Below are 111,475 nucleotides of genomic sequence, written 5' to 3' on the forward strand. Positions count from 1 at the left end.
CCGTTCTCCAACCTGCTGATCGAGCTGCTCAAGGGCACCGCGCTGGTGTCCGTGATGGGCATGGGCGATCTGGCGTTCAGCGGCAACCTGGTGCGGCTCGCGCTCCAGGAGAGTGCCGGCATCTACACGTATCTGCTGCTCATCTACTTCGTGATCGCCTTCCTGCTCACCCGGTTGATGCGCGGCCTCGAGAAGAAGCTCAAGGCGGGGGTCGGCAAGGAGCCCACGCGTGAGGTCCAGGTGCCCGAGCCCGTCGGAGGTGGTGTCGGATGACGTGGGACTGGAGTGCCGTAAGCGACTTCATGCCGCAGTTCTGGGACGGGCTGCTGGTCACCCTGCAGGCCCTCGCGCTCGGCTCGCTGATCTCCTTCGCGCTCGGCCTGGTGTGGGCGCTGCTGATGCGCGCGCCCTCGCGGTTCGTGCGCTGGCCGGTCGGGGTGGTCACGGAGTTCGTGCGCAACACCCCGCTGCTGGTCCAGCTGTTCTTCCTCTTCTATGTGCTGCCCGAGTGGGGCGTGACCCTCTCGGCGCTGGCCACCGGTGTCATCGGGATCGGGCTGCACTACTCGACGTACACCATGCAGGTCTACCGGGCCGGTATCGAGGCGGTGCCGACCGGTCAGTGGGAGGCGGCGACGGCGCTGAACCTGCCGCGCGTGCGGACCTGGCAGGTGGTGATCCTGCCGCAGGCGATCCGCCGGGTCGTGCCGGCTCTCGGCAACTACGTGATCTCGATGCTCAAGGACACACCGATGCTGATGGTCATCACGGTGCTGGAGATGCTCGGCGAGGCGCGGCTGTTCGCCCAGGAGCACTTCCAGTTCACCGAGCCGCTGACCGTGATCGGCGTGGCCTTCATCGTCATCTCCTATCTGGCCTCCCTTCTTCTGCGATCCCTGGAGCGACGTCTTGTCCGCTGACACTCCCCTGATGAAAGAACCCGACGCAGGCGCCAACCCGCCGGTGGACGGCAGCGAGCTGATCCGCTTCGAGAACGTGACCAAGCGCTTCGGGTCGAACACCGTCCTGGACCGGCTGAACTTCTCCGTCGACTCCGGCAAGCACGTGACGCTGATCGGCCCCTCCGGGTCCGGCAAGACCACGATCCTGCGCATGCTGATGACGCTGACCAAGCCCGACGAGGGCACGGTCACGGTCGACGGCCAGACCCTGTTCCCGGCGCCGGAGAAGCAGCTGCGTGAGGTGCGCAAGAAGATCGGGATGGTCTTCCAGCAGTTCAACCTGTTCCCGAACATGACGGTCCTGCGCAACATCACCGAGGCGCCCGTCACCGTGCTCGGCATGTCCAAGGACGAGGCGGAGGCACGCGCGCGTGAGCTGCTCGACCTGGTGGGCCTCGCCGACAAGGCCGGCGCCCGGCCGACGCAGCTCTCCGGCGGCCAGCAGCAGCGGGTGGCGATCGCGCGGGCGCTGGCCATGCGGCCGCAGGTGCTGCTGCTCGACGAGGTGACCTCGGCGCTCGACCCGGAGCTGGTCGCCGGTGTCCTCGACGTGCTGCGGGACATCGCCCGCACCACCGACATCACGATGCTCTGTGTGACCCACGAGATGAACTTCGCCCGGGACATCTCCGACCAGGTCCTGATGTTCGACTCGGGCCGGATCATCGAGTCGGGCGCACCGGAGAAGATCTTCAGCGACCCCGAGCAGGACCGCACCCGGGAATTTCTCAGCGCGGTTCTCTGACTACAAGAGGTGAACGGCGTTCAACCTTCGAGGTCCCGGACCCGGGTCATGTCTCTGGCATATGCCAGGGTGTCAGCACCCCTGCTGAGAGGCCCGACCCGGGGACGGAATCTCGTCAACAGCCGCTCACTACAAGCCTTTTGCCGGTTATCGTGGAGGGGATCGCTGTCTGGTATTACGGCCCAGTAGTAGTGCGACCGAGCGAGCGCAGGGGGAAAACCGTGGCGCTGAAGCACGAGCCGACCGCGCCGTACCACTCGGCCCAGGACGCACTGCGCGTCCTGGAGACGGTGGCACGGCACACCGCCGGAGTCACCGACGTCGAACTCGCCCGTACCACCGGCCTCGCCCCGGAGCGGCTGACCGCGCTCCTGAGGATGCTGCGCCGCGAGGGGTACGTCGAGCAGGTCGCCGACGGCGCGTATGTGACGGGAGCCGCCCTGACCAGGCTGAGCTCCGCGCACGACCGTGACGAGGCCCTGCGCGACAAGCTCCAGCACACCCTCGACGAACTGCGCGACTCGATCGGCGCGGCCGTCTACATCAGCCGGTACGTCGACGGTGAGGTCACCATCGCCCAGTACGCCGACGGTCCCGCGACCCCGGCGGTCAACGAGTGGGTGGACTTCCGTTCCTCCGCCCACGCCACCGCCCTCGGCAAGAGCCTGCTCAGCCAGCTCGACCACAACGGCCGCCGCGACCACCTCTCCCGGCACCGCATGACCCGGCTCACCTCGCGGACCATCACCAACGACAAGCTGCTGCTCTCCCGCCTGGAGGCCCAGCCGCCCACTGTCCCCCATCTCGACCTCCAGGAGTACGCGGTGGGCACGGTGTGCGCGGCGGTGCCGATCACGGCGGGGTCGTCGGTGGGATGCCTTGCGCTGTCCTTGCCGCTCGACCAGGCGCATCGCCTCCGCCAGGCGACGGACCGCCTGAACAGGGGGGCGGCGCCCGTCCTCCTGTCACTGGCGATCTAGACGCCGGGCAGGAGGTCGTCGGTTGTCCGCGGGTCCGTGGGGGCTGCTCGCGCAGTGCCCCGCGCCCCTGAGTGGGCCCGGCTCGTGGTGGTCATGAGCACCCCTGCGGACCGGGTAGTATTTTCTCGTCGCCAGCCGCCGAGAGGCGGACGGCGAGAGTCATGCGCCGCTAGCTCAGTTGGTTAGAGCAGCTGACTCTTAATCAGCGGGTCCGGGGTTCGAGTCCCTGGCGGCGCACCGGTGAAGGGCCTCTCGTGGGAGCGAGGGGCCCTTCGAGGTTTCCAGGGTGCCGCGGACGGCGGCTGGGGGTCTGGGGGTCATCCCCCAGAAGATGCAGCATCAGCGGGTCCGGGGTTCGAGTCCCTGGCGGCGCACCGATGAAGGGCCTCTCGTGGGAGCGAGGGGCCCTTCGAGGTTTTCCGCTCTTCGGTACGTCCGCGTCCCGGGCGGCCGCCACCACACCGGGTCCGCGCACCGCACGCCCTCTTTCCTGAGCCGCGCCCGGTGGATCTTGTTCGTGGCGGTGACCGGCATCCGCTCCACCACCCGCACGAACCGGGGCGCCATCTTCGTCCCGAGATCGGGCTGGGCTTCCAGGAAGTCCACGAAGGCCTCCGGATCGAAGGTCCCCGCGATGGTCGCCATCACCTGGTCCCCGGTCACCGGATCCGGCACCGCGTACACGGCGACGGCCACCGCCCCCTCGTAGCGCGCGAGGATGTTCTCGATCATCGCCGCGGCCAGGTTCTCGCTGTCGACACGCAGCCGGTCGTCGGTACGGCCCGCGAAGTAGAGATAGTCGTCGCCGTCCCGGTAGAAGAGGTCACCGGTCCAGTACCAGCCGCCCCGGCGCCGCTCGGCCTCCGCCTCGGCATTCCGCCAGTACCCCTCGAAGGGGTTCGGCGCCCGGTTCACCAGCTCACCTATCGCCTCGTCCCCGTTCAGCAGCCGCCCGGCCGTGTCGAATCGTGCGGGAGGACACTCCTGCCCCGTCTCCTGATCGAGTACGACGAGCCCGGGTCCCGCCCGCCCGACCGCACCCTCCGGCGTGCCGGGCGCCCACTGGATCGCCGCGCCGCCCTCGGAGGATCCGTACCCCTCGACCAGCCGCACCCCGAACCGCCGCTGGAAGGCCGCCGCGTCCACCGCCCCCGCCTCGGTGCCGAAACCGAGCCGCAGCGGGTTGTCCCGGTCGTCCTCGCGGGGCTCGGTGGCCAGGACGTACTGGATCGCCCGGCCGACATAGGTGAAGTACGTAGCCCCGTACGCGCGCACGTCCGCCAGGAACCCCGACGCCGAGAACCGCCGCCTCAGCGCCACCCCCGCCCCGCTCGCCAGCGCGGGCGCCCAGTCGGCGATCACCGCGTTGCCGTGGAACATCGGCATGCAGAGGTAGTGCACACCGTCGGGACCGAGCCGGAACTGGTCGGCCAGCGAGCTCCCCGCCGCGGCCAGGCGGCCCTGGGAGCAGAGCGCGGCCTTGGGCGCGCCGGTCGAGCCGGAGGTGAAGTAGAGGAGGAGCCGGTCGTCGGGGGCGGCGCGGGAGGCGTCGGGCTCGGCACCGGCGTAGGGCGCGAGCAGGGTGTCGTACTCCTCGGTGCCGGTCACCAGCAGACGGACGCCGGGGAGGTCGAGGCCCCGCAGCAACGGCAGGTGGGACGCCTCCGTGACCAGCAGGCGGCACTCGGTGTGCAGGATGTCGCGGGCCAGTTCGGGGCCCCGGCGGGTGGGGTTGATGCCGGCGACGGCGACACGCGCGAGCGCGGCGGCGCTCAGCCACAGCGGGTACTCGGGGGTGTTGTCGAGCAGCACACCGATGTGGGCCCCGGCGCCCGGCAGCAGGTCGGTGAGCAGTGCCGCCCGGGCGGCGGCGCCGGCGGCGACCTCGTGGTGGGTGAGCGCCCGCCCCTCGAACCACAGCCCGGGCCGGTGGTCACCCCACCGCCCGGCGACGAGCTCGGCGACCGTACGCCTCCTGGAGTCCATGGGGGCGTACGGTAGTTGACGGACCGTCAGATGTGGAGGGCCTAGGACACCGCGGTGACGGCGACCATGAAGACCACGCAGACCAGCACGACCACGCCGACAAGGGCGAGCACCGCGCAGGCAGCGCACCCGTGCCCGCCACGGCCGGGGCGGGCCGTCGCCACGACGTCCGGGCCGTCGGCGTAGTGGACGGTGACGATGTCGCCCTCGAGTATCGTCCCCGGACCGCCCTCCTCCTCGAAACGGACGACCCGGCCGTCACGGGTCCTGAACTCGTACACATGGCGCAGCGCGGTGCGCACCCGTGTGTCGCCGCCCCCATGGGCCATCGCGTACACCCGCAGGCACCGCCCCTCGGCGGTCAGCCCGCTCCGCCAGGCGCTGCCGGCCCGGTGCCAGCGCCGCACCACGACATACGCGGCCAATAGGACCACGGCCATGATCTGGACGGGAATGATGTAGAAGAAGGCGTCCATGGCAGATCCCCCGAGGTCAGGCACCGATCGCGTGATCGTGTGGGGAACCTACCCCGGGGGAAGCCTGGACTGTCTCAAGCGATGCTCAGAACGTGACGTCCGAGCAGGCGTAGAACGCGTTCGTCGTGTCGGCGATCGTCCACACCGCGACGATCACATGCCGTCCGCTGAGCCCGGACGGCAGGGTGCCGCTGTGGGAGAGGGTCGAGGGGGGGCGCTGGCCGTTGTAGGGGACGGTCAGGAACGGGGTGAGGTTGAGGTCGGAGCGGGCCAGGTTGTGGTTCTGGTTCCAGCCCGCCTTGGTGACGTAGTACTTGAAGTCGGTCGTCGCGTGCATGGCGGTGAACTGCCAGCGGAAGGTGTAGCTCTGGCCGCCCGTCACCTTGGTCGCCGGCCAGGCGCTGCCCGACGGGGTCTTCGGCGCGCTGAGCTGGCTGAACTGGCTCAGGCCGGCGTTGCATATCTGCCCGTCGGCAGGGCCTGAGGCCGGGAAGCCCTTCGGGCCCTCGACGCTCTGCGGCTCCCACTGGATCGAGCCGCAGTTCGCCACCGTGCCGTTCTGGCAGAGCTTCTGCCTGCTGATGGGGAGGTCGGTGTAGCCGTGGCTGTCGGCACCGCCGGAGGAGAGCACGACGGCTCCGGTGGTGGCGAGGCCCACCACGGCGGCGTACCACTTGGTCTTTTTGCGCATGCTGCCGCTCCTGGAGAACGTGGGGGAGGTTCAGTGAGCTTGCAGGTCTAGACCAAGTCTCAGATTATTACCGTGCGTTGACCATGTCCATCCCCATCACCCGCCCTGTTCTGCACGCCCCGCGCAGAACGCCACCGTCAAGTCCTTCACCAGCGCCTTGCGTTCGTAGTCGTCCAGTTCCACCAGGCCCCGCATGGTCAGCCGGGTGACGGTGTCCTCCACCGAGTCCACGACCGAGGTGAGCATCGTGGCCCGGTGCTGGGCGTCCAGCGCGGCGATCCGGCGGCGGTGCATCGCCGCGGCGACCTCGGGGGCGTACTCGACGCGCAGCGGCTGGACCGAGAAGACCTCGACGCCGACGGGCGCGGTCTCCGCGGCCACCAGCCGGGTCAGCGCCTCCCCCGCCGCGTCGACCGAGCCGCGGCCGGAGCCCGGCGCCTCCACCGGGACCCGGGCGAGCGCGGCCTCGACGCACTCGCGCAGAAACGTCTCGTGGTCGTCGACGCCCAGCGTGGCCCGCGCGGTGTCCCGCACCCGCCACACCACGAGGACGACGACCCGGAGCGCGACCCCGCTCGCGTCGGCGGCCGGCATCGGCTCGCCGCGCCAGTGCCGCAGCCGTACGTCGACCCGGCGGCGCAGCAGCAGCGGGTTGACCCACATCAGGCCGGTGCGCCGGACGGTCCCCCGGTAGCGGCCGAACAGCCCGAGCACCCAGGCACCTCCGGTACGGCCGCGGGCCAGTCCGCCGAAACCGAACAGGCCGAGAGCCCCGGCTCCGGCGTACGCCGCCCACTGCGCGGGGCCGAGGCCCGCGCCCGCGAACTCCGGGACCCTGAGAGCCTTCAGGGCGAGCGGCGGCAGCAGCCCCGCCCACCACGAGGTGACCGCGCACCCGGCCAGTCCGCAGGCGCCGGCGAGGACGCCGGCCGAGCCCGGCAGCACTCGTGCGGGGCGCTCGGTCAGCTCGGGGTCGACGTCGGGGGCGGGGCGCGGGGTGACCTGGCCGGTTCTGCGCAGGCGGGGCTGCTCCCCGGTGCCCTGCCGTCGTGCCACCACGGCGGGCCTGAGCGGGACCGACACCGGGTCCGGGTCGTCACGGAAGAGCAGATGGACGGGGATCTCGGTGGTCGCCTCGTTCTGGATGAGCCGGCCGGGCCGTGACGGTCCCTCGGATTCGGGGGTGTGTGAAGTGGTCGTGCTCATGAGTGCCTCCAGCCTCCGCGCCAGATGCGTCACAACAGGTGATGACGAGCCAGGTGATGACGAGAGGGCGCGCCGGGTGGTGGCGCGCCGGGTGACTACGAGAAGAGCCGCCGCCAGGTCTCCGGCCCCGGGTAGCCGTCCGCCGCGCCGCCCCGCCAGCCCTGGGCACGCTGGAAGGCCTCGACGCCCCGCCGGTCCGCCTCGCCCCAGCGCGGCCCCGGCTCGGTCGTGTAGTACTTGCCGAACCCTTTCTTCACCAGCTGTCCGCCGAGCTGGGTGACGTACTTGTTGGTCGCGCCGGGGCGGAACAGCGCGCGCCCCGGGTAGCCGGGGACCCCGTGGGAGGAGGGCGCGGACGGGCCCTCCTCCCCCGTCCCACCACCCGCTCCGATGTCCTTGCCACCGCCCGTCACCAGCAGCGTCCAGGTCCGCGCCCTGGGCAGCCCGTCCGCGTCCTTGCCCCGCCACCCCTGCGCCTGCTGGAACGCCTGGGTGGCCCTGCGGTCCGCGTCCGTCCAGCGGGGGCCGGGGCCGGAGGTGTAGTAGCGCCCGGCGCCGCGTGCGACGAGCATCCGGCCCAGCCGGGTGACGTACTTGTTGTTGGCCCCGGGCCCGAAGTAGGCACTCCCCGGGTAGGACGTCACGGCCGGTGAGCCCGGCTTGGCGTTGTCGGGCTCTGCGGGGTCCGGGGCGGTGCCGGTGGTGCCGCCCGCGAGGCCCTTGTACCGGTAGGCGAGGTACCGGTCCGAGTTGCTCCAGTAGGCGTACGGGGTGGCCAGCTCGCGGGCGTGCGGGCGGGTCTCCTCGTAGGCGACGTAGTAGGTGCGCGTGTAGTCCGTCCAGCCGCCGAAGATGACGACGTGGGAGCCCTGCTCGGGGTTGTCCGGGTTGTGGAAGAGCAGGATGTCGCCGGGCTGCAGGTCGTCCTTGGCGATCTTGATCCCGTACTTGCCGAGGCTGCCGGTCCACTCGTTGGCCGGCAGGTTCCAGGCCATGGACACGAAGCCCGAGCAGTCCTGCCGGTAGCCGTCGCTCCAGTACTCGGACATGCTGTACGGCACCTTCGCGGCGACCCACTGCTTGGCCCGCCTGATGATGTCGGCGCGGGTGATGGTCGGCGCCTTGGCGACCGGCGGGCTGCCGCCGGGGCCGTGCAGCGGGGCCTTGCCGCCCTGCGGGGTGTCGGGCTCGTCACCCGTGGGAACGCCGGGGATGCCGGGAACGCCGGGACGGGCGGGGGCTTGGGGGGCGGCGAAGGCCGGGGCCGCGTGGACCGCGCCGAAGGCGGTGGAGGCCGCCGCGGCGGCGGCCAGGATCACGACTCGGGTGGCCGCCGGGTGACCGCCGGTCGATCGTGGGAGAACGCGACGCCAGTGGACGCATCCGGGGCAGTCGCAGTCGCTCGCGGGATCGATTTCCTCGAATACCGGAGTCTCCATGCGACGCCCCTCACCCTCCAGGTAAATATGTCCGCAACTATGCACATTCGTCAGTTTCTCAACTGTCGCCCGCACGCGCATGCTGACGGTCCGAATGATGTACGGCAGCCCCGCGGGAGCGTTCCGGAGCACCCTCCGGCATCCGGTAGAGTCGTGCAGGTCAGCAGGCGCCGCTAGCTCAGTTGGTTAGAGCAGCTGACTCTTAATCAGCGGGTCCGGGGTTCGAGTCCCTGGCGGCGCACAGACGATTGAAGGCCTCCCGCAACAGTGGGGGGCCTTCAATGTTGCGACGAGCGACTCCGGCACACAGGGGCGACCGAGGGGTCGGCAGTGGCGGCCGGGGGTCCGGGGGTTGCCCCCGGGAAGACGCAGCATCAGCGGGTCCGGGGTTCGAGTCCCTGGCGGCGCACAGACGAATGAAGGCCCCTCGCTCAGGCGAGGGGCCTTCTTGTATGACAGGCGCCCCATTGAACGCGTATGACCGGTAAACACCGCGTTTCGCATCTTGCGATCATGATGAGCACCGTAGAACCCTGGTTTTTCAAGATGCTGCGGATACGCGGCAGTTGGGGGGCAAGGATCCGGTTGCCGGAGTTGCGGGGAAAGGGGCCCCGCTTCGGAGGACGCCGAGGGGGGCGTCTGCAACCGGAAGGTCGCTGTTACCTGTCTAATGCTATGAAGATTGTGGTGACTGCGGCCCACCACTGATACGTCTGTGAAGGTCGAGGGGGACCAGAGCAGACGTAAGGAAACGACGACACGCGGCTCGTCCGCGTGTGGGGGGATGACTCATGACGTCGACGCCGACGGGCGCCCGGCAGAACTTCGACCCGTCCGACACCACTCAGCTCAGGCTGCCTTCGCATCGGACCGGCACACTGCGCCGGATAAAGAAGACGCTTCCGAAGTACGACTACGAGCACTACAGCAGACTCGCCGGTCCCCTCACGCAGCCCGACCCGGGCCAGCCCTACAAGGTGCAGTACCGCTCGCTGATCTCGCAGGAGCCGCACCGCATCCGGGTCGCCCTGATGCTCGCCGCGGCGCCGCTGCTCTCGCTGGTCCTGCTGGCCTGGCTGCTGCAGCCCGAGCACTGGACCGAGCGGGACTACCCGGCCTTCTCCTGGCTGCCGGCCCTGGACATCGTCATGCTGGTCTCGATCGGCCTGATCGAGTTCTTCCGCTGCATGAACGTCCTGTCCAACGCACACGCCACCCTGGTCGCCCGCGACCCGATCCCGGTGGTGCCCGAGACCGGCACCAGAGTCGCCTTCCTCACCTCCTTCGTGCCCGGCAAGGAGCCGCTGGAGATGGTGACGAAGACCCTGGAAGCCGCGGTGAAGATCCGCCACCGCGGCCTCATGCATGTCTGGCTCCTGGACGAGGGCGACGACCCGGCGGTCAAGGAGGTGTGCGCCCGGCTCGGCGTGCACCACTTCTCCCGCAAGGGCGTCGAGAAGTGGAACCAGGCCAAGGGCCCGCACCGCGCCAAGACCAAGCACGGCAACTACAACGCCTGGCTGGACGCGCACGGCGACCAGTACGACTACTTCGCCTCCGTGGACACCGACCACGTGCCGCTGCCCAACTACCTGGAGCGGATGCTCGGCTACTTCCGCGACCCGGACATCGGCTTCGTGATCGGCCCGCAGGTCTACGGCAACTACGACAACTTCGTCACCAAGGCCGCCGAGTCCCAGCAGTTCCTCTTCCACGCGCTGATCCAGCGCGCCGGCAACAAGTACGGCGCCCCGATGTTCGTGGGCACCTCCAACGCCGTACGGATCAAGGCGCTGAAGCAGATCGGCGGGCTGTACGACTCGATCACCGAGGACATGGCCACCGGCTTCGAGATCCACCGCGCCAAGAACCCGGCCACCGGCAGGAAGTGGCGCTCGGTCTACACCCCGGACGTGCTCGCGGTCGGCGAGGGCCCCAGCGCCTGGACCGACTTCTTCACCCAGCAGATGCGCTGGTCGCGAGGGACGTACGAGACGATCCTCAAGCAGTACTGGAAGGGCTGGTACTCACTGCCGCCGAGCAAGCTCTTCAACTACACGATGATGATCATCTTCTACCCGATGTCCGCCCTCAACTGGATCCTCGCGGCCCTGAGCTGCGCGCTGTTCCTGGGCCTGGGCGCCTCGGGTGTGAACATCGATCCGACCGTGTGGCTGATGCTCTACGGCAACGCCTCCGCGCTCCAGATCGGCCTGTACATCTGGAACCGCCGCCACAACGTCTCCCCGCACGAGCCCGAGGGCTCCGGCGGGGTCGCGGGCATGGTGATGTCGGCGCTGTCCGCCCCGCTGTACGCGAAGGCGCTGGTCGACTCGCTGCTGCGGCGCAAGAGCAAGTTCGTGGTGACGCCCAAGGGCGACTCGGCCAGCCCCGACCGGTGGTTCGCGACCTTCCGCTACCACTGGTACTTCATCCTGATCTTCGGTGGCTCGATCGGTGCCGGTGTCGCCCTCGGGCACTCGCACCCCGCGATGATCATCTGGGCGACCTTCGCCATGCTGATCACCGCGACACCGATCTTCACCTGGCGGCACATGCTGCGGCAGGCGAAGAAGAAGCCCGCCGCGGCCGCCGAGGCGCCCCAGGGGCCGGTGATTCCGGCTCAGATTCCGGCGCAGTACCAGCCGCAGCCGCTGCCTGCCCCGCACGCTACGGCCACGCACACCCCGGCCCACAAGCCGACCTGGGCCGCCGCCTCCAACCAGGGCACTGCAGACGACGAGGGCAACGACCAGACCATGCAAATCGCCCTTGGTGGACTTGGGGGACGTAAGGAATGAACGACCGTGCAGGCCGCCGCCGCGCCCGTCGACTCGCGATCGGTACGGCGGTGGTGCTCGCGCTGGCCGGGATGAACGGCCCGTGGCTGTACCGCTTCGGGACGGAGAAATACCACCAGTACCAGATCAACAAGCCCGAGTACAAAGCCGAGAACGGCAAGTGGGAGATCCTCGACTTCCCCGAGAAGTACCGGCAGAACACCATCCACGCGGCGCTGCTGCGCACCGGGAAGGTGCTGCTGGTGGCCGGCTCGGGCAACAACCAGGACAACTTCGACGCGAAGAAGTTCGACACCCGGATCTGGGACCCGGTCAAGGGCACGATCAAGAAGGTGCCGACCCCCAGCGACCTGTTCTGCACGGGGCACACGCAGCTCGCGAACGGCAATCTGCTGATCGCCGGTGGCACCAAGCGGTACGAGAAGCTCAAGGGTGACGTCACCAAGGCCGGCGGCCTGATGATCGTCCACAACGAGAACCCGGACCAGCCGATCACCTTGCCGGCGGGCACCAAGTTCACCGGCAAGGAGAACGGCAAGACCTTCGTCTCCAAGGACCCGGTCGTCGTGGAGCGGGCCACGAAGGTCTTCGACAAGACGACCGGGAAGTTCCTGCGCAACGACCCCGGCCTCGGGCGTATCTACGTCGAGGCGCAGAAGAGCGGCGCCAAGTACGAGACGGGTACCCAGGACAACTACCGGATCCAGGGTCTGACCGGGACCGATGCCCGCAACACCTACGGCATCGCGCAGAAGCTCGCGCTCGACAAGAAGGACTTCCAGGGGATCCGGGACGCCTTCGAGTTCGATCCGATCGCGGAGAAGTACATCAAGGTCGACCCGATGAAGGAGGCCCGCTGGTATCCGACGCTCACGACGCTGAGTGACGGGAAGATCCTCAGTGTGTCCGGGCTGGACGACATCGGGCAGCTGGTGCCGGGCAAGAACGAGGTCTTCGACCCGAAGACCAAGAAGTGGACGTACCTGCCGAAGATCCGTCAGTTCCCGACGTATCCCGCGCTGTTCCTCATGCAGAACGGCAAGGTCTTCTACTCGGGGTCGAACGCGGGGTACGGCCCGGACAACGTGGGCCGGGTCCCGGGCATCTGGGACGTGGACACCAACAAGTTCACGAAGATCCCGGGGCTCAGCGACGCCAACGAGATGGAGACCTCCGGGACCGTACTGCTGCCGCCGGCGCAGGACGAGAAGTTCATGGTGATCGGGGGCGGCGGGGTCGGTGAGTCCGCGCTGTCCAGCAACCGGACGCGGATCGTGGACATGAAGGCGGACAGCCCGAAGTTCGTGGACGGGCCGACGCTGGAGAAGGGGACGCGGTATCCGCAGGCGTCGATCCTTCCCGACGACAGCGTGCTGGTGTCCGGGGGGTCGGAGGACTATCGCGGGCGCGGCGACTCCAACATCCTTCAGGCCCGGCTGTACCACCCCGACACGAACACGTTCGAGTCGGTGGCCGATCCTCTCGTGGGGCGCAACTACCACTCCGGGTCGCTGCTGTTGCCGGACGGTCGGGTGATGTTCTTCGGGTCGGACTCGCTGTACGGGGACAAGGCGAACACGAAGCCGGGTGTCTTTGAGCAGCGGATCGAGATCTATACGCCGCCCTATCTGTACCGGGACTCCCGGCCTTCGCTGTCCGGGGGGCCGCAGACGATCGCTCGGGGGGCTTCGGGGACGTTCACGTCTCCGCAGGCTTCTGTGATCAAGAAGGTGCGGTTGATCCGGCCCAGTGCGTCCACTCATGTGACCGATGTGGATCAGCGGTCCATCGAGCTGAAGTTCACGGTTTCCGGGGACAAGGTGAAGGTGACTGTGCCGGAGAACAAGAATCTGGTGCAGTCGGGGTGGTACATGCTGTTCGTCGATGACGATCAGGGGACGCCGTCCAAGGCACAGTGGGTTCGAGTGCCGTAGTACCAAAGACGCTCCCGCACCTTTCCTTTTGGGTGCGGGAGCGTTTTGGCTGGTCGCGCCCACGCGGCGGAGCCGCAAATCGATACAGCCCCGCGCCCCTACGTGTCCGAACCTCGCGCCAGTTTCAATGCATAGTCGGCCCACCACTGACCCGCCTGCGGGCCGCCCTTGCACTCGCCGTCCGACTCGCCCGGGCGCTTGACCCACAGGTAGGCGTCCACCAGTGGATCCGCTGTCTTTATCGTCGGCGTCTCCCCCAGTGCCCTGCCCGGTGGGTTGCACCAACGTTCGTTCTCGTCGCCGTCCTTGTACGGGCCGTTGCCGTTGCGGCTGGTGTCGATGACGAAGTGTTTGTTGCCGACCTTGGCTGAGAGCTGCTTGCCGTAGGTGATGGAGTCCTTGGTGGAGTAGAAGTTGGAGACGTTCACCGAGAAGCCGTCGGCCTTGGCGACGCCGGCCCACTTCAGGGGCTCGAAGATCTGGTCGGGGTGGCCCCAGCCCGCGTTGCCCGCGTCCAGGTAGACCTTCGTGTTCTTCAGGGACTTGAGCTTCTCGATGGCGCCGGTGAGCAGGTCGTAGCGCTCCTCGTGGAACTCGTCCTTGGTGCAGCCGTCGACCAGGTGCAGAACCGCGTCCGGTTCGAGGATCACCGTCGCCGAGCGGTCGCCGATGCCCGCCGCCACACCTTCGATCCAGGTCCGGTAGGCGTTGCCGTCGGCGGCGCCGCCCTGGGAGTACTGGCCGCAGTCGCGGTGCGGGATGTTGTAGAGGACCAGAAGGGCCGTACGGCCGGCCTTGTCCGCGGCCTCGGTGAAGCCGCGTGCCTCCTGCTCCGGGTTCTCCGGGCCGATCCACTCGCCGGTCGGCTGCTGGGCGATCTTGCGGATCTGTTCGGCCTCGTCGTCCTTGCCGCTCTTCACATACGAGGCGACCTGCTTGGCCGCGTTGCCGTCCGGGTTGACCCAGAACGGGTCGGCCTCCTTGGGCTGCTGGGTGATCCCGGCACCGGCCTTGTCTCCTTCGCCCTCCTCGTTCCCGTCTCCCGAGGACGAACACGCGGCGAGCAGCAGTGCCGCCCCCAGCACCGCCGCGGAAACCCGTGCGCGGGTCGCCCTTCTGGCCCCCCTGCTGACGTACATCCAATTCCCCCCTGGGTGCACCTTGGCAAGTCTCAATCGTGACACACCCGTCGCGCCGCCCACGAGGTCGCCGGAGCCTTGTCCACGAGCCGTTACAGCCCCGAAGGTCGGGGTAGGTGCGCGCCGTACGGGGGCGCTCGTCCACGAAGGGGAGTGCTCAGCGATGCGGTACGCCACCAGGGAGATCCGGCTGGCCTCGGCACTGGTGGAGGCGGCGGACACCCTCGTCGAGGGCTTCGAGGCCACCCGGTACTTACAACGGGTCTCCGACCACTGCGTGGAACTGCTCGACGCCCGGGCGGCCGGAGTGATGCTCATCGACGGGGGCCGGTCGGTGTCTCTGGCCGCCGGCAGCCGGCATGAGCAGGTGGCGCTGGACCTGCTGGAGGCGCAGCACGGCGGCGGACCCTGTCTGGACAGCTACGGCTCGGGAGAGCCCGTACCGCCGGTCTCCATACGCGTCGCCCACGCGGACGCCCGCTGGCCCGACTTCACCGAACGGGCCCTCAGGCACGACATCGTGACAACGTTCGCAGTCCCGCTGCGCCGCCGCGAGCACCTGCTGGGCGCCCTGAACGTGTTCGTGCCGACGCTGCCCGACACCACTCCGGCCGACCACGTCACCTCCGAGCTCCATGTCGCCCAGGCCCTCGCCGACGCCGCAGCCCTCGGCCTGCAGAACCGCGGCACCTACGCCCAGTACCGCGACCTGTCCGGGCAGTTGCAGGCAGCCCTCTCCAGCAGGGTCCGCATCGAGCAGGCCAAGGGGATGCTCGCCGAGCGCTGGAGTGTCCGCGCCGACCAGGCGTTCATGGCGCTGCGGCAGTACGCGCGACGGCACCGGCTGCCCCTGGACCAGGTGGCGCGCGCGGTCGTCGAGGGCGTCGAGGACGATGCCGAGCTGCGCCGGGAGAGCGGCACAAGCGCCGACGGACCTGCGTAGGACCCTGTACCACCAGGTCGTATGACGGAGAGCCACGAGCACGGGACTTGGCGTCAACCAGCCTCTAGGCCCGGGCGCTCATACGTTCTAGAGTCTCCTCATACGGACACGGCCCCAGCCCTGGCCGCAGTCAGCACCCACCGTGCCCCCCAGGCCTCCCGCGCCGTCGCCGGGTTACTCCCGCAGCCCGAGCGTGCGTGGTCGAGGACCAGCCCGGTCGGCGACTTCGGGGGGAGCAGGTCGCCGACCGGGCCAGGTGACGCCTCCCGGGTTCTACAGGCCCGTCCCCGTGAGATACGCCGAGACGATCACGTTCGCCGTGTAGCTGCGGGTCGCCCGGTCGAAGGTGCCGCCGCAGGTGATCAGGCGCAGTTCGGCGCGGCCCGACTCGCGCGGGCCGTAGGCCTGGTGGGCATCGAAGCTCTCCCGGGTGAGGAGCCGTACGTCGTCGACGGTGAACTCGGCGACCCTGCCGTCGTCGCGGATCACCCGGACCGTCTCGCCCGGCTTCAGGGAGCTGATCCTGTGGAACACCGCGGGCCGGGTCTCGGTGTCGGCGTGTCCCACCATCAGCGCGGTCCCGGCGGCCCCCGGTTTCGCGCCGGCCGCGTACCAGCCGACGATTCCGGGTTGGCCGAAGGGCGGCGGGTCGAGGGCGCCCCGCGCGTCCAGGCCGCGGGCCACCACCGGTGCCTGCACCCCGAGGTCCGGGATGTCGAGGCGCTGCGGCCGCGCTCCCTTCAAGGGCCGTGCGGCGGGCGGCAGTTCGACGACCTCGGGAGGGCGCCCGACCGCGGCCACGTCACCGGTGGTCGGCGCGGACATGGCGTGCCGTACGTCGGTCACCTCGCGGCCCCACAGCCACAGCCCGAGCAGCAGCACCGCCCAGGTCACGCCGGCCGGCAGCCGTCTGGTCCCGGAGACGTGTTCGCGGTGGGCGGGACCGCCTTCCCGGTCGGAGAAACGGTCGGACATCTCCGGTCAGCCCGTCCCGCGACTCCGGCGGCTGCGGCGCAGCACCACGGCGACCGCCGCGACCCCGGCGAGCACCAGCCCGGTCACCGCGTGCCCGGTGCCGGGGCCGGTGGGGTGGGGCTCCATGGCGGAGAGGTGGGTGGCGGTCCAGCCGCCGCCCGCGTTCACCGGGGCGGCGGGGGTCGCGGGGGCGGGGGCATGGGCGGGGACCCCCTGTGCCGTCACGACCGTGATCCGGCCCTTCACCTGGAAGTCGGCGCAGGTGATCTGCACGTCGTAGGGGCCGGGTTCGGCCGAGGAGCGGACGCGGGTCTCGCCGGTGAGGCTGCCGTCGGCCCCCGTCAGCCGGGCGTCCGCGACGAACGCGGCCGAGGCGGCGGTGGCCGTCTTCCCCGCGCAGCCGGTCACCCGCAGCGTGAGGTCGGCACCGGCGGCGGGGGACGACGGGGTCACCGAGACGCTCCCGCCGTCCGCCGCCTGCGCGGCCGGGGCGAAGGCGGCGACAGCCAGGACCGCGGTACAGAGAGTGAGGCGTACTGAACCCATCGTGAACCTCCAGATACCTGGAGGGTCTCCCGGGGAGCCCGGGCCCGCATCCCGAAGCGGTTCCGCGTTGCTCCGTTCGGGTTCGCGTCAGATCCGGTCGACGAGGTCCGCGATGGAGTCCACGACCTTCGAGGGCCGGTACGGGAAGTCCTCGACCTGTTCGGGGCGGGTCAGGCCGGTGAGCACCAGGAAGGTCTGCATGCCGGCCTCCATGCCGGCCAGCACGTCGGTGTCCATGCGGTCGCCGATCATCGCGCTGGTCTCGGAGTGCGCGCCGATGGTGTTGAGTCCGGTGCGCATCATCAGCGGGTTGGGCTTGCCCGCGAAGTAGGGCTGCTTGCCGCCGGTCGCCTTGGTGATCAGGGCGGCGACGGCGCCGGTGGCCGGCAGCGCGCCCTCGGCGGAGGGGCCGGTCTCGTCGGGGTTGGTGCAGATGAAACGGGCGCCGTCGTTGATGAGCCGGACCGCCTTGGTCATGGCCTCGAAGGAGTAGGTGCGGGTCTCCCCGAGAACGACGTAGTCGGGCTCGTGGTCGGTGAGGATGTAGCCGATGTCGTGCAGCGCGGTGGTCAGACCCGCCTCGCCGATGACGTACGCCGTGCCCTCGGGCCGCTGGTCGTCCAGGAACTGGGCGGTGGCCAGGGCGGAGGTCCAGATGTTCTCGATCGGAACGTCCAGGCCCATGCGGCGCAGGCGGGCGTGCAGGTCGCGCGGGGTGTAGATGGAGTTGTTGGTCAGCACCAGGAAGGGCTTGCCGGACTCGCGGAGCTTCTTCAGGAAGGCGTCGGCGCCGGGGATCGGCACGCCCTCGTGGATGAGCACACCGTCCATGTCGGTGAGCCACGAATCGATGGGCTTGCGGTCTGCCATGTGCGGGGTCTCCTGCCGTACGCGTGTACGCCGTGCTGCGTCGGCCCCAGCCTAGACAGTGGCCCGATCTTGGGGGAATGGCCGGTTCGGGACAGGTCTCGGAAGGTTCGGGGTCAGCGGCGGCCGCGGGCTCGCAGGATCGCGCCCACCGTGACCAGGAGGAGGGAGAGGGTCGCGAGGGCGGCGGCGGCCACGCCGGGGCCGGTGCCGGCGAGTTCCGCGACCGCCTCCGTGAAGGGAAGGCTGCTTTCCGGGGTGGCCGGGTCGGGGCGCGGGCTCGGATCGGGGCGCGCGCCCGGAGCGGTGTCGATGCCGAAGCGGTAGTCGTCGGACTGCCCCACCCAGTCGCCGTCATCACCGTGCAGCTGGACGACGGCCGCGTTGGCGGTGACCTCGTTCGGCACGGCGTCCGGGGTGAGCGCGAGCCGTACCTTCACGGTGAGGGTCTTTCCGGGGCCGACGGTGAACCCGGCTCCTCCGAAGGCCCCGACGAGTTCGTCCTGGTCGGTGCTCTCGAAGCGGACGGCGCGGGTGCGGGGGCCGTCGTAGAACTCGAGGCGGGGCTGGGAGGGCTTCAGGACGTGCCGCTCGTCGACGAGGACGACGACGGGGTGGATGGCGGCGCAGGTGTGCCGGGTCGTGTTGGTGAGGTCCAGGTACCAGGTGCGGTAGTCGCCACCGGCCTCATAGACGGCGGGACCGCCGTGGATACGGGTGGTGAGGGGGAAGGTGTGGCCGGTGGGGGCGCACGAATCACCGACGGGGGCCGTGGGGGTGGTGGCGGCGGGGTTGGCGGGGGCTCGAAAGGCCGCCGCCGGGGTGGCGGGGGCTGGGAGGGCCGCCGCCGGGGTGGCGGGGAACAGAGCGGCCGCGGGCGCGGGCGCGGCTGCCGCCGTCAGCGGCGTAGGGAACAGGGCGGCCGCCGCCGGGGGTGCGGAAAACAGGGCGGCTGCCGCCGCGAGGCCGAGGAGGGCGGGCGTAGGGGCGTGTACATACCGTCGCATAAACACATGACCCTGGCGGGTTCGGGCGGCCGGCCGGGGGTGCCGCTCCGTGCAGCCCGGGAAGTCCCCTCGATCAGCGGACGTCAGGCGTCGGCTCGTCCGAACAGCGGGCCCAGCACGAGCTGTGCCGCCCCGTCGGCGACCTCGCCGGGCGCGGCTCGTACGGGAACCGGCTCCTCGCCCGCGCGCCGGGCGCGTTCGTCGAGGACGGCTGCGACCCCTCGTAGGAACGCGTCCCGGGCGGTGGCGATGGTACGGCCGCCCAGCAGGACCAGGTCGATGTCGAGCAGGGCGATGAGGTTGCCGGCCGCGATGCCGAGGACCCGTGCCGCCTCGGCGAGGTCGCCGCGGGCCACCGCCGCCAGGCACAGCGCCTCGACGCAGCCCCTGTCACCGCATCCGCAGGGCGGCCCGTCGAGCTGGACGACCTGGTGTCCGAACTCCCCGGCCCCGGTCCGCGCACCCCGGTGCACCGCTCCGTCGATGACGAGCCCGGCGCCGAGGCCCGTACCGAGGTGCAGATACGCGAACGACCCGCGCTCCCCCGCGACCGCGAGCCCCAGCGCGGCCGCGTTGGTGTCCTTGTCGACCACCACGGGCACCCCGAGCCGCCGCCCGAGCGCGTCCCGCAGCGGAAAGCCGTCCCACTCGGGGAAGCCGGTGACGCGGTGCAGTACACCCCGGATGTGGTCGAGGGGACCGGGGAGGGCGAGGCCGACACCGAGGAGGGCGGGGAGGGATTCTGCAGCGACTGTGTCCGCACCGGCCGCCCCCGTCCGGCCTTCTCCCCGCACCCCCTTCGCCAGCGCCTCCACCTCCCCCGCGACCATGCCCACCACCGCCTCCGCCCCCGCGCCCAGGTCCAGCGCGGCGCACCGCTCGGCCACCACCGTCCCCGCCAGGTCCACCAGCACGGTCCGCAGCGCATCGCGGTCCAGGTGGACGCCCACCGCGTGGCCCGCCCCCGGCACCAGTCGCAGTACGGTCCGCCGCTTGCCACCCGTCGAGGCGAGGTGCCCCGCCTCCACCGCGAGGCCCTCCTCCCGGAGCCGGGCGGTGATCTTGCTGACGGCCTGGGGGGTGAGGCCCGTGCGTTCGGCCAGTTCCAGTCGGCTGATGCCCACCGCGCCGGCGCCCCGCAGCAGGTCGAGCACGAGCGCGGTGTTGTGGCTGCGCAGGGCCAGGAGGTTGGCGCCGCCGTTCGTCCTGTTCACGTCTGCCATTCTCCGCCCCGCTTGCACTTTGGCAACAGCGTTGCGAAAGTGGGGGGCATGACTGCTGCTGACCTCCGTGTGGGCCTCGTCGGCTACGGCCTCGCGGGCTCCGTCTTCCACGCCCCGCTGATCGCCGCCACCGAGGGCCTCACCCTCGACACGGTGGTCACCTCGAACCCCGAGCGGCAGGAACAGGCCCGCGCCGAGTTCCCGGACGTGCGTACCGTCGCGAGCGCCGACGAACTGTTCGCCCGCGCCGCCGATCTGGACCTGATCGTCATCGCGTCCCCGAACAAGACCCACGTCCAGCTCGCCACCACCGCCCTGGAGGCGGGCCTGCCGGTCGTGGTCGACAAGCCGATCGCGGGGACCGCGGCCGAGGCGCGCGGGCTGGCGGCGCTGGCCGAGGAGCGCGGCCTGCTCCTCTCCGTCTTCCAGAACCGGCGTTGGGACAACGACTTCCTGACGCTCCGCAAGCTCCTCGACGAGGGCGAACTGGGCGACGTATGGCGCTTCGAGTCCCGTTTCGAGCGGTGGCGGCCGCAGCCCAAGGGCGGCTGGCGCGAGTCCGGCGATCCCGCAGAGGTCGGAGGTCTGCTCTACGACCTCGGCAGCCACGTCGTCGACCAGGCCCTGACCCTCTTCGGGCCCGCCGCCTCCGTGTACGCCGAGGCGGACGTCCGCCGCCCGGGCGCCGAGATCGACGACGACACGTTCATCGCGATCACCCACACGAGCGGCGTCCGCTCCCACCTCTATGTCTCCGCCACCACCGCCCAACTCGGCCCCCGTTTCCGGGTGCTGGGCTCCAAGGCGGGCTATGTGAAGTACGGCCTCGACCCGCAGGAGGCGGCGCTGCGCGAGGGCGAGCGCCCCGGCACGGCGGCCGGCTGGGGCCGGGAGCCGGAGTCGCTGTGGGGCCGGCTCGGCTCGGGCGAGTCCCCCGTGACGGGCGGCGGCAGCCCCGTCCCCACCCTTTCCGGCGACTACCCCGCTTACTATGCGGCCGTGGCCAGGGCCCTTTCCGGCGGCGGCACCAACCCGGTGACCGCACTGGAGGCGGCCGCCGCCCTCGACGTACTGGAGGCGGCGCGCCGTTCGGCCCACGACGGAGTGGCGGTGGAGCTGTGACGCACAACACCGAGCTGACCCCGAAGTTCCATCCGGAACTGACCCCGCCGCTGGAGGAGCTGGAGGCGCAGGAACGCCGCCTGGTCTTCCGGCAGTTCACATACGAGGACGCGTGGGCGCTGGGCTCCCTGCTGGTCGAGCTGGCCCGGGAGCGGCAGGCGCCGGTGGCCATCGACATCCGCCGTGGCGGCCAGCAGCTCTTCCACGCCGCCCTGCCGGGCTCCACCCCGGACAACGACGCCTGGATCGACCGCAAGCGCCGGGTCGTGGAGCGCTACGGCTCCGCCTCCTACCTGGTCGGTGCCCGCTTCCGCGCCAAGGGCAGCACCTTCGAGGAGTCCTCGCGCCTGGACCCGGACGAGTACGCGGCCCACGGCGGCTCCTTCCCCATCACGGTGGAGGGCGTGGGCGTAGTCGGCACGGTGACGGTCTCGGGCCTGCCCCAGCTCCAGGACCACCGTTTCGTGGTCGAGGCGCTGGAGGAGTTCCTGAGCAAGGACCGTTAGTCCGGGACAGGAATTATCGCCGGGGCCTGGCACGTTGGCACCTGCCATGAAGGAGACCATCGGAAAGTACGGCATCTGGAACGGCGGCGGCCTGCGTTCGGAGGACCCGTCCCAGCGGGGCGAACGCGCCGAGGCCGCCGCCGAGTTGGCGGAACTCGGGTTCGGCGCGATCTGGCTGGGCGGCAGCAGTTCGGCCGCCAACGCCGCCCCGCTGCTCGAGGCGACCTCCCGGATCGCCGTCGGCACCAGCATCCAGAGCATCTGGGACCACGAACCCGAAGCCGCCGCCGCGAGCTTCACCGACCTGAACGCCGCCCACCCCGGCCGCTTCGTCCTGGGCCTGGGCGTCAGCCACGCCAAGCTCGCCGACCAGTACCGCCGCCCGTACTCGGCTCTGGTGGCCTACCTCGATGCCCTGGACAAGGCGGGAGTCCCTGCCGAGGGCCGTGTGCTGGCCGCGCTGGGCCCCAAGACCATCGAGCTGGCCCGGGACCGCTCGGCAGGCTCGATCCCGTATCTGATCACCGCGGACCAGACGGCACGCTCCCGAGAGCTCCTGGGCGAGGCGCCCCTGTTGGCCCCGGAACTGAAGGTCGTCCTCGAATCCGACCCCACCAAGGCCCGGAGCGTGGCCCGCGGCTACCTCGCCATCTACCTGGGCCTGCCCAACTACACCAACAACTTCCTCCGCAACGGCTTCACGGAGGACGACCTGAAGGACGGCGGCAGCGACCGCCTGGTCGACGCGGTCTACGCCTGGGGTACGGACGAGCAGATCCGCGCCCGCATCGACGAGTTCATCGAGGCGGGCGCGGACCACGTGGCCCTGCAGATTGTGGACGGAGGTCCGCGCTACGACCTCCCGAGGGAGGCCTGGCGCAGGCTGGCGTCGCTGCTGGGGTGAACTGCCCTATGCGTCCTTGAACTCCTGGCGCTGACGCCCGAGCCCCGAGATCTCCAGCTCCACCACATCCCCGGACCGGAGATAGGGCTTGGGCTCGGGCTCCCCCATCGCGACCCCGGCCGGCGTACCGGTGTTGATGACGTCTCCGGGGTACAGGGTCATGAACTGGCTGACGTACCGCACCACTTCACCGACGGGGAAGATCTGCTCGGCGGTCGTGCCGTTCTGCTTCTGCTCTCCGTTGACCCACAGCTTCAGGGACAGACTCTGCGGATCGGGAACCTCGTCCGCGGTCACCAGCCAGGGCCCCAGGGGATTGAACGTCTCGCAGTTCTTCCCCTTGTCCCACGTCCCCCCGCGCTCGATCTGGAACTCCCGCTCGGACACGTCGTGCGCCACCGCGTACCCGGCGACATGCGCGAGCGCCTCCTCCACGGACTCCAGATAGCGGGCCGTACGCCCGATGACGACCGCCAGCTCGACCTCCCAGTCGGTCTTCACCGACCGCCGGGGCACCAGTACCGTGTCGTAGGGGCCGACCACGGTGTCCGCGGCCTTGAAGAAGATCACCGGCTCGGCGGGCGGCTCGGCCCCCGTCTCGCGCGCGTGGTCGTGGTAGTTGAGCCCGATGCAGACGATCTTCCCGATCCGGGCGATCGGCGGTCCGACGCGGAGCCCCGTGGCGTCCAGCGCCGGCAGTTCCCCGGCCTCCGCGGCCGCGCGGACCCGGCCGAGTGCCGCGTCGTCGGCGAGCAGCGTCCCGTCGATGTCGTCCACGACACCGGACAGGTCCCGCAGGACCCCGTCGGCATCGAGCAGCGCGGGCGTCTCCGTTCCCGCCGTACCGACTCGCAGCAGCTTCATGATCACTATCTCCCTCGATTGCGGGGCGCCCGCCGACGGGTGCAGCCATCGGATGACTGGTCGATCCTCCAAGCTGAGTGTCCCGTCCGCAATACCCGGTTCACGGACTGGACCGGTCAGCGGTAGAGGGCTGCCCTCTCGACCGCGGCCCACGTCGAACTGGTCACCACGTACAGCGCGGCCGCCAGGGGCACCACCGCCACGGTGAAGAGGGTGAAGAAGGACATGAACGGCATGACCTTGCTCATCGCGCCCGCCCCGGGCACCGGCTGCCCGTCCGTCACCGGCATGACCGGGTTCGCGGCCATCATCCGCTTCGTGCGGCGGTAGTTGAAGGTCGCCACCACGATCACGAACGCGAACAGGCATACGTACACGAGCCCCGCTCCCTGGAACATCCCGCCGTCCCCGAGCGCATCGGCCCAGCGGCCGCCGAGCGGCGCGGCGAACAGCTCGTGGCCGAGCAGTTCGTTCGCCTTCCCGCCGATCGTCGTGTTGGAGAAGAGGTGGTAGAGCAGGAAGAACGCCGGCATCTGGAACATCACGGGCAGGCAGCCGGTCAGCGGTGAGACCTTCTCCTCGGCGTGCAGTTCCAGCATCGCCTTCTGGAGCTTGTCGGGGCTGCCCTTGTGCTCCTTGCGCAGCTCGGCGATCTTCGGCTGGAGCCTGGTGCGGGCCTTCTGACCGCGGGCGGCGGCGCGGGACAGGGGGTGCACGAGCAGTCGTACGAAAGCGGTGAACAGGACGATCGCGGCGGCGGCCGCGGTGGCGCCGAACAGGGGGTGGAGCAGGTCGGCGAGATGCTGGACCAGATCAGCGAAGACGGACATGGGTGAGCCCTCCGGGGGTCTCGTCGTGCCGGGAGTGGTGCGAGGCGGCATGACGACCCGCGCGGGGTGTCCTTGCAGGAGTGAGTCCCTACGCGACGGTCGCCGGGAGGGCGTGTCCGGGCGCTCGGGGGCGGGGGCGGCCCTTGGCGTCGGGGTCGCGTTGCGGGAGGAAGGCCGTGCGGCGGGCGCGGTCGCGGATGGCCGTACGGACCCGGGTGGGCGGTACGGCGGGCGCGCAGCGCGAGGCGATCAGCGAGCAGGCGGCGAAGGCGGAGCCGGCCGCGGCGGTCGCGGCGAGCGCGACGGCGGCGGAGAGGCTGCCGGTGTCGAGCAGGACGACGTCGAGGAGGAGGAGCAGGAGCACGGCGGCGGGACGCATGCTCGTCCAGCTGCGGATCACGGCACTCCCCCTCTCCCTGTTGGCGGTCCTCCCCCGGTTATACCTGATCCACCACGATCGGCTGCAAGAGCCTCTTCGGCTTGAGCAGGGCCCGGCTGACCGGATCCGCCGGGTGGGGATCGAGTCCGGGACCCGGCAGCATCAGCACCTCCTCGAGCGGTACGACCCTCGCGCAGGCGGGGCATTCGCCGTAGGAGCCGATCTCGGTGCCGCACTCGGTGTGCTGAAAGGTGCGCAGCACGGTCTTGCCGTAGTGCTCGCGGCCCCAGCGGCCGAGGGCGCGCAGGGCGGGCCACAGGGCGATGGCGCGGTCGGTGACGACGTACTCGTCGCGCGGCGGGGACTCCTGGTACCGGCGCTTCTCGAGGATCCCCTCCTCGGTGAGCATCTGGAGGCGGGCGGCGAGGACCGCGCGCGGGATGCCGAGGTGGGCGAGGAAGTCGTTGTAGCGCCGGACGCCGTAGAGGGCGTCGCGGACCACGAGCAGGGTCCAGCGTTCGCCGACGATCTCCAGCGCGCTGGCGATCGAGCATTCCTGTGTCGCGTAGTCCTTACCCAGTGCCATGGCGCCACTGTAACCATTTTCCGCCGGTAAGTTCAATGACCGAACCCACTCTGCTACGGTTCTCGGCATGACAAGGTTCAGTGAACGAACTCTCGTGGAGGCGAAGGTGTCGGCCGCCCCGGCACCAGCCTCCCCGCGCCCTTCCGCGACCCTGGCCCTGACCAGCGCCGCCACCGCCGTGGCCCTGATGACGTACACCGCGCCGATGGTCACGCTCCCCGATGTCGCCGCCGACCTGCACACCCCGCTGTCCGCCCAGGCCTGGCTCCTGAACGGCACCCCGCTCGGCCTCGCAGCCCTCCTCCTGGTCGCCGGCAGCCTCGCCGACGACTACGGTCGCCGCCGGATCTTCGTCGCGGGCACCCTGGCGCTGGGCCTCACCACGGCCCTCGGCGCGCTGACCTCGTCCACCTGGCTGTTCACGCTGGCCCGGATCGCCCAGGGCGCGGCCAGCGCGGCACTCCTCGCGAGCAGCCTGGGCCTGATCGTCCACGCGTTCCCTTCACCGAGGGGGCGCCTGCACGCGACCGGGGTGTGGGGCGCGTTCGTGAGCGGCGGCATCGCGGTCGGCCCTCTGCTGAGCGGCGCGCTGCCGAGCTGGCGGGTGTCCTACGGCGTTCTCGGCGCCGCGGCCGTGCTCGTGGCCGCCCTGTCCGCACGGCTCCTGACGGAGTCCCGGGCCCCGCGCGGCGGCCGCCCCGACCTCGCCGGAGCCGTGACCTTCGGGCTCGCCCTGGTCGCCCTGGTGGCAGCGCTGACCCTGGGCCGGGACGGCTGGCTGCGGGCACCGGTCGAGCTGTTGCTGCTGGCGTCCATGGTCCTGCTGGCCGTGTTCGTAGTGGTGGAGCGGCGCTCCCGGACCCCCATGATCGACCTGGGTCTGCTGCGCCACCGCCGTTTCCTCGCGTCCTCCTCCAGCGGCCTGTTCACCGGTCTCGCGGTGATCGGCCTGTTCAGCTTCCTGCCGGCCCTCCTCCAGCAGACGGTCGGCCTGTCCGCGATGGACACCGCCTGGCTCTTCCTCCTCTGGTCCGGCCTGTCCTTCGCGGTGGCCCTCCAGGCCCGGCGCCTCGCGGGCCGGGTGCCGCCGCGATGGCAGCTCGCGATCGGCTTCCTGCTGCACGCGGCGGGCGTCCTGACCATGCTGGGCTCGCTGGACGCCGGTTCCTGGGTACGGCTGCTCCCCGGCCTCGTCGTGGCCGGCATCGGCAGCGGCCTGCTGAACGCGGCACTCCCGCTGCTCGCGGTGGAATCCGTCCCGGCCGCGCGGGCGGCGATGGGATCGGGCGCCCAGCAGACCTTCCGCTACATCGGCTCGTGCGCCGGAGTCGCCCTGACGATCGCGATCGCCACCTCCTCCGGCGACGGCCTCGCCCACGGCGCGGACATCGCCATGCTGGTCTCGGCGGTGCTGGCGCTGGTGGCGGCGGCGAGCGTGGTGGCGCTGCGGGAGCAGTGAGCCCTCTCAACGCGGCCGCATCGACACCAGCTTGCCCCACACCACCAGCCGGTACCGGGACGTGTACTCCGGGGTGCACGTGGTGAGGGTGAGGTAGTAACCGGGCGTGGTGTAGCCGTAGGTGGGGTGGACCGTCGAGCGCGGGATGGGGCGGATCACTCCCGAGTCGCGGGCCGAGGTCTGGCGGATGGTCCTGTCCACGGCGTACGTGTAGACCGCGCTCCGCGTCTCCACCCGGACGGTGTCCCCGGGCTCGAGGCGGTTGATGTACCGGAAGGGCTCACCGTGGGTGTTGCGGTGCCCGGCGACCGCGAAGTTCCCGGCCCGGCCCGGCTGTCCGGTGCCGGGGTAGTGGCCGACGTACCCCTTGTTGAGCACGCTCCGCTTGCCGACGCCCTCGGCGACGGGGACGCGGAGGTGGAGACGGGGGACGGTGAGGATGGCGTACGCCTGGGACCGCCCCGGCGTCAGGGCGGCGGGGTCCTGGGCGGCGGCGCGGAGATCCCGCTCGGCGCGCGAGCTCGGGGACGCCGTAGAAGCCGTAGAAGAGGACGCGGACGGGGACCCGGAGCCGGCGGCCGTACCGGAATCGGCTCCCCCACCTCGCCCCCACTCCCGCTCCAGCGCCTCGACCCCCTGCTGAGCACCCTCCTTGGCCTCCCGGTTGGTCCACCACAGCTGGTGCACGACGAGCAGCAGCAGGACCACGCCCACGCTGACCAGGAGTTCGCCGCCGGTCCACACCGCGCGGCGGCGACGCTCGCGCCGGCGCCGGGCTCCGTGGTGCATGACGCGCTGCCGCATACCTCACGCCTCCTCGGACGGGGCCGCCCGCACGATAAGGGCCGGGCCTTCAACTCACCAGTGCCGAACGCCCCGTAGAGCCGGCTGACTGGTCGGCGTGTCCGGCATACCGAACTTCCTCCACAGGTTTTAGGAAGGGCTGTCAGAACTATCGACAACCCCATTGGCCACACCCGATGCTTCGTCGTGGCATGAACGGGGCAGGCCACGACGCGGGTCAGAAGGCCGCGTCGATCCATCGGAGTTCGGAGTAGCAATGATCCGACGCAGAACGCTGCTGACAGCCGCAGGAGGCACCCTCCTCGGCAGCGCGCTGGCCACCGGTACCGCCCGTGCGGACGCAACGATCGCGGTCAGCCCGGGGACGTCGTACGGCACCTGGGAGGGCTGGGGCACCTCTCTGGCCTGGTGGGCCAACGTGTTCGGCGCCCGGGACGACTTCGCCGACATCTTCTTCACCACCAAGTCGACGTCCTACAACGGCACCACGCTCCCCGGCCTCGGCCTCAACATCGCCCGCTACAACCTGGGCGCCTCCAGCTGGAACTCCGTGGGCGGCACGTCGATGACCGCCTCGCCGAACATCCCCGCCTTCAAGCAGATCGAGGGCTTCTGGCAGGACTGGAACAACGAGGACCCGACGTCTTCGGCATGGGACTGGACGGCGGACGCGAACCAGCGGGCGATGCTGGTGAAGGCGACGGCGCGGGGTGCGACTTCGGAGCTCTTCGCGAACTCCCCGATGTGGTGGATGTGCCTGAACCACAACCCCTCCGGCGCCTCCGACGGCGGCAACAACCTCCAGTCCTGGAACTACCGCCAGCACGCCTCCCACCTGGCGGCCACGGCGCTGTACGCCAAGAACAACTGGGGCGTGAACTTCTCGACGGTCGACGCCTTCAACGAGCCCTCCTCGTCCTGGTGGACGGCGACCGGCACGCAGGAGGGCTGTCACATCGACGCGACGGTCCAGTCGGCCGTACTGCCGTACCTGCGCAGCGAGTTGAACAACCGCGGCCTGACCGGCGTGAAGATCTCGGCCTCCGACGAGACGAGCTACGACCTCGCCCGCACCACCTGGAACTCCTTCAGCTCGACGACGAAGGGGTACGTCAACCAGGTCAACGTGCACGGCTACCAGGGCTCGAACGGCCGCAGGGACCTCCTGTACACGGACGTCGTGACCACGGCCGGCAAGAAACTGTGGAACTCCGAGACCGGCGACAGCGACGGCACCGGCTACACCATGGCCTTCAACCTCCTCTACGACTTCCGCTGGCTGCACCCCACGGCCTGGGTCTACTGGCAGGTCATGGACCCGTCGACGGGCTGGGCGATGATCGCGTACGACCAGAGCACCCTCCAGCCGACCGCGGTCCAGACGAAGTACTACGTCATGGCCCAGTTCGCCCGGCACATCCGCCCCGGGATGAAGATCATCGACACGGGCGTGAGCAACGCGGTCGCGGCCTACGACTCCTCGGCCAAGCGCCTGGTCATCGTGGCCCTGAACACCTCCACGTCGGCCCAGACCCTGACCTTCGACCTGTCCCGCTTCACGACGGTCACGGGCGGCTCGGGCGGCCTGGTCCCGCGCTGGAACACGGTGACGACGGGCGGCGACAAGTACGTGTCGTACTCCAACACCTTCCTGAGCGGAAAGTCGGTGGCCGTATCCTTCGCGGCCAAGGCCGTGCAGACGCTGCAGATCGACGGCGTGACGATCTGAGGACGCGGGTGCGGGCCGGACCCGGGGCTCTTCTGCCGTTAACCGGGCCCTGGCCTGCACCTCCCTCTTCTTTGCCACTGATCGGCAGTACGGTGTCACCCATGCGCCCCGACACGCCTGCCGAGAACGTCGACCACAACGCCGAAGCGGCGCGCCTGGAGCGGACCGCCGACCGGTACCCCGAGGACGCCGAAGCCCTGCTCCTGCAGGCCGCGGCCCATCTGGAACTGGCCGGCGACCGCCCCGCCGCGTCCTCCCTCTACGACCGGTTGCTGTCCTCGTCCCAGGTCTTGGAGAACCCCCATCTGGTACGAGCCCTCAAGGCCGCGAACCTCTGGGAGTACGGCCATGAGGCCGAGGCCCGCGCGATCATCGAGGGCGTCCGCGTGGCGGCCCCCCGGGACCCGGCCCCCTGGGTGATCGTCGCGGAGGCCCTGGAGTCCCACGACGAGCTGGAGCAGGCGCAGGAGACATTCACGGAGGGGGCCCGCGTGCTCCTGACGGACGTGGCGGAGCCGCCGTACTCCACGCACCCTTTGCTGTTCGGCCGCCACCGCGTCCGCCGCATGCTGGGCCTGGCACACGACGACTGGGACGTCCTGGCGGACACCCTCCACACCTCCCCGGTCTCCCTGGACGAGCTGCACGACCCGAAGCGCGTCTGGTCGCTCGGCTCGGAGAACCCGGCGGAGCTGGAGGCGGAGATCTCCCGCCTGCGCGCGGAACTCGGCACGTTCAGGGAGGCCCTGTCCCGCCCGTTCCCGGTGGCGGTCCTGCACTGGCCCACCTCCGAGCTCACGGAGCTGGTGGACGCCTACCCTTCCCTCTCCGCGGAGTACCCCTCCCACGAGGAGCACCTGGCGACGATAGAGGCCTCCCTGCGCGAACTGTCCGCCTCCGGCACGGCGAACCTCGGCATCGTGACGGGAACGGTCCCGTCGTACGAGGCCTTCGCGGCATCGGAGCTCATGTCCCCGGCGGAGGCTGCACTGCTCCCCCAGTACGCCACAACACTGGCGGCTCGAGGCCGCGCGGTGGAGTGGCCGCCGCAGCGGGGGACGGCGTGCTGGTGCGGGTCGGGGCGGGTTTATGGGGAGTGCCACGGGGCGGGCGGATGACCGCCATGGCGAACACCCCATCGAGCTCCTTCTTATGCCGAACCCACGAAGTCATCGTCACGGCAAGTTCAGATAACTAGTCGAGGTCTCACTTGCTTCCCATAGATGTCACTGCGGCGCATAATATCGCCCTTGATGAAGCTGTACGCCGCGACGCCGAGCTCATGATCGTCCGCGATCACTTGTTGCAGCTCGATCCAGATGGCCAAAGGTTTGCCGCCGTACTGCGGAACACCATCGATCAGCTTCTCAACGGCGAAGCAACCGGCCGCTATGACTGGAACACGCTCTTCAAGACAGAGAAGACCCATGCGGGAACCCTAGTGGAGATCAATCTCCAGAGGGAGTTCACCTTCGAGGACGGGGACGCCACAGACTACCGGATCGCCGGTATCGAAGTGGACTGCAAATACTCACAACGGTTTGGCACGTGGATGATCCCGCCCGAGGCTCTAGGCCACCTCTGCCTGCTCGTGTGGGCTGATGATCGCTTGAGTCAATGGAGTGCCGGCCTGATGCGCATAAAGCGTGAATGGCTCAACGGCGGGACCAATAGAGACATGAAGTTCACGGTTAAAGCCATACACCGTGACAAGATTTTCTGGCTATGGAAAGACGTAGAACTCCCAGAAAATGTCTTGCTCCACCTCGATGAGGAGACACGGGCCCGCATCCTGATACCAGGTAAGAATAAGGGGCAGGCCCGCGTCCGCCAGCTGTTCCGCTTCGTACATGGCAAACGAATCGGCCGCGGCGTCGTGCGTACTGCTGCCCAGCAACTTGACTACATGGCTCGTGTACGCGAGGGGGACAAGGGGCGGGCGCGTCCAGCTCTGCGCCCAGAGGGAATCATCATCCTCGGCGACTACCACTCCCACCAGGCCGTGGCCCGAGCCCTTGGCGGCCCGGTGCCAGGCGAAGGGGAGTTCGTAGCCCATCGAGTAGCACGTGCTCAGCCTGAGCACCACGATCGTCCCCACGCCTTTATCGACGGGGACTACTGGGTCATCGCCAGGCCTGGCGAAGACGCGGATCCGGCACCCCGGCTCCCGGAGGCCCAGGAGAGCCGGGGCCGGACGGCCAGCACCTGAGCGATCGGCTCCGCGCAGGGCAAAACACTGCGCCAGGAAGCCGCAGCTCCCTCAGGAGATAGCACCTATTCGGTGGCGGCTCCGCCCTTAACGCAGGATCATCAGACTCGTACCGTCATTAGCAGAAGAGGAGTTGGGCAGTGACCGGCCCGGAGAACGAATACCCGTTGATCAGGCAGTACCGGGACTGGATTCAGAGCGGTCCATCCGAGGACAGCCCAGACCGGCGGCAGTTCTTCACACACGGGACTGTCGTACTCGATACCAATGTGCTGCTCAGCCTCTACGAGTACACACCTGCCGCCCGCACTCAGGTCCTGGAAGCCCTCCAAAGCGTGCAACAGCGGCTATGGCTCCCACATCAGGTTGGGCTTGAGTTCGTCCAAAATCGCCATCGCATCATCATAGGTAGAAAGAAAGCCCTGGAAACCGCGTCCAAAAATCTCCAAAACAAGATCGGAGAGGCGCGCGCAGCTATTTTGGATGCACGAAAGCTTGTCCAGGATTTACTTATCAAGTATGCGCAGGACACCGCAGCTAAAGAGGCTCTTGAATCTGAGATATCAGATCAGGCTGTCAGGGTACTACTCGGCGACTGGACCAAGGCACTCGGCGATCACATCCAGCGCCTCAAAGAGTATGATCTCGCCATTTCGTCAGTCGAAAGGGGCGACCCTGTACTATCTCAAGTAGCCGAGCTATTCGGCGATAAGATCGCAGAGCCTCCAGACCAGGCCGAAATCCGACGGCGTGTGGATGAAGCAGCGACATACAGATTCCCTAACCAAATCCCGCCTGGATTTGCAGATGCAGGAAAAGGTACACCCCTGTCGTCATCCGGGGACTTCCTGCTATGGGAGGAGACGATCGAGCACATGGCAGCATCAACAGAGCGCTCGCAGCTGCTGTTCGTCTCCAATGACACGAAGGACGACTGGTACCAGCCAGCGGGTAACGGACGAAGCTCGCGTCCCTGGCCTTCCCTGGCAAGCGAGTTGAGGGCGCGCACTGGCGCTGAGCTGCGGATCGAGACACCAGGCGAGTTCTATCGCGGCGTGAATCGCTTCCTGGACGCGGAGATCGCCGAAGAGACCTACGCCGAGATCGATCGCGCGGCTGAGAATCTCATCGAGGTCGTGATCACGGAGCAGGAGGCCGTCCACGCTCAGCCACGACCGGACCTCATTGCAGCTGCATTCGAAGCAGCTGGGCTAGAGGAGTCCTTGCTGGACAGCATCGGCGACGCCTCTTCCCGACTGCTGTTCACTTGGTGGCTAATCGGTGTCACGGCACAGCTTGAGCGGCGTCGGCGCTTCGACGACGAGCCGGACGTGTCTCTCCTGCCGGCGACTCGTTCGGAAACACAGCCAGACCCCGGATGGCTGCCCGGCCGTCGGCTCCATCTAGGCGAATGGCCCTACCGAATTTCGTCATGGATCGCGCCATGGTTCATCAAGGCCGTGAACTGCACATCTCGCCATGACAGGCAGATTATGCAGCAACTCGCCGCCCGGCAGCTGGACGTTGAGCGGACAGAATAGAGGCAAGACAGAGGAATACATACCCTCATCAGAAGGATGAAGCTATCCCATGGCCAATCAGCAGTCTCCACAGGACCAGTGGCAGCAGCTTAAGCCGGATGCTGAACACGCCCTGAGTAATCTCCTCTCGGAGATCTCATCCCATAGCGACCCTCAGTCGCTGTTCGAGGCATACACGTACGCCAAGGACATCACCGCCCGCGCTACACAGGCCCGCATGTTGATGCATCTGCCACCTGAGAATCCCCAGTTCAGGTCGCTACACTCGAAGATCGAGCACCAAATGCGCTCCCGCTACAAAGAGACAGTCCCTGAGCGACTCCTAAGCGCCCCCTACGGCGGCAAGACTCACGAGCGCCTCTTCTCTCTGCTTCACGAGAGCCTGTCCCGGCCGGTACCAGCAGCGATGCTACGTATCGTGACCGGCGACGACGTACACACCGAGCGAAGGACACGGGAGCTACGTGAGCTCGGATTCGATGTCGACTGGTACGAAGTGGAAGGAATCAACGTCTATGAACTCCGGTCACTCGACCTGGATTTCGACATGATTCCGGCCATAGTGCGAAATAAAGTGCGGCAGACAAAGTCACTCAGCAACGACGAGAAGCTACGCGTGCTCAAGAATTCAGGCATTTCTGAGGATGGATAGCAGAAGCGGCTGGGAGCCGCCCGAAGGGTCTTGGGCTTCGTCGGCTGCCCGGCGCCGGAACATGCAGGCCATCCGGAACCGGGACACAAAGCCGGAGCTACTGGTGCGGCGACTTCTGCACGCGCAGGGACTGCGATACCGGGTAGCAGCCAAGCCGCTGCCTGGGCTTCGCCGGACGGCAGACCTCGTCTTCCGTCCGGCGAAGCTGGCCGTTTTCATTGACGGCTGCTACTGGCACGGCTGCCCAGAACACTACGTCCCGCCCAAGACCAACCCTGGCTACTGGTCCGACAAGGTCACACGGAACGTGAACCGCGACCGGGACACCGATGAGCGTCTCCGTGAAGCCGGGTGGACCGTGCTTCGGTTCTGGGAGCATGAGTCACCCGACGACTGCGTTCTCAAGATCGCCGCTACGGTCAGCCGCCTCCGTGACGACCCCCGCTGAGAGATCAGCCATGCTGAACAGCTCTCCGCTGTCACGCTCGCTGCTCTCAGCGCGCTTCTGCCGCACCAGGGCCTTCACTCCAGACTCCCGTGCCGCCTCAAGTGCCTTCCTGATTTGTTCCCCTACAGCTTGCGCGACTGGCGGCGGGAACGCATTCCCCACCTGGCGGTATGCAGCGGTCTTCCTGCCAGTGAACTTCCAGCTTTCAGGGAAACCCTGGATGATCGCTGCTTGGGTCACCGTGAGTTTAGGACCCGCTTTAGCGAAGAGATCACGCTCTTTGCTCTGCAAGCGCTCCATGTCCTCCGGCTCATTCGCGACGCCGAGTCCACACACCCCCAACTGACCCCACGCCTTCTTCGCGCGGGTCGGACCGAGGTCTGCACCCCCATGCTTTTTAGAGCCTCCGACGAGCGTGGGGGCAACGCCTTTCGATGCCTTACCGAGCCACGTATTGAACGCGTCATCAGCCCGCGGATCATCAGCTTCCTTGAAGCGATCACGCATGGTGTCCTCCAAGGCTTCCCCCACTGTCACAAGAGGAAGTGGCTCCGGCTTCCCCTTGGAGAAGAACGGAACAAAATCCTTCTTCAGCGCTACCAGGATGGCGCGTGGGCGGAGTTGCGGGACTCCGTAGTCCTTGGCCTCCAGGACATCCCAATAGCACTTCTCGTAGCCCATGGCCTCAAGCTCGCCCAAAATCCAGTTGCGGTACTCCCGGAACTTCACCTCCGGTTCCAGCAGACCGCGAACGTTCTCGATCATCACGGCCTTGGGCTCCAGCTCGTCGACGAGCTCGAGCATCGTTGGAAAGAGGTCCCGCTCGTCGTCCCGTCCCAACTGCTTCCCGGCGACGGAGAACGGCGGGCACGGGACACCGCCGGCCAGCAGATCCAGATCTCCTGGATCTAGCCCCAGCCTCTCCCTCAGCTCCGACGGCACGAGCTTCGTGAGATCAGCCGAGATGACCTCACAGCCCTCCCACTCCGCGTTGTCCTGCACGTTCTTCTCAAGCGTGGCAACCGCATTCCGGTCGATCTCAATCAGAGCGAGATGCTTGAACAGTGCATTATGCAGGCCCAACGCCTGCCCACCCGCCCCAGCGCAGATCTCAACCGAGGTGTACTTCCTCTCGGTGTTGGTCATGCACCCTCCTTCCAGATTTGCCCGACTGGCACCGATTGCCACCAGCCATCACAGAGGGTGACAGACCCCACTGACAATGCGATCGCCTCCAAGTGTGCGTCAAACATCAATGCGCTCCCCGACCGACCCACACGCAACGGCGAACACTCATACGATATGGCCCATGCCGACGAGCCCTGCATGGACCCGTGACGAGTTGCTGCTGGCCTGCGCACTCGTCGTCGAGAACGACTGGAAGAGCCTCAACCATGGAGATCCACGCATAACGGATCTGTCCAACCTTCTCCGCTCCCTGCCCATCCACCCGGGTGCGGCGCAAGCCAACCCCAAGTTCAGGTCTGTCGGCAGCGTTCGCTTCAAATCCTCGAATCTTGCGACAATCCATAGCAAGTACACCGGCATCCGCACAAAAGGGGGCCACCTGGACCAGGAGACAGTAACTGCATTCAGAGACCGCCCCACAGAGATGCTTGAGGCTGCCGCAGCGCTGCGCGAAGGGATCAGGAGCGGGGAGCTGGGCAAGCTGCCCGAAGATCCCGACGAAGTCGACGACCAGGGGAACTCCGCCATCGAAGGCCGACTCCTCGCCCGCCGGGCTCTGCATCGTGAGCGCGACCGCAGCCTCCGAAACCTCAAGATCGCGCAGGCCGAGAAGCGCGGTCAGCCTCTGCAATGTGAAGTCTGCACCTTTGACTTCGGTCGCTTCTACGGTTCCCTCGGCAAGGGCTACATCGAGGTTCACCATCTACTGCCCCTCCACATATCTGGGCCCCGCGAGACCAAGTTGAACGACCTGGCGTTCCTCTGTGCCAACTGCCACCGGATGTGCCACAAGAGCCGCTCCGGAGAATCCTGGCGCACACCTGCCGCTCTGCGGGCCGAGATGGCACAGCCCGCGTGGACCACTTGAGGGGACACTGGCCTCGCCTGGGAAATCACGCGGCAGCGTCCACTTCAGCCTCATAGTGCCGCTGCGCACGGTCAAGGACCTCGTCGGGATCGCAGCCCTGCGCCACCAGCCAATGAAGCAGATCTCCGATCAGCTTGGTCGCCGCTTCCCCTTGCGCCTGCGAACAGCTGAGCGGCGGAACGGCCGCCTCTCCAGCCAGCTCCCGGTACTCGCCGAGGACCCTATCGGCCCGCTGAATGCTGGCGCACGCACTGTCCTCCGTGAGCTGCAGCTCACACCAAACCGTCTTTCCAGACGCTGTCACAGCGGTGCCCCAGTCACGCGCCATCTCGACCAGCAGATGGAGACCTCGGCCACACTCTGACGTACACCCCGCCCCAGTTGGGGATGGCACCTTGTAGCTCGTGTCGTGGATCTCCACACGGACGCCGATGGTGAACAGCTCAAGGACAAGGGTCGCGGCGCTTCCCGCACCAACGTGCTTGAAGACGTTCGTCGCGAGTTCGGTCACAACGAGCTCGGCCTCATCAGCGAGGCCAGACAGGCCCCATGACCGCAGCGCCGCCCTCACGTTCCGCCGCAGGCCGCCGAGAACCTCAGGGGACGCCCTGAACGGAAGCACGTATCGGTGCGGATTCTGATTGGTGTCACGACTGGTCATGTCGCTGCTCCCTCACTTGCCACTTCAGTGCTGCGCCTGCCGTATCCGTACGACTGCACTGCGTAGCGCTTCGATGCGAGTATGGCAGCGAGAAGTCCCACCATGTAACTTCTCACTGGAATCGATCGAGTGAATCTGGTAGTGCGTCAACTCACGCGCGATCTAGCCTCATTGGGACCTCTGGACAACGCTCCGGAGCGGCTGGAAGGGAATCCGCATGTCAGCGAGGGCCACAACCCGCAGACGCCACCTCGGTGCGACGATGCGCAAGCTACGTGCCCGCAAGGGGATGACCTTGGAGGAAGCCGGTCAGCTCGTCGGAGTGTCCAAGGCCACGGTCAGTCGGTACGAGACAACCGAAGGGCCCGTCAAGTGGCTTGTCATTGACGCTCTTTGTCGTGTGTACGGAGCAAGTGATGCCGAGCGCAAGGCCGTTGTTGCCCTGGCCAAAGACGCGAAGCAGCAGGGCTGGTGGAGCTCCTTGGCCGACCACATCCCCGAAACTATGAACCTGATGCTCACACTCGAAGACGAGGCTGTGCGGGAGGACCACTTCTCCTGCGTCTACGTTCCAGGGCTGCTCCAGACCCGGAACTACACCACTGCGCTCCAACAAGCCAACGAGATGCGCCGCTTGCCCGAGGAAGTTGAACGCCTCGTGGACATCCGCATGCGACGCCAGGAGATCCTCAGCCGCCCCAAGGCCCCGCATCTCTGGGCCATCCTTGATGAGTCCGTCATCCGCCGTGTGATGGGCTCCCCTGAGATCATGCGCGAACAACTCAGTCATCTGCTCGCCGCCAGTGAGTCGGGGAACATCACGCTTCAGGTCCTGCCCTTCTCTCGAGGCGCGCACTGCGCAGCCCTCGGCAGCTTCGTCATCCTTGGCGGCGCCGAACCCTCACTGGACGTGGTGTACGTAGACCTTCACGTCGGCTCCGTCTTCATGGAGAAGGAGGCGGAACTCGATCGCTACCGGCTTGCGTTCGAATACCTGCGCGCCCAAGCGTTGGACATCGAGGCGTCACGGAAGCTGATCAGCCATGCCAAGGAGGACATGAAGGATGCCGAGACCAAACCCTGAGGTTCCTGCCCTCGTCTGGTTCAAGTCGTCGTACAGCGGCGGCAATGAGACTGAGTGCGTGGAGGCGGCTTTCATCGCCAACAGCACGGTCATACGCGATAGCAAGCAACCGCACGGGCGCCGACTCCGAGTGCATTCCATAGCCTGGACCGGCTTTGTCGATGCCCTGCGGAGCAGGCAGCTCAGCTGATCTGCCAGCGAAAGTGCCCTGCCGCAACCAGAGTTGCGGCAGGGCAGCTGGCTTCGGTCAGCTACCGTTCCAAGAAGTTGTCCAGCTGGACAGTGATCCGAGACGGCACGCGCTCAAGTAGGAAGTCATCGACGAAGACGACCTCCTCCACGTCCCATCCCTGCTGAGCAATCTCATCGCCGACCTTGGTGATCCGCTCGCTTTCCAGGTCTTTGCCCACCATCTCGAAGGGGCTCTTGACCGCGACCACGACCGTTTCATCGAAGATCACAACGGGGTGGCTGTCCAGCTCCACCACAGGCCCGGCACCCGCAGTATCAGCAGCCCAGTTCTCCAACAGGGTAAGCGCGTTCTTGCGGTCTACGTCCAGCTTCCTGCCTTGCATGATCCCCAGCAAGTCGGCTGCCAGCCGCCAGTCGAGGAGCGGGTGGTAGGCCATGTTCGTGTAGTCGCGCAGACACTCGTAGCAGGAGCCCCGGCACTCAAGCCCATGCCTGCCCTCTCGGAACTTCGCCAGCATGCTGTCTGTTGCTCTCATCAGCCGGTTGAAGACGACCGGCTCCGCCAGGTGCGTGCAGTAGCCGGCCCCATTGTCGAGGGTGTCGGAGAGGAAGGCGAAAACCCTAGCGCCAACGTCCTTGGTCACCGCGCCATGAATACCAGCAGCGATCTCGGATGGCTGGATGTCGAGCAGCGCCCCCGCAGACTTCCGCAGCAACGCAGCCAGGGAGTACCAGGCTGCCTTACGACCCGTACGGTCGTCCGGGAAGCCGTTGACATGGGGTACGGGCGATAGATCAAGCCTGTATCCATGTTCATGGAAGACGGGTACACGCGGGCCAAAGAGAAAGAGGTCGGTCCGCTGGGTGGCTCCGAGGGCCACGCTCACCGCCTGATCCTCGTGCACCTTGATCAGCGAGGACCGCCCAATCGCGCCGAGTTCAGCGTATGCCCCAGACCAGAGGTTAGAGCTCTGGACGGGAGCGAACCTGAAGAGGTTGCCTCCGTTGTCATTCACCGCATATTTACGCCCTTTGCCGGCGTGTACTGCAATGTCTTCGGGACCGACGTTACGCTCACGCGCTTCGGTATCCAGGTTCGTCCCCGTCCTGGGCGCGAGCGACCGGGCCTGCCAGGAGAAGTTCCCGTCGAAGTCCCGTTTGAAGGGCTCTTTCGGGGGCGCGAAGAATCCTTCAGGCTCCCGGAGTTCAATGTGGGTGTACATGCCGTCAGCTGAGGTGCAGGCAGGACAAGTCAGCGGCTCATCGTTCTCTGTCGGCGCTATCGGTGTGACGTTCTCCTCAACATGGGAGCACGCCCGACAGATTCCGATGTTTCTCGATGGACCCAACGGATCGCGGTCAGCCTGCACATTGGCCCCCGAAGGTCGGTAGTTCGCGACGCCGACGGACGTATAGACCGCCCCGTCCTTCACTGTCTCCGCACCCGGTGCGAACTGCGATACCGCAATGGGCAGGCCGCGGTCGACCACGCCAGTCGGCGGCCAAGGGTAGGCCCCGTTGGGCTTGCGCGTGAAGAGGTACCGGACGCTCGTGGGGAAGCCGAACATAGGCAGCAACCCCTCTTCCGCCAGGCGCTGGCTTAGATCCCCATGGCCATGCCCGGAGCGCGCGATCTCTCCGACTTCTCTGACAAGGCTGCCCTGAACCCAACGGATCGCGTTTCGAGCCTGTTCCGGCTCCTGCGTATGGGCCGCGAGTGCGTTCGCGATTCGAGCAATGTCCTGGTGATGTCCGTCGATCCAGTTGCTGATGGAGATGTGCACACGCTCCCAGTCTGCAACGGTTCCGTACTGCCCATGCACATTGCGCGTCGGATCCAAGTTCTCCCCGTCAGCTGAGGAACCGCCGACCTCCGCGAAAGCTCGGCGAAGGACCTCAGCGGCGAGAACGCGCTGGAAGATGTCGCGCATATCCGTCGAGAGGTATGGCTCGGGTGTCTCGTCGTTGGTGATCCGCTCCGGTGCCTGGAAGTAGTGCTCGTCGTGACTGCGGCCACGGCAAACAGTCAGCGCCAGCGCCACCGGAGCGGTGCGGCGTCCGGCACGCCCCACGCGCTGCTGGTAGTTGAACCGAGTAGGCGGCATGTTGGCCATCAGTACGACAGCCAATGAGCCAATGTCTACCCCGGCCTCCATGGTCGTCGTCACCGAAAGGACATCAACGCTGTCAGGCCCCTTGATCTCCGTACCCTCAAGGAAGATGTCCTGGAAGCGGGCCTGCCTTGACTGAGCGTCGAGACGGTCCGTCTGACCGGTCAGCTCCGCACAGTTGAGACGAAATCTGCCCTCTCCCTCAGCCGCCTGCCAGGCGTAATAGTCATCGCCGGCCTTAGTCACAGGCTCCGGCTCGACTGGAAGAGAACGCCCGCACTTGGGTTTGGTACAGACACCAGCTCCCCGGTGCAGATGCTTACGTTTACACTTCCCGCATACCCACATGTGATCGCCAGCGGGCCGGATACTGACCTTCTCCGGGTTGATAACGTATTCAACGACAGCATCACCCCAGGCCCGTTCAACTCGACTGCGCACATCCTCCGGGTCCTGGCCAGTTTCTGTGGCCACCGCTTCCCAAAAGATCCGCAGCGGAGCCGGCACTTCAGTCTGCCCGTCACGCAGTTCGCGAAATCGGCGAAGGTGGCCCAGCACGCGCAGACTAGATCGCACAAGCGCCGTGACTGAAGAGGGATCTTCATCGAGGGGAGACGTATCCGACGCAAGGCTCAGCCAGCCGAGCCCCAGGGACTCAAAGTCCCTTCCAGCACTCCCGAAGAGGCCACTCAACATCTCACTCCGGAGAGACTCCTGGATACTCTTTAGAAGCTTGTCCTGGCGCTCCTCCAGCCCGAATCGGGGCTCGACCTGCTTTCTGCTCCAGTCATAAAGGGACGACCAGGCGAGGTCAAGTGAGCCCGGCTGCCACTCCACCCGCTCCAGGCTCTCCTTGGGGCCACCGGGGTTCACGCCGAGAGCAAGGAGGTCCGCCTCCATCGCGACAGAGTGAGCCATGAGGCTCGGGAACTTACCGAGATGAGCGAGAAGCTCCGCCTCACGGGCCGGGTCCGGTACTCCATCGATCGGGTCTGCACTCCAGATCTTCCTGAGGGCATCCACAGCTTCCTTGTCTCGCCATTGCATCCGGGTGAGCGCTTCCGCAGCAAGCTCTGTATCAACCTGCCCTTCTCGCTTGAAGTACCTGCGCACAAGCTCCGCATCGGCGACGGGATCTCCCTGCCTCCCCACCTTCTCGGCAAGCAACAGCCTCAGGAGGTCCTGATAGTGGCGTAGACCCAAGCCGGCTGCGATCTTGGCAGCATCCTGGCGACTGTCAGAGAAGACAACCGCCTTCTTCTGTTCCAGAGCCGATAGCACGCTGGTCGTAAGAACCTGATTGACTTTCTCGAATCCCGTCCGCATGGACCTCACGGGCGTCCTCATCCGACGCCGATCGGCCAGGCTCAGCACTCCAGACTTGATTCTCGGAATCTCCCAGTTGTCACCGCAGGCAGGGCACTGGGTCGGAGAAGCCGGAAGCTCCTCCAGTCTGAGCTTCTGCTTTCCCTGCCTTGATTGAGGAATCCTCGTATGGAATGACCACCCCGTTGCTTCATTATGTTCGCGCGTGTTGGCCAGATGTCCTGTTCGCGGGCTGAGTTTGCTGCGCTTAAATTTGAATTCTGCGCTCCGGACTCCTCCCTCTGTCGACCTTTTCCATGAAAATTCAGGCTCATCAATGACGGGTTCCCGCGTACGCGGCCAGTAGACGACATAATTCGCCGCGCTCGCGCCCAGTGATACACCTTCGGCCTGCGCTTCAAGATCCGGCAGATCATGCAAGAGGTCTGCATCAAAACTCTTTGCGGTGATCGCTTTTGCTGGTGCGTAGCCACCGAGCATCACGTCGCCACAGTTCTGGCAGTAGAGGAGCTCAAGGACGCGAGATGCACAGCTGCTGCACCGGGAGGTCGGGCGCGCAAACAGCTTACCCACCGTGCGGTCGTCGTCATCAGTGCGCTCCACACCGGAACAATTCGGATCTGAGCACGCCCAGATCCCGGGAATGTTTCGGAAGAAAAGGTGTCCGCGAAGCTTGGGAAGCTGACCCGTCAGCGTTTCGTCTGCGGTCCTGAGGGCAGTGAGGAGACCACGGAATGCCTGCATCCTCAATTTTTCATCTGCGCGCGGGAAAAGGAGCCCGGCAGCCTCCTCATCCAGTCGCGCGACAAGGTTCCCGCCATCATAAAGCGCCTTTACGAGGGCACGGTGCGCTCCCGTTTCTTGCAACACCTGCGCAGACTCCACTTTGGAGGGGGACTCCGTAATCCCGCTCAGCCTTTCCGTATGCTCTGAGATATCGGAGGTCTCCGCCATGGGGAGATCAAGCTCTCCGCCCAGCACCTCAAAGCGATGCTCCGGAATCCCGAAGAACTCCTCCAGGAATTCACGATCGCGCTGTGCATCGAGGGAAGCCGACGCTGCGAGAACTCTGAACTGATCCGGGCGCTGATCGAGCTCCAGTCGGCTGCGCAGATTCCGCAATAGGTAGGCAACCTCAGTACCCGCGGTGCCGCGATACGTGTGCAGCTCGTCAATGATCAAAGTGAATCTAGCTGTGGGGTCGTCCTTCAGCCACTGCCGCGTCTGTTCGAAGATCGTGTCCTCTTCGGGCCGCTGGAGCATGATATTAAGCATCGAGTAATTGGTGATCAAGATGTCTGGCGGGGAATCAATCATGTCCCATCGAGACCGCATCTCGGCACCGTCGACACGCGGCACAAAATACTGCTCGTCACCATCACCGGCGATCTCCCTGGCACGAGCAGATCGCTTTTCGGTCGCCTGCAGCAGAGTTCGAAGCTTCCCTACCGCCTTTTTATTACTCGGATCTCCCGTGACGGGGGTAGCTCCCGTGTACCGGCCGAAATAGAAGCGGTGTCCGTTTCGGTACTTATCAGCCCATCGTCTCGCCGCATCACTGTCAAGGGCCTTGCGTAGCCGCATCATCTGGTCATCAACCAAGGCGTTCATTGGGTAGAGGACAAGGGTGCGTACCGCCGCCTTGTGCCCGGTTTCACCACGCCGCTGTGGTACGTAGACACCCCCGTGCCCGGACCACCATTTCCCCGGATTTGCCGGAGTTCCGCTCATCCATGCTTCAGACTCCCGCACCAGCTCGGCTAGAACAGGCGCCATGAAGGATTCTGTCTTGCCCGATCCGGTACCGGCGGTGATCACGACGTCTTTGCCGCGCCGAATCGCCGCGACCAGGGACTGGTGTTGATGAGAGTGCATCTTCTCGATGCCTTCCATCAGCCCCGCACTGATCAGTTCGGCAAGCTCCTGGGGTGCGTCCGCCTCCGCCACCGACGCCGCGATAGTCATACCACTGGACTTGTACTGCGGGCGGATCTCGATCAGCGGCCGACGCCAGGCGCCTCTATCCACATCAAGGAGTTTACGGCGCTCTTCCATAAGCTTCCGGTTCGCTAGCCCAAAGGGAGTGTCATAGTAACGAAACAGTGCTTCACGCAGCCGCTCAAACGACCCATTGATATCAAGGGAATTTTCATCTCCGGACATCTGTACTGCCTTCCTCAGTCGTTCCTGTCACCGAGCTCTTGCTTGAGTGACATCGCAATGCGCTCAGCGACAGCTCGTGGAACATTGCTATAAGTGATCGTCCTGTATTTTTGCCCAAATTCAGGAGGCAGAGCTGTACACATGACAGCAATGCGCCGCTGGAGATCCGGTAAAGGTTTTCCCCAGTCGACGATGAGTCGGCCGAAGCGCTCCCGCCCCCGACCTTCCTCCGAAAACCAGCGAAGATTCCTTCGGGGTTCAACCCCAAGCCGGTCCAACTCTAGATAGATTCCGCGTTCCTGGGATACAGAATGCCAGAAGCCTTCCCGGAAAATCTGGCACACCAGACGGTGGTCGGCACGCCGGAATCGGTATAGCCCGTCATTTTCCCAGCGTCTGACTGGGACAAATGCCGGCTGGGACAAGCTCCCTTCGTACATTTCCACTTGAGTGCCAGAAGCTGGAGCCGCCGCTAGCGGACCAAGCACGAGCGGGGGAAGCCAAGCAGTAGCTTGGATGGCGAAACAGTCGCAGTGTTCAACTCCGAGCCCTGCTGCGGCTTCAGGAAGCGCAGCGGACTCGTCGTATTGCACCAGCCACGTATCGGGCACCGGAATGTCGGTCTCAGGCAGTTTGCTAGGCACTCTGATGACCATGATGTCTTCCAACTCCGCCTGCACTACGCGCTCTTCAAACCGGGTCGTGCGACTGCCAACAAGGGCCGCGAGACCGTCAGCAGACGGAAGCCTAGTAAGCACGCCCGGAGCCACGCTCCAGCGGCCTGAACGCCAGTCGACGTCGAGATGTCCCAGCGACTGGCAGTCCCTGATCCATCGGCCCGCCGCGCCAGGTGAAATGGGAAGATTCTCGCTACGGGCTAGCCAGGTAGCGCCGCGTTTCAAGTCCGCGGTGTGCCCCGAGCCTAGCTCGCTTGCCCAGCGCAACAGCAGTCCGCCAACATCGGTCTTGGTACTAGTCACTTCAGCACCTCCCTTGCTGCAGTGACATATGTGGCCCACAAGGGTCCGCTTCCAGCCGAGGCTGCGGAGAGTACAGTCTCCGCCCACTCTGTATCGTCGGCCGTCGGAGTCGGATCCGATTTCTGTTCACCGTTCGCCAAGCTCTTCACCGTCGTCCGCTGCCGCGACCGCTGGATCGCCCAGACATAGCCCTCAGGGATAGTCACCTCTGCGTAGTATCCATGCGCATGGCCAGGAAGGAATTCGCTTATCCACTCTGGGATATCGGGCAGATCCAGCGAGAGAAGCTCCCCGTGCCCCCCAATGAGCACGAGCTCCTTCACACTTCGTGGGACCAACAGGGTCCTCGGCAGCGTCAGCTTCTCGGGCGCTTCCGCGCCCCGGATCGCTGACACCTCGGGGTCCAGCGGCTTAGCCTCGCTTTCGGCCGACGCATCACAGCGATGTCCGATACTTCCGGTACTGGGAGCCTGTTTTTCCCACAGCGCCGATGAAACGGTAAAAGTTGATTTTCCCTGGTCTGGCGTGCTGATTTGGTAGGTCCCGTCGGCAAAAGGCATTAGCCTTGCCGGGAAGGGTCTGAGCGTCTCCTGCAGCGGGAAGCCGTGAGAATCGCTCTGACCATTGCTACTCAGCGTGACCCTCAACACTGTCTCGTCCCTGGACACATCACGCGGAAGCAGCCAGTCCGGGACACCGCGCTGGAGGTAATGGTGAGGGCCGAGATCTCTGCCGATACCGAGACCGCCGATGAACCGGATGCCGCGACGGGTCGAGGGAACGAAATGTGCAGCGTGTGAACCACCCCCTTTGAGCAGAGCCGCCGGGGTGACTTCGATCTTCAAATCGACGTTCTTAATAATCGTCCAGCCCGCGACAGGCCCATTGCGTTCGACGATCCTGGCATTATCGGCAATCTCGTCAAGCACAGAGCGCACTTCAGCGATTTCACTGTTCTGTACAAGGAGGATGTGTGGTTCGCCGGGAATGAAAGTACCAACGCTGACAAAGTCACCGCTATATTCGTCTTCGGTGAAGAAGACAAGCGGCTGGGGCAACCACTCTAGATAGAGATCGTTTCCCTCAAGGATCAATCCGTGTCGCAACTGGTCTGCCGTGACATCAAGTTCCTCCAAGCCTCGGTAGAGTCCCCCGTAGGGATCGGCGAGTCTGTAGTCAACACTCGCCGCTTCATAGCGGACCGTCGTCGAGGCCGAGGCACCCTGTGCGGCTTCGGCGGCCCATCGCAGTTGTCGTGCTCGCCCGGACAGCACGAGACGCAAGGCGGACGCCCGCCGCGCACGCGGACCATCCTCGTACAGCGTGCCGTCCCAATGCTCGACCAGACGTTCCAACAGTTTGCCCAGGACTGCACGCTTGTCGGTAGCCTCGGCACCAGAGTCGGCCGCGCGTAACACGCTAAGCAGTGGGCGGGACAGGCCATGCGGATTTCTTGAGGTCCACAGCCGCAGGAGCCGGATGATTTCTTGACCCGGATACTCCTCAGGGCTCCCGGGCCTGACCCCCATAGCTGCGAAGAAGGTGGTGAGAATACGTCGATCCTGCTCCCTCAGAAGAGCCTGGGACATCGGGTAGCCGATGCGCGTCAGATGACTGTCGCCGGAGATCGTGCTGTAGCCCCTTTCGCCGCCTTGCGCCTCAAGCCAGGTATCCAACTCTCCCCACATGTCAGCCACAGATTTGAAGTGGGCGCGCAATATCCCCTGTTTGTAGTCACCGACACCAAACACATCTGCTAGTCGCTTGTAGTAATTGGAGGACGAAATATCGCTATCCGACGCCATCTTGGAAGCAGCCAGCACACTTGCTGCGAGTAGGGGCAGGCTAGGGGGAGCGTCTTCCCGGCACCCGTAGACCCATTGGCGACATCGCCACTCAAGGCGGGCAAAAACTTCACCAGGTCGACCCCAGTACAGTTCGTCGCTCACCGCGTTCGCCAGCCCCACCACCAGGCCGTTGCGACGCATCAGCGAACTCTCCGTCCGCTCGTCCACGTAGAAGACCGCCGCATGGCCGGCCATCCGCGAGCTAAAGAACTCTCGCTCTAGGACGCTCTGCCACTGGTCGTACGCCGACTGCCGCGACCCGCCAGACACGCCGACTCCCCTCACTGGCACTGCCCCCACGCAAAGGGACGACTTCCCTCAGCTTTGGCGGAACCGTCTCTGGCCCTGCCAAGCCTGCACGCAGGCGCATATGCACATCATCGGCGATCGCTGCTGCACGTGTGAGTGAAAATCGCCATTTTCTCCGCAGTCAGGGCCACTCACCCCATGAACGTACGTTGCGGAGGCGCCAGGAGGGCGGCTACCAGGGACGTACGCCGCCCGCAGTCTGAACACATGGACCAGCTTCCCGTCTGAAGCACGTCGTATCCCTTCCAGCGCGGCCGATCGACTTCGAACCAACCTGATCACCTGTTGGCAACACCCGTCATCCCTGCAAGAGTTACCCCCCACCGGTGAGTCTCAGGGGGCGCGGAGCGGCAGTGCAGGGGTGGAGACAGGGCTGGTTGTTTCTGTGTGCCGTGGGGCTCGGGTTCCTCGCGCTCAGCTTTCCCCGTAGGCACGACGACATCGTGGACGCGACCCAGTTCAGCATCGCCTTCTTCGCGACGCTGCTGACCGGTGAGGCGGTCATCTTCGCGCTGACCTTCTCCGCGGCGAGTTCCTGGCCGTCGTTGCGAGCGATCGACGGGCACATCGCCTTCCGGGAGTGGGTGCTCATCGGGTGGTTCGCGGCGTTGTTCACCGGCTGCGGGCTGCTCGGCGACAGCGCCGTCAGTGCCACCTACGGCGCGCTGCTGTTCCTGCTGGCGAACATCTTCGGGGTCTTCTCCTTCGTACGGCTCTTCGGCCTGGCCAGCATCGGGGGCCGCAACCAGCTGCTCCGCCGCACCCTTGCCGAAGCGCTCACCGCCCAGACGGTCGGGGCCGGTCGGGGTCCCCTCTCCTACGGCCTCGAGCACGACCCCATCGTCAACTCCTACCTGGGCACGGTCAGCCAGGCGACGACCGGCAACGATCCCACCGCCATCCGGCATCTCGTCGACCAGCTGGTGGGGGCGGAAGTGCCGCCCGAGGCCATCGACAACACCATCATCGTTCATCTCGACGTCCTGCACCGCCTCGTGCGCGCCACCCTGGCCGGCGGCGTCGATCCGATCCAGGTCGTCTCCTGTGCCCACGCACTGATCGACTCGGTGATCGGCCACTGCCGACGTCTGTCCGACCCCGCTCCACCACTGGGCGCCCTCAGCCGATACCTGGCGTGGCTCGCCAACACCGCCCTGCTGATGTCGGTACGCGGAGTCGCCTCCAGCCGGGCCGCCCGTGAACTCGCCGCCCTGACGACCGACGCCCGCCTGAAGATCCTGCGCTGTGTCGACCCCGACCCCAAGTCCGCAGCCAATCAGGACGAACTCGGCTCCATTCTCACCGGCCCGCTCCAAGTGCTGCTGTGGACCGGCGACTTCACCGAGTTCCACGGCGCCCATCAGGCCAGCGCGCTGTACGGGACGTACGAGATCCTCACCGGTACCAAGTTCATGGGGAACTACTGGGACGGGGCCTCCATCCTCACCCAGCTGCGCCAGTCCCTGTACGGCGGTGAGGGGCGCGTCTCCACGCCGGAAGCCGATGCCGCCCGACGCGCCTTCGGCTCCGTGGAGGCGTACGACCACTTCTGGGCGCTGGTCTCCGTGACCGCGCTCGCCACCCTGCGCGATGCCCGGCTGCCTCATCCGCCCGAACTGGTACGCCCCGAGTTCACGCCCAACCACCAGCTGCTGGGCGCCTATCTGCGTACCTTCGCCACCCACCGTTACTTCACCTCGGCGACCCAGGCTCGTGAGGCCCTTCTCAGCCTCGTCTGCCGTGCCGACCCTCCCGGTTCGGCAGCCGCTGAGATACGTCACTCCCGAGGCGGCCGCACCTATCGGCTGCCCGTCCCGCTGATCGAGCCCCAGCAACGGCCGGCCGCGATGGTCCTCGCCATTGCCTGTCGTCTGGCCCCGCTCACCCCGGACGAGAGCGACGCCGAGCTCCGGGACCTCCTCGCCCTACTCCCTCCTCCTGCCCTGCAGGCAACCGCGCGCCTCGCCGCCCGTGTCCTGCCCGGGGCGGCCGAAGAGAGCGACCCCGTCGAAGCCGTCGTCACCGGCCTGGCCGTCCTCCAACTGGTCGGCGCCCACACCCGGGAGGGAACGTGACCGACCCCGTCATAGACATGGCCGCCTGGCACGAACGCCTCGCCGAGCTGGCGGCGCCGGACGTGACCGCCGCCGTGGTCGTGCAGTGCGACCAGGTCTGGCTCCAGCCCGAGTTCACGGCCTTCCGTAATGAGGTCGAACAGGCCCTCATGACCACTCAGCTCCGCCGCGGAGACCGTCTCTCCATCACCCGCGTCATCCTGCACAACCTTCCCCTCACCCCCGACTCCGGCTCCCGGCCGCCCGCCGTCGACAGGTCCTTCGCCGAGTGGCACGATCGCCTGTCTTCCACCAGGGTTCTGCTCTGCCCGACCGGCTCCTCCGCCGCACCCCGCATCCACCGGCTCATACTCCGCGGCGACCAGTCCGGCGCCGACATCCCGGATATGGTCGAACTGTTGAAAAATGGGGACTGGACCGATCCGCACAAGGCCGAACAGGCACTGCGGACCGTCGCCACCGCCGGGGCCACTACGCCCCTCACCGGCTACGACATGGATTTCGACGGCCCCTTCGGCGACGCTGATCCCTCCATCTACATGTAGATGCGCCTGCTGCATGTAAGTGCACGACTGCATGTAAATGCACCCGCAACCGGCTCGACCGACCTTTGGAGACAAGGTGCCCTACGCTCCCGAGACCCCTCAGGACCACGACTTCCTCACCCAGGCCATCGAACTGTCCCGCCACGCCCTTGAGGACGAGGGCAAGACCCCCTTCGGCGCGATCGTCGTCATCGACGGCGACGTCGTGGCCACGGGTACCAGTTCGGTTGTCGAGCTCCGCGATCCCACGGCACATGCCGAGGTCATGGCTCTGCGTGCCGCCGGTACGAAGCTCGGGCACCATCTGATGGAAGACGCCGTGATGTACTCGAGCAGCGAGCCGTGCCCGATGTGCCTGACCGCCTGCTACTGGGCGCGCATCCCTCGTCTCGTGTATGCCGCCACCAGTCACGACGTCGCTGTCAACGGCTTCGAGGATCTCCAGTTCTACCGCGAACTCGCCCTCCCCAACGCCGAACGGTCCCTCCTGACGGAGACCTCCGCGGGCGGTGAGGCCCGGGCGATCGCGGCCTCGGCTCTTGCCGGCTGGGCCGACAAACTTCCCTTCCCCGTTGAGCCGAAGCTCTGAGGCCCACATCGCAGTAGGCATGGGCCGACTTCACTCCTCGTAAGGCGAAGCGGTGTCATCGTGGCGTGATGACCGGGCCGATCACCCGACCAGGAGAGCATCGCGTGACCACCGTCAACGGCATCGACCCCCGCGCCACACAGCACTGCGAGACATCAACCCTCGGCGTACTCCTCCGTCACCAAGGACTCGATCTCTCCGAACCCATGCTCTTCGGCCTGGGGCGCGGGCTCTCCTTCGTCTACTGGGACAGCAAGAGCATGGGGTTCCCCTTTCTCGGTGGGCGGGTCAAGCCGTTCGAGCTCACCAGGAATCTGGCCGAGACGCTCGGGCTGGATCTCGTGGTGCAGGAGACCGCCTCGCCCCGGAAGGGCTGGGCGAACGTCGTGGAGGTCATTGAGGGCGGCCGGCCCGTGGGGCTGCAGCTCGACAGTTACCACCTGGACTACTTCGGGTCGAAGGTGCACTTCGGTGGTCATGTCGTCGCCATGTACGGCTACGACGACCAGGTCGCCTACCTCGTGGACACCGAGCAGCAGGGCGGAGCGGTGTGCACGAGTCTCGGCGGGCTTGCTCAGGCTCGGGCCGCGCGGGGGCCCATGACCGCCAGGCACCGGTCCTTCACTCTCACCGCTCCCCAGGACCTGCCCGCTGCTCGCGAGAGGATCGTTCCCGCCATCACCGCCTGCGCGGACGCCTTTCTCAACCCGCCCATCGCCAACCTGGGTCACCGTGGCATCGAGAAGAGCGGCAAGCTGGTGCGCACCTGGCTGCGGCGGACCGACGATCCGCGGCGGGACCTGCCGCAGGCCGCCCTTCTGATGGAGAAGGGCGGTACCGGGGGCGCCCTGTTCCGCAATCTCTATCGGGACTTCCTCGCCGAGTGCCTCCAAGTGCTGGAGCCCAGTCCTCAGTTGCGCACCGGCCACCGGCTGTACACCGAGGCCGCCGCCCTGTGGACGGAGGTCGCCGCGCTGATCGCCCGAGCCGGGGAGGCGGGCGATGAGCCGTTCCTCGTACGGGCGGGCACCACCCTCCACGAACTGTCACGCATCGAACGCGAGGCCATGGAGGCGCTGAGCCGTCTGGAGTCGCAACTACCCAGCGCTAAAGCGCCGGGCTTGCACAACGGGCGTCACTGGTGGTGATGCTGCGTTTGCGCGCAGTCCCGCCCCGAGGTGTCCGGGGCGGGGCAAGGGCCGTCGACTGGGTCCCTCGTCGCCACAATCCCTGCGCGAGCAGCATCCCGACGAATACAGCGCGTTGCTCCGAGAGTTGTCCGAGCAGCAGCCAGCCTGAGGGCCGGGGCCGGTCTCGGCACACATCCCGTCGCTACGTGAGCTCCTCGGCGGTGTAGTAGCCGTCCCTGACCAGTACTTCGTAGTTGGTCTTGTCGATGCTCTGCGGCTGGAGCAGGTAGGCGGGCACGTCCTTGACGCCGTCGTTGTAGCTGAACCGGTCGTTGATCCGCGTCGCCCGGCCTCTGAGGATGTCGTCGACCATCCACGCGGCGGCGCCGGCGAGGACGCGGACGTCCTTGTAGACGGTCTGCGACTGCCGGCCCGCGATGATCGACTTCACCGAGGGCAGCTCGGCGTCCTGGCCGGTGACGATCGGGAGGGGCTTGCCGGCGGAGCCGTAGCCCTGCGCCTCCAGCGCGGACAGGACACCCCGGGAGATGCCGTCGTATGGCGACAGGACCGCGTCGAGCGTCCTGCCGACGTACCACCGGGTGAGCAGGCCGCTCATGCGCTTCTGCGCGGTGGGTCCGTCCCAGCGCGGGGTGGTGAGCTGGCCCAGCCCGGTCTGACGGGACGGGACGACCAACTGCTTGCTGTCCAGGAACGGTTGCAGGAGCGCCATGGAGCCCTTGAAGAAGTACTTGGTGTTGTTGTCGTCGGGGGAACCGGCGAAGAGCTCGATGTTGAACGGGCCCTTGCCCTTCTCCAGGCCGAGCTTCTCGATGATGTAGTTGGCTTCTATCCGGCCGACCATCTCGTTGTCGAAGGAGACGTAGTAGTCGACGTTCCCGGTGCCGAGGATGAGCCGGTCGTAGGAGATCACCGGGATGCGCGCGTCGGAGGCCCGCTGAAGCACGCCGTTCAGCGACTTGGCGTCGATGGCCGCGATGATCAGCGCGTCGACGCCCTGCTCGATCAGGGTCCCGATCTGTGACAGCTGGGCTTTCGGGTCGTCGTTGCCGTAGACCAGCTTGGTCTTGTACCCCCGTTTCTTCAGACCCCCGACGACGCTCTTGCCGTCGGCGAGCCAGCGCTCGGAGGACTGGGTGGGCATGGCGATGCCGACGGTACCGCCCTCGGAGCGGCTCTGGGAGCTGCCCTCGCTCTCCTTGCCGCAGGCGGACACGGTAAGGGCGAGGGAGGCGGTTCCGGCGAGGGCGGCGAGGGCGGCTCTTCGGTTGAGCATCGTGAATGGGTCCTTGTTCTTCTCGTCGTTGACACGATGACGGCGCATCAGACGTGCAGGCACCCGGACGGGTGCCGTGCGGGTGGAGCGGGTGGATACCCGAATGCCCTGGACGGGCCGAACGTCAGGGGGTCGGCGGTCCCTGCCGTACAGGCCTGCTCCCGCTGTTCCGGGCGTGCACAGGGGAACCGCCTTCAGATGTCCGAAATTTCGTCAACGCGTTCTATATGCCGGCGCGACGGTAAAGGCGGGTGAGGGAGAAGTCAACGGTGTGAACAGGATCAGTTACAGAGAGCGTGCGCGGGACGTCAACGCCGGACCGGGCGTAGCGATGAAGGCCGGCCGCAAACGACTAGAAGGACTGCCCCGCCCACCTGCGCACGCCGACGGGAGTCCCGGCCCTGGCCGGGACTGGTGCCCGGGAACTCGGCCTCGGAGTCCTAGCCAGGACTCCGTCAGGTCTGTGGTGCTGTGGGGGCAGGTTGGGAGTGTGGACGCACATGAATGGGGAGGTGGCGGAGGAGGTCGGGCTGCGGGTGGTGCCGGGGGCCAAGGTGTGGGAGTCCGAGACCCATGACAAGGGGTTCCGGCTGCACTGGTGGACCGCGGAGGCCGAGGCGGGGGACGTGGTCATGGACCCCGGCGAGGTGAGTGCCGTGCGCTGGGTCACAGCAGCAGAGTTCGCCGGGCTGCATCCTGTCTTCGAGGAGGACCTGGCCTTCTTCGACCGCGTACTGGCGCAGCTCTGAGCGGTCGGACACCGGCCGCGGGGATACTGCCTCTCAAGCACCGACCCTGGAAGGCGACGGCATCATGCTCATCCTCTTTGGCACCAAGGGCTACCTGTACCAGCTCGCGATACTCACCCTGGTGTGCGGGCGCTGCGGGAACCCGGCCGCGCACACCCTGCGCAAGCGCGTCACGAAGTTCACGCTGTTCTTCGTGCCGCTGTTCCCGATCTCCACGAAGTACGCGACGCAGTGCACGTTCTGCGGTGCGGAGAGCAAGGTGAGCGCGGAGGAGGCGGAGCAGCTGCAGACGCAGGCCGCCGCCGGTGGCGGGCACGGGGGTCAGGTGCAGGGCGGACAGGCCCCGCAGCAGCCGTACCACCAGTAAGGGCTCAGGTGAGCTTGCGGGCCACCCCGCCGTAGAAGCCGATCTCCCGCGAGCGGGGCGGCGGGGGTGTGTCCGGGCGCCAGAACGGGACCTGGGCCACGCCCGGGTCGATCAGCTCGAAGCCGTCGAAGAAGCGCTCGATCTCGGTACGGGTGCGGAGGTTCATGGAGGCCGTCGCCTTGCTGTAGACGGCCGCCGCCCCGCTGCGGTCGGCGAAGTCTCCCGTGGCGTGGGAGAGGATCAGGTGGCTGCCGGGGGCGAGGGCGTCGCGGAGGGTGGCGATGATCTCCTCGGGCTTGTCCGCGTCCGTGAGGAAGTGGAGTACGGCGACCAGGAGCAGGGCCACCGGCTCGTCGAAGTCGATGACGGCGTGTACGTCGGGGTCGTCCAGGATCGCCCGCGGGTCGCGCAGGTCGGCCAGGACGATGCCGGTCGTGCCGGCCGCGCTGAGCAGGGCGCCGGCGTGGGTGTGCACGATCGGGTCGTTGTCGACGTAGGCGACGCGGATGTCCGGTGCCACCTCCAGGGCCGTCTCGTGGACGTTCGGTGAGGTGGGCAGGCCGGTGCCGATGTCCAGGAACTGGCGGACGCCGGTGCCGACGACGTGGCGGATGGCGCGGCGCAGGAAGGCCCGGTTGGCCCGTACGCCGATCCGTGCCTCCGGGGCGGCGGCGATGAGCTGTTCGCCGGCCTGGCGGTCCACGTCGTAGTTGTCCTTGCCGCCCAGCAGGTAGTCGTAGATCCGTGCGGGGTGCGGCTTGGTGGTGTCGATCTCCTCGGCACGGAAGCCGTTCTCTCTCACGGGGGCTCCTCTCGGGCGGCGGCGGGCGCCTGACCGCGTCAGTTATGCGTACGTTGGTGCAACTCCCTTGTCGGGGGCGGAAGTTCCGGGGGCGGGCTCGGGGCCGCAGCCGTCGCCGGGGGCGGGTGGCTCCGGGGTCTCTGGTGCGGGCGGCTCCGACGGATCTGATGGTTCCGGCGACTCCGGTGCCGTCGGCGGTTCCGAGTACGTCGGGGGCTCCGGTGTCTCGCCAACAGGGTCGGGGTCAGTGGGAGTCGGGGTACCCGGCTCCGGTACAGGGGTCTCCTCCCCGGGTGTGCCGGGCTTCGGCTGCTCGGGGTCGGGCTGCTGTTCCTTCGGCGGCGCGGGCTGCACAGGGCTGGGGCCCGCGTCCGGCACCTCCGGCGCGGGCTCTTCCGGCGCCCCGGGGTCGCCCTTGCCACCCCCGCCGTCCGCAACCAGCTGAATGCCCCCGACATCCTCGGTTACGACCGCCCCCTCTCCCCGACTCCGAGCCCGATCCCGCTCAACCTGCCGGGCGGCACCCCCCGGCGTCTCCCCCGCCGCCCCCGCGGACGGCCCCGTCACCGGCGCCTGTGCCACCGGCCCCTGCGCCACCGGCACCTTTCCCGGCGAAGTCACCGTCGCGGGCGACTCGTTCACCCCGAGGGCCAGCACGACGGCGATGGCCGCGGCGGCCGCCGTACCGGAGGCGAGGGCCGCCTTGGTCTTCGGGCCCGCCGCACGGGCCGTACGAAGAAGACCCTGACCGGTCACCGAGGCCGTCCCCGCGGACCCGGCCGTGAGCGACGCCAGGAACTTCCCCGTGCCGCCGCCGCCCACCACGAAGACCAGCAGCGCGGGGCCCACGAGCGCGGGCAGGCGGTTGTTGGCGCGGATCAGGACGGCGAGGCGGCCCCGGCACCCGTCGCAGGCGTCGACGTGGGCGAGGAGGCGCTCGGACTGGCGCGGGGTCGCGTTGCCGCGGACGTAGGCCGGCATACGGACCCAGTGGACCTCGCAGGCGGGATCGTCGGGGGCCTCGGTCTGTGAGCGCAGGAATGCCTGGCGCATGCCCTCGCGGGCGCGGTGCAGCAGTACGGCCGTGGCGCCCTGTTTGGCGCCGATCTGCCGGCCGACCGTCTCCAGGGGCTGGCCCTCGGCGTCGGCGAGCCACAGGGCCTGCGCCCAGCGTTCGGGGAGTTCACCGAGGACGCGCACCAACAGGTCGGTGGAGGAGACCTGTTCGGCCGGGTCGTCCACATGCCTGGCGGACGCCTGTTCGGGGATCTGCGGGTCCCGCGGGGTCTCGTGGGTGGCGCTCGCGACGGAGGACGCGAGGTGCCGGACGGTCGTCATGAGGTACGCCGGGACGTTGTCGATCTCGTGCCCGGCGGACAGCCGCCGCCACACGCGGAAGTGCGCCTCGGCGACGAGGTCTTCGGCCGCCCAGGTGTTGCGGGTGAGCGAGCGGGCGTACGCGACGAGGCGTGGTTGTTCCTCCTCGTAGATCCGCACGTACGCGGCGGTCGCGGAGGGGGATGCCTGGGCGGGCACTCTGGCCGGTTGGTCGGTCATGCAGGGACGCTCCAGTTCCCGGCGACGGGACGCTTCAAGGGTTTGTCAGCGTAGATGACAAAACTTTCAACCATTCAGTTCCGGCCGTGACTCAGGTCACACAAACGGACTCCGGTCCCCGCGTAATCAAGGGGCACTCCTGTGGCTCGACATGGCAACCGACCCACGCTCCCCACCGAGACGGAGACCGCCGCTCATGCGCCTCACCACCCTGGAACAGACCGTCCGCGCCCGCCTGATCACCTCCGACCACCCGGAACTCCTGGTGCGTCCCACCCTGCGCTACAGCTCCGCCGAGCCGTTCGCCGTGCACATCGACTTCCCCGCACACGTCTCGGCCGACGGCGAGGGCGTGACGTGGATATTCGGGCGGGCGCTGCTGGAGGAGGGGCTGGGGACACCCGCGGGAGAGGGGGACGTACGCATACGGCCGTACGGCTGGGCCCGGACCGTCGTCGAGTTCCACTCACCACTGGGCCTCGCCGTGATCCGCTTCGGCACGGCCGCCCTCCGCCGCTTCCTGCTGCGCTCCTACGACGTCGTCGAGCCGGGCACGGAGGATCTGGGCCCGGAACTCGACCACGGGCTGGCGGCGTTGCTCGATGAGGTGTAGCTCCGCCACCCGCGATGCTGTCCCCACCCTGCTCCCGTGGAAGCACACCGGTGTCCGCGATCACCTCTTGAGGCGGGCGAGGCGACAGTGCTGCCTCTCCTGGCCACCGCGCCCGGCCTTCCCGACCCCAGTGCGGGGCTGCTCTGGACCGTCAGCCCGCCGGACTCCAGCACCATCATGTCCGCGGTCTTCCCAGCCGCCCTGGTCGCCGCGGCCGTTCCGCGCGCGCCGCCCGCATCAGTGGTCTTCACGCACCGGCGGATCCAGCGAACGGGCACCCGTCCGGCCACCGCACCGAACTCCGACGAGGACGGCGAGCGCAGTCGGCGGGCCGTTGCCCCATCCTCAATCCGGGCCCACGTGGGAGCGGAACCGCGCCCATGTGGCTCGGACGGTGACCGCGTTGTCATGCAGCCAGCTCGACAGGTCGTCTTCGTCGCGGAGGCCGTCGTCCACGGCCGCATGGTGCCGGATGTGCAGGACGATGAGCCTCCGTATGGCCATGTGGTCGAAGTACGAGGTATGGACGAGCGCGCTGTCGCCACCGGCGTCCGCCAGAGCCCGGCGTGCCTCCGGCATCCCCTCCAGAGTCGCCATCATGAAGAGCTCTCTCGCGACCGTCCCGACCTTGCCTCCATGGTCGTTCGCGCGGAACTCGATCTCCTCCCCCACCGCAACGGGCAGTCCCGTGAGCCCTTCCGGAAGCGACACCGGTACGGGCCACGGGGACACGTGGACGAGCTGAGAATGGGGGAGGTCGTTTCCCTGTCCGGTCTGCCGCAGCACTCCGATCATCTTCCGGCCGAGTGCGGGCGTGACGAACCGGTTGTAGGCCCTCACCGCTGGAGCTGCCAGGCGTGCGGGAGACAGCAGCATGACGTGCGGGACGAGGTGAGCGTCGGCGATCGGCACCTTCAACGTCAGCAGCTTTCGGGCCCACCTGAAGGCGGGCCCACGGGGCGTGGGGTGAGCGTCGCGCCTGCTCGGGGGCGTGCACAGCCACTCGTAGGTGTGGTGATCACCGGTCGGCTCGGCCAACTGCCGCAGGGCGGCGATGGCCTCGTCCTCACGTGACCACAGCCCCAGCCACCGCCCGCCGAATCTGTCCATGGCGCCTTGCGCGCAGCGGGCGCGCGTCAGAAGGACGTCGGCGTAGATGCGCCGTCCCAGTGCCACGAACGAACCCACCAAGTCGGCCGCGAGGAAGGCTGCCAGCGCATCCCCGTACCAAGCGTGTGCCAACCGCTGCCCCAGAAACGCGAGAGGGATGATCGCCAGAAACGGCACGAGCAGCATCAGGCGTAACAGGTCGTCGGTGATGTCGCTCAGCACTCTTTGTCTGGCGTCCGGGTTCAGGGTGAAGGCGGGATGCCGCCACCCGCGGACGAACAGGCGGCGCTTGGGCAGGTGATGGAGAAACGGGGTACCGACCGTCGTCCAGCTGCGCAGTCCCGGCAGCTCGATCAGTTGCCGGACCGCGGCGAACTCTCTGGGGTCGGAAAGGTAGCGCGTCTTGAACTTGACGTAGGCAGGAGCGTATTCGTCGTACCGCAGCGCGAGCAGCGGGTCTGGCGCCAACAGCGTTCCCCGCCACGCGGCATCCAGTCTGCTGAACGCGCGGCGCAGATCAGGGTGGACCGTTCGCGTGCCGTAGGTGATTTCCGCGCTGACGAGCGCGTCCCAGATGATCGAGCCGCCATGGCTGTGACCCACGAGGTGATAGCCGCGCCCCTGGCTCTCCAATTCCAGCAGCAGGGCCAGCAGGCGGTTCCCGGCTTCCAGCCGTGCCACCTGGCTGTTCATGCCGTTCCAGTGAAACAACTTGATCGGTGAATCGGGCAGGCTCACGCCGCCGGGCAGGTGGCACTCCAGCCAACGCCAGAAGTCGCTGCCCCGCTGCCACCATTGGTGACCCTCGTCCTGGTGCCCGGCGTCCCCCGCCCATGTGCCGTGTACCAGGATGACGACGTCGTCCAGAGTGTGCTGTCCGTCGACCACCGCGAGATCCTGCCCTTCCGGCGTGACGTCCATGCGGTGCGCGTCCGTGTCCGGCCGGACACGGACAGGAGCGCGTGCCGCGCAGGCAGTCGTGGTCTTCGGTACCCAACGCAGGTGCGTCGCGGGGCAGACGGGAAGACCACCGGATCATCTCGCACGGCGCTCTCCGACGGGAGGTCCCGGCTTCCGGATCAGATCGATACGTCGTAAAACGGGGCCAGATCGGGGACTATGTCGCTACTGTGAAATGACATGTGACGCGCGTTACAGGGGCGAGGGGGGCGTGCGTGGATTCGCGGGTGCTTGTCGAGGTCGTCGGGGACGACGACGGGGCAGTGGAAGATCTCTTCAAGTGGCTGAACCTGCAAGATCCTCTGCGGGGGCGGGTCGAGGCCGTGGGCTTGCCGGCCCGCCCAGGACAGATGGCGGGCGCAGGGCTGATCGATGTTCTGGCGGTCGCCGTGGGTGCCGGCGGGGTCGGCACCGTCCTGGCGCAGGCGCTGGTGGTGTGGTGCCGGCAGCCCAGGGGAAGCAAGGTGCGCATTCGGCTGACCGGCCCGGACGGCCGCCGGGTGGAGATCGACGGTGACCGTGTCCGGGACGCCGACAGCATCATCAAGGCGGTCGTGGACCTTCACCGCGACGCTCCACCGGCTCAGGTGGAACAGGCGCCGGCGACTCCGGCGATCGTCGAGGGGCCGCCCGCGCATCACGCGGACGCCGCCGGATCACGAACGAGCACGGGCGCCGATGGCGGACGCGAGGGGGACGTGGCATGAACGAGATGGTCCGGTTGCCCGATGCCGTCGGGTCGCGGGCGGTACTGATAGGGGTCAGCAGCTACGAGTCGGAGCGACTGGAGGACCTCCCGTCGGTCGGACGGGGCATCCACGCCCTGAACGCCGCGTTCACGCACCGCGACCGCGGTTCGTTCGCCTCCGACCGATGCCTGGTGATCGAGAATCCACGCGACCAAAGCGCACTGGCACAACCGCTGTTGGGCGCGGCGATGGCCGCCGAGGACGTCTTCCTCGTCTATCACGCGGGACACGGTCTGATCGCCGGACAGGACCGGGAACTGTACCTGGCGCTGGCCGGAACCGATCCCGATCTCGCCGAGTGGACGGGACTGCCCTACCGCCTCATCCGCGAGGCGTTCTCGCGCACGCGGGCGCGTTCGCGCGTACTGATCCTCGACAGCTGTCACTCGGGGCTGGCGATCTCCGGAGTCATGTCGGCCACCGAAAACTCCATCATCGGCCAGGTCGACATCGACGGCACCTATGTCATGACGTCGGTTCCCGCCATGGCCCTGGCACAGGCACCCGTCGGAGACACCTACACCTCCTTCACCGGTGCCCTGTTGAACGTCCTCGAACGCGGCATCCCGGACGGCCCCGACCTGCTCTCCATGGGAGCCGTCTACACCGAGCTGCGCCGTCTGTTCAGTTCAGCGGGGCTGCCTCTGCCGCAGCAGGCGTCCGAACGTACGGCGGCGATGATCGCGCTCGGCCGAAACCGCAAAGGGTCGGCCGGAAGCCCCGCGGACGACGAGAGCCCTCTCGTCTCCGTGGAGGAACTGACCGAACAGATTCGAGAAGCCGGCGTGGCCGATGTCCGCGCGGCCATCAGTCTGGCCCGGGAAGCCGTCTCGCGCCGCACTCTGCGTCTGGGTGCCGACCACGCGGAAACCCTGGATCTACGGCGGACACTGTCGACCTGGCTGGGACAGGACGACCAGGCGGACCCCTCCGTCGCCATCGGCCAGTCCCGCGAGGTGGTCGCCGACCACACCCGCGTACTCGGCCCCGAGGACTCCGCCACCCTGCGCAGCCGCATCACCCTGGCCCACAACCTCTTCCGCGGCAAGCAGGACGACGAAGCGTTCGCCATCCTGACCGACGTCCACTCCATTCGCTCACGCATCCTGTCACCCGGTCACGAGGACACCCTCCGAGCCAGAGAGAGCCTCGCCTACCTCAAGAGCATGGCCGGACAGATCGACGAATCGAGCGCCCTCTACGAGGAACTCATCGAGGGATACACCCACACCCTCGGCAGGAACTCCTTTCGCGTGCTGGCCTGCCTGAACTCCCTGGCCGGCAACACCATCCAGAAAGGCCAGGCCGCCACCGCCGCGGACTTGTACCGCCAGGCGGCGGACGTCGCAGAACTTCTTTTCGGCCCCGATGACCCGGCGACCCTGCGTGAACGCAAGAACCACATGGACGCGATCGGTCAGACACAGGACTTCGCCGCAGCCGCCGAGATCTCCCGTACGCTCCTCGACGACATGGAGCGTGTCTGCGGCCCGGACGCGCCCGAAACCGTCGACGTACGCCACTACCACGCCTCCCACCTGTCCAGCACAGGCGACAGGACCACGGCCATCAGGTTGTTCAGATCTGTGTGCCAAGCACTGGAAGAGCGCACGGGACGCCGGGACACCAGCACCTTCATCCCCCGAAGAAACCTGGCCCTGACCCTTCACGACGACGGACAGACCCAGGAGGGCGCCAATCTCCTCCAAGGTCTCCTGGAGGACATGACCGAGATCCTGGGGGCCGAACACAGTGACACCCTGAACTGTCACCGCTGGCTGGCCGAGTGGACGGGCGCGCTGGGCCACCCTTCCCGTGCGCAGCGCCTATACCGCGACCTTGTGCAGATCGAGGCGCGGGTCCTGCCCCGCGAGGACCTGGACGCCCTGCAGAGCCGCCTGAACTACGCCACGTACACCAACCAGATCGGTGACCACGCAGCGGCGGCGCAGATCTACTCCGAGGTCGGCGACGACCTCGCCTGGGTTCTCGGCCAGGACCACCGGGCCACTCTCAGCGCGCGAGTGGGGCATGCCGTTTCCATCGGGCAGTTGGGCGACACCGTCCGGGCCACCAACCTCCTGCATCAGGTCGAGGCCGATCAGGCGCGCTATCTCGGGAAGGACCACCCCGACACCTCCGATACGCGCGTCAAGATCGCCTACTGGCTCCACTCCATGCCCAAGGGCCCCTACGCTCCTCCCCCACCCCCTGGGTGGCTCCCACCCGCCCACTGACACTTCCTTGAAGGCGTCAAGGCCGGCCCTTCAGAGAGTTCGTGCGAAGTCCGCCACCGCCTCGAAGTCCCCTTCCCGCAGCCCCACCCGGGGGTCGACCCAATGCAGCAGAGCCGGTCCGTCGTGGTGGGACGCCACGAAGTCGCGGTCGTTGTCGTCGACTTCGTCGTCCAGCCAGACGAAGGGGCGGCCCTCGGCGTGGTTGACGAGGTGGCGGGTTTTCCAGAAGGTGCCGTTCGGGCCGGGGGTGAGTGTCGTGGGCCAGTCGACGACCGGGAGGGGTGGGAGGCCGAGGACGGGGGCGATGAAGGTGTTCGCCTCCTCGCGCCAAGTGGTCGCCCAGACCAGGTCGTAGCGGTCCGTCAGCTTCAGCAGGGCCTGGCCGTGGGACGGGTTGAGCCAGACTCGAAGGGGCCTGACGCGGGACGGGGGCAGGCCGGGGTGTTGGGCCAGCCAGCCCTCGGGCTTCATGCGGTGGGTGGTGTAGCCCTCGGGGCGGCGTTCGGGCTTGGCGGCGTATGGGTTGAGGGGGCCGTCGACGTCGAGGTAGAGGAGCGGGCGGCCGGTGTTCATGAGTGCTCGCGTCGGCGTTGTTCCCAGTCGGTGCGCAGGAGTTCGTACTCCACCTCGCCCTGCTCGGAGCCCTCGATCGCCTCCGGCCAGTCGCCGAAGAAGGTGCGCAGGAAGGTCAGGCCGGACTTCTCCATCACGCGGCGCGAGCCCTTGTTGACGGTCATGGTGTTGGCGGTGACGCGTTCGACGCCGAGGTCGGTGAAGCCCTTGTCGATGAGGGCGCGGGAGCCCTCGGTGGCGTAACCCCGGCCCCAGGCGGCCTTGTTGAGGCGGTAGCCCAGTTCTACGACGGCCGGGCTGCCGTCGTCGAGGGGGCGGAACTCGAACCAGCCGAGGAAGGTGCCGGTGGACTTCTCCTCGGCCGCCCAGTAGCCGCGGGTGCCGAGGCCGGGGTGGTCGTGGAGGAGGCGGGGCAGGGTGCGGGTGCGGATCGTCTCGGGGGGCGTGGGCGCGCCGCCGGTGAGGAAGCGCATCACCTCGGGGTCGCTGTCCAGGGCGACGAGATGCTCGGCGTCGGCCTCGGTGAACGCCCGCAGCCGCAGCCTTTCGGTCTCCAGGAAGACGTACGTCACGGGCTTCTCCTCGTCGACTCGTCGGCCAGGAACTTCTCGATCTCCCGGTGGAGCAGTTCCGGCTGGTCCAGGTGTACGTCGTGGGCGGCGCCCGGGACGACGGCCGTACGGGTGTCCGGGCGAAGGGCCACCATCTCGGCCGCCTCCGAGGGCTTCATGGTGCCGGACGCGCCGCGCACGAGGAGTGTGGGGCAGCGGATCCGCGACCACTGCGGCCAGTAGCCGTCGGCGGACAGTTCCGTCATCGTACGGACCAGCGTGTCACGGTCGAAGCGTGGACGAAGGCCGTCCGCCCGCTCCTCGAGCCCCCGCGCCCATGCCTCGTGGCCGAGGAAGGCCGTCGCCTCCTCCAGGGACCTGAAGGGAAGGGGCCAGCTGTCCAGCCAGCCCGCGATCTCGCCGGGCAGCTCCGGGCTCCGGCCCGCCGGACCCGCCTCGACCAGGGCCAGGGAGTGGACCAGTCCAGGGTGGTCCGCCGCGAGCAGCATCGCCGTATGGCCGCCCAGGGACTGGCCTACGAGGATCGCGGGGGCGAGATCCAGTTCGCGCAGCAGGGTCACGGCGTCCTCGACATGGGCGGCACGGCTCACCGACGCCGGGCGGCGGGTGCTCTCACCGTGGCCTCGGGCGTCGTACGACACCACGCGGTACCCGGACGACTCCATCCGCGCCGCCAGGTCGTCCCATTCGCCCAGATGGCCCGCGAGGCCGTGCAGGAGCAGCACGGACGGGCCGGGGCTGGGGCTGGGGTGGTCACGGTAGGCGATGCGGGTTCCGTCGCCGACGGTGAGTCGCGAGGTGCGGCTCGTCAACTTGCCTACCCCTCCCGTGGGTTGAGTGCGTGAGGGAAGACTCGCCCGCCCGCGCCCTGCCGCGCCAGCCGTTTTCCGCGTCCCGTCTGTGACAGCCCTGTTGCCGGAACTGTGGGCTCCGCCACAGCCGTTCGTCTTGCGTGCTGCTGGACTCTGCGGACCCGGAAACGAGTGGTCAGGGGGCCGGGATGTCGTCGGTGATTCGTGGTCTGCGCGGGTTCGCCACGCTGGCGGGGCTCGTGGCGCTCCTCGTGTACACCTGGGGGCTACTGCATCTCGCCGGCGCGTTCCTGGAGGCGGAGGACGGCGGCACGGGCTCCGCGCCGATACCGCCGTGCCGGGGGAACGAGCAGGTCGTCCATGTCATCGACTATTCGGTGAGCTGGTTCCCCCTCTCCTTCGACTGCGAGATGAAGGGCGGCGGCAGCTATCCGGCCGAGGTGATCCCCGGGTACGTCAATCCCGTCGCCGTGGGCTCCGCCCTCGCCGCCGTCGGCTGCGTCATCGCCTCCGCCTATGTGGCGGAGCTGCGGCTGCGGGCCGGGGCACGCAAGGGCGAGGCCGCCTAGGCACGGCGAGCGGTGCGTCAGCCCATGGGAACCAGCTCCGCCTTGCCGAACAACAGGGCATAGCCGGAGGGCAGTTGGGCCAGGACACGGTCCACGAGCTCGTCGCCCACCAGTTCCGGCAGCACGCTCAGGACCGAGCTGACGTGCCAGCGGGCCGTCGCCGGGGTGGCGCCGTCGATACGGGCGGCCACCGTGTCCACGAACTCCGGTGCCGACAGGTGTCTGTTGAGCGGGATGCGGGAGGCGATGATCCGGGCCGCCTCCTCGGGCAGGGCCTGGGCGAGGTCGACGCGTTCCTCGCCGGTGACGTGGTCGCCGAGGGCGGACAGGACGACGCGCAGGACGTGTTCCGCCTCTGCCGTGGTCATGTACTGTCCGGCGTCCTGCACCGCCTCGGCGAGGTCGGTCCAGCTGGGTCGGTTCGCGCTCATGTACGGGTCTCCTGGGGGTTGTCGCGCCGGGCGCCCCGCGGACGGACACACCGGCCCGCGGGACGCCGCTGTCTGTTGCGAGGGCTGAGGTCAGCAGCCCCTGTCTGTTGCGTGAGCTGGGCTCAGCCGCTGATCTGCCTGCGGCCGCTGTCGCCGCCCGTGATCTGGATACGGCGTGGCTTGGCCTGCTCGGCCACCGGGATGCGCAGGGTGAGGACGCCGGCGTCGTACGAGGCGTCGATGCGTTCCGTGTCGAGGGTGTCGCCGAGGAAGAGCTGCCGGGTGAAGGAGCCCGTGGGGCGTTCGGCGACGATCATCTCCGCGCCCTCGGGGGCGGGGAGGCGGCGCTCGGCGCGGACGTTCAGGACGTTGCGTTCGACATCCAGCTCGATCGTCTCGGGGTCGACACCGGGAAGGTCGAAGTGGACGACGAAGTCGTCCCCGGACCGGTACGCGTCCATCGCCATCGCGGCGGGACGGGCGGTGGAACCGAAGACCTGCTGCGCGAGCCGGTCGAACTCGCGGAAGGGGTCGGTACGCATGAGCATCACAGTCCATCTCCTTTCCACAGACTCTGCGGTGCGATGCCCTACGCCTTCTTATATAGCTCGGAGCCAGGAAACTTGACAAGCCCCGACTCAGGTTCGGTTTTCGGTATCGGACCGGAGTTAGCTTGAGCCTTCGTGATCGTTGAGGAGGCAGACATGGCGAAGGTTCCGAGTGCGGTGGTCGCAGCGGGCGGGATCGTCGGCGGGTACGGCGTGGCCCGCTGGACGAAGAAGCGGCAGCTGGGCGGGGCGGTGCTGGCCGTCGCCGGGGCCGCGGCGGCCCAGCAGTGGCGGGAGCGGGCCGGCGGGAAGGCCGCCGGGGCGCTGACGGCCGCGTATGTCGCCGCCTTCGCCGGGTCCCACCCGCTGGCCAAGAAGGTGGGCGCGTGGCCGGCGGTGTTCGGCGTGGCGGGAGCGGTGGCCCTGGCGTCGTGGGCGGTGGCGGACCGCAACGCCTGAGGGGTCACCGGCCTCCCGCGGCCCGGTGGGTCAGCACATTGACCACCCGGCCGTTCGGGTCCCGGACGAAGAAGCGCCGTACGCCCCACTCCTCGTCCCGCAGCTCCCGTACGACCTCGGCGCCCGACGCCACGACCTGCGCGTACACGGCGTCGACGTCCTCGACCTCCACGCTCAGGTCGGGGACGACGGGGGCGGTGCGCTCCTCGGTGAGGAAGCTGATCTGGGCGGTCGGGTTGGCGGGCGACGCCAGCGTGACGACCCACCCCATGTCCATGACCTCCTCGAAGCCGAGCAGGCCGTAGAAGGCACGGCTGGCCGTCAGGGCCTCGCCGGACTCGACATGGATGTCGGGCATGATCCTACGGATGCTCATGGGCACGGCTCCTTTGCTGTCATCGGCGCCTTGGCCGTCTTCGGGTGTCTTTCTGTCATCGGCGCCTTTCTGTTATCGCCGCCCCCACCCTCGCGTCTCCTGAGCGTCCCCAGCCACCGGCACGCGAGGAATGACGTTCGTGACTTCACAGATCAGCCGTCGCAGCATGCTCAAGGCGGCGGGAGCCGCGGGTGTCGCGGTGACCGCCGCGACGGCCCTGCCCGCCACCGCCGCCGACTCCGCCTTCGCGCACCCGGGTCTGCTGCACACGCGGGCCGACCTCGCCCGCATGGCCGCGAAGGTGAAGGTGGGCGCCGCGCCCTACACGGCCGGTTTCGCCAAGCTGACCGCCAACCGCCATGCGCAGAGCGGCTGGACGCCCAACCCGCAGGCGACGGTGTACCGGGGCGCGGGCAGCCCGCAGAACTACGCGACGCTCTACAACGACATCCACGCCGCGTACCAGAACGGCCTCCGCCACCACGTCAGCGGAGACAGCGCGTACGCCGACACGGCCGTGGCGATCCTCAACGCCTGGTCGGCGAAGCTGACGTCCCTCGAAGGCAGCGCGGACCGTTTCCTCGCCGCCGGGCTCTACGGCTACCAGTTCGCCAACGCCGCCGAACTCGTCCGGGACCACCCGGACTTCGACCTTCCGCGCTTCCAGGAGATGCTCACCAAGGTCTTCGCCCCGCTCAGCGACGACTTCCTGGTCCGGCACAACGGTGCCGTGATCACCAACTACTGGACCAACTGGGACCTGTGCGCCATGGCCTGCGTCCTGGCCACCGGCATCTTCTGCGACGACGCCTCCCAAGTCGCCCGCGCCGTCGACTACTTCAAGCACGGCGAGGGCCTCGGTTCCATCAGGAAGGCCATCCCCGTCGTGTACGACGACGGCCTCGCCGAGTGGCTGGAGGCGGGCCGCGACCAGGGGCACGCGCTCCTCGGCGTCGGCCTGATGGGCACGTTCTGCGAGATGGCGTGGAACCAGGGGTACGACCTGTACGGCTACGACGACAGCCGGTTCCTCAAGGGCGCCCAGTATGTGGCGAAGTGGGGCATGGGAGGGGAGGTCTCCTACACCGCGAACACCCGCGCGAAGGGGGCGATCGGGGGGTGGTCCGGGAGGGAGACGGCGTCCGCGGCGGCCGGCGTCGACCCCGCGATGACCCGGCCCATCTGGGCGATGATCGCCAACCACTACACGAAGCGGCGGGGGCTTTCGGCGTCGTACGTCACACGGATCGCGGCGAGGTCCGCGCCGGAGGGTGGGGGTGGGGACTACGGTCCCAACAGCGGGGGTTACGACCAACTGGGCTTCGGCACGCTGGCGTTCACGCGGGACCGGGTTGCGGATACGGGGGCTTCGCCTGTTCCGGCGGCCAGTGCGAGCGCTTCTCCGGGCTCCGGTGCACGGCCCCAGACGGGGGGTACGGCGTCCCCCGCCGCCGGGCAGGACCTTGCGGCCACCGGTTCCGACGACATCGCCGGGTGGTCCGCGGCCGCGGGGATCACTGCGGTGGCGGGGGGACTGCTTTTGCTGCGGCGGCGGGATCGGGTGCGGGGTAGGGGGCCGGGCGCCTATTGAGGTGCCTCGCCGGGTCTTCGGGCGACTGCGGGTGCGTTGTGGCTGGTCGCGCAGTTCCCCGCGCCCCTGGGGAGTTGCAGTCACCGGCGCCACGACGGACCGTTCGCCCACCTCGCGCACCACGACGGACCGGTAGCCGCACCCCGCACCACGACGGACCGTTCGTCACCTTGCGCACCACGACGGACCGGTAGCCGCACCCCGCACCACGACGGACCGTTCGTCACCTTGCGCACCACGACGGACCGGTAGCCGCACCCCGCGCCACGACGGACCGTTCCGCACCCCGGCCCACGAACGGACCGATCCCCACCCCGCGCGCCACGACGGACTGTCAGCCGTACCCCCCCGCCCCGACGGGCCGTTGGCCGCGTACGGCGCGCAGGGGACGGGGTGGGGGGTGTCCGCCCGCAGCGGTCGGCGTCCGTTGCCGAGTACAGCCGAGGCAACAGCAACCGCCGGACCGAGGACGGACACCCCCCACACCCACCGAACACACCGCGCTGCACCCGCCCCCACCGAACCGAAACAGGCCGCCGCAGGCATCCAGGGGCGCGGGGAACTGCGCACAACGCCCGCCCCCACCGGCCCGCAGCCACCCGTCCAACCGCCGGAGGCTCACGCCGACGCCGTCAACGGCTTCGCGATGTCCTCCAGCGACCGCCGCTCCGCCCGCACCGCCAGGAACGCCGCCACCAGACCCGCCGCACACATCAGCCCCGCGCCGATCTGGAAGGCAAGCACCGTGTCGCCGACCTTGCCCGTGCTCGTGAGGTCGGCGAACAGCAGCGGTCCGCTGATTCCGCCCGCCGCCGTACCCAGCGCGTAGAAGAACGCGATCGACATGGCCCGCGTCTCCATCGGGAACACCTCGGACACCGTGAGGTAGGCGCTCGACGCCCCCGCCGACGCGAAGAACAGCACCGCACACCAGCACGCCGTCAACGTGCCCGCGCTCAACGACCCCTGGTCGAACAGCCACGCCGTCCCGAACAGCAGCAGCCCCGACAGCAGGTACGTCGACGAGATCATCACCCGCCGCCCCACCGTGTCGAACAACTTCCCCAGCAACAGCGGCCCACAGAAGTTACCGATCGCGATGACCGCGAAGTAGTACCCGGTGTCCCCCGTCGGCACGTCGAAGAACGTCGTGAGGATCGCTCCGAACCCGAAGGTGATCGCGTTGTAGAGGAAGGCCTGGCCTATGAAGAGTGAGAACCCCAGCACGGAACGACGCCGGTAGTCCGAGAACACCGTCCGCGCGATCTCCAGGAACGTCACACTCCGCCGCTGATGGATCGTGAGCTCACCCTCGGGCCGCGGCAGAGCGGACCCCCGCTCCGCTTCCACCCGCTCCTCGATCGACGAGACGATCCGCTCCGCCTCCTCGTCCCGCCCATGGATCAGCAACCACCGCGGACTCTCCGGCACATGGCGCCGTACGAGAAGGATCACGAACGCCAGCACCGCCCCCAGCGCGAACGTCAGCCGCCACCCCACGTCCTTCGCGAAGATGTCCGTGTTCAGCGCGACGATCGACAGCAGCGAGCCGCCCACCGCTCCCAGCCAGAAACTCCCGTTGATCATCAGGTCGACCCGGCCCCGGTACTGCGCCGGAATCAGCTCGTCGATGGCCGAGTTGATCGCCGCGTACTCCCCACCGATCCCGAACCCGGTCAGAAAGCGGAACAGGAAGAACCACCACGACTCGAAGGCGACCGACGTGAGCGCCGTGGCGGCGAGATACACCGCCAGCGTGATCATGAACAGTTTTTTACGGCCCCATTTGTCCGTCAGCCGTCCCCAGAACAGCGCCCCCAAGCACGCCCCGGCCACATACAGCGCCGCCGCGATCCCGGTGACCTGCCCGGAGGAGATGGACAGCCCGCTCCCCGGCTCCGAGAGCCGGCTCGCGATGTTGCCGACGACCGTGACCTCCAGGCCGTCGAGGATCCACACGGTGCCGAGTCCGATGACGATCGTCCAGTGCCAGCGGGACCAGGGAAGCCGGTCGAGTCTGGCGGGGATGTTCGTCGTCACGGTGCGGCCGGTATCGGCTTGGGCTGTGGTCACGGAAGGGCTCCCTCCCCGTCGAGCGATCCTCGAGCGAGCCTCGAGCGAACCCCACCCGGGTGCCCTCGACCAGGCCGCCTACGCCCCCAGTGCCCGCGACACCGTATAGATCAACAATCCCGCGAGCGACCCGACCACCGTGCCGTTGATCCGAATGAACTGCAGGTCACGGCCGATGTTCGCCTCGATCTTCCGCGTCGTGTGCTCGGCGTCCCAGCCGGCCACCGTGTCCGTGATCAGGGAGGTGATCTCCCGCCGGTAGGTGGTGACCACGTACACCGCGGCTCCCTCCACCCACCCGTCGACCTTCGACTGCACCTTCGGGTCCACCGCCATCCGCGCCCCCAGCGACAGCAGCGACGCCCGCACCCGCAGCCGCAGCTCACTGCGCTCGTCCTCGGCGGCGGAGACGATCATCGACCGTACGGCGGTCCAGGCGGACGCGATCAGGTCCTGCACCTCGCCGCGCCCCAGCACCTCACCCTTGAGCCGCTCGACACGCGCGCGTGTGTCCGTGTCGGACTGGAGGTCGGAGGCGAAGTCCGTCAGGAACCGGTCCAGCGCGCCCCGCGCCGGATGGGACGGCATGTCCCGCATCTCGGTCACGAAGCGCAGCAGTTCCTTGTAGACCCGCTCGCCGACCTTCTTGTCGACGAAACGCGGGGTCCAGCCGGGCGCGCCCCCCTGCACCGCGTCCATGACCTGCTCGTCATGGAGCACGAGCCAGTCATAGGCCCGGGCCACCACGAGGTCGACGACCCGCCGATGTCCCCCGTCGACGACGACCTTCTCCAGCATCTTCCCGATGCCGGGCGCGATCTCCTGGGCGTCGGCCCGCCGGGTGATCGCCTCACCGACCACGGCCTGGACGTCGGAGTCCCGCAGGACGGTCAAGGCACCCCTGAGCGCGGCCGACAGCTCCGCCGTGACCCGGTCGGCGTGCTCGGGCTCGGCCAGCCAGGCCCCCAGCCGGCTGCCGATCCCCACGGCACGCAGCCGCTGTCGTACGACGGCCTCGGAGAGGAAGTTCTCGCCGACGAACTCGCCCAGCGACACCCCCAACTGGTCCTTCTTGGTGGGGATGATCGCGGTGTGCGGGATGGGCAGGCCGAGCGGGTGGCGGAAGAGGGCGGTCACGGCGAACCAGTCGGCGAGCGCGCCCACCATGCCGGCCTCGGCGGCCGCGGCGACATAGCCGGCCCAGGGACCGGCCCCGGAGTTGTGCGCCCACTTGGCCAGCACGTACACCACGGCCACGAGGAGCAGCAGTCCGGTGGCGGTGAGCTTCATGCGCCGCACCCCGCGCTGTTTCTCCAGGTCCGCCTCGCTGAAGGTGTTCATCGCACGTACGGCCGAAGCGGGGACGGCACGGTTCACGGCCCCGTCCGGCCGGGCATGCTGCTCCACGTCAGATGGTCCCGTTTCCTGCGGTTTCGTGCGTTCCATCCGCTCCACCCGTTCGGTGATCCCTCACACATTGTCCCTTCCTGAGCGACTCCTGGAACGGAACAAGAGTTCCCGGCGTCATTCCGGACGAGCGAACCGGAGGGGGTCTCGTCCCTTGCTCTCAGGTTCATGCCTCATCATGAGGTGATCAGATCGGAGCCTCGGGCTCCCATCGCCCTAGGAGAACAGCACCACATGACTCGGCGTCATGGTTACGCCCTGCTTGCCGCGATCATCGCCGTGATCGTGGCCATGTCCACCGCCATCTACGTCGGAGTGGCGGCCGACACCGGCACCAGGGACCGCACCGCACTGTCCGGCTCCCGGCCCGCACGCCCCTCCGCCGCACCCGCCTCCACCGGAGTCTGGGTCGGCACCTGGTCCGCCTCCCCGGTCGGCGCCGAGCCCGGCACCCAGGCCGAGGGCATGACGGGCCGCTCCGTCCGCAACGTCGTGCACGCCGCCGTCGGCGGTACGAGTGCCCGCGTCACGCTGTCCAATCTCTACGGCCGGACCGCGCTGACCGTCACGCACGCCTCGATCGCCCTCGCCGCCGGCCCGGAGACCGCCGCCGCGCGCGTGGGAACCCTGCGGCCGCTCACGTTCGCCGGCAGGACCACGGTCGTCATCGCCGCGGGCGGGCAGGTGCTCAGCGACGCCGCCGCCCTGGCCCTCCCGGCGGGCAGCGACGTCCTCGTCACCACCTACTCCCCCAGCCTGTCCGGGCCGGTCACCTACCACCCGACGGCACGGCAGACGTCGTACGCCGGCGAGGGCGACCTCACCGAGGACGAGACCGGGACGGCGTACACCGAACAGGTCGACCACTGGCGGTATCTCACCGCTCTGGACGTACTCAGCGGCGAGGCCGACGGCACGGTGGTCGCCTTCGGCGACTCGCTGACCGACGGCAAGAACTCCACCGCCAACGCGAACGCCCGCTGGCCGGACTACCTGAACCGGCGCCTGCGCACCGCCCTCGTGGCCGGGCAGGATCTGCCCCGCTACAGCGTCGTCAACGCGGGGATCGGCGGCAACCGGGTCCTCTCGGACGCCCGTGGCCGCCCCCTGGAGAACCAAGCGGGCATCCGCCGCTTCCGACGGGACGTGCTCGACCGCCCCAACGTCAAGATCGTGGTCATCGACCTCGGCATCAACGACCTCCTCCGCACCCCGGGCACCGCCGACCCCCAGAAGATCCTCACCGGCCTGCGCGACCTGGTCCGCCAGGCCCACGCGCGCGGCATCAAGGTCGTCGGCGCGACCCTCATGCCCGTCGGCAGGCGCACCACCTGGACCGAGGCCCGCGAGGACGTCCGCCAGACCATCAACGCGCAGATCCGCTCGGGCAAGGTCTACGACGCGGTGGTCGACTTCGACAAGGCGCTGAGGGATCCCTACGACCCCCGTGCGCTCCGCGCGATGTACGACTCCGGAGACCGGCTCCACCCCAACGACAACGGGTACGAGCGGATGGCGGACACCTTCGACCTGGAGTACCTGAAGGGGTCGACGGCGGCACGGCTGTAGCCGCGGGTCGGTGGGGGCCGGTCGCCGCCCACCGACCGCTCAGTCCTCACCCCGTCGGCGCCGGTCGCGCATCATGTCGTGGTGTCCGCCGATCATCCGCCGATGCGCGTCGCGGACGTCGTCCCGGACCGACTCCTTCAGCTCCCGGACAGCCTCCCGGCGATCGAGCCGCTGCTGCCGCCGTTCCTCACGGAGCCGCTGCCGCTCGGCCCTCGTCACCTTCCGCTCGACCCCGACCCCGCCCCAGAACGCGAACCCGGTCACCACCACCCGAGGCGCCCCCGGCTCCCCCGGGACACCCTGCTCACGGTGGTCGAACCCGCCCATGATCCCGATTCCCCGCACCACGACCTCGACCCCCGGCGGCACGATCACCTGCACCCCGCCCATGATCGCGACACAGTTGATCTCGACCTCGCCGTCGGCGAAGTTCGCCTCGCGCAGATCGAGCTCACCACCGCCCCAGAAGGCGAAGCAGTTGAACCGCCGGGGCACGGTCCACCGCCCCTTGCGCTGGAACCCGGACATCACGGCGACGGCCCACGTGGACGAGCCCTCACCGCCGACGATCCGGGACGCCCAACTCCCGTCCGGCTCGGGCCGCTTCAGCATGTCGACCTTGGGAGCGGCCACCTGGCCGACCGGAAGATCCCGGGTGATCGGCGCGAGTTCGCCGTACGTCCGCGCCTTGTACGTCGCGTCCAGCCGTTCCTCGAACTCCTCCATGTCGAGCCGCCCCTCCGCGAGGGCGTCCCGCAGGACCTCGGAGACTCGCTCACGATCGGCGTCGGAGGCACGCAGCTCCGGGAGTTCGTCCGTCATGAGGCCAGCCTACGAGCAACCACTCCCCACGGCTACGACACCGCTTTCTCCGCTTCTCCCGCGTACATCTTCGCGATCACCGCCTCGATGTCCGGCTCCCGCACCGACAGATCCACCAGCGGATACTCCGCCGCGACCCGCGCCACCAGCGCCGCCGCCGACTCGGACGCCGGGAACGCCAGCCACTGCCGCGGCCCCTCCACCTTCACCACGCGCGCGGGCGCCGCCTCGATCGGCGGCAACTCCCGCTCCAGGTCCACCACGAGGGTGCGTTCGCTCTCGCCCACCTCGTGCAGGCCGGTGAGGGGACCGTCGTACATCAGGCGCCCGTGGTCGATGACCATCACGCGCGAGCAGAGCTGCTCGATGTCCTGGAGGTCGTGGGTGGTCAGCAGGACCGTCGTGCCGCGCTCGGTGTTCAACTCCCGCAGGAATCCCCGCACCTTGGCCTTGGAGATGACGTCGAGTCCGATGGTCGGCTCGTCCAGGTACAGCACCTCGGGGTCGTGCAGCAGGGCCGCCGCGATGTCACCCCGCATCCGCTGGCCAAGGGACAGCTGTCGTACCGGGACGTCCAACAGGTCGGCCAGTTCGAGGAGTTCGACGCAGCGGTCGAGGTTCTCGCGGTAACGGGCGTCCGGGATGCGGTACATGCGGTGCATCAGCTTGTACGAGTCGATCAGCGGGAGGTCCCACCACAGGGTCGTGCGCTGCCCGAAGACCACGCCGATGCGGTGGGCGAGCTTCGTCCTCTCCCGGGACGGGTCGATCCCCGCCACCCGCAGCCGACCACCGCTCGGCGTCAGGATGCCCGTCAGCATCTTGATCGTCGTCGACTTGCCGGCACCGTTCGGGCCGATGTACCCGACCATCTCGCCGCGAGCCACGGTGAAGGAGATCGAGTCGACCGCCCGCACCTGGCGCCGCTCCCGTCTGAGGAAACCCGTCTTCTTGCGCACGTCGAAGACCTTCTCGACTTGGTCGAGTTCGATGAAGGCGTCCACCGCCACGTCCACCACCTGGTCCACCCCTAACTCCCCGTACTCCGATACGAACCGAGGCCCGCCCGCCACGCGAGCCCGGCCGGCGCAGCGCACGCCACCGCCACCAGCGGCGACACGAAGGCCGCCCACTGAGGCAGATCCAGCGGGTACGGCCGGTCCAGCACATAGGAGGCCGGCACCCAGTTGACGAAGGCGAGGGGCAGCATGAACGTCACCCCGCGCACGAAGTCCTTCCCGAACACCGTCGGCGGATACTGAAGCAGGGTCGTACCGCCGTACGTGAACGCGTTCTGCACCTCGGAGGCGTCCTGCGCGAAGATCTGGAAGGCCGCGCCCGCCACGAACACCGCGCAGAAGATCGCCGCACCGCTGACCACCATCACCGGCACCAGCAGCACCTTCGCCGCACTCCAGTCGACATCGACCGAAGCCAGCGCCCAGACCAGCACCACCGTGCCCTGGGTGATCCGGCCCAGGCGGCGCACCGCGAAACGGTCCGCGCCGATCTGGGCGAGCACCGGTGCCGGCCGCACCAGCAGGATGTCGAAGGAGCCGTCACGGATCCGGGCGCCCAGCACATCCATCGAGCCGAGCACCAGGTCGGCGATCCCGAAGGCGGTGACCGAGAGGCCGTAGAGGAAGGCGATCTCGGGCAGGCCCCAGCCGCCCAGCGAGTCGACCTGCGAGAACATCAGCAGAATCCCGACGAAGTCCAGGCCGGTCATCAGCAGGTTGCCGAACATGGTGACGACGAAGGAGGTGCGGTACGTCATCGAGGAGCGGACCCACATGCCCGCGATCAACCAGTAGGCCCGCACACCCTCACCCAGGCGGGACATCTCAGCCACCCTGCACCACCACCCGCCGCGTCGCCGCCGACTGCAGCAGCCGCCCCGCCGCCAGCAGCACCACCGCCCACGTCGCCTGGAAGGCGTACGCCCCGAGCGGATCCGCCTCCCCCATCAGCACGTCCGCCGGCATCTGGAGCTGCGCCGCCCACGGCAGCGCCCGCACGATGTCGCCCAGCACCCCCGGGAAGGCGTTGAGCGGGAACACGATGCCCGAGCAGAAGACGCCCGTGATCATCACGGCCTGCATGATGCCCATACCGTCCATCAGCCAGAACACGCTCAGCGCCGCCAGATAGCGGATCCCGAAGCTGACCACCATCGCGAGCAGCAGCGCCACGAACAGGGCCGCCCACGAGGTGATGTCCGTGGGCAGCGCCATCGGGAAGAACAGCGCGCCGAAGACGAAGGGGATCACGCCGCGTCCCAGCAGCTGGAACAGCGAGCGGCCCAAGTCGCTCGCCAGCCACCACAGTTGGAGGTCGGCCGGCCGGTACAGATCGACCGCGATCTCACCCGTGCGGATCCGCTCGATCACATCCTTCTCGGCACCGCCGCCCTGGATGGCCAGCGTCGAGTAAAGGCACTGCCCCAGCCATACGTAGGTGACCGCCTGCGCCTGGTCGTAGCCCCCGAGATGGGGCTTCTCGTCCCACAGCGCGAGATAGGTGTAGACGAGGATCACACCGAAGACGGTGTTGGTGAACACCCCGGCGAGCGTGGCCGCGCGATATGTCGCGTATCGTCTGAATCCCCCCGCCGCGACGGCCGCATACAACCGCCAGGAACCCACATCCACAGCCCTCCTCTGCCCGCCGACACCAAAGCGCAGGAGCCTAGTGCGCAGGTGACGAGGCGGGCCTCCCATTTTCCGGGCGAGACGCGCGCCATATCCGGGAACGGAACGCAGGGTGCGAGAGTCTTCAAGAGGGGACGCAGAAGGCGTACGAGGGCGTACGGGAACGTACGAGGCGAAACAGGAGTCCGTGCACGAGATGAACGACCAGCCGCAGCAGCCGACCGAGGGCTGGGCACCGACAGACCCACAAGCGGCTGAACAGCCCGGCGGGAAGAAGCAGGCCAAGCGGCCCCGGCGTACGGGCTGGCGACGGCTGATCCCGACGTGGCGCATGGTGCTGAGCACCTTCTTCCTCGGGCTGATCGTCCTGGCCGGCCTGTTCTTCCTCGGCTACTCCATGGTCAAGATCCCGCCGGCCAACGCACTCGCCACCAAGCAGTCCAACGTCTACCTCTACGCCGACGGCAGCCAGCTCGCCCGCGACGGCGAGGTCAACCGCGAGAACGTCTCCCTCGCACAGATCTCCAAGGACGCCCAGCACGCCGTACTGGCCGCCGAGGACCGCGACTTCTACAGCGAGTCCGCGATCGACCCCAAGGCCATGCTCCGCGCCGGCTGGAACACCGCCACCGGCAAGGGCAAGCAGTCCGGCTCCACGATCACCCAGCAGTACGTGAAGAACTACTACCTGGCCCAGGAGCAGACCGTCACCCGCAAGGCCAGGGAGTTCTTCATCTCGATCAAGCTGGACCGCACCCAGTCCAAGGACCAGATCCTCGAGGGCTACCTCAACACCAGCTACTTCGGCCGCAACGCCTACGGCATCCAGGCCGCCTCCCAGGCCTACTACGGCATCGACGCCGTCGACCTCGACCCGGCCCATGCCGCCTACCTCGCCGCGCTGGTCAACGCGCCGAGCGAGTACGACGTCGTCGCGCACCCCGAGAACAAGGCGGCGGCCGAGGCCCGCTGGAACTACGTCCTGGACGGCATGGTCAAAAAGGGCTGGCTGGCCCAGTCCGCGCGCACCGGCCTGAAGTTCCCGATGCCCAAGGAACAGACCGTCTCCACCGGCCTGTCCGGGCAGCGCGGCTACATCGTGCAGGCGATCAAGGACTACCTCACCACCAACAAGATCGTCACCGCGGAGCAGCTGGAGGCCGGCGGCTACCGCATCACCACCACCCTGGACAAGAGCAAGCAGGACGCCTTCGTGAAGGCCGTCGACGACCAGGTGATGAAGAAGCTCGACAAGAAGAACAACAAGGTCGACAACTACGTCCGCGCGGGCGGCGCCTCCGTCGACCCGAAGACCGGCAAGGTCGTCGCAATGTACGGCGGCGTCGACTACGTCAAGCAGTACACGAACGGCGCGACCCGCGGCGACTTCCAGGTCGGCTCCATCTTCAAGCCCATCGTGTTCGCCTCGGCCGTCCAGAACCACTCCGAGACCCAGGACGAACAGGTCATCACCCCCAACACCTACTACGACGGCACCAACAAGCGCCCGGTCGTGGGGTGGAACGGCGGCACCTACGCCCCCGAGAACGAGGACCAGGGCTCCTACGGCGAGATCACCGTCCGCGAGGCCACCGACAAGTCCGTCAACTCGGTGTACGCACAGATGGCCGTCGACGTCGGCTCCGACAAGGTCAAGCAGACCGCGATCGACCTGGGCATCCCCTCCGACACCCCGGACCTGACGGCCTCCCCGTCCATCGCGCTCGGCGTGAACACCGCGAGCGTCCTCGACATGGCGGAGGCCTACGCCACCCTCGCCAACCACGGCCGGCACGGCACGTACACGATGATCGACAAGATCACCAAGGACGGCGCGGAGACCGTCGAGCTGCCCCCGCAGCGCACCAACCAGGCCGTCAGCCGCCAGGCCGCCGACACCACCACCTCGATCCTGCAGAGCGTCGTCGAGAACGGCACCGCCACCGCCGCCCAGGCCGCCGGCCGTCCCGCCGCCGGCAAGACCGGCACCGCCGAGGAGGACACCGCGGCCTGGTTCGCCGGATACACGCCCGAACTCGCCACGGTCGTCTCCGTCATGGGTCAGGACCCGGTGACGGCCGCCCACAAGTCGCTGTACAACGCGATGGGCCTGGAGCGCGTCAACGGCGGCGGGCCGCCCGCCGAGATCTGGGCGCAGTACACCAAGGCCGCCCTCAAGGGGAAGCCGGTCACCGACTTCGACCTCGAGCTCCAGCCGGGCGCCGAGATCCAGGCCCCGAGCAGCCAGGCCCCGGTCGACCCGACCACGGGCGGCGAGGACAACGGCGGCACCACCGGCGACACCACCGGCGGCCAGGAGACCCCGGGCCAGACCGAGGGCCAGACCCAGGGCCAGGACAACGGCGGCACGACCACGACCGGCGGCGACACCACGACGGGCGGCACGACCGGCGACACGACCACCGACGGCGGCACGACCGACGGCGGCGGCACGACGACCGGCGGGACCACGGGGGGCACCACGAACGGCGGCACCACCACCGACGGCGGCACGACGGGTGACACGACCGGGGGCACCACCGGAGACACACCGAGCGGCGGGGCGACGACGGAAGGCGCGGGCCTGTTCAGCACGTCCAGACGGGACTGACCGTCCCGCGACACGGCGAAAGGGGCCGGTGACGTCGGTCACCGGCCCCTTTCGGACTGCCGTCTACAGGTACAGGCCCGTCGAGTCCTCGGAGCCCTCGAACCGGTCGGCCGCCACGGCGTGCAGATCACGCTCACGCATCAGGACGTAACCGGTCCCGCGCACCTCGACCTCGGCCCGGTCCTCGGGGTCGTACAGCACCCGGTCACCGGGCTCCACGGTCCGTACATTCTGCCCCACGGCGACCACCTCGGCCCAGGCCAGCCGGCGTCCGACGGCCGCGGTGGCGGGAATGAGGATGCCGCCGCCCGACCGTCGCTCGCCCTCACCGTTCTCCTGCCGCACGAGTACGCGGTCGTGCAGCATCCGGATGGGCAGCTTGTCGTTCGGGGTGTCGTTTCTCTTCGCGCTCACGCCACTGAACCTACCTGTCTTCGGCACCCGTGTACGCGGCCGGGTCAGCCCTTGCGGCGCCGGGTTCCCAGGGCGAGCAGCCCCACGAGTCCCACGGCGACGAGGGCGACGGGCACGACGCGCTCCAGCCGGGGCGCACCCTCCTCGTCCACGAACTGGGCTTTCACATCCGTGACGGCCTTGTTGACGGAGACGTACGCCCGCCCGAGCGTGTGGTCGATGTTGGAGACGACTTTGGCCTTGGCGTCGCCGACGATCGTCTTCGGGTGCACCCGCACCCCGATCTCGTCGAGCGTATCGGCCAGCAACTCGCGGCGGCGCTTGATGTCCGCCTCGATCTGCGCCGGGGTTCTGATGTCCGACGTGTCCGCCACGGTGGGGCCTCCGGGGTCGCTGCTACGTGTCCTGGACAGTCTGTCAGTTCCGACCGCGACCGCACTGTCAGGACCCCCGGTTACGCTGACCCAATGAGCGAGCGACTCCAGCCCGGGGACGTGGCCCCCGCCTTCACCCTGCCCGACGCCGACGGCAACGACGTGTCCCTCTCCGCCCACAAGGGCCGCAAGGTCATCGTCTACTTCTACCCGGCCGCCCTGACCCCGGGCTGCACGAAGCAGGCCTGCGACTTCACCGACAACCTGGAGGTGCTGGCCGGCGCGGGGTACGACGTCCTCGGCATCTCCCCGGACGCCCCGGAGAAGCTGGCGAAGTTCCGCGAGAAGGAGTCCTTGAAGGTCACGCTGCTGGCCGACCCGGAGAAGGCCGTGACCGAGGCATACGGGGCGTACGGCGAGAAGAAGAACTACGGCAAGACCTACATGGGTGTCATCCGCTCCACGATCATCGTGGACGAGGAGGGCAAGGTCGAACGGGCCCTGTACAACGTCCGGGCGACGGGCCACGTGGCGAAGATCATCAAGGACCTGGATATCTGAACCTCCACGTTTCCCCTGCCGAGCGGCTCGCACCGGAATGCCCGGGGCGAGCCGCTTTTACGTTTCGGGCGTGACTGTCCGATAAGCGGTTCGTTACTCCGTACGAGGTCGCGAACATGCGGTCGGGGACGGAGGGGGTTCGGTGGGGGCAAGTGCGTACACCAGGGAGCGGCTGGAAGAGGCGGCTCGGGGGGCTCGGACATTGTCGGAGGCGCTGGAGAGGTTGGGGGCTGGGGGTGGACACCTCGCACTTCGAACGCGAGGGGGGTCGGTGGACGAGGGAGGCCCTGGAAGCCGCGGTTACGGCATCAACGAACATGTGCGAGGTACTGCGCCGTCTCGGGGTTGAGGTCGTCGGCGGGCAGCACACGCACATCAGCCGCCGGATCAAGGCGTACGGCATCGACACCTCGCACTTCCAGGTCCCGACTCATCGGGGCAAGGCGTTGCGTCGCCGAACTCCGGGCGGAACTACTCATCGAGCAGCCCGCAGACAATGCCCGGCGCATCCAGAGCGATCGCCTCAGGCGGGCGATGACGAGCGTAGGCGTAGCCGAGCAGTGCGCCCTTTGCGGTATCGAAGGAGTCTGGCGGGGGTATCCACTCCCCCTTGAGGTCGACCATATCGACGGCAACTGGCGGGACAACCGCGTCGAGAACCTGCGGTTCCTCTGTCCCAACTGCCACTCGACAACGGACAGTTATCGTGGGCGCGGCAAGGGACGCGCTTGATGGGTAGCGGCGTGCAGTACACCCGGGAGCAGTTGGCCGAGGCCGCAGCAAGGTGCTCCGACATCGAAGAGGTCATCGCATTCTTCGGCACCCAGCCGTACGCCACACTCCGCCGCTATCTGATCCGGCGGTTCGTTCACTTCGGCATCGACATCTCACACTTCAGCCCCTGTGGCAGACGCCGCCGTCCCACCTCCGCCGAGTTGCGAGCCGCAGTCGCCGGGTCCGAATCCATCGCGGAGGCTCTCCGCCACCTGGAACGCCCGGACAACGGCAGGCAGCGCGCGCTGTTGCGTCAGTGGGTCACCCAGGAAGGTCTCACGACTGCGCACTTCTTGGGACAGGCTCATCAGCGAGGGAAGACTCGCACTGACATCCTCAAGCGCCCGGAGGACGTCCTGGTGCAGCACGACGGCAAGCGCCGAACCAGGACTTACCTGCTCCGCCGGGCGCTCTTGGAAGTGGGCGTGCCCGAGGAGTGCGCCGAGTGCGGTACAGGCCCCGAATGGCTCGGCAGGCCCATGACCCTGGAGGTCGATCACATCAACGGCGACTGGAGCGACGACCGGCGGGAGAACCTGCGGTTGCTCTGTCCCAACTGCCACGCAGTCACCAGTACCTGGTGCAGGGGAGGCAGAAGACCGCAAACAACTGCCGGTACGATGGCAGACAACTAGCGGCGGTGGTGCAATGGCGACACAGCAGACTTAGGATCTGTGGCCCTTGATCGGGCTTGAGGGTTCGAATCCCTTCCGCCGCACACAGACGGCCTGCGAATCGAAGAAACGATGCGCAGGCCGTTCTCGTGCGCACCTCAGCCCAACAACTCCCGCACCACCGGCACCAACGCCCGAAACGCCTTCCCCCGATGGCTGATCACGTTCTTCTCCTCCAGCGAGAGCTCCGCGCACGTTCGTGTCTCGCCCTCCGGCTGGAGGATCGGGTCGTAGCCGAAGCCGTTCGTGCCCACAGGGGTGTGGCGCAGGACGCCCTTCAGTTGGCCCTCCACCACCCTCTCCGTGCCGTCCGGCAGCGCCAGGGCCGCCGCGCAGGCGAAGTGGGCGCCGCGGTGTTCGTCGGCGATGTCCGACAGTTGGGCCAACAACAGCGTCAGGTTGGCCTTGTCGTCTCCGTGAGTGCCCGACCAGCGGGCCGAGAAGATTCCCGGGGCGCCGTTCAGGACGTCCACGCACAGGCCCGAGTCGTCGGCGATCGCCGGCAAGCCCGTTGCCCGGGCGAGGGCGTGGGCCTTCAGGAGTGCGTTCTCCGCGAAGGTGACGCCGGTTTCCTTGACGTCGGGGATCTCGGGGTACGCGTCCGCGCCGACGAGGTCGAAGGGCAGACCTGCGTCGGCGAGGATCGCGTGGAGTTCGGTGATTTTGCCGGCGTTGCGGGTGGCGAGGATCAGGCGCGTCATGCCCACCAGTATTACGGCGTGCAGACCTTCGTCAGTTCGCCGGCCGCGTCGGTGATGGGGCTGAGGTCCGGCGTCTCGTCGCCGTTCTTGACCGCCGTACGGACGTTGGTCACGGCCTCGCTGAGGTTGTCGACCGCCTTGTTGACGTCGGTGTTGTCGGTCTTGTCGCCGATCTCGTCGAGGTTCTGGTCGATGGAGGTGAGTGCCTCGTCGATCTGGGTCGGGTCGTTCGACGCGTTCTCCACGGCCTGCTGGAGGTCGGTGACGCTGTCGGCGACCGCCTCGGCGGTCTGGACGCAGTCCAGTGCCTTGCTGACGGCGTCGCAGCCGGTGGTGAGGCCGACCGTGAGTCCTACGGCGGCCACCGCGGCGGCGATGGTGATATGGCGACTACGGCGGCGTCGGCTCGCGGCCATGGATCTGTTCCCTCCTGTGGCAGGCCTCAGGAGGCCCCCGTTGACTGGCCGGGCGCCCGTTGTGCACAGCGGGCGCCCGTACTCCCGAAGACGCCGGGGCGGCCGGTCGGGTTGCGCGCGCCGGCCACCGTTCTTGGCGGTCCCTTTACCTTTCGAGGACCGTATCAAGCGCCTTGCTCTGCAGGACAGCGAGTTCCGAGCAGCCCGAGACCGCGAGGTCGAGGAGGGAGTTGAGTTCGTCGCGGGTGAAGGGCTCGGCCTCGGCGGTGCCCTGGACCTCGACGAAGCGGCCGTCGCCGGTGCAGACGACGTTCATGTCGGTGTCGGCGCGCACGTCCTCCTCGTAGCAGAGGTCGAGGAGGGGTACTCCGCCGACGATGCCGACGGAGACCGCGCTCACGGTTCCCGTCAGCGGCTGGCGGCCGGCCTTGATCAGCTTCTTGCCCTGGGCCCAGGCGATGGCGTCGGCGAGGGCGACGTAGGCGCCGGTGATGGCCGCGGTGCGGGTGCCGCCGTCAGCCTGGAGGACGTCGCAGTCGAGGACGATGGTGTTCTCGCCGAGCGCCTTGTAGTCGATGACCGCGCGCAGGGAGCGGCCGATGAGGCGGCTGATCTCGTGCGTACGGCCGCCGATCTTGCCGCGGACGGACTCGCGGTCGCCGCGGGTGTTGGTGGCGCGGGGCAGCATGGAGTACTCGGCGGTGACCCAGCCCTCGCCGCTGCCCTTGCGCCAGCGGGGGACGCCTTCGCTGACGGTGGCGGTGCAGAAGACCTTCGTGTCGCCGAAGGAGACGAGGACGGAGCCCTCGGCGTGCTTGCTCCAGCCGCGTTCGATGGTGATCGGGCGGAGTTGTTCGGGGGTGCGGCCGTCGATTCGAGACATGGCGTTGAGCCTAGCGGGAGACGGGGATGCGGAAGGGGCCCCTCCCGTGATGGGAGGGGCCCCTTGACCGGGACGGTCTCCGGTCTCACATCATGTCTTCGATTTCCGCGGCGATGGGGTCGGCGTCGGTGCCGATGACGACCTGGATGGCGGTGCCCATCTTGACGACGCCGTGGGCGCCGGCGGCCTTGAGGGCGGCGTCGTCGACCTTGCCCGCGTCGACGACCTCGGTGCGCAGGCGGGTGATGCAGCCCTCGACCTCTTCGATGTTCTCGATGCCGCCGAGTCCAGCGACGATCTTCTCTGCCTTGGTGGCCATGTCGGTCTCCTCACGCACGGTGGGCCCAGTTTCGCGTAACTGGTCTACACCACCTGGCGGGTGGTCGCCAACCCAGGAGCGGCGATGGGGAGGGCGTCCTCCGGTTGCGGAATTGACGGGTTCCTTATAACGCCCTCATCGTGTACAACAGGTCTACACCACTGAGTGGTGTAGACCACCACCCGATGGAGGAAGTGTTATGAGCACCGCCACCGCGCCCTCGGCGGCCCCCGCGAAGAAGTGGGGATCAGGCCTTTTCCAGGGCCTGCAGAAGGTAGGCCGCAGCCTTCAGCTGCCGATCGCCGTGCTGCCTGCGGCAGGCATCCTGCTGCGTCTCGGTCAGCCCGACGTGTTCGGAAAGGACGGCCTCGGCTGGAACAAGGTCGCGGCCGTGTTCATGACCGCCGGCGACGCCGTCTTCTCCAACCTGCCGCTGCTCTTCTGCGTCGGTATCGCCATCGGCTTCGCCAAGAAGTCCGACGGCTCGACGGCGCTGGCCGCGCTGGTGGGCTTCCTGGTCTACAAGAACGTGCTGACCGCGTTTCCGATCGCCGACGCCAAGATCACCAAGGGTGCGGATGTCGCGGCCACCTACAACGACCCCAAGGTCCTCGGTGGCATCATCATGGGCCTCATAGCCGCAGTCACGTGGCAGCGCTTCCACCGCACCAAGCTCCCCGACTGGCTGGGCTTCTTCAACGGCCGCCGCCTGGTGCCGATCCTGATGGCGTTCATCGGCACCGCCGTCGGCGTCTTCTTCGGTCTGGTCTGGGAGCCCATCGGTCACGTGATCACCAACTTCGGCGAGTGGATGACCGGTCTCGGCGCCGTCGGCGCGGCGATCTTCGGTGCCATCAACCGCGCGTTGCTCCCGGTCGGCATGCACCAGTTCGTCAACACGGTGGCCTGGCAGGAGATCGGCACCTTCAAGGACTCCTCCGGAGCCGTCTGGCGCGGTGACCTGCCCCGCTTCTTCCACGGCGACCCGACCGCCGGCCAGTTCATGACCGGCTTCTTCCCGATCATGATGTTCGCGCTCCCGGCCGCCGCCCTGGCGATCACGCACACCGCCCGCCCCGAGCGCCGCAAGGCCGTCGGCGGCATGATGATGTCGCTTGCACTGACCTCGTTCGTCACCGGCATCACCGAGCCGATCGAGTTCTCCTTCATGTTCATCGCCCCCGTGCTGTACGCCATCCACGCGGTCCTGACCGCCGTGTCCATGGCCGTCACCTGGTCGCTGGGCGTCCACCACGGCTTCAGCTTCTCGGCCGGCGCGATCGACTACTTCCTCAACTGGAACCTGGCCACCAAGCCCTGGCTGATCATCCCCATCGGCCTGGTGTTCGCGGCGATCTACTACTCGGTCTTCCGCTTCGCCATCATCAAGTGGAACCTCCCCACCCCGGGCCGCGAGCCCGAGGAGGAGGTCGAGGACCTCACGAAGGCCTGACCGCCGGCTGGTTATGACGAAGGCCCCCGGAGTCCTGAACCTCTCCGGGGGCCTTCGTCATGCCGTAGGGGCTAGATGTCGTACGACAGTCTCGGCGTCGCCAGTTCCACTGGGCCGTCGAAGACCGCGCGTGCGTCGGCGAGGTTGACCTGCGGGTCGGTCCACGGGGGGATGTGGGTGAGGACCAGGCGGCGGGCTCCTGCGCTGGTCGCCGTCTCACCCGCCTCGCGGCCGTTGAGGTGCAGGTCGGGGATGTTCTCCTTGCCGTGCGTGAAGGCCGCCTCGCACAGGAAGAGGTCGGTGTCGCGGGCGAGTTCGGTCAGGGCGGGGCTCAGACCCGTGTCGCCGGAGTACGTCAGGGACTTCCCGCCGTGCTCGACGCGGATGCCGTACGCCTCCACCGGGTGCGCCACTCGCTCCGTGTGGACCGTGAACGGGCCGATGTCGAAGGTGGACGGCTTGACCGTGTGGAAGTCGAAGACCTCGCTCATGGAGGAGGCGGTGGGGGTGTCGGCGTAGGCCGTGGTGAGGCGGTGTTCGGTGCCTTCGGGGCCGTAGACCGGGATGGGGTCGCAGCGGCCGCCGTCGTGGCGGTAGTAGCGTGCGACGAAGTACGCGCACATGTCGATGCAGTGGTCGGCGTGCAGATGGCTGAGGAAGATCGCGTCGAGGTCGTAGAGACCGCAGTGGCGCTGCAGCTCGCCAAGGGCACCGTTGCCCATGTCGAGAAGCAGCCGGAAGCCGTCGGCCTCGACGAGGTAGCTCGAGCAGGCCGATTCCGCGGACGGGAACGACCCCGAGCAGCCGACGACGGTGAGCTTCATAAAACAGAAACCTCCGCTGGCGGGAACTTTTCTGGGATGGAGACGGGGGTCGTGCGGTCCGTCGAGCGTAAGGCGCAAAACCTCCGGTCGCTCCTCCGCCAAGGGCTGTTGTGGGCGAACTCACCTGTGCTGTCACCGGTTCGGCTGGACCGGGGGCGGGTGGGGAGTGTGACCGCGCTTACGGCTTGCGCAGAGGGCGCGCAGGCCTGATCGCGCGCCGGTAACGTCGTCCTCATGGACACGTCCTGGTGGCTCGCGCTCGCGGCGGTGATACTGCTCGCGCTGGTCGCCACGCTCGTGGACGGCTGGGGCCGGGGGCGCCGGCCGAAGGGGCGCGCGGACCGGGTGAGTCGGCCGTCCGGGCGAACCGTGGTCCGGCCGCGGCCCGCGGAGATCTGGTGGGCGAACGTGCCGTACGAGGACGGGCCCGGAGGCAAGGACCGGCCCTGTCTGGTGCTCGCGGTGCACGGGAAGCGGGCCACCGTCGCGAAGATCACCAGCAAGTACCACGACGAGCGGTCCGGGGTGATCCCGCTGCCGCCGGGTGCCGTCGGGGACGCGCAGGGGCGCGCGAGTTTCCTGGAGACCGACGAGCTGCGGGCGGTTCCGGTGGGGGACTTCCGGCGGAAGGTGGGGGTGGTGGACCCGGTCCTCTGGGACCAGGTCCGTCACCTGGCGACGTAGAACGTCACGCCCAGAGCTGACCCTGCAGCGTCTCGATCGCTTCCTCCGTCGTGGCCGCCGTGTAGACGCCCGTCGAGAGGTACTTCCAGCCGCCGTCGGCCACGACGAAGACGATGTCCGCGCTCTCGCCGGCCTTCACGGCCTTGTTGCCGACGCCGATCGCCGCGTGCAGGGCGGCGCCGGTGGAGACGCCCGCGAAGATGCCCTCCTGCTGGAGGAGCTCGCGGGTGCGGGTGACCGCGTCCGCCGAGCCGACGGAGAAGCGGGTCGTCAGCACCGACGCGTCGTACAGCTCCGGAACAAAGCCCTCGTCCAGGTTCCTGAGCCCGTACACCAGGTCGTCGTAGCGCGGTTCTGCGGCGACGATCTTCACGTCCGGCCGGTGCTCGCGCAGGTAGCGGCCGACGCCCATCAGGGTGCCGGTGGTGCCGAGGCCCGCGACGAAGTGGGTGACCGAGGGGAGGTCGGCGAGGATCTCCGGGCCGGTGGTCGCGTAGTGGGCGCCCGCGTTGTCGGGGTTGCCGTACTGATAGAGCATCACCCAGTCGGGGTGCTCGGCGGACAGCTCCTTGGCGACCCGTACGGCGGTGTTGGAGCCGCCCGCGGCGGGGGACGAGATGATCTCGGCGCCCCACATGGCGAGCAGGTCCCGGCGCTCCTGCGAGGTGTTCTCGGGCATCACGCACACGATCCGGTAGCCCTTGAGCTTGGCGGCCATCGCGAGGGAGATGCCGGTGTTGCCGGAGGTGGGCTCGAGGATGGTGCAGCCGGGCGTGAGGCGGCCGTCCTTCTCCGCCTGCTCGATCATGTGCAGTGCGGGGCGGTCCTTGACCGAGCCGGTCGGGTTGCGGTCCTCGAGCTTCGCCCAGATGCGTACGTCGGCGGACGGCGAGAGCCGCGGCAGGCGCACCAGAGGGGTGTTGCCCACCGCGGCCAGCGGGGAGTCGTAACGCATCGACGATCAGGCCATGCCGCCGGCCACGGCCGGCAGGATCGTGACGTTGTCGCCGTCGGTGAGCTTGGTGTTGATGCCGTCGAGGAAGCGGACGTCCTCGTCGTTCAGGTAGACGTTGACGAAGCGGCGCAGCTCGCCGCCGTCCACGATGCGGGCCTGGACGCCCGCATGCCGGGTCTCGAGGTCGGCGAAGAGCTCGGCGAGGGTGTTCCCGTTGCCCTCCACCGCCTTCTGGCCGTCGGTGTAGGTGCGGAGGATGGTCGGGATGCGGACCTCGATGGCCATGGCTCAGGGCTCCTGTCGGATGGTGGCGGGTCGGTGGGCGCGCGGCAGCGCTGGTACAGCAGGTCGTGCGTGTGTGGAGCGCCGCGGCCCACGGCCGTACGGCGGCAGAGGCAGCGTCAACAGATGGCGCTGGCGAGCCTGCACAGGTCGACGTGCAGCCGCGCCACGAGCAGGCTGCCCGGCGTCTTCTCGCTCACGTCGTAAGAAACCATGGGGTCATCGTATCGATTCCCGGTCCGGGTCCCGGAGTGTGATCCCACCATGTGGACGAAATGGGGCCGCTGGCTGAGATAGGGCAGCTCAGGCGGACTGTCTGCGGACCAGTCTGGTCGGTACGACCACCGAGGGGGGCCGCGCGTCCTGGTCGAACAGGAGGCGGGCCATGAGCCGGCCCATCCGCTCCACGTCCTGGTGGACCGTGGTCAGCGGTGGGTCCGTCGACTCGGTGATCTCGGTCAGGTCGTCGAAGCCCACGACGGCCACGTCGTCGGGGACCCGGCGCCCGCGCTCCCGCAGGGTCCGCAGCGCGCCGGTGGCCATGAGGTCCGAGGCGGCGAAGACGGCGTCCAGGGCGGGGCGGCGGTCGAGGAGGGCGGCCATGGCCTGGGCGCCGCCCTGCTCGGTGTAGTCGGCGCGTTCGGTCAGCTCGGGCTCGGCGCCCGGGAGGACGTCCCGGTAGCCGGCGAGCCGTTCGGCGGCGGAGTCCTCCTGGTCGTAGGGGCCGGTGATGGTCGCGATGCGGGTGCGGCCCAGGGAGACCAGGTGCTGGACGGCCTGCCGGGCTCCCCCGCGGTTGTCGCCGTCGACGTAGGCGTGGGAGCGCACGGTGTCGCCGTCGCGCAGCAGGGGGCGGCCGCCGAAGACGACCGGGATGTCGAGCCGGTCGGCCATCTCGTGGAGCCGGTCGCCGGGGCGCAGGGAGAACAGGGCGGCGCCGTCGACATGGCCGCCGCCGAGGTAGTCGGCGACGCCGGTGTAGTCGTCCGGGTCGTCCAGGAACAGCAGGACGGCCTGGGAGCCGTGCTCGGCGAGTTCACGGCGTACCCCGCGCAGCAGGCAGTCGAAGAAGGGGTCGAGGAAGAGCCGGTTCTGTGGCTGGCTGGCGACGACGGCGACGGCGCCGGTGCGGCGGGTGACCAGTTGGCGGGCGGCCTGGTTGGGCACATAGCCGAGTTCGGCGACGACCTGGCGGACCTGCTCGACGACCTCCGCGCGCACCTTCGGCTCGCCGTTGATCACCCGGGACACCGTGGACTTCGACACTCCCGCGCGGCGTGCGACATCCTCCAGGGTGGGCCGTCGTCCGTGCGTGTGCGAGGTCAACACCTTCTCCGGTACGGGAAGTTGGTCTTCCCCCGCGAGCCTAGTACGCCGCGACGATCTCCACGTCCTCCTCGGTGACCTCGCCGTCGACGATCCGGTAGGAGCGGAACTGGAAGTCGCCGAGGCCGTCGGTGTCCGCCGTCGACACCAGGACGTAGTGGGCGCCGGGTTCGTTGGCGTAGGAGATGTCCGTGCGGGACGGGTAGGCCTCGGTCGCGGTGTGGGAGTGGTAGATGACCACCGGCTCCTCGTCGCGGTCGTCCATCTCGCGGTAGAGCTTGAGCAGGTCGCCGGAGTCGAACTCGTAGAACGTGGGCGACATGGCCGCGTTCAGCATCGGGATGAACCGCTCGGGCCGGTCCGATCCGGCCTGCCCCGCGACGACTCCGCACGCCTCGTCGGGGTGGTCCTTGCGCGCGTGCGCGACGATCTGGTCGACGAGGGCTTGGGTGATGGTCAGCATGTCGGAAAGGATAAGCAGAGGGCCGCTCCGTACCGAGGATCGGTACGGAGCGGCCCACATGCCGGACGGGTGCGGGACTTCCTAGCCCGCGGCCTTCTCGAACTCCGGGTCCCGCCGGTCGGCGATCTCGGGGTTCCGGGTCTTCAGTACGGCCCAGCCGATCCCCAGCGCGGCGGCCCATCCCGCCATCACGTACAGGCAGACGCGGGAGTCGGGGTCGTACGCGATGAGGCAGGTCACGAAGAGCAGGAACACGATGGCGATCCAGCTGCCGACCGAGCCGCCCGGCGCCGGGAAGGAGGAGGCGGGCAGCCGTCCGGCCACGACCTCGCGGCGGTAGCGCACATGGCTGACCAGGATCATCAGCCAGGTCCAGATGCCGGCCGCGGTCGCGACCGAGACGACGTACTCGAAGGCCTTCTCCGGCACGACGTAGTTCAGCACCACGCCGATGCCCATGAAGAGCACGGAGACCGTGATGGCCAGCGCCGGGGTTCGCGTCACGGAGAGCTTGTTGAAGGCCTGCGGTGCCTCGCCGCTGTCGGCCAGGGTACGCAGCATGCGGCCTGTTGAGTACATGCCGGAGTTGCAGGAGGACAGCGCCGCGGTGAGGACGACGAAGTTCACGATGCCGGCGCCCGCCGGGATGCCGATCACGGCGAAGGCCTTGACGAAGGGGCTGACGCCGGCCGCGAACTCGGTCCACTTCACCACGCACAGGATGACGGTGAGGGCGCCGACGTAGAAGAGACCGATGCGCCAGGGCAGGGTGTTGATCGCCTTGGGGAGGGTCTTCTCGGGATTCTCGGACTCACCGGCGGTCACGCCGACCAGTTCGACGGCGAGGTAGGCGAACATCACGCCCTGCAGGGTCATCAGGGACGAGCCGATGCCCTTGGGGAAGAAGCCGTCGAAGGCCCAGAGGTTGGAGACCGCGGCGGTGTCGCCGGCCGCGCTGAAGCCGAAGGTGAGGACACCGAGACCGATCACGATCATGCCGATGAGGGCGGTGACCTTGATCATCGAGAACCAGAACTCGATCTCGCCGAACAGCTTCACCGAGATCAGGTTGGCCACGAACAGGACGACCAGGAAGACCAGGGCCGTCGTCCACTGGGGGACGGCAGGGAACCAGTAGTTGACGTAGATCGCGGCGGCGGTGAGTTCGGCCATACCGGTGACGACCCACAGCAGCCAGTAGGTCCAGCCGGTGAAGTAGCCGAAGAACGGGCCGAGGAATTCGCGGGAGTACTCCGCGAAGGAACCGGAGACCGGGCGGTAGAGCAGCAGCTCACCGAGTGCCCGCATGATGAAGAAGATGATCACGCCGGCGACGGCGTACATGAGGATGAGGCTCGGACCGGCCTTGGCGATGTTCGCCCCGGCGTTGAGGAAGAGGCCGACGCCGATGGCGCCGCCGATCGCGATCATCTGGACCTGGCGGCTGCCGAGTCCGCGTTCGTACCCCTCTTCGGAGGTCTTCTCCGAACCTGGGCCCGTGCCTGTGTCGACCTGAGCGGAGGTCATGTCTGTGGTGCGCCTTTCTCCATACCGAACCGGGCCTTCGTCGGCCGCGGACCGGATCTCGATCCCCCCGGATTGATGGAGTGGTGCCTGGCCGGCGGTTGCCGGCTCGGTGGCGCACCCGGCGGAACATATGGGTGGTGTTCGCCGGGCGGTCGTGAAGATTTATCACGGCCGCAAGGTTGATCACCTGTGCGACATATGGCACAGGTCACAGGAAGAAGCGGACAAACGGCGCCCGGAACACGCGAAAGCCGTCAGCGTGGTGACGTGATCGTTATCCGGATTTGAGCGTCCTCTGAGCGAACACATCGCCCTCAAAAGCGGGCACGAAACCGTCACATCTCACGGCATAAGGGTGGTCACGAGGGTCTCCTGGAGACCGCCCAGCCACAGATACGCCATCACCATCGGCTTACGGGGGTCCTCGTCCGGGAGCCGGTAGAGGAGGTCGGTGTCCTCCTCGTCGGTGATGTCGAGGCGGGAGCCGATCGCGAGCCGCAGGTCGTTGAGGGCGCCGAGCCACTGCTGGGACTCACCGGTCGACAGCTTGAGGACCGCCCCGCCCTCGCCCGCGGAGTTCAGCGCGTCCAGGGAGCGGACCACCGCGAGGGCGTTCTCACGCTTGCCGGTCCGCAGGTCGTTCTCGGTGTAGCGGCGGAACTCCGAGGAGTACGCCCGCTGCTCCTCGGCCTGCTTGGCCTGCGGGGTGCCCTCGGGGTCGCTGTAGGCGTCCGGGAACAGCCGCTTGAGCACCGGGTCGGACGGCGGCTCGCTCGGGCCGTCCGCGAAGAGCTCGGCGAGGGGGTCGTCGGGGGCGTCCTCGGCGGGGCCCGGGCCGATGAGTTCCAGGAGCTGGACGGCCAGCGACCGGATGATGGAGATCTCGACGTCGTCGAGGGCGACGGCCGCGCCGCCGCCGGGGAGCGGTTCGAAGGTTCCTGGCATCAGGGGTTATCGCTACTTCCGGTCCTGCGGGCGGGGTCGGGTCATTTCCGGTCCTGCTGGAGCGTGGCCCACAGACCGTAGCCGTGCATGGCCTGCACATCGCGCTCCATCTCCTCGCGGGATCCGCTGGAGACGACCGCCCGGCCCTTGTGGTGGACGTCCATCATCAGCTTCGTGGCCTTGTCCTTCGAGTAGCCGAAGTACGTCTGGAAGACGTAGGTCACGTAGCTCATGAGGTTGACCGGGTCGTTGTGGACGATCGTGACCCAGGGGACGTCCGGCTCGGGGACGGCGAAGACCTCTTCCGCCGACTCGGTGCGTTCGATCTCTACGGGAGCAGGTGACGTCACACGGCCCATGCTGCCACGCACCGCATAAATCGTCACACTGACGCGAATGGGGGTACCATCCTCGTCATGAACACAGCGGACCTTGGGCTGCCGGTGGACGTTCCCTCGACGGCGCTCTTCACGGACCAGTACGAGCTGACGATGCTGCAGGCCGCGCTGAAGGCGGGTACCGCCGGGCGGCGCAGCGTCTTCGAGGTCTTCACCCGGCGGCTGCCGGAGGGGCGGCGCTACGGCGTCGTCGCGGGCACCGGCCGGGTGCTGGACGCGGTGGAGAACTTCCGTTTCGACGCGGACGTCCTCGGCTTCCTGCGGGAGCGGAACATCGTGGACGAGGAGACCCTGGACTGGCTCGCCTCCTATCGCTTCGGCGGCGACATCTGGGGCTATCCGGAGGGCGAGGTGTACTTCCCGGGCTCGCCGATCATGCGGGTGGAGGGCTCCTTCGCCGAGTGCGTGCTCCTGGAGACCGTGATCCTGTCGATCCTCAACCACGACTCCGCGATAGCCGCGGCCGCCTCCCGGATGTCCTCGGCCGCGGGTGACCGGCCGCTGATCGAGATGGGTGCCCGCCGCACCCACGAGCTGTCCGCCGTGGCAGCCTCCCGGGCCGCCTACGTCGGCGGCTTCGCCACCACCTCCGACCTCGCGGCCGGCTTCCGCTACGGCATCCCCACGGTGGGCACCTCCGCCCACGCGTTCACCCTGCTGCACGACCACGAGCGGGACGCCTTCCAGGCCCAGGTGGACTCGCTGGGCCGGGGCACCACCCTGCTCGTCGACACGTACGACGTCACCGAGGCCGTCCGTACGGCCGTCGAGGTCGCCGGGCCCGAGCTGGGGGCCGTGCGCATCGACTCCGGCGACCTGCTCCTCGTCGCGCACCGGGTGCGCCAGCAGCTGGACGAGCTGGGCGCGAAGAGCACCCGGATCATCGTCACCTCCGACCTCGACGAGTACGCCATCGCCTCGCTGGCCGTGGCCCCGGTGGACGCGTACGGCGTCGGCACCCAGCTGGTGACCGGGTCCGGGCATCCGACCGCCTCGATGGTCTACAAGCTGGTCGCACGCGCCGAGTCGGACGATCCGAAGGCGCCGCTGATCCCGGTCGCGAAGAAGTCGTCCGGGGGCAAGACCTCGGTCGGCGGGCGCAAGTGGGCGGCGCGGCGGCTGGACGCTGAGGGTGTCGCGGAGGCCGAGGTGGTGGGCACGGGGGCGGTTCCGCCCGCGCTCGCGGACCGGCAGCTGCTGGTCGAGCTGGTCAAGGGCGGCGAGGTCGTCGCGCGGGAGGCCCTGGACGTCGTACGGGACCGGCATGCCGCCGCCCGGGCCAACCTGCCGCTGTCGGCGACCCAGCTGTCGCGCGGAGAACCGGTCCTTCCGACGGAGTACGTGCAGGGGCGCTCGGGTAGCTAATGCGGGTGCGCCCTCCCGCAGTGCCGCCGAAGTCTCTAGGCTCGTAAGTTCACCCAACAGTCGAAGGACACCCACATGCGCCGCGCCTTGATCGTCGTTGACGTGCAGAACGACTTCTGCGAGGGAGGCAGCCTCGCGGTGGCCGGTGGTGCCGATGTGGCCGCCGCCGTCACCGAGCTGATCGGGCAGGCGGCGGGCTCCGGCTACCAGCATGTGGTGGCCACCCGCGACCACCACATCGCACCCGGCGGCCACTTCGCGGACAACCCCGACTTCGTGCACTCCTGGCCCGCGCACTGCGTCGCCGGGACCGAGGGGGTGGGATTCCACCCGAACTTCGCGCCGGCCGTCGCCTCCGGGGCGATCGACGCGGTCTTCGACAAGGGGGCGTACGCGGCGGCGTACAGCGGGTTCGAGGGGGCCGACGAGAACGGCGTGACGCTCGCCGACTGGCTGCGGGCGCGGGAGGTCTCCGAGGTCGACGTGGTCGGGATCGCCACGGACCACTGCGTACGGGCCACCGCGCTGGACGCGGCCCGGGAGGGCTTCCGTACGCAGGTCCTCCTCGACCTCACCGCCGGGGTCGCCGAGACGACGACCGAGCGGGCGATCGAGGAGCTGCGGGAGGCGGGCGTCGAGCTGTCCGGGAAGCCGGTCGTCTAGGGCCCTCAGGCCGGTGCCGTCGGCCTCCTCAGCAGTGACCTGATCGGATGCCACAGCTCCTGGACCAGCTCCGGACCGCCCACGACAGCGTTGTCAGGGGCCGTACGCCATATCAGGCCGTCCGGGTGGTGGAGTACGGCCGTGATCTCGTCCGGGGTCGGGGGCGCGCCGTTGCCGCGCAGGTACACCGCGCGCAGGCCCAGGTTGCGCAGCCTGGTCAGGGCGCGCGCCCGGTTGTGGGCGTGGACGAGTACCCGCACGCTGCCGCAGCCGTCGGTGGGCGGGCGGGGCAGGTTCAGCGCCACCACCACCCTGCCGTTCGGCAGCTTGCAGAAACCTCCTGCGGCCATGCGGTCACACCCCCGTGTGCGTCGGTGTCAATAAGGGAGCCACAGGACGCACCTAAACACGATCGGCGGCAACCCGCCAGGGGTTGCCGCCGATACGCTTCTGACCTGCGGTTTTACTTCTTCTTGGCCGAAGGTCCGACCTGGAGCGTGATCGTCGAGCCGTTCAGGGGCTCCTTGACGATCTTGATCCGGGTGTCGGTGTCAGTGATGTTGACACCTGCGAACGGGTTCGACGTGTCGTAGTAGCTCGACGTGCCGTCGTCGAAGACCGGGACGCCCGGCTTGGACTTGATCTTCGTCGGGACGTCGGCCTTGTGGAGCGTGATCGAGTCCGTCGGGTACCAGCTGAAGGTGGAGTCGTAGGCCTGGATGCGGTTGCGCATCAGCGTGCTGTCGGACCACTTCAGCGCGGTCGGGTGGGAGTCGACCGGCAGGATCAGGCCCTCACCGGGGTGCTGGCTGGTGTTGTCGTCCGCCTGGGAGGTGTCCCACTTCCAGATCAACAGGCCGTTCTGGTAGGCGTAGTGCTCCACCCAGTCCGGACGGGTCGTCGAGAAGCCGTAGTTGTACGGGCCGACCTTCAACACCTTGTCGTACGACACGTATTGGCGGTTCTCGGCGAGGTAGTACTGCGCGTAGTCGTCCGTGATCGAGGCACCGATGCGGGAGAAACCGTTCGCGGTCCAGGCGGTGTCCGCCGTCTCGGCGTTGTCGGAGAAGAGGGTCGCGCCGTCGGCGGTCACCGTGATCTCGTCGGCCGCGAAGCCCTTCTGGGCGACTCCGCCGTCGGTCTGGTAGCGGAAGCGCAGCTGGATGTTCTTGCCCGCGTAGGCGTCCAGCGGGAAGGTCAGCTTCTGGTGGGCGTCGACCGTGCCGGTGAGGGCGGGCTTGCCGCTGCCGTCCCTCGGGATGGCGGTGCCGTCGGCCAGAGTGCCGTCGACCGGCGTCCAGTTGGCGCCGTCGGTGGAAACCTCGGTGTAGAGGTAGTCGAAGTCCTGCTCGATGTCCCACCAGCCGTCGAGGGTCAGCGCCGCCGAGGACTTGCCGGTCAGGTCGAGCGGGCGGGTCAGGGTGTTGCGCAGGTCGTCACCGCTGCCGCTCCACCACTGGGTGGCGCCCTGTGCCGGGGTGACCACCTGGGTGGTGACCGTCTTCTTCGGCAGCTGGACCACGAGCGCCTGCGCGTTCTTGGTGTTGTACTCCGCTACGCCCAGCCTGTGGGTGGACCTCTTGCCCGCCGTGGCCACGTCGTAGTCGAGCCAGCCCAGTTGGAGCTTGTCCCAGGCGTTCATGTCGCCGGGCAGGTCTCCGATGGAGTCCTTGCCGGTGCCGAGCCAGGAGCCGGAGGACATCAGGGTCCAGAAGCCGGTGGAGTTCTCGCCGCCGCCGGAGGTGTCGTACTCGTCGGGCAGGCCGAGGTCGTGGCCGTACTCGTGGGCGAAGACGCCCAGGCCGCCGTTCTCCGGCTGGATGGTGTAGTCGCCGACCCAGATGCCGGTGTCGCCGATCTGGGTGCCGCCGAGCTTGTTGCCGGCCGGGCCGGAGGCGCCGGCGTCGCTGGCGAAGGCGTACCAGCGGTGGGCCCATATGGCGTCCGCGCCCTGGGCGCCGCCGCCGGCGGACTCGTCCTCGCCGGCGTGCACGATCTGGAAGTGGTCGATGTAGCCGTCGGGCTCGTTGAAGTTGCCGTCGCCGTCGAAGTCGTAGCGGTCCCACTGGTCGAACTCGGCCAGTTCCGCGGCGATTTCGGCGGCCGAGTCACCGGCGGCCTCGCGCTCGGCGACCCAGGCGTTGACGCCGTCCTGGACCGCGTACCAGGCGCCGGTGGGGGCGTCGTTGGAGCCGTAACGGGCCTCGTTGTAGGGGACCTTGACCCAGTCGGTCACTTCGCCCTCGACCGAGTAGCGGCCCGAGGACTGCTTCTCGTAGTACTTCTTCAGCGACTCGCTCTTCTTGCCGGTGCCGAAGTAGAGGTCCTGGAAGTGCGCCTGGTTGTAGTCCGCCTGCCAGGCCGTGCTGTTGTCCTGCTTGCGGTCCGGCTGGGCGATCTTGTTGTGCAGCGGGCCGGTCGTGCCGCCGTAGCGGGGGTCGACCTGGTCGCCGAACTCCACCAGGATGGTGAAGATCTTGTCGGTCTTCTCCCGGCCGAGTTCGACGTACTTGCTGTCGCCCTTGCGGCTCTTGAGCTCGACCACCTGGGAGCCGTTGCGGTTCTTCACCGTGGCGTTCCCGGATATGACCTGGTCGAGGGCCTCCTGGCGCTGGGCCTCCTTGGTCTTGGTCAGCGGGCCGTCGAAGTCGTGCTCCCTGGCCTTCGCCGGCTGTGGGTCGTTCCGGTCGACCGCGGAGGTCTGCGCGGAGCTGTCCGCGGCCTGTGCCACGGCGAACGTCGAGAACGTGGCCGAGGCGGCCGCGAGGGCGACGATCGTCGCCGCCGTCCTGAACGTCCAGGATCTGTCAGTCACTTGTGCCCCTCCCCTATCAAGGCAAGTGAGCCGTATTTGACTAAAGGTTGGGGAGAAAAGACAGATCTTGACTTGGACCCGTCAATTGCATTATTGGGAGCCGGTGTTCGTATTGCGGACACGTGACGGCGACACGACGGGCGCGCACAGCCGTCCACTTGATGGACGTCATGACTCCGTGCGCCCCCTGTGCTCCGGCACTGTTGGTTAGGTCACGCTTACCGTTCGTTCCACTCGGGCACACAGGCGATTAGAGTCGATTGGCGGAACGCCCGGGTGTCGGCGGAATGCCAGGCCGACGCCCCCCGTGGACCCCCGATTCCGAGGACACGATTGCCATGCCTCGTCCGACCGCCGCACAGATCGCCTACGGTTCGATCACCGTCATCTTCTCGACGCTCGCCATGCTGCTGCTGTCACAGACGAGTTCGGCCGTGGGGACCGCGGTCATCGCCGTCTCGGCGCTCGCCCTCGGCCTGCTGGTCGCCATGACGGTGCCGCAGCCCAAGCCCCGCGTGGTGGCGGTGAGCAGGCCCGCCGGGCGTCCAGCCGAGCACACAGCGGAAGAGCCCGTACCTGCCGTGGCCACAGGCTCCAAGACCGCCGCCTGAACCCCGCGTCGCCGAGCCGGGCGCGCCGGGTCCCCGGGGTCGCCGGGACGAGCCTGGGCGGGCCCGTCGCAATCGCCATCGGTCGCCCGCAGCTCTGCCGTCCAGGCCGTGCCCGGTCCCGAAGTCACCGCTCAGGCCCCGCCGGCACGACCCCGACACGGGCACGCCGAGTCGTCCCCGGGGTCGCCGAGGACGAGCCGGAGCGGGCCCGCCGCAATCGCCGTCGATCGCCGGCAGCTCGGCGGTCCAGGCCGTGCCGGTCCCGAAGTCACCGCTCACACCCCGCCGTCACGACCCCGGCACGGGCACGCCAAGTCGTCCCCGGGTTCGCCGAGGACGAGCCGGAGCAGGCCCGTCGCAATCGCCGTCTATCGCCGGCAGCTCGGCGGTCCAGGCCGTGCCCGGTCCCGAAGTCACCGCTCACACCCCGCCGTCACGGTCCCGGCCGCTCGGCCCACGTGCTCCCCGGGATGACGTTCCGGCCCGGCCGGGTCAGGTGGTGCTGACCACCACCACCGTCTTCGCCGCCTTGTCGTGCAGGCCCTGCTTGTAGGGCTTGTCGAAGTAGCTCCAGCCGCCACAGATGGCGGTCCAGATACAGGCGCAGCAGAACGCGAACGGGATCCACAGCACCGCCGAGCGGATCAGCGTGGTCTGCGTGGAGGGCGTGGAGCCGTTGTCGAGGTTCGCCACCCGCATGCCCAGCCACTTCTTGCCGAGCGTCTGCCCGGACCGGGAGATCATGATCGTGTCGTAGGCGATGTAGAGCACCGCGGCGAGTGCCGACTGGGCGAGCGACTTGCCGTACTGCATGTCGTCGCTGTCGACGTTGTACTCGCTGACCCCGACACCCCAGGTGATCAGCCAGACGACGACGGCCACCATGATCATGTCGATGATCCGGGCGAGCGTGCGCCGGCCGCTGGGTGCCAGCGGGGGCATGCCGGCCAGCGGGTCGGCGGGGCCACCGCCGTACGGGTCACCGCCGCCGTGGGGACTTCCGCCGTACGGCGGCGGCGTGTTGTACGGCGATCCCGAGCCCTCGGCAGGCGGGGGCTGCTTCCTGAACGGGTCGTCATCCGGCGGCTGCTGTCCGGAGCCGGGAGGCGGTTCACTGCTCATGGCCCGAGTCGACCGCGAACCTCCCGGCTCCGCATCCGGCGGGCGGCCGTACGGAGTACCGAATCCCGTACGCCGTTCGCGGGACCGGCTCAGCCCGCCACGAACGTATGCGCCGCCTTGTCGTGCCAGCACTGGCGCCACGGCCGGTCGAACAGGCACCACGCGACGCCCACGAGACCGATACCGAGCAGGCCCGGCACACTGTAGACCAGCCAGCGGCGCAGGGCACCGGCGAAGGACGGGGGCTCGTGGCCCTCGATGTCCCGCACCTCCAGGCCGAGCAGCTTCTTGCCGAGGGTGCGGCCCCACTTGGCGGTGGGCAGCGCCTCGTACAGGGCACCGGCGACGAGGAGCACGGCGACCACGATGCCGAGGTACACCGACGTGGTGCCGTCCAGCAGCCAGACCGTCACGGTCTCGCCGGACAGCTTGGCCGCGTCGACCTTGTCGTTGATGTGGTCGGCCGCCTTGGTGCCGAGGGGGACGGCGGCGACGGCGGTCACGGCGCCGACGACGAGGGTGTCCAGGAGGCGTGCGGCCAGGCGCTTGCCGAGGCCGGCGGGCCTGGCGGAGGCCTGGCGGCGGGCGGCCGCCTGGAAGATGTCCTCCACCGGCGGCTTCCAGGGGGCGGGCTGCTCCTCGTCGGGCCCGGCAAGGCGGTGCACCTGCTGGGCCCAGGAGGGCTGACCGCCACCGGGGCCCGCGCTCATGGGAGTGGCGGGGGGCTGGGCGCCGGGGTGCTGGGCGCTTGCGGCCTGCTGCGGGACGCCTTGGTGGGGCATGCCCTGCTGTCCGGTGCCCTGCGGGGGCACGCCCGGAGGGGCCGTCTGCGGGCCGGAGGCGGGGGCGGACTGCTGGGGGCCGGAGAGGGGTGCGGCAGCGGCGGAGGCGGGGCCCTGGGGGCCTGCGGCACCGGTCCCCGCGGCGCGCTCGGCGGCGGCCTTGCCGGCACCGAAGCCGGGGCCCTGGGGTCCGGTGGGGGCGACGCCGCCGTCGGGTGCGGCGGACTGGGCGCCCGCGGCGCCGGTCGGGCCCGAGTACGCGGGCCCCGGCGTGCTTCCGTTCTGCGCCCCGGGCGCCCCGCTCTGCTGCGCCGTGCGCGGGGAGACCGCGCGGAACTTCATGGTCCCGTCGTCGGACTGCTGGGCGGCTCCCGCTCCCCCGGACCCGGCCGTGGGCCGGCGGAAGACACGGGTGCCGCCGTCCTCGTCCGGCTCGGCGGGCGGGATCGCCGCGGTGCCGTCGGTACGGGCGGCCTGCCCGTCCGGCCGGCCCGGGGAGGCACCGTCGGCGGCCCGGCCGGCACCGGCCACCCTCGGGTCGGCGCCCCGCGGACCACCCTGCTGCGGTACACCCTGCCGAGCACCCTGAGATCCGCCTGTCCCGCCCTGCTGACCGCCGGGTGCGGCCCCCTGGGGCTGACCTCCCTGCGGCGGTACCTGCTGAGCCTGCCCGGGGCCCTGCGGGGACCCCCACGACACCCTGCGGTCCTGGTCGCCGCCGAAGCCCCCCTGGTGGGTCCGGTCGGCACCCCACGCGGACGCGGGTTCGGGGCGGCTGCCGTGCTGGGTGTCGGGGTGCGGGGCTTCCTCGGCCGGGTCCTCGTCGAAGAAGTGTGGGCCCGTCTCCTCCACCGCGCCGGGTGCGGGGCCACCGCCCGCCGGTGGCGCGAGCGGTTCGCCGGCCGCAGGGGCGGGACGGCTGGTGCCCGGCACCCAGGAGGAACCGTTCCAGTAACGGACATATCCAGGAATGGACGGGTCCGGGTAATAGCCCTCACGGGGCCTGTCGTCACCGGGTGCCGGGGTTGGGGCGCTCATGTCCGTCGTCCCGTATCTGCTCGGGGGTCAATAGAGGGGGCTACACATCTATCAGACCGGCGCAAGACCCACCGCCAGTCCCACCGGACCCACCCCTTTTGAGCACGACCTGACACCGGCCGTGATACCGACCGCGGTACCGGCCGTGACGCCGACCGCGAGACGGCCGGAAAAAAGTTCGCCGAATCCGCGTAATGATCCCGCCCCCTCCCCGCTCTCCACTCGTACGGGCCCACCGCAGGACCCCGACGAGAGCCGAGAGAGGAACGAACGCCATGCACCGCACGGTGGTAGAGCGCGAACTGGAGCTCACACTCATCCTGTCGCCCGAGCGCGGCATCCCGGTCCCGGCCCGGCTGGGCTACCGCAGCGACGACCCCTTCGCCGTCCACGTCACCTTCCACATCGGTTCGGACCACCCCGTCCACTGGACCTTCGCCCGCGAACTCCTCGTGGAGGGCGTGTTCCGCCCGTGCGGGTACGGAGACGTGCGGGTGTGGCCGACGAAGGTCGCGGGCCGCGGCGTCGTCGTGATGGCGCTGAGCTCCCCCGACGGCGACGCCCTTCTGGAGGCCCCGGCCGCGCAGGTCTCGTCCTGGCTGGAGCGCACGCTGAGGGTGGTCGCCCCGGGCTCCGAAGGGGAGCAGCTCGGTATCGACGACGGCCTCGCCGAGCTGCTGGCCCCGACCCCGGCCGACGACCTCTGGCTGGGCGACCCCTGGCCGAGCGACGAGTCGGCGGACGGGGAGTGATCCCCCGGCGGGAGCAGGAGCACTATCAGAACAGCTTGCCCGGGTTCAGGATCCCCAGCGGGTCGAAGACCCCCTTCACCGCCCGCTGCATCTCCACCCCCACCGGGCCGATCTCCCGCGCCAGCCACTCCTTCTTCAGTACGCCCACGCCGTGCTCCCCGGTGATCGTGCCGCCGAGCTCCAGGCCGAGGGCCATGATCTCGTCGAAGGACTCGCGGGCGCGCCGGGACTCGTCGGGGTCGGCCGCGTCGAAGCAGACCGTGGGGTGGGTGTTGCCGTCACCCGCGTGGGCGACGACACCGATGGTGAGCTGGTGTTTCTCGGCGATCCGCTCGGTCCCCTCGAGCAGCTCGCCGAGCCGGGAGCGGGGCACGCACACGTCGTCGATCATCGTGGTGCCCTTGACGGCTTCAAGGGCGGTGAGGGAGAGCCTGCGGGCCTGGAGCAGCAGTTCCGACTCGGCCGCGTCGTCGGCCGGGACGACCTGCGAGGCGCCCGCCGCCTCGCACAGCGCGCCGACCGCCGCGAGGTCGGCCGCCGGGTCCGTGGTGTCGAAGGCCGCGAGGAGGAGGGCCTCGGTGGTCTCCGGGAGTCCCATGTGCGCCAGGTCGTTGACGGCCTTGACCGTCGTACGGTCCATCAGTTCGAGGAGGGACGGCACGTGCCCGCCCTCCATGATCCGGCACACCGCGTCGCAGGCGGCGGCCCCCGAGGCGAACTCGGCGGCGAGCACCAGCTGCTCGGGCGGCTTCGGCCTGAGTGCCAGGGTCGCCTGTACGACGATGCCGAGCGAGCCCTCGGAGCCGACGAAGAGGCGGGTCATGTCGTATCCGGCGACTCCCTTGGCGGTGCGGCGGCCGGTGGACATGAGCCGTCCGTCGGCGAGGACGACGTCCAGTCCGAGGACGTACTCCGCCGTCACCCCGTACTTCACACAGCACAGTCCGCCGGACGCGGTGCCGATGTTGCCGCCGATCGTGCACATCTCCCAGCTGGAGGGGTCCGGCGGGTAGTAGAGGCCGAGTTCGTTCACCGCGCGGGAGAGGGTCGCGTTGACGACGCCGGGTTCGACGACGGCGATGCGGTCGACCGGGTTGATCTCCAGGATCCGGTCCATCTTGGTCAGGGACAGCACGATGCAGCCGTCGGAGGCGTTGGCCGCGCCCGACAGGCCCGTGCGGGCGCCCTGGGGGACGACCGGGACGCGCAGTTCGGTGGCGACGCGCATGACGTGCTGGACCTGCTCGACCGTGCGCGGCAGGACGACCACGGCGGGGGTGCCGGCCGGGCAGAAGCTCGCCATGTCGTTGGCGTAGGAGACCGTCACGTCCGGGTCGGCGAGGACGGCCTCGGCGGGCAGAGCGCTCAGCAGACGGTCGACGAGGTTGCCGGTGACCTCGTCGCGGGGGGCTTCGATACGGCTCATGATCACAGCGTCGCACCGGGGGCCATCGGTGTGAACCCCACCAGCGCCGACTACCGAGCGCCGCAGTGTGGTCGTCGTATTGACGCACAGTGAGCGCCATGGAGAACCAAGCCACGGAGAACCGGCGGGCCCGGCTGCGCGGGCGTGTGGTGCCGGCCGCGGTCGCGGGCTGCGCGGTGCTCGGTACGGCGCTGATGCTGCTGCCCCCGGAGCGGCCGGCGCCCCGCTCGCCCGCCCCGGCCCCGGGCGCCCAGGCACTGTCGGCGGTCGCCGCCGGGGTGCCGGCCGCGCTGCCCGACCTGGCGGCGCTGATCGGTGCGCGGGAGAGCCATCTGCGCAGGCATCCCGAGGACGCCGAGTCGTGGGCGGTGCTCGGGACGGCGTACGTCGAACAGGCGCGGCGGACGGCCGACACGGCGTTCTACGCGAAGGCCGACGGCTCGCTGCGGACGTCCTTGCAGGTACGCAGGAACGCGGCGGCCCTCGGTGGTCTGGCCGTCCTCGCGAACGCGCGCCGGGACTTCCGGACCGCGCTGACCTGGGGTGAGGCGGCGCGGGAGCTGGAGCCGAAGCGGTGGACGACGTATCCGGCGCTGATCGAGGCGTACACGGGGCTCGGGGACTACAAGGCGGCTCACGGGGCGCTGGAGCGGCTGATGGAGCTGCGGTCGGGGCCTGCGGTGCGGGCGCGGGCGGCGGCCGTGTACCGGGACCGGGGCTGGCGCGAGGACGCGGCGGCCCAGCTGGCCGACGCGGCGGCGGGGGCGCGGGCACCGGCGGAGCGGGCCGAGTATCTGGAGCGGGCCGGGCAGCTCGCCTGGGAGCGCGGCGACCGCGAGGACGCGCTGCGGCACTTCCAGGAGGCGGTCCGTATCGACCCCGACCAGCGGGCCGCGCAGGCCGGGCAGGGGCGGGCCCTTGCGGCACTGGGCCGCACGACGGAGGCCCTGAACGCCTACCGGATGGCCCTCGCGAAGCAGCCGCTGCCGCAGTACGCCCTGGAGCTGGGCGAGTTGTACGAGTACCTGGGGCTCGGGCAGGCGGCCCGGGTGCAGTACGACCTGCTGCTGGCGAGCGTGCGGAGCGCCGCGGTGTCCGGGGCCGACGAGGAGCTGGTTCTCGGGCAGTTCGAGGCGGACCACGGTGACCCGGCTTCCGCCGTGCGGCGGCTCGGGGCCGAGTGGCGACGGCAGCCGGGGATCGCGGTGGCGGACGCGCTGGGGTGGGCGCTGCACCGGGCGGGTGAGGACCGGGAAGCCCTGCGGTACGCCCGGATCGCGACGGACAAGGCGCACGGGGGCGGGGTGCGCAGCGCGCTGTACGCGTATCACCTGGGCATGATCGAGCGGGAGCTGGAGCAGCCCGCCCCCGCGCGCCGGCATCTCCAGGAGGCCCTGCGGATCAACCCCTACTTCTCGCCCTCGCGGGTGCGAGCGGCGCGGGAGGCGTTGGCGGCGCTGGGAGACGTGCCGGACCAGGACCTGCCGGTGAGGGACGCTAAGGCGGTCACACCGCGGCCGTACCGATGAGGGCGTTCCTCGTCACCAGCGCCGCCAGCTCCTCCTCGCCCAGTCCTTCGGTGGCCTGAGGTCTGCGCGGCAGGACCATGTAGCGGGTCTCCGCGCTGGAGTCCCACACCACGATGTCCACGGAGTCGGGCAGGGTGAGGCCGAACTCCCGCAGGACGGCACGGGGTTCGCGGACCACGCGGGAGCGGTAGGCCTCGGACTTGTACCAGCTGGGAGAGGGGCCGAGGAGGCGGAGCGGGTAGCAGGAGCACAGGGTGCAGACGATGACGTTGTGGACGGACTCGGTGTTCTCCACGACCCTCAGGCGCTGGTACGAGCCCTCCATGTGGCCGAGTTCCTGGACCGCCGCCGTGCCGTCCGCGAGCAGCCGGGCCCGGTAGGCGTCGTCGGTCCAAGCGCGCGCCACGACCCGTGCTCCGTTCGCCGGCGAGGACTCCGCGAGGAACGCGTCGATCGCCTCGTCCAGCCGCTCGCCGGTGATCAGCCCCTTCTCCTCCAGGAGGGTCTCCAGGCGCCGTACCCGCCGGGCGATCGTCGCGTCGGTGTGGTGGTCACCGCTCATCTTGGCGGTCCTCCTCCAGATAGCTCTCCCACAGGTCCAGTACGACGTGGTGGTCGCCCTCGCCCCACAGGTCACGGGCCGCGAAGCGGACGGCGTAGATCTGCTCGACGGGTGCGTCGCCGCGGCCCTGCGCGCTGATGTCGGGCAGTTCGTCGGGACCCTCCGGCTCGACGACCACGCCCCGCTTGCCGCGCGCGTAGCGAGGCAGGCGGGTGTGGTGCGGCGGGTCGTGGAGGAAGGTGCGGACCCGGGTGCCGGGCGGGAACCGGTCGGGGGGCGCGTCAGTCATCGAGCTCACCCGGCTCGATCACGCCCTTGCGCTCCAGCAGCGAACAGATCGCCAGGAACCAGCGTTCGTAGTACGAGGTCGCCAGATAGTCCGCCGGCGGCATGGACTCGATCGCGTCCCGGAACTCGTTCGTGTTGAAGATCCCTTGTGCCCGCAGGGTGTTGTAGAGCCCGACCACCCGGGCCTCCCAGTCCGCGTGGAAGGGCTCGGTGTCGTCGGTGGTGTCGATCGCACCGAAGCCCTGGGTGCCGCCCACGTCGTTGATCCTGGCCATGGGGCCCAGCCTACGAGCGTTACGGGGAAAGGGGGTGCTCGTTAGAGGTTGCCCCGCTTCTCCTGCTCTCGTTCGATGGCCTCGAACAGGGCCTTGAAGTTGCCCTTTCCGAAGCCCATCGAGCCGTGCCGCTCGATGAGTTCGAAGAACACGGTCGGCTTGTCCTGGACCGGCTTGGTGAAGATCTGCAGCAGGTAGCCGTCCTCGTCGCGGTCGGCGAGGATCTTCAACTCCCTGAGCGTGTCGACCGGTACCCGGGTGTCCCCGACCCACTCGCCGAGGGTGTCGTAGTAGGAGTCGGGGGTCTCGAGGAACTGAACTCCCGCCGCGCGCATGGTCCTCACGGTCTGCACGATGTCGTTGGTGTTCAGCGCGATGTGCTGGACGCCCGCGCCGCCGTAGAACTCCAGGTACTCGTCGATCTGGGACTTCTTCTTGGCGATGGCGGGCTCGTTGATCGGGAACTTCACCTTGAGCGTGCCGTCGGCCACGACCTTCGACATCAGCGCGCTGTACTCGGTGGCGATGTCGTCGCCCACGAACTCCTTCATGTTCGTGAAGCCCATGACCTTGTTGTAGAAGCCGACCCACTCGTTCATCCGGCCGAGCTCGACATTGCCGACGCAGTGGTCGACGGCCTGGAAGGTGCGGTGGGCGGGAGGTTCGACGATCGGGGCGGCCGCGGCGAAGCCCGGGAGGTAGGGGCCGTCGTAGCCGGTGCGCTCGACCAGGGTGTGCCGGGTCTCGCCGTAGGTGGCGATCGCGGCGAGGACGACCGTGCCGTGCTCGTCCTTCAGCTCGTACGGCTCGGCCACCGAGCGGGCGCCGTGCTCGAGGGCGTAGGTGTAGGCGCGGCGGGCGTCCGGGACCTCGATGGCGAGGTCGATCACGCCGTCGCCGTGCTCGGCCACGTGCTGGGCGAGGAAGTGGCCCCAGGGGGTGGCGGGCTTGATGACCGAGGTGAACACGAAACGGGCGGAGCCGTTCTCCAGCACGTACGAGGCGGTCTCGCGGCTGCCGTTCTCCGGCCCGGAGTAGGCCACGAGCCGCATGCCGAAGGCGGTCGAGTAGTAGTGCGCGGCCTGCTTGGCGTTGCCGACGGCGAAGACGACCGCGTCCATTCCCTTGACCGGGAAGGGGTCGGCCTGCCGGGCGGTGTCGGGAGCGTGGTGTGTGGTCTGCGTCATGTCCGAAGCCTGGCCCCGGTCTGCAAGGTGCGCAATAGTTTGCGTATTCACTGGGCAATATGTTCAGCGATACGGCCGCCTCGGCGGCCTTTCTGTACAGGATGACCACTGGTCGGAGGCCTGCGTGGGGATCGACGAGCTGGACGGGCGGATCATCGTGCTCCTCGCGCGCGAGCCGCGGATCGGGGTGCTGGAGATGTCCAGGCGGCTGGGGGTGGCCCGGGGGACCGTGCAGGCGCGGCTCGACCGGCTTCAGTCGAACGGAGTCATCCGGGGATTCGGTCCGCAGGTGGATCCGGCGGCGCTCGGCTACCCGGTGACCGCGTTCGCCACGCTCCAGATCCGGCAGGGGCAAGGGGCCGACGTACGGGCGCACTTGGCGACCGTGCCGGAGGTCCTGGAACTGCACACCACCACCGGCAGCGGGGACATGCTGTGCCGCCTGGTGGCCCGCTCCAACGCCGATCTCCAACGTGTGATCGACCGGGTTGTCGGTTTCGATGGGATCGTCCGGGCCGCCACCGCGATCGTCATGGAGAACCCCGTTCCGCTGCGGATCATCCCGCTGGTGGAGCAGGCGGCGGAGGACTCGGCGAGGACCTGACCGCGACCGTGGGGTGAGCCGTGTGAGCTTCTGGGAGTACCTCGGCAACCGCCACCAGCAGCTGCTCACGGACGCCTACCAGCACGCGAGCGTCGTCTTCCAGTGCATGGTCGTGGCGACCGTGATCGGGGTGCTGATCGGGGTCGTCACCTATCGGAGCGGGTGGGGAGGCAATCTCGCCACCATGGCCACCTCGACCATTCTGACCATCCCCTCGCTCGCCATGATCGGTCTGCTCATCCCGGCCGTGGGCCTGGGCGTACCGCCGACGGTGATCGCCCTGACGCTGTACGGGCTGCTGCCGATCGTGCGCAATGCGATCGTCGGGCTGCGCGGGGTCGATCCCTCGCTGGTGGACGCGGCCAAGGGCATCGGGATGTCCCGGGTGATGCGGCTGGTACGGGTCGAGCTGCCGCTCGCCTGGCCGCCGGTCCTGACCGGGATCCGGGTCTCGACCCAGATGCTGATGGGTATCGCCGCGATCGCCGCCTACGCCTCCGGGCCCGGCCTCGGCAACGAGATCTTCCGCGGCATCGCCTCGCTGGGCAGCAAGAACGCGCTCAACCAGGTGCTCGCCGGCACGCTCGGGATCATCGTCCTCGCCCTGCTGTTCGATGCCGCGTACGTCCTCGTCGGACGGCTGACCATTCCGAGGGGGATCCGTGCCTGAGACGTCCGGCACCTCAGGTGCGTCCATCGAGCTGGAGAACCTGACCAAGAGGTATCCCGGCACTCCGCTGCCAGCCGTCGACAACGTCACCATGGAGATCAAGGCCGGCGAGCTCGTCGTCTTCGTCGGGCCGTCCGGATGCGGCAAGTCGACGACACTCAAGATGATCAACAGGTTGATCGAGCCGACCGGCGGACGCATCCGGATCAACGGCGAGGACGTGACCGACATCGATCCGGTCAAGCTGCGCCGCAAGGTGGGTTACGCGATCCAGTCGGCCGGTCTCTTCCCGCACATGACGGTCGCGCAGAACATCGCGCTCGTGCCGAAGATGATCGGCTGGGGAAAGGGCCGGATCAAGGACCGCGTGGAGGAGCTGCTCGACCTCGTCGGGCTCGACCCCGGGGAGTTCCACGGCCGCTATCCACGGGGGCTCTCCGGCGGCCAGCAGCAGCGGGTGGGGGTGGCGAGGGCGTTGGCGGCCGATCCGCCCGTCCTGCTGATGGACGAGCCGTTCGGGGCGGTCGACCCGATCACCCGCGACCATCTCCAGGACGAGCTGATCAGGCTCCAGCACGAGCTGCACAAGACGATCGTCTTCGTCACCCATGACTTCGACGAGGCGATCAAGCTCGGCGACCGGATCGCCGTCCTGCGCGAACGGTCCCACATCGCCCAGTTCGACACCCCCGAGGCCATCCTGACCAACCCGGCGGACGACTTCGTGTCCGGTTTCGTCGGAGCCGGGGCGGCGCTGAAGCGGCTGAACCTCACCCGCGTACGGGATGTGGAGATCACCGGCTATCCGACGGTGACCGTCGACGACCCCATCCAGGAGATCTTCACCAAGCTCCGGGGCAGCGGCACGAACGAGATCCTGCTGCTCGACAGGCGCGGACGGCCGTACAAGTGGCTCAGGCGCGGCGACATGATGCGCGCCAAGGGGGCGCTGGCCCGGGCCGGGACGCCGGTGAGCGACACGGTGACCAGGGACGCGACGCTGCGGGACGCGCTGGAGGCCGTGCTGACCGACAACGCGGGGCGGGTCGCGGTGACCGGGCGGCGCGGTGAGTACACGGGGGTCGTCGACATGGAGACGCTCATGAACTCCGTGCACGAGCTGCTGGAGGCCGACCGGCTGGAGGCCAGGGAGCACCAGCACGCGCTGGAGGAGATCCGGGCCGCACAGACGCACGCCGAGCAGGAGGGGGCGTGACGAGCCCCGAGCTGGAGATGCCGGAGACGGTCGAACCGGAGGAGACCGTGGAATTGGAAGTGACGGTCGAACCGGAGGAGACCGACGCCCCTCCCCCGCCGGACCCGCCCAGCAAGCGGGTGACCTGGCAGAAGCTGACCTTTCTGCCCGCGTTCCTCATCGCCGTCCTGCTCGCGACCTGGCTGTGGTTCGAGCAGGCCGACCTGGACCCGATCTCCGAGAACGCGCTGTCGAACGGGCAGGTGTCCAAGGCCCTGTGGCAGCAGGTGGAGCTGACGGCGATCTCGACGTTCTTCGTGCTGATCATCGCGATCCCGCTGGGGATCGTGCTGACCCGCAGAGCCTTCCGGAAGGCGAGCCCGGTGGCGATGGCGGTCGCCAACATGGGCCAGGCGACCCCGGCGATCGGCCTGCTGGCCCTGCTGGTGATCTGGCTGGGCACGGGCATGAAGGCGGCTCTGATCGGCATGGTCGCCTACGCCGTCCTGCCGGTCCTGTCGAACACGATCGCGGGCCTGAAGGCGAACGACCCGACCCTGCTCGAGGCGGCACGGGGCATCGGGATGTCGTCCATGGAGGTGCTGTCGCGCGTCGAACTCCCGCTGGCCGTCCCGCTGATCCTCGCGGGCGTCCGCACGGCCCTCGTCCTCAACGTCGGTACGGCGACCCTCGCGACCTTCGGCGGGGGCGGCGGCCTAGGCGTCCTGATCACGACCGGCATCACCACCCAGCGGATGCCGGTGCTGATGCTCGGCTCGATCCTCACGGTGACGCTGGCCCTGCTGGTCGACTGGCTGGCCTCCTTGGCCGAACTGCTGCTCAGGCCACGGGGGTTGGAGGCAGGGGGCACATGAAGCGGACCTGCCTGCCGACGGCCGGAGCCCTGCCTGCCCAGTCCCCAGGGGCCGGAGGTAGACACGTGAGACGGACACGTCTGGTACTGGCCGGGGTCCTGGTTCTGCCCTCCTCCCGCACACCGACCAGCAGCTCCCCCACACCCGCCCACGTGAAGCCAGGCCCGATGCCGCACAACCGGCCCACCCCACCAACCCAACCGCGGCACAAACCCCAGCGGCCGGAGGCGGACACGTGAGACGGACATGTCTGGCGCTGGCCGGGATCCCGGTCCTGCTGTCCGGTTGCGGGCTGACCAGTGGCTCCCCCATGGTCGACGATGTGAAGCCGGGTTCGATCGGGCGGGGTGAGCCGCTCGAGGGCGCGGATCTGACGGTCACGTCGAAGGAGTTCACCGAGCAGCTGATCCTCGGCGCGATCATGGGGATCGCGTTCCAGGCGGCCGGGGCGGATGTAGTCGACCGCACGGGGATCCAGGGGTCGGTCGGTGCGCGGGAGGCGGTCAAGTCCGGTGACGCGGACGGGATGTACGAGTACACGGGCACCGCGTGGATCACGTACCAGGGCAACGGTGAGCCGATCGACGATCCGCAGGCGCAGTGGGCGGCGGTACGGAAGGCCGACCTGGGGAACGGGCTGACGTGGCTGCCGAAGGCGCCCCTGAACAACACCTACGCCCTCGCCATGAACCAGGCCGGCTTCAGGAAGTACGGCACGAGGACGCTCTCCGACGTGGCAGCGCTGGCGAAGAAGGACTCCGGTGCGGTGACGCTGTGCGTGGAGGGCGAGTTCGCCAACCGCGCGGACGGGCTGCCGGGCATGGAGAAGGCGTACGGGATGAGCGTCCCGGCGAAGAACATCACCCAGATGGACACCGGGATCATCTACACCCAGGTGGCGAAGGGCAGTTGCCGGTACGGGGAGGTCTTCACGACCGATGGGCGCATCAAGTCCATGAACCTGGTGGTGATGCGGGACGACCGGAAGTTCTTCCCCAACTACAACGCGGCTCCCGTGATCAACTCCAAGACCCTGAAGAGGTGGCCGGCCATCGCGGAGGTCCTGAACCCGGTCACGAAGAAGCTGGACAACACGGTGGCGCGGGAGTTGAACGCGAAGGTGGATGTCGCCGGGGAGGATCCGCATCAGGTGGCGCTGGACTGGATGAAGGCGCAGGGGTTCGTGGAATAGGGGCCGGCCGTCGCCGGGACACGGT

Annotated in this window: 109 protein-coding genes, 3 tRNA genes and 1 pseudogene (1 of these 113 running past the window's edge); 52 read left to right on the forward strand and 61 right to left on the reverse strand. The window is 68.4% G+C overall.

All coding sequences use genetic code 11. The features are described from left to right. From ehuC to RNB18_RS32085, 5 genes are all read left to right on the forward strand, one after another. On the forward strand, window positions 1-273 hold the final stretch of the coding sequence (gene ehuC / locus RNB18_RS32065; protein WP_311717617.1) for an ectoine/hydroxyectoine ABC transporter permease subunit EhuC. The gene continues 426 nt to the left of window position 1, outside the view; the window shows 273 of its 699 coding nt (coding positions 427-699); the start codon falls outside the window, past its left edge; it ends in the stop codon at window positions 271-273. Further along, window positions 270-920 (forward strand): ectoine/hydroxyectoine ABC transporter permease subunit EhuD, encoded by a 651-nt coding sequence (gene ehuD / locus RNB18_RS32070; RefSeq protein ID WP_057610923.1) that lies wholly within the window; start codon window positions 270-272, stop codon window positions 918-920. The genes ehuC and ehuD overlap by 4 nt, the downstream gene beginning before the upstream one ends. Window positions 921-930: 10 nt before the next feature. Continuing rightward, complete coding sequence (gene ehuA, locus RNB18_RS32075; protein ID WP_311717618.1) at window positions 931-1,707, forward strand: ectoine/hydroxyectoine ABC transporter ATP-binding protein EhuA; 777 nt, start codon at window positions 931-933, stop codon at window positions 1,705-1,707. A gap of 221 nt (window positions 1,708-1,928) precedes the next feature. Beyond that, window positions 1,929-2,687, forward strand: a complete 759-nt coding sequence (locus tag RNB18_RS32080) for an IclR family transcriptional regulator (protein WP_311717619.1) — start codon at window positions 1,929-1,931, stop codon at window positions 2,685-2,687. Window positions 2,688-2,850: 163 nt separating this feature from the next. Further along, window positions 2,851-2,924, forward strand: a tRNA-Lys gene (locus tag RNB18_RS32085). A gap of 102 nt (window positions 2,925-3,026) precedes the next feature. Here the strand turns inward: RNB18_RS32085 and RNB18_RS32090 are convergent. From RNB18_RS32090 to RNB18_RS32110, 5 genes are all read right to left on the reverse strand, one after another. Next, window positions 3,027-4,673 carry a long-chain-fatty-acid--CoA ligase gene (locus RNB18_RS32090; RefSeq protein ID WP_311717620.1) on the reverse strand — a complete coding sequence of 549 codons (1,647 nt, stop codon included), beginning with the start codon at window positions 4,671-4,673 and terminating at the stop codon, window positions 3,027-3,029. Window positions 4,674-4,714: 41 nt separating this feature from the next. After that, window positions 4,715-5,149: a hypothetical protein gene (locus tag RNB18_RS32095; protein ID WP_311717621.1), complete on the reverse strand. Its 435-nt coding sequence runs from the start codon at window positions 5,147-5,149 to the stop codon at window positions 4,715-4,717. Between the two features lie 85 nt (window positions 5,150-5,234). Next, window positions 5,235-5,840 carry a lytic polysaccharide monooxygenase auxiliary activity family 9 protein gene (locus RNB18_RS32100; RefSeq protein WP_311717622.1) on the reverse strand — a complete coding sequence of 202 codons (606 nt, stop codon included), beginning with the start codon at window positions 5,838-5,840 and terminating at the stop codon, window positions 5,235-5,237. 96 nt (window positions 5,841-5,936) lie between these two features. Further along, window positions 5,937-7,046: an SPFH domain-containing protein gene (locus RNB18_RS32105; RefSeq protein ID WP_311717623.1), complete on the reverse strand. Its 1,110-nt coding sequence runs from the start codon at window positions 7,044-7,046 to the stop codon at window positions 5,937-5,939. Between the two features lie 95 nt (window positions 7,047-7,141). Beyond that, the gene (locus RNB18_RS32110; RefSeq protein ID WP_311717624.1) at window positions 7,142-8,485 is read right to left on the reverse strand and encodes a peptidoglycan-binding protein; all 1,344 of its coding nucleotides are present in this window, start codon (window positions 8,483-8,485) and stop codon (window positions 7,142-7,144) included. A 167-nt stretch (window positions 8,486-8,652) separates the two neighbouring features. On the opposite strand from RNB18_RS32110, the gene RNB18_RS32115 reads away from it, so the two are divergent. The 3 genes from RNB18_RS32115 (at window position 8,653) to RNB18_RS32125 (ending at window position 13,220) form a co-directional block, all read left to right on the forward strand. Beyond that, a tRNA-Lys gene (locus RNB18_RS32115) sits at window positions 8,653-8,726 on the forward strand. Between the two features lie 550 nt (window positions 8,727-9,276). Next, entirely contained in the window at window positions 9,277-11,286 is a 2,010-nt protein-coding gene (locus tag RNB18_RS32120; protein ID WP_311717625.1) for a glycosyltransferase family 2 protein, read from the forward strand. Next, entirely contained in the window at window positions 11,283-13,220 is a 1,938-nt protein-coding gene (locus RNB18_RS32125; protein ID WP_311717626.1) for a radical copper oxidase GlxA, read from the forward strand. Before RNB18_RS32120 ends, RNB18_RS32125 begins: the two co-directional genes overlap by 4 nt. A gap of 98 nt (window positions 13,221-13,318) precedes the next feature. Here RNB18_RS32125 and RNB18_RS32130 read toward each other — a convergent pair whose 3' ends face one another. Further along, complete coding sequence (locus RNB18_RS32130) at window positions 13,319-14,359, reverse strand: glycoside hydrolase family 6 protein (RefSeq protein WP_311717627.1); 1,041 nt, start codon at window positions 14,357-14,359, stop codon at window positions 13,319-13,321. Between the two features lie 163 nt (window positions 14,360-14,522). On the opposite strand from RNB18_RS32130, the gene RNB18_RS32135 reads away from it, so the two are divergent. Beyond that, window positions 14,523-15,302, forward strand: coding sequence for a GAF and ANTAR domain-containing protein (locus RNB18_RS32135; RefSeq protein ID WP_311717628.1), 780 nt, complete (start codon window positions 14,523-14,525; stop codon window positions 15,300-15,302). A gap of 273 nt (window positions 15,303-15,575) precedes the next feature. Here the strand turns inward: RNB18_RS32135 and RNB18_RS32140 are convergent, their stop codons facing one another. From RNB18_RS32140 to RNB18_RS32160, 5 genes are all read right to left on the reverse strand, one after another. After that, window positions 15,576-16,277: a class F sortase gene (locus RNB18_RS32140; protein ID WP_311717629.1), complete on the reverse strand. Its 702-nt coding sequence runs from the start codon at window positions 16,275-16,277 to the stop codon at window positions 15,576-15,578. Window positions 16,278-16,283: 6 nt separating this feature from the next. Next, a complete protein-coding gene (locus tag RNB18_RS32145) occupies window positions 16,284-16,823 on the reverse strand; it encodes a hypothetical protein (protein WP_311717630.1) in 540 nt (179 codons plus the stop codon). 87 nt (window positions 16,824-16,910) lie between these two features. Continuing rightward, window positions 16,911-17,693, reverse strand: coding sequence for an HAD-IIA family hydrolase (locus RNB18_RS32150; RefSeq protein WP_057610909.1), 783 nt, complete (start codon window positions 17,691-17,693; stop codon window positions 16,911-16,913). Between the two features lie 113 nt (window positions 17,694-17,806). Next, on the reverse strand, window positions 17,807-18,697 hold the full coding sequence (locus RNB18_RS32155; RefSeq protein WP_311717631.1) for a hypothetical protein: 891 nt from the start codon (window positions 18,695-18,697) through the stop codon (window positions 17,807-17,809). A gap of 83 nt (window positions 18,698-18,780) precedes the next feature. Then, on the reverse strand, window positions 18,781-19,920 hold the full coding sequence (locus RNB18_RS32160) for an ROK family transcriptional regulator (protein ID WP_394817707.1): 1,140 nt from the start codon (window positions 19,918-19,920) through the stop codon (window positions 18,781-18,783). A gap of 48 nt (window positions 19,921-19,968) precedes the next feature. Here RNB18_RS32160 and RNB18_RS32165 point away from each other — a divergent pair, with 48 nt between their 5' ends. From RNB18_RS32165 to RNB18_RS32175, 3 genes are read left to right on the forward strand one after another with little or no spacing between them, the layout of a single operon-like run. Beyond that, window positions 19,969-21,042, forward strand: a complete 1,074-nt coding sequence (locus tag RNB18_RS32165; RefSeq protein ID WP_311717633.1) for a Gfo/Idh/MocA family protein — start codon at window positions 19,969-19,971, stop codon at window positions 21,040-21,042. Beyond that, a complete protein-coding gene (locus RNB18_RS32170) occupies window positions 21,039-21,548 on the forward strand; it encodes a heme-degrading domain-containing protein (RefSeq protein WP_311717634.1) in 510 nt (169 codons plus the stop codon). The genes RNB18_RS32165 and RNB18_RS32170 overlap by 4 nt, the downstream gene beginning before the upstream one ends. Before the next feature lie 46 nt (window positions 21,549-21,594). Continuing rightward, window positions 21,595-22,452 carry an LLM class F420-dependent oxidoreductase gene (locus RNB18_RS32175; RefSeq protein ID WP_311717635.1) on the forward strand — a complete coding sequence of 286 codons (858 nt, stop codon included), beginning with the start codon at window positions 21,595-21,597 and terminating at the stop codon, window positions 22,450-22,452. A gap of 6 nt (window positions 22,453-22,458) precedes the next feature. Here RNB18_RS32175 and RNB18_RS32180 read toward each other — a convergent pair whose 3' ends face one another. From RNB18_RS32180 to RNB18_RS32195, 4 genes are all read right to left on the reverse strand, one after another. Then, complete coding sequence (locus tag RNB18_RS32180) at window positions 22,459-23,316, reverse strand: fumarylacetoacetate hydrolase family protein (RefSeq protein WP_311717636.1); 858 nt, start codon at window positions 23,314-23,316, stop codon at window positions 22,459-22,461. A gap of 116 nt (window positions 23,317-23,432) precedes the next feature. After that, on the reverse strand, window positions 23,433-24,146 hold the full coding sequence (locus RNB18_RS32185) for a YidC/Oxa1 family membrane protein insertase (protein WP_311717637.1): 714 nt from the start codon (window positions 24,144-24,146) through the stop codon (window positions 23,433-23,435). Between the two features lie 88 nt (window positions 24,147-24,234). Continuing rightward, complete coding sequence (locus tag RNB18_RS32190) at window positions 24,235-24,546, reverse strand: DUF6412 domain-containing protein (RefSeq protein WP_311717638.1); 312 nt, start codon at window positions 24,544-24,546, stop codon at window positions 24,235-24,237. 37 nt (window positions 24,547-24,583) lie between these two features. Next, window positions 24,584-25,111: a winged helix-turn-helix transcriptional regulator gene (locus RNB18_RS32195; RefSeq protein WP_311717639.1), complete on the reverse strand. Its 528-nt coding sequence runs from the start codon at window positions 25,109-25,111 to the stop codon at window positions 24,584-24,586. Window positions 25,112-25,178: 67 nt separating this feature from the next. On the opposite strand from RNB18_RS32195, the gene RNB18_RS32200 reads away from it, so the two are divergent. Then, entirely contained in the window at window positions 25,179-26,570 is a 1,392-nt protein-coding gene (locus tag RNB18_RS32200) for an MFS transporter (protein ID WP_311717640.1), read from the forward strand. Between the two features lie 6 nt (window positions 26,571-26,576). Here the strand turns inward: RNB18_RS32200 and RNB18_RS32205 are convergent, their stop codons facing one another. Next, on the reverse strand, window positions 26,577-27,374 hold the full coding sequence (locus tag RNB18_RS32205) for a class E sortase (protein WP_311717641.1): 798 nt from the start codon (window positions 27,372-27,374) through the stop codon (window positions 26,577-26,579). A gap of 256 nt (window positions 27,375-27,630) precedes the next feature. Between RNB18_RS32205 and RNB18_RS32210 the strand changes: the two genes are divergently transcribed. The 6 genes from RNB18_RS32210 to RNB18_RS32235 all read left to right on the forward strand — a co-directional run bounded on the left by RNB18_RS32210 (window position 27,631) and on the right by RNB18_RS32235 (window position 33,953). After that, on the forward strand, window positions 27,631-29,103 hold the full coding sequence (locus tag RNB18_RS32210) for a glycoside hydrolase (RefSeq protein ID WP_311717642.1): 1,473 nt from the start codon (window positions 27,631-27,633) through the stop codon (window positions 29,101-29,103). 101 nt (window positions 29,104-29,204) lie between these two features. Continuing rightward, window positions 29,205-30,221 (forward strand): YecA family protein, encoded by a 1,017-nt coding sequence (locus tag RNB18_RS32215; protein WP_311717643.1) that lies wholly within the window; start codon window positions 29,205-29,207, stop codon window positions 30,219-30,221. 92 nt (window positions 30,222-30,313) lie between these two features. Beyond that, complete coding sequence (locus RNB18_RS32220) at window positions 30,314-31,312, forward strand: NaeI family type II restriction endonuclease (protein ID WP_311717644.1); 999 nt, start codon at window positions 30,314-30,316, stop codon at window positions 31,310-31,312. Window positions 31,313-31,452: 140 nt separating this feature from the next. Then, window positions 31,453-32,853 (forward strand): PIN-like domain-containing protein, encoded by a 1,401-nt coding sequence (locus RNB18_RS32225; RefSeq protein ID WP_311717645.1) that lies wholly within the window; start codon window positions 31,453-31,455, stop codon window positions 32,851-32,853. Between the two features lie 49 nt (window positions 32,854-32,902). Further along, window positions 32,903-33,505: a hypothetical protein gene (locus RNB18_RS32230; protein ID WP_311717646.1), complete on the forward strand. Its 603-nt coding sequence runs from the start codon at window positions 32,903-32,905 to the stop codon at window positions 33,503-33,505. Continuing rightward, the gene (locus RNB18_RS32235) at window positions 33,498-33,953 is read left to right on the forward strand and encodes a very short patch repair endonuclease (protein ID WP_311717647.1); all 456 of its coding nucleotides are present in this window, start codon (window positions 33,498-33,500) and stop codon (window positions 33,951-33,953) included. The genes RNB18_RS32230 and RNB18_RS32235 overlap by 8 nt, the downstream gene beginning before the upstream one ends. Here the strand turns inward: RNB18_RS32235 and RNB18_RS32240 are convergent. Beyond that, the gene (locus tag RNB18_RS32240) at window positions 33,888-35,099 is read right to left on the reverse strand and encodes a DNA cytosine methyltransferase (protein WP_311717648.1); all 1,212 of its coding nucleotides are present in this window, start codon (window positions 35,097-35,099) and stop codon (window positions 33,888-33,890) included. The two genes, RNB18_RS32235 and RNB18_RS32240, sit on opposite strands and share 66 nt — an antisense overlap. Window positions 35,100-35,262: 163 nt before the next feature. On the opposite strand from RNB18_RS32240, the gene RNB18_RS32245 reads away from it, so the two are divergent. Beyond that, window positions 35,263-36,009, forward strand: a complete 747-nt coding sequence (locus tag RNB18_RS32245) for an HNH endonuclease (RefSeq protein WP_311717649.1) — start codon at window positions 35,263-35,265, stop codon at window positions 36,007-36,009. Window positions 36,010-36,034: 25 nt separating this feature from the next. Here the strand turns inward: RNB18_RS32245 and RNB18_RS32250 are convergent, their stop codons facing one another. Further along, a complete protein-coding gene (locus RNB18_RS32250) occupies window positions 36,035-36,670 on the reverse strand; it encodes an ATP-binding protein (RefSeq protein WP_311717650.1) in 636 nt (211 codons plus the stop codon). A 217-nt stretch (window positions 36,671-36,887) separates the two neighbouring features. On the opposite strand from RNB18_RS32250, the gene RNB18_RS32255 reads away from it, so the two are divergent. Beyond that, a complete protein-coding gene (locus tag RNB18_RS32255; RefSeq protein WP_311717651.1) occupies window positions 36,888-37,754 on the forward strand; it encodes a helix-turn-helix domain-containing protein in 867 nt (288 codons plus the stop codon). Further along, window positions 37,735-37,944 (forward strand): DUF397 domain-containing protein, encoded by a 210-nt coding sequence (locus tag RNB18_RS32260; RefSeq protein ID WP_311717652.1) that lies wholly within the window; start codon window positions 37,735-37,737, stop codon window positions 37,942-37,944. The genes RNB18_RS32255 and RNB18_RS32260 overlap by 20 nt, the downstream gene beginning before the upstream one ends. Window positions 37,945-38,005: 61 nt before the next feature. Here RNB18_RS32260 and RNB18_RS32265 read toward each other — a convergent pair whose 3' ends face one another. The 3 genes from RNB18_RS32265 to RNB18_RS32275 all read right to left on the reverse strand — a co-directional run bounded on the left by RNB18_RS32265 (window position 38,006) and on the right by RNB18_RS32275 (window position 46,568). Further along, window positions 38,006-43,546, reverse strand: a complete 5,541-nt coding sequence (locus RNB18_RS32265; protein WP_311717653.1) for a DEAD/DEAH box helicase — start codon at window positions 43,544-43,546, stop codon at window positions 38,006-38,008. Between the two features lie 14 nt (window positions 43,547-43,560). Then, entirely contained in the window at window positions 43,561-44,226 is a 666-nt protein-coding gene (locus RNB18_RS32270; RefSeq protein WP_311717654.1) for a hypothetical protein, read from the reverse strand. Between the two features lie 296 nt (window positions 44,227-44,522). Then, window positions 44,523-46,568, reverse strand: a complete 2,046-nt coding sequence (locus RNB18_RS32275; protein WP_311717655.1) for a hypothetical protein — start codon at window positions 46,566-46,568, stop codon at window positions 44,523-44,525. A gap of 557 nt (window positions 46,569-47,125) precedes the next feature. On the opposite strand from RNB18_RS32275, the gene RNB18_RS32280 reads away from it, so the two are divergent. The 4 genes from RNB18_RS32280 (at window position 47,126) to RNB18_RS32295 (ending at window position 51,039) form a co-directional block, all read left to right on the forward strand. Continuing rightward, a complete protein-coding gene (locus RNB18_RS32280) occupies window positions 47,126-48,757 on the forward strand; it encodes a hypothetical protein (RefSeq protein ID WP_311717656.1) in 1,632 nt (543 codons plus the stop codon). After that, window positions 48,754-49,302 carry a hypothetical protein gene (locus RNB18_RS32285; protein ID WP_311717657.1) on the forward strand — a complete coding sequence of 183 codons (549 nt, stop codon included), beginning with the start codon at window positions 48,754-48,756 and terminating at the stop codon, window positions 49,300-49,302. Before RNB18_RS32280 ends, RNB18_RS32285 begins: the two co-directional genes overlap by 4 nt. 76 nt (window positions 49,303-49,378) lie before the next feature. Continuing rightward, entirely contained in the window at window positions 49,379-49,891 is a 513-nt protein-coding gene (locus RNB18_RS32290) for a nucleoside deaminase (protein WP_311717658.1), read from the forward strand. A gap of 104 nt (window positions 49,892-49,995) precedes the next feature. Next, entirely contained in the window at window positions 49,996-51,039 is a 1,044-nt protein-coding gene (locus RNB18_RS32295; RefSeq protein WP_311717659.1) for a BtrH N-terminal domain-containing protein, read from the forward strand. 184 nt (window positions 51,040-51,223) lie between these two features. Here the strand turns inward: RNB18_RS32295 and RNB18_RS32300 are convergent, their stop codons facing one another. After that, window positions 51,224-52,318 carry a substrate-binding domain-containing protein gene (locus RNB18_RS32300; RefSeq protein WP_311717660.1) on the reverse strand — a complete coding sequence of 365 codons (1,095 nt, stop codon included), beginning with the start codon at window positions 52,316-52,318 and terminating at the stop codon, window positions 51,224-51,226. Between the two features lie 500 nt (window positions 52,319-52,818). Here RNB18_RS32300 and RNB18_RS32305 point away from each other — a divergent pair, with 500 nt between their 5' ends. Both RNB18_RS32305 and RNB18_RS32310 read left to right on the forward strand, forming a co-directional pair. Then, window positions 52,819-53,067, forward strand: coding sequence for an NUDIX domain-containing protein (locus RNB18_RS32305; protein WP_311717661.1), 249 nt, complete (start codon window positions 52,819-52,821; stop codon window positions 53,065-53,067). 64 nt (window positions 53,068-53,131) lie between these two features. Further along, on the forward strand, window positions 53,132-53,434 hold the full coding sequence (locus tag RNB18_RS32310; protein WP_059210041.1) for a zinc-ribbon domain-containing protein: 303 nt from the start codon (window positions 53,132-53,134) through the stop codon (window positions 53,432-53,434). A gap of 4 nt (window positions 53,435-53,438) precedes the next feature. Here the strand turns inward: RNB18_RS32310 and RNB18_RS32315 are convergent, their stop codons facing one another. Both RNB18_RS32315 and RNB18_RS32320 read right to left on the reverse strand, forming a co-directional pair. Then, window positions 53,439-54,236: an SAM-dependent methyltransferase gene (locus RNB18_RS32315; protein ID WP_311717662.1), complete on the reverse strand. Its 798-nt coding sequence runs from the start codon at window positions 54,234-54,236 to the stop codon at window positions 53,439-53,441. Between the two features lie 42 nt (window positions 54,237-54,278). Next, window positions 54,279-55,793 (reverse strand): sigma-70 family RNA polymerase sigma factor, encoded by a 1,515-nt coding sequence (locus tag RNB18_RS32320; protein WP_311717663.1) that lies wholly within the window; start codon window positions 55,791-55,793, stop codon window positions 54,279-54,281. A gap of 196 nt (window positions 55,794-55,989) precedes the next feature. On the opposite strand from RNB18_RS32320, the gene RNB18_RS32325 reads away from it, so the two are divergent. Continuing rightward, entirely contained in the window at window positions 55,990-56,406 is a 417-nt protein-coding gene (locus RNB18_RS32325; protein WP_311717664.1) for an SsgA family sporulation/cell division regulator, read from the forward strand. A 345-nt stretch (window positions 56,407-56,751) separates the two neighbouring features. On the opposite strand, the gene RNB18_RS32330 is transcribed toward RNB18_RS32325, so the two are convergent. Next, window positions 56,752-58,437 carry a hypothetical protein gene (locus RNB18_RS32330; protein WP_311717665.1) on the reverse strand — a complete coding sequence of 562 codons (1,686 nt, stop codon included), beginning with the start codon at window positions 58,435-58,437 and terminating at the stop codon, window positions 56,752-56,754. A 254-nt stretch (window positions 58,438-58,691) separates the two neighbouring features. Here RNB18_RS32330 and RNB18_RS32335 point away from each other — a divergent pair, with 254 nt between their 5' ends. Both RNB18_RS32335 and RNB18_RS32340 read left to right on the forward strand, forming a co-directional pair. Next, window positions 58,692-59,183 carry an effector-associated constant component EACC1 gene (locus RNB18_RS32335; protein ID WP_311717666.1) on the forward strand — a complete coding sequence of 164 codons (492 nt, stop codon included), beginning with the start codon at window positions 58,692-58,694 and terminating at the stop codon, window positions 59,181-59,183. Next, window positions 59,180-61,462 carry a caspase, EACC1-associated type gene (locus RNB18_RS32340; protein WP_311717667.1) on the forward strand — a complete coding sequence of 761 codons (2,283 nt, stop codon included), beginning with the start codon at window positions 59,180-59,182 and terminating at the stop codon, window positions 61,460-61,462. The genes RNB18_RS32335 and RNB18_RS32340 overlap by 4 nt, the downstream gene beginning before the upstream one ends. 30 nt (window positions 61,463-61,492) lie before the next feature. On the opposite strand, the gene RNB18_RS32345 is transcribed toward RNB18_RS32340, so the two are convergent. From RNB18_RS32345 to RNB18_RS32355, 3 genes are read right to left on the reverse strand one after another with little or no spacing between them, the layout of a single operon-like run. Continuing rightward, on the reverse strand, window positions 61,493-62,035 hold the full coding sequence (locus tag RNB18_RS32345) for an HAD domain-containing protein (RefSeq protein WP_311717668.1): 543 nt from the start codon (window positions 62,033-62,035) through the stop codon (window positions 61,493-61,495). Then, complete coding sequence (locus RNB18_RS32350) at window positions 62,032-62,607, reverse strand: GNAT family N-acetyltransferase (protein WP_311717669.1); 576 nt, start codon at window positions 62,605-62,607, stop codon at window positions 62,032-62,034. The genes RNB18_RS32345 and RNB18_RS32350 overlap by 4 nt, the downstream gene beginning before the upstream one ends. After that, window positions 62,604-63,419 (reverse strand): alpha/beta fold hydrolase, encoded by an 816-nt coding sequence (locus tag RNB18_RS32355; RefSeq protein ID WP_311717670.1) that lies wholly within the window; start codon window positions 63,417-63,419, stop codon window positions 62,604-62,606. The genes RNB18_RS32350 and RNB18_RS32355 overlap by 4 nt, the downstream gene beginning before the upstream one ends. Before the next feature lie 188 nt (window positions 63,420-63,607). Here RNB18_RS32355 and RNB18_RS32360 point away from each other — a divergent pair, with 188 nt between their 5' ends. After that, on the forward strand, window positions 63,608-63,988 hold the full coding sequence (locus tag RNB18_RS32360; RefSeq protein ID WP_311717671.1) for a hypothetical protein: 381 nt from the start codon (window positions 63,608-63,610) through the stop codon (window positions 63,986-63,988). A gap of 17 nt (window positions 63,989-64,005) precedes the next feature. Here RNB18_RS32360 and RNB18_RS32365 read toward each other — a convergent pair whose 3' ends face one another. Next, a complete protein-coding gene (locus RNB18_RS32365; RefSeq protein ID WP_311717672.1) occupies window positions 64,006-64,419 on the reverse strand; it encodes a DUF2267 domain-containing protein in 414 nt (137 codons plus the stop codon). Between the two features lie 122 nt (window positions 64,420-64,541). Beyond that, window positions 64,542-64,967, reverse strand: coding sequence for an Hsp20/alpha crystallin family protein (locus RNB18_RS32370; RefSeq protein ID WP_311717673.1), 426 nt, complete (start codon window positions 64,965-64,967; stop codon window positions 64,542-64,544). Between the two features lie 156 nt (window positions 64,968-65,123). Here RNB18_RS32370 and RNB18_RS32375 point away from each other — a divergent pair, with 156 nt between their 5' ends. Further along, on the forward strand, window positions 65,124-65,426 hold the full coding sequence (locus RNB18_RS32375) for a hypothetical protein (RefSeq protein ID WP_266564142.1): 303 nt from the start codon (window positions 65,124-65,126) through the stop codon (window positions 65,424-65,426). Between the two features lie 4 nt (window positions 65,427-65,430). On the opposite strand, the gene RNB18_RS32380 is transcribed toward RNB18_RS32375, so the two are convergent. Next, entirely contained in the window at window positions 65,431-65,802 is a 372-nt protein-coding gene (locus RNB18_RS32380; protein WP_311717674.1) for a VOC family protein, read from the reverse strand. Between the two features lie 166 nt (window positions 65,803-65,968). Between RNB18_RS32380 and RNB18_RS32385 the strand changes: the two genes are divergently transcribed. Next, complete coding sequence (locus RNB18_RS32385) at window positions 65,969-67,393, forward strand: alginate lyase family protein (RefSeq protein WP_311717783.1); 1,425 nt, start codon at window positions 65,969-65,971, stop codon at window positions 67,391-67,393. 618 nt (window positions 67,394-68,011) lie between these two features. Here RNB18_RS32385 and RNB18_RS32390 read toward each other — a convergent pair. Next, a complete protein-coding gene (locus RNB18_RS32390; protein ID WP_311717675.1) occupies window positions 68,012-69,466 on the reverse strand; it encodes an MFS transporter in 1,455 nt (484 codons plus the stop codon). Window positions 69,467-69,544: 78 nt separating this feature from the next. Further along, the gene (locus tag RNB18_RS32395) at window positions 69,545-70,912 is read right to left on the reverse strand and encodes a DUF445 domain-containing protein (RefSeq protein ID WP_311717676.1); all 1,368 of its coding nucleotides are present in this window, start codon (window positions 70,910-70,912) and stop codon (window positions 69,545-69,547) included. A gap of 195 nt (window positions 70,913-71,107) precedes the next feature. Here RNB18_RS32395 and RNB18_RS32400 point away from each other — a divergent pair, with 195 nt between their 5' ends. Next, window positions 71,108-72,442 (forward strand): SGNH/GDSL hydrolase family protein, encoded by a 1,335-nt coding sequence (locus RNB18_RS32400; RefSeq protein WP_311717677.1) that lies wholly within the window; start codon window positions 71,108-71,110, stop codon window positions 72,440-72,442. Between the two features lie 39 nt (window positions 72,443-72,481). Here RNB18_RS32400 and RNB18_RS32405 read toward each other — a convergent pair whose 3' ends face one another. Genes RNB18_RS32405 through RNB18_RS32420 form a run of 4 tightly spaced genes read right to left on the reverse strand, consistent with a single transcriptional unit; the run spans window position 72,482 to window position 75,909 of the window. After that, complete coding sequence (locus tag RNB18_RS32405) at window positions 72,482-73,264, reverse strand: DUF1707 SHOCT-like domain-containing protein (RefSeq protein WP_311717678.1); 783 nt, start codon at window positions 73,262-73,264, stop codon at window positions 72,482-72,484. A gap of 32 nt (window positions 73,265-73,296) precedes the next feature. Beyond that, window positions 73,297-74,292 carry an ABC transporter ATP-binding protein gene (locus tag RNB18_RS32410; RefSeq protein WP_311717679.1) on the reverse strand — a complete coding sequence of 332 codons (996 nt, stop codon included), beginning with the start codon at window positions 74,290-74,292 and terminating at the stop codon, window positions 73,297-73,299. A 2-nt stretch (window positions 74,293-74,294) separates the two neighbouring features. After that, the gene (locus RNB18_RS32415) at window positions 74,295-75,116 is read right to left on the reverse strand and encodes an ABC transporter permease (protein ID WP_311717680.1); all 822 of its coding nucleotides are present in this window, start codon (window positions 75,114-75,116) and stop codon (window positions 74,295-74,297) included. Beyond that, window positions 75,109-75,909 carry an ABC transporter permease gene (locus RNB18_RS32420; protein WP_311717784.1) on the reverse strand — a complete coding sequence of 267 codons (801 nt, stop codon included), beginning with the start codon at window positions 75,907-75,909 and terminating at the stop codon, window positions 75,109-75,111. The genes RNB18_RS32415 and RNB18_RS32420 overlap by 8 nt, the downstream gene beginning before the upstream one ends. Window positions 75,910-76,111: 202 nt before the next feature. On the opposite strand from RNB18_RS32420, the gene RNB18_RS32425 reads away from it, so the two are divergent. Next, window positions 76,112-78,526: a transglycosylase domain-containing protein gene (locus RNB18_RS32425; RefSeq protein ID WP_311717785.1), complete on the forward strand. Its 2,415-nt coding sequence runs from the start codon at window positions 76,112-76,114 to the stop codon at window positions 78,524-78,526. Window positions 78,527-78,589: 63 nt separating this feature from the next. On the opposite strand, the gene RNB18_RS32430 is transcribed toward RNB18_RS32425, so the two are convergent. Beyond that, window positions 78,590-78,892: a GroES family chaperonin gene (locus RNB18_RS32430; RefSeq protein WP_202477632.1), complete on the reverse strand. Its 303-nt coding sequence runs from the start codon at window positions 78,890-78,892 to the stop codon at window positions 78,590-78,592. 92 nt (window positions 78,893-78,984) lie between these two features. Further along, window positions 78,985-79,314 carry a DUF3618 domain-containing protein gene (locus RNB18_RS32435; RefSeq protein ID WP_069765268.1) on the reverse strand — a complete coding sequence of 110 codons (330 nt, stop codon included), beginning with the start codon at window positions 79,312-79,314 and terminating at the stop codon, window positions 78,985-78,987. Window positions 79,315-79,407: 93 nt separating this feature from the next. Between RNB18_RS32435 and bcp the strand changes: the two genes are divergently transcribed. From bcp to RNB18_RS32455, 4 genes and pseudogenes are all read left to right on the forward strand, one after another. Next, the gene (bcp, locus tag RNB18_RS32440; RefSeq protein WP_311717681.1) at window positions 79,408-79,875 is read left to right on the forward strand and encodes a thioredoxin-dependent thiol peroxidase; all 468 of its coding nucleotides are present in this window, start codon (window positions 79,408-79,410) and stop codon (window positions 79,873-79,875) included. A 142-nt stretch (window positions 79,876-80,017) separates the two neighbouring features. Then, window positions 80,018-80,607 (forward strand): annotated as a pseudogene (locus RNB18_RS32445) (HNH endonuclease signature motif containing protein). Then, a complete protein-coding gene (locus RNB18_RS32450; protein ID WP_311717682.1) occupies window positions 80,607-81,284 on the forward strand; it encodes an HNH endonuclease in 678 nt (225 codons plus the stop codon). The pseudogene RNB18_RS32445 and the gene RNB18_RS32450 overlap by 1 nt, the downstream one beginning before the upstream one ends. Beyond that, window positions 81,284-81,367: transfer RNA gene (locus RNB18_RS32455), tRNA-Leu, on the forward strand. Before RNB18_RS32450 ends, RNB18_RS32455 begins: the two co-directional genes overlap by 1 nt. Window positions 81,368-81,421: 54 nt before the next feature. Here the strand turns inward: RNB18_RS32455 and rdgB are convergent. From rdgB to RNB18_RS32475, 4 genes are all read right to left on the reverse strand, one after another. Next, window positions 81,422-82,024, reverse strand: a complete 603-nt coding sequence (rdgB, locus tag RNB18_RS32460) for an RdgB/HAM1 family non-canonical purine NTP pyrophosphatase (RefSeq protein WP_311717683.1) — start codon at window positions 82,022-82,024, stop codon at window positions 81,422-81,424. An 11-nt stretch (window positions 82,025-82,035) separates the two neighbouring features. Further along, window positions 82,036-82,440: a hypothetical protein gene (locus RNB18_RS32465; protein ID WP_057610865.1), complete on the reverse strand. Its 405-nt coding sequence runs from the start codon at window positions 82,438-82,440 to the stop codon at window positions 82,036-82,038. A gap of 145 nt (window positions 82,441-82,585) precedes the next feature. Then, a complete protein-coding gene (rph, locus tag RNB18_RS32470) occupies window positions 82,586-83,323 on the reverse strand; it encodes a ribonuclease PH (RefSeq protein ID WP_311717685.1) in 738 nt (245 codons plus the stop codon). Between the two features lie 85 nt (window positions 83,324-83,408). Then, complete coding sequence (locus RNB18_RS32475) at window positions 83,409-83,642, reverse strand: PTS glucose/sucrose transporter subunit IIB (protein WP_311717686.1); 234 nt, start codon at window positions 83,640-83,642, stop codon at window positions 83,409-83,411. Window positions 83,643-83,841: 199 nt separating this feature from the next. Here RNB18_RS32475 and RNB18_RS32480 point away from each other — a divergent pair, with 199 nt between their 5' ends. Beyond that, the gene (locus tag RNB18_RS32480) at window positions 83,842-85,095 is read left to right on the forward strand and encodes a PTS transporter subunit EIIC (protein WP_311717687.1); all 1,254 of its coding nucleotides are present in this window, start codon (window positions 83,842-83,844) and stop codon (window positions 85,093-85,095) included. Window positions 85,096-85,166: 71 nt separating this feature from the next. On the opposite strand, the gene RNB18_RS32485 is transcribed toward RNB18_RS32480, so the two are convergent. Further along, window positions 85,167-85,919, reverse strand: a complete 753-nt coding sequence (locus RNB18_RS32485; RefSeq protein ID WP_311717688.1) for an MBL fold metallo-hydrolase — start codon at window positions 85,917-85,919, stop codon at window positions 85,167-85,169. A 234-nt stretch (window positions 85,920-86,153) separates the two neighbouring features. On the opposite strand from RNB18_RS32485, the gene RNB18_RS32490 reads away from it, so the two are divergent. Continuing rightward, on the forward strand, window positions 86,154-86,603 hold the full coding sequence (locus RNB18_RS32490) for a type II toxin-antitoxin system PemK/MazF family toxin (RefSeq protein ID WP_311717689.1): 450 nt from the start codon (window positions 86,154-86,156) through the stop codon (window positions 86,601-86,603). 4 nt (window positions 86,604-86,607) lie between these two features. Here RNB18_RS32490 and RNB18_RS32495 read toward each other — a convergent pair whose 3' ends face one another. The 8 genes from RNB18_RS32495 to clpS all read right to left on the reverse strand — a co-directional run bounded on the left by RNB18_RS32495 (window position 86,608) and on the right by clpS (window position 92,460). Next, window positions 86,608-87,558 carry a PLP-dependent cysteine synthase family protein gene (locus RNB18_RS32495; protein WP_037710629.1) on the reverse strand — a complete coding sequence of 317 codons (951 nt, stop codon included), beginning with the start codon at window positions 87,556-87,558 and terminating at the stop codon, window positions 86,608-86,610. Between the two features lie 6 nt (window positions 87,559-87,564). Next, entirely contained in the window at window positions 87,565-87,843 is a 279-nt protein-coding gene (locus tag RNB18_RS32500) for a MoaD/ThiS family protein (RefSeq protein WP_007382355.1), read from the reverse strand. A 116-nt stretch (window positions 87,844-87,959) separates the two neighbouring features. After that, entirely contained in the window at window positions 87,960-88,055 is a 96-nt protein-coding gene (locus RNB18_RS32505) for a putative leader peptide (RefSeq protein ID WP_311717690.1), read from the reverse strand. 88 nt (window positions 88,056-88,143) lie between these two features. Then, window positions 88,144-89,166 (reverse strand): LacI family DNA-binding transcriptional regulator, encoded by a 1,023-nt coding sequence (locus RNB18_RS32510; RefSeq protein WP_311717691.1) that lies wholly within the window; start codon window positions 89,164-89,166, stop codon window positions 88,144-88,146. A gap of 40 nt (window positions 89,167-89,206) precedes the next feature. Beyond that, a complete protein-coding gene (locus RNB18_RS32515) occupies window positions 89,207-89,629 on the reverse strand; it encodes a M67 family metallopeptidase (RefSeq protein ID WP_311717692.1) in 423 nt (140 codons plus the stop codon). 81 nt (window positions 89,630-89,710) lie between these two features. After that, entirely contained in the window at window positions 89,711-91,156 is a 1,446-nt protein-coding gene (locus RNB18_RS32520) for an amino acid permease (RefSeq protein WP_311717693.1), read from the reverse strand. Between the two features lie 342 nt (window positions 91,157-91,498). Continuing rightward, the gene (locus RNB18_RS32525) at window positions 91,499-92,101 is read right to left on the reverse strand and encodes a DUF2017 domain-containing protein (protein WP_311717694.1); all 603 of its coding nucleotides are present in this window, start codon (window positions 92,099-92,101) and stop codon (window positions 91,499-91,501) included. A gap of 41 nt (window positions 92,102-92,142) precedes the next feature. Continuing rightward, window positions 92,143-92,460, reverse strand: coding sequence for an ATP-dependent Clp protease adapter ClpS (gene clpS, locus RNB18_RS32530; protein WP_020138980.1), 318 nt, complete (start codon window positions 92,458-92,460; stop codon window positions 92,143-92,145). A gap of 57 nt (window positions 92,461-92,517) precedes the next feature. On the opposite strand from clpS, the gene RNB18_RS32535 reads away from it, so the two are divergent. Then, the gene (locus RNB18_RS32535) at window positions 92,518-93,864 is read left to right on the forward strand and encodes a nicotinate phosphoribosyltransferase (protein WP_311717695.1); all 1,347 of its coding nucleotides are present in this window, start codon (window positions 92,518-92,520) and stop codon (window positions 93,862-93,864) included. A gap of 75 nt (window positions 93,865-93,939) precedes the next feature. Further along, window positions 93,940-94,527, forward strand: coding sequence for an isochorismatase family protein (locus RNB18_RS32540; protein ID WP_311717696.1), 588 nt, complete (start codon window positions 93,940-93,942; stop codon window positions 94,525-94,527). 5 nt (window positions 94,528-94,532) lie between these two features. Here RNB18_RS32540 and RNB18_RS32545 read toward each other — a convergent pair whose 3' ends face one another. Both RNB18_RS32545 and RNB18_RS32550 read right to left on the reverse strand, forming a co-directional pair. Beyond that, a complete protein-coding gene (locus RNB18_RS32545) occupies window positions 94,533-94,877 on the reverse strand; it encodes a hypothetical protein (RefSeq protein ID WP_311717697.1) in 345 nt (114 codons plus the stop codon). A 113-nt stretch (window positions 94,878-94,990) separates the two neighbouring features. After that, window positions 94,991-97,342: an immune inhibitor A domain-containing protein gene (locus RNB18_RS32550; RefSeq protein WP_311717698.1), complete on the reverse strand. Its 2,352-nt coding sequence runs from the start codon at window positions 97,340-97,342 to the stop codon at window positions 94,991-94,993. Window positions 97,343-97,680: 338 nt separating this feature from the next. On the opposite strand from RNB18_RS32550, the gene RNB18_RS32555 reads away from it, so the two are divergent. Continuing rightward, the gene (locus RNB18_RS32555; RefSeq protein WP_311717699.1) at window positions 97,681-97,953 is read left to right on the forward strand and encodes a hypothetical protein; all 273 of its coding nucleotides are present in this window, start codon (window positions 97,681-97,683) and stop codon (window positions 97,951-97,953) included. A 492-nt stretch (window positions 97,954-98,445) separates the two neighbouring features. Here the strand turns inward: RNB18_RS32555 and RNB18_RS32560 are convergent, their stop codons facing one another. Together RNB18_RS32560 and RNB18_RS32565 are read right to left on the reverse strand one after the other, a co-directional pair. After that, window positions 98,446-99,075 (reverse strand): RDD family protein, encoded by a 630-nt coding sequence (locus tag RNB18_RS32560; RefSeq protein WP_311717700.1) that lies wholly within the window; start codon window positions 99,073-99,075, stop codon window positions 98,446-98,448. A gap of 89 nt (window positions 99,076-99,164) precedes the next feature. Continuing rightward, window positions 99,165-100,895: an RDD family protein gene (locus RNB18_RS32565; protein ID WP_311717701.1), complete on the reverse strand. Its 1,731-nt coding sequence runs from the start codon at window positions 100,893-100,895 to the stop codon at window positions 99,165-99,167. Between the two features lie 275 nt (window positions 100,896-101,170). Between RNB18_RS32565 and RNB18_RS32570 the strand changes: the two genes are divergently transcribed. After that, entirely contained in the window at window positions 101,171-101,647 is a 477-nt protein-coding gene (locus RNB18_RS32570) for an SsgA family sporulation/cell division regulator (protein WP_311717702.1), read from the forward strand. A 25-nt stretch (window positions 101,648-101,672) separates the two neighbouring features. Here the strand turns inward: RNB18_RS32570 and RNB18_RS32575 are convergent, their stop codons facing one another. Further along, window positions 101,673-103,079, reverse strand: a complete 1,407-nt coding sequence (locus RNB18_RS32575; RefSeq protein WP_311717703.1) for an FAD-binding oxidoreductase — start codon at window positions 103,077-103,079, stop codon at window positions 101,673-101,675. A 92-nt stretch (window positions 103,080-103,171) separates the two neighbouring features. Here RNB18_RS32575 and RNB18_RS32580 point away from each other — a divergent pair, with 92 nt between their 5' ends. Then, window positions 103,172-104,602, forward strand: coding sequence for a tetratricopeptide repeat protein (locus tag RNB18_RS32580; RefSeq protein WP_311717704.1), 1,431 nt, complete (start codon window positions 103,172-103,174; stop codon window positions 104,600-104,602). On the opposite strand, the gene nthA is transcribed toward RNB18_RS32580, so the two are convergent. The 4 genes from nthA to hppD are packed head-to-tail and all read right to left on the reverse strand — an operon-like array spanning window position 104,580 to window position 106,914. Beyond that, window positions 104,580-105,164, reverse strand: coding sequence for a nitrile hydratase subunit alpha (gene nthA, locus RNB18_RS32585; protein ID WP_311717705.1), 585 nt, complete (start codon window positions 105,162-105,164; stop codon window positions 104,580-104,582). The genes RNB18_RS32580 and nthA overlap by 23 nt on opposite strands. Then, complete coding sequence (locus RNB18_RS32590; RefSeq protein ID WP_311717706.1) at window positions 105,154-105,453, reverse strand: SH3-like domain-containing protein; 300 nt, start codon at window positions 105,451-105,453, stop codon at window positions 105,154-105,156. The genes nthA and RNB18_RS32590 overlap by 11 nt, the downstream gene beginning before the upstream one ends. Beyond that, the gene (locus RNB18_RS32595) at window positions 105,446-105,727 is read right to left on the reverse strand and encodes an SH3-like domain-containing protein (RefSeq protein WP_057610845.1); all 282 of its coding nucleotides are present in this window, start codon (window positions 105,725-105,727) and stop codon (window positions 105,446-105,448) included. Before RNB18_RS32595 ends, RNB18_RS32590 begins: the two co-directional genes overlap by 8 nt. Window positions 105,728-105,768: 41 nt before the next feature. Further along, window positions 105,769-106,914 carry a 4-hydroxyphenylpyruvate dioxygenase gene (hppD, locus tag RNB18_RS32600; protein ID WP_311717707.1) on the reverse strand — a complete coding sequence of 382 codons (1,146 nt, stop codon included), beginning with the start codon at window positions 106,912-106,914 and terminating at the stop codon, window positions 105,769-105,771. A 124-nt stretch (window positions 106,915-107,038) separates the two neighbouring features. Here hppD and RNB18_RS32605 point away from each other — a divergent pair, with 124 nt between their 5' ends. The 5 genes from RNB18_RS32605 to RNB18_RS32625 all read left to right on the forward strand — a co-directional run bounded on the left by RNB18_RS32605 (window position 107,039) and on the right by RNB18_RS32625 (window position 111,450). Beyond that, the gene (locus RNB18_RS32605; protein WP_057610843.1) at window positions 107,039-107,518 is read left to right on the forward strand and encodes an Lrp/AsnC family transcriptional regulator; all 480 of its coding nucleotides are present in this window, start codon (window positions 107,039-107,041) and stop codon (window positions 107,516-107,518) included. 22 nt (window positions 107,519-107,540) lie between these two features. Further along, entirely contained in the window at window positions 107,541-108,188 is a 648-nt protein-coding gene (locus RNB18_RS32610) for an ABC transporter permease (RefSeq protein ID WP_311717708.1), read from the forward strand. After that, window positions 108,181-109,404, forward strand: coding sequence for a betaine/proline/choline family ABC transporter ATP-binding protein (locus RNB18_RS32615; protein WP_311717709.1), 1,224 nt, complete (start codon window positions 108,181-108,183; stop codon window positions 109,402-109,404). The genes RNB18_RS32610 and RNB18_RS32615 overlap by 8 nt, the downstream gene beginning before the upstream one ends. 17 nt (window positions 109,405-109,421) lie before the next feature. After that, window positions 109,422-110,258 (forward strand): ABC transporter permease, encoded by an 837-nt coding sequence (locus RNB18_RS32620; RefSeq protein WP_311717786.1) that lies wholly within the window; start codon window positions 109,422-109,424, stop codon window positions 110,256-110,258. Between the two features lie 235 nt (window positions 110,259-110,493). After that, window positions 110,494-111,450, forward strand: a complete 957-nt coding sequence (locus RNB18_RS32625; protein WP_311717710.1) for a glycine betaine ABC transporter substrate-binding protein — start codon at window positions 110,494-110,496, stop codon at window positions 111,448-111,450. Window positions 111,451-111,475: the final 25 nt, after the last annotated feature.

Origin of the sequence: Streptomyces doebereineriae (genome assembly GCF_031845645.1) — a bacterium.
GTDB lineage: Bacteria > Actinomycetota > Actinomycetes > Streptomycetales > Streptomycetaceae > Streptomyces > Streptomyces canus.

Bases quoted from the DNA above. Each gene is read 5' to 3' on its own strand.
- RNB18_RS32100 (WP_311717622.1), bottom strand. From the start codon at position 5,840: ATGCGCAAAAAGACCAAGTGGTACGCCGCCGTGGTGGGCCTCGCCACC.
- RNB18_RS32145 (WP_311717630.1), bottom strand. From the start codon at position 16,823: ATGGGTTCAGTACGCCTCACTCTCTGTACCGCGGTCCTGGCTGTCGCC.
- RNB18_RS32580 (WP_311717704.1), top strand. From the start codon at position 103,172: ATGGAGAACCAAGCCACGGAGAACCGGCGGGCCCGGCTGCGCGGGCGT.
- RNB18_RS32545 (WP_311717697.1), bottom strand. From the start codon at position 94,877: ATGGCCGCAGGAGGTTTCTGCAAGCTGCCGAACGGCAGGGTGGTGGTG.
- clpS (WP_020138980.1), bottom strand. From the start codon at position 92,460: ATGGGCCGTGTGACGTCACCTGCTCCCGTAGAGATCGAACGCACCGAG.
- RNB18_RS32130 (WP_311717627.1), bottom strand. From the start codon at position 14,359: ATGTACGTCAGCAGGGGGGCCAGAAGGGCGACCCGCGCACGGGTTTCC.
- rph (WP_311717685.1), bottom strand. From the start codon at position 83,323: ATGTCTCGAATCGACGGCCGCACCCCCGAACAACTCCGCCCGATCACC.
- RNB18_RS32255 (WP_311717651.1), top strand. From the start codon at position 36,888: ATGTCAGCGAGGGCCACAACCCGCAGACGCCACCTCGGTGCGACGATG.
- RNB18_RS32325 (WP_311717664.1), top strand. From the start codon at position 55,990: ATGCGCCTCACCACCCTGGAACAGACCGTCCGCGCCCGCCTGATCACC.
- ehuD (WP_057610923.1), top strand. From the start codon at position 270: ATGACGTGGGACTGGAGTGCCGTAAGCGACTTCATGCCGCAGTTCTGG.
- RNB18_RS32235 (WP_311717647.1), top strand. From the start codon at position 33,498: ATGGATAGCAGAAGCGGCTGGGAGCCGCCCGAAGGGTCTTGGGCTTCG.
- RNB18_RS32215 (WP_311717643.1), top strand. From the start codon at position 29,205: ATGCGCCCCGACACGCCTGCCGAGAACGTCGACCACAACGCCGAAGCG.
- RNB18_RS32370 (WP_311717673.1), bottom strand. From the start codon at position 64,967: ATGCTCATGCGTACCGACCCCTTCCGCGAGTTCGACCGGCTCGCGCAG.
- RNB18_RS32405 (WP_311717678.1), bottom strand. From the start codon at position 73,264: ATGACGGACGAACTCCCGGAGCTGCGTGCCTCCGACGCCGATCGTGAG.
- RNB18_RS32590 (WP_311717706.1), bottom strand. From the start codon at position 105,453: ATGACTGACGCGCCCCCCGACCGGTTCCCGCCCGGCACCCGGGTCCGC.
- RNB18_RS32340 (WP_311717667.1), top strand. From the start codon at position 59,180: ATGAACGAGATGGTCCGGTTGCCCGATGCCGTCGGGTCGCGGGCGGTA.
- RNB18_RS32140 (WP_311717629.1), bottom strand. From the start codon at position 16,277: ATGTCCGACCGTTTCTCCGACCGGGAAGGCGGTCCCGCCCACCGCGAA.
- RNB18_RS32105 (WP_311717623.1), bottom strand. From the start codon at position 7,046: ATGAGCACGACCACTTCACACACCCCCGAATCCGAGGGACCGTCACGG.
- RNB18_RS32150 (WP_057610909.1), bottom strand. From the start codon at position 17,693: ATGGCAGACCGCAAGCCCATCGATTCGTGGCTCACCGACATGGACGGT.
- RNB18_RS32265 (WP_311717653.1), bottom strand. From the start codon at position 43,546: ATGTCCGGAGATGAAAATTCCCTTGATATCAATGGGTCGTTTGAGCGG.
- RNB18_RS32330 (WP_311717665.1), bottom strand. From the start codon at position 58,437: ATGGACGTCACGCCGGAAGGGCAGGATCTCGCGGTGGTCGACGGACAG.
- RNB18_RS32205 (WP_311717641.1), bottom strand. From the start codon at position 27,374: ATGCGGCAGCGCGTCATGCACCACGGAGCCCGGCGCCGGCGCGAGCGT.
- RNB18_RS32175 (WP_311717635.1), top strand. From the start codon at position 21,595: ATGAAGGAGACCATCGGAAAGTACGGCATCTGGAACGGCGGCGGCCTG.
- RNB18_RS32365 (WP_311717672.1), bottom strand. From the start codon at position 64,419: ATGAGCGCGAACCGACCCAGCTGGACCGACCTCGCCGAGGCGGTGCAG.
- RNB18_RS32555 (WP_311717699.1), top strand. From the start codon at position 97,681: ATGCCTCGTCCGACCGCCGCACAGATCGCCTACGGTTCGATCACCGTC.
- RNB18_RS32300 (WP_311717660.1), bottom strand. From the start codon at position 52,318: ATGCTCAACCGAAGAGCCGCCCTCGCCGCCCTCGCCGGAACCGCCTCC.
- RNB18_RS32180 (WP_311717636.1), bottom strand. From the start codon at position 23,316: ATGAAGCTGCTGCGAGTCGGTACGGCGGGAACGGAGACGCCCGCGCTG.
- RNB18_RS32395 (WP_311717676.1), bottom strand. From the start codon at position 70,912: ATGGAACGCACGAAACCGCAGGAAACGGGACCATCTGACGTGGAGCAG.
- RNB18_RS32250 (WP_311717650.1), bottom strand. From the start codon at position 36,670: ATGACCAGTCGTGACACCAATCAGAATCCGCACCGATACGTGCTTCCG.
- RNB18_RS32495 (WP_037710629.1), bottom strand. From the start codon at position 87,558: ATGCGTTACGACTCCCCGCTGGCCGCGGTGGGCAACACCCCTCTGGTG.
- RNB18_RS32305 (WP_311717661.1), top strand. From the start codon at position 52,819: ATGAATGGGGAGGTGGCGGAGGAGGTCGGGCTGCGGGTGGTGCCGGGG.
- RNB18_RS32475 (WP_311717686.1), bottom strand. From the start codon at position 83,642: ATGGCCACCAAGGCAGAGAAGATCGTCGCTGGACTCGGCGGCATCGAG.
- RNB18_RS32125 (WP_311717626.1), top strand. From the start codon at position 11,283: ATGAACGACCGTGCAGGCCGCCGCCGCGCCCGTCGACTCGCGATCGGT.
- RNB18_RS32525 (WP_311717694.1), bottom strand. From the start codon at position 92,101: ATGCCAGGAACCTTCGAACCGCTCCCCGGCGGCGGCGCGGCCGTCGCC.
- RNB18_RS32485 (WP_311717688.1), bottom strand. From the start codon at position 85,919: ATGAAGCTCACCGTCGTCGGCTGCTCGGGGTCGTTCCCGTCCGCGGAA.
- RNB18_RS32240 (WP_311717648.1), bottom strand. From the start codon at position 35,099: ATGACCAACACCGAGAGGAAGTACACCTCGGTTGAGATCTGCGCTGGG.
- RNB18_RS32520 (WP_311717693.1), bottom strand. From the start codon at position 91,156: ATGACCTCCGCTCAGGTCGACACAGGCACGGGCCCAGGTTCGGAGAAG.
- RNB18_RS32565 (WP_311717701.1), bottom strand. From the start codon at position 100,895: ATGAGCGCCCCAACCCCGGCACCCGGTGACGACAGGCCCCGTGAGGGC.
- RNB18_RS32230 (WP_311717646.1), top strand. From the start codon at position 32,903: ATGGCCAATCAGCAGTCTCCACAGGACCAGTGGCAGCAGCTTAAGCCG.
- RNB18_RS32110 (WP_311717624.1), bottom strand. From the start codon at position 8,485: ATGGAGACTCCGGTATTCGAGGAAATCGATCCCGCGAGCGACTGCGAC.
- RNB18_RS32570 (WP_311717702.1), top strand. From the start codon at position 101,171: ATGCACCGCACGGTGGTAGAGCGCGAACTGGAGCTCACACTCATCCTG.
- RNB18_RS32450 (WP_311717682.1), top strand. From the start codon at position 80,607: ATGGGTAGCGGCGTGCAGTACACCCGGGAGCAGTTGGCCGAGGCCGCA.
- ehuA (WP_311717618.1), top strand. From the start codon at position 931: ATGAAAGAACCCGACGCAGGCGCCAACCCGCCGGTGGACGGCAGCGAG.
- RNB18_RS32400 (WP_311717677.1), top strand. From the start codon at position 71,108: ATGACTCGGCGTCATGGTTACGCCCTGCTTGCCGCGATCATCGCCGTG.
- RNB18_RS32345 (WP_311717668.1), bottom strand. From the start codon at position 62,035: ATGAACACCGGCCGCCCGCTCCTCTACCTCGACGTCGACGGCCCCCTC.
- RNB18_RS32595 (WP_057610845.1), bottom strand. From the start codon at position 105,727: ATGGCCAGGATCAACGACGTGGGCGGCACCCAGGGCTTCGGTGCGATC.
- nthA (WP_311717705.1), bottom strand. From the start codon at position 105,164: ATGAGCGGTGACCACCACACCGACGCGACGATCGCCCGGCGGGTACGG.
- rdgB (WP_311717683.1), bottom strand. From the start codon at position 82,024: ATGACGCGCCTGATCCTCGCCACCCGCAACGCCGGCAAAATCACCGAA.
- RNB18_RS32185 (WP_311717637.1), bottom strand. From the start codon at position 24,146: ATGTCCGTCTTCGCTGATCTGGTCCAGCATCTCGCCGACCTGCTCCAC.
- hppD (WP_311717707.1), bottom strand. From the start codon at position 106,914: ATGACGCAGACCACACACCACGCTCCCGACACCGCCCGGCAGGCCGAC.
- RNB18_RS32425 (WP_311717785.1), top strand. From the start codon at position 76,112: ATGAACGACCAGCCGCAGCAGCCGACCGAGGGCTGGGCACCGACAGAC.
- RNB18_RS32380 (WP_311717674.1), bottom strand. From the start codon at position 65,802: ATGAGCATCCGTAGGATCATGCCCGACATCCATGTCGAGTCCGGCGAG.
- RNB18_RS32465 (WP_057610865.1), bottom strand. From the start codon at position 82,440: ATGGCCGCGAGCCGACGCCGCCGTAGTCGCCATATCACCATCGCCGCC.
- RNB18_RS32210 (WP_311717642.1), top strand. From the start codon at position 27,631: ATGATCCGACGCAGAACGCTGCTGACAGCCGCAGGAGGCACCCTCCTC.
- RNB18_RS32515 (WP_311717692.1), bottom strand. From the start codon at position 89,629: ATGCTGACCATCACCCAAGCCCTCGTCGACCAGATCGTCGCGCACGCG.
- RNB18_RS32375 (WP_266564142.1), top strand. From the start codon at position 65,124: ATGGCGAAGGTTCCGAGTGCGGTGGTCGCAGCGGGCGGGATCGTCGGC.
- RNB18_RS32560 (WP_311717700.1), bottom strand. From the start codon at position 99,075: ATGAGCAGTGAACCGCCTCCCGGCTCCGGACAGCAGCCGCCGGATGAC.
- RNB18_RS32360 (WP_311717671.1), top strand. From the start codon at position 63,608: ATGTCGTCGGTGATTCGTGGTCTGCGCGGGTTCGCCACGCTGGCGGGG.
- RNB18_RS32120 (WP_311717625.1), top strand. From the start codon at position 9,277: ATGACGTCGACGCCGACGGGCGCCCGGCAGAACTTCGACCCGTCCGAC.
- RNB18_RS32620 (WP_311717786.1), top strand. From the start codon at position 109,422: ATGCCGGAGACGGTCGAACCGGAGGAGACCGTGGAATTGGAAGTGACG.
- RNB18_RS32535 (WP_311717695.1), top strand. From the start codon at position 92,518: ATGAACACAGCGGACCTTGGGCTGCCGGTGGACGTTCCCTCGACGGCG.
- RNB18_RS32200 (WP_311717640.1), top strand. From the start codon at position 25,179: ATGACAAGGTTCAGTGAACGAACTCTCGTGGAGGCGAAGGTGTCGGCC.
- RNB18_RS32490 (WP_311717689.1), top strand. From the start codon at position 86,154: ATGGACACGTCCTGGTGGCTCGCGCTCGCGGCGGTGATACTGCTCGCG.
- RNB18_RS32505 (WP_311717690.1), bottom strand. From the start codon at position 88,055: ATGGTTTCTTACGACGTGAGCGAGAAGACGCCGGGCAGCCTGCTCGTG.
- RNB18_RS32385 (WP_311717783.1), top strand. From the start codon at position 65,969: ATGCTCAAGGCGGCGGGAGCCGCGGGTGTCGCGGTGACCGCCGCGACG.
- RNB18_RS32135 (WP_311717628.1), top strand. From the start codon at position 14,523: ATGCGGTACGCCACCAGGGAGATCCGGCTGGCCTCGGCACTGGTGGAG.
- RNB18_RS32095 (WP_311717621.1), bottom strand. From the start codon at position 5,149: ATGGACGCCTTCTTCTACATCATTCCCGTCCAGATCATGGCCGTGGTC.
- RNB18_RS32155 (WP_311717631.1), bottom strand. From the start codon at position 18,697: ATGCGACGGTATGTACACGCCCCTACGCCCGCCCTCCTCGGCCTCGCG.
- bcp (WP_311717681.1), top strand. From the start codon at position 79,408: ATGAGCGAGCGACTCCAGCCCGGGGACGTGGCCCCCGCCTTCACCCTG.
- RNB18_RS32160 (WP_394817707.1), bottom strand. From the start codon at position 19,920: ATGGCAGACGTGAACAGGACGAACGGCGGCGCCAACCTCCTGGCCCTG.
- RNB18_RS32260 (WP_311717652.1), top strand. From the start codon at position 37,735: ATGCCGAGACCAAACCCTGAGGTTCCTGCCCTCGTCTGGTTCAAGTCG.
- RNB18_RS32090 (WP_311717620.1), bottom strand. From the start codon at position 4,673: ATGGACTCCAGGAGGCGTACGGTCGCCGAGCTCGTCGCCGGGCGGTGG.
- RNB18_RS32430 (WP_202477632.1), bottom strand. From the start codon at position 78,892: ATGCTGCACGACCGCGTACTCGTGCGGCAGGAGAACGGTGAGGGCGAG.
- RNB18_RS32500 (WP_007382355.1), bottom strand. From the start codon at position 87,843: ATGGCCATCGAGGTCCGCATCCCGACCATCCTCCGCACCTACACCGAC.
- RNB18_RS32310 (WP_059210041.1), top strand. From the start codon at position 53,132: ATGCTCATCCTCTTTGGCACCAAGGGCTACCTGTACCAGCTCGCGATA.
- RNB18_RS32480 (WP_311717687.1), top strand. From the start codon at position 83,842: ATGAGCACCGCCACCGCGCCCTCGGCGGCCCCCGCGAAGAAGTGGGGA.
- RNB18_RS32195 (WP_311717639.1), bottom strand. From the start codon at position 25,111: ATGGCACTGGGTAAGGACTACGCGACACAGGAATGCTCGATCGCCAGC.
- RNB18_RS32275 (WP_311717655.1), bottom strand. From the start codon at position 46,568: ATGGCCGGCCATGCGGCGGTCTTCTACGTGGACGAGCGGACGGAGAGT.
- RNB18_RS32540 (WP_311717696.1), top strand. From the start codon at position 93,940: ATGCGCCGCGCCTTGATCGTCGTTGACGTGCAGAACGACTTCTGCGAG.
- RNB18_RS32320 (WP_311717663.1), bottom strand. From the start codon at position 55,793: ATGACCGACCAACCGGCCAGAGTGCCCGCCCAGGCATCCCCCTCCGCG.
- RNB18_RS32165 (WP_311717633.1), top strand. From the start codon at position 19,969: ATGACTGCTGCTGACCTCCGTGTGGGCCTCGTCGGCTACGGCCTCGCG.
- RNB18_RS32245 (WP_311717649.1), top strand. From the start codon at position 35,263: ATGCCGACGAGCCCTGCATGGACCCGTGACGAGTTGCTGCTGGCCTGC.